The sequence below is a fragment of the Niabella soli DSM 19437 genome (assembly GCF_000243115.2).
In the GTDB taxonomy this organism is placed as follows: Bacteria; Bacteroidota; Bacteroidia; order Chitinophagales; family Chitinophagaceae; genus Niabella; species Niabella soli.
The window spans coordinates 2,652,218-2,767,560 of the sequence record NZ_CP007035.1; the positions used below are offsets into that span (position 1 = coordinate 2,652,218).

General features: G+C 45.1%; 106 protein-coding genes (2 of these 106 running past the window's edge). 33 read left to right on the forward strand and 73 right to left on the reverse strand.

Annotated features, from left to right (window positions below; genetic code table 11):
- Nucleotides 1–71 carry the start of a TonB-dependent receptor gene (locus tag NIASO_RS11265; RefSeq protein WP_008585888.1) on the reverse strand. The gene continues 1,966 nt to the left of window position 1, outside the view, so only the first 71 of its 2,037 coding nucleotides appear in the window; the start codon lies at nt 69–71; its stop codon lies beyond the left edge, outside the window.
- A gap of 91 nt (nt 72–162) precedes the next feature.
- On the opposite strand from NIASO_RS11265, the gene NIASO_RS19700 reads away from it, so the two are divergent.
- Nucleotides 163–1,329 (forward strand): DUF3298 and DUF4163 domain-containing protein, encoded by a 1,167-nt coding sequence (locus tag NIASO_RS19700; protein ID WP_008585889.1) that lies wholly within the window; start codon nt 163–165, stop codon nt 1,327–1,329.
- Between the two features lie 185 nt (nt 1,330–1,514).
- Complete coding sequence (locus tag NIASO_RS11275) at nt 1,515–2,096, forward strand: hypothetical protein (RefSeq protein ID WP_008585890.1); 582 nt, start codon at nt 1,515–1,517, stop codon at nt 2,094–2,096.
- Here the strand turns inward: NIASO_RS11275 and NIASO_RS11280 are convergent, their stop codons facing one another.
- From NIASO_RS11280 to NIASO_RS11320, 9 genes are all read right to left on the reverse strand, one after another.
- The gene (locus NIASO_RS11280) at nt 2,097–2,978 is read right to left on the reverse strand and encodes an outer membrane beta-barrel protein (protein WP_245605174.1); all 882 of its coding nucleotides are present in this window, start codon (nt 2,976–2,978) and stop codon (nt 2,097–2,099) included.
- A gap of 65 nt (nt 2,979–3,043) precedes the next feature.
- Nucleotides 3,044–3,934 (reverse strand): porin family protein, encoded by an 891-nt coding sequence (locus NIASO_RS11285; RefSeq protein WP_008585892.1) that lies wholly within the window; start codon nt 3,932–3,934, stop codon nt 3,044–3,046.
- The gene (locus tag NIASO_RS11290; RefSeq protein WP_008585893.1) at nt 3,931–4,953 is read right to left on the reverse strand and encodes a hypothetical protein; all 1,023 of its coding nucleotides are present in this window, start codon (nt 4,951–4,953) and stop codon (nt 3,931–3,933) included. Before NIASO_RS11290 ends, NIASO_RS11285 begins: the two co-directional genes overlap by 4 nt.
- Before the next feature lie 38 nt (nt 4,954–4,991).
- A complete protein-coding gene (locus tag NIASO_RS11295) occupies nt 4,992–5,477 on the reverse strand; it encodes an RNA polymerase sigma factor (protein WP_008585894.1) in 486 nt (161 codons plus the stop codon).
- Nucleotides 5,478–5,674: 197 nt separating this feature from the next.
- Complete coding sequence (gene rodA / locus NIASO_RS11300) at nt 5,675–7,018, reverse strand: rod shape-determining protein RodA (protein WP_008585895.1); 1,344 nt, start codon at nt 7,016–7,018, stop codon at nt 5,675–5,677.
- Nucleotides 7,015–9,144 (reverse strand): penicillin-binding protein 2, encoded by a 2,130-nt coding sequence (gene mrdA, locus NIASO_RS11305; RefSeq protein WP_008585896.1) that lies wholly within the window; start codon nt 9,142–9,144, stop codon nt 7,015–7,017. Before mrdA ends, rodA begins: the two co-directional genes overlap by 4 nt.
- Before the next feature lie 358 nt (nt 9,145–9,502).
- Nucleotides 9,503–10,036 carry a hypothetical protein gene (locus NIASO_RS11310; RefSeq protein WP_008585897.1) on the reverse strand — a complete coding sequence of 178 codons (534 nt, stop codon included), beginning with the start codon at nt 10,034–10,036 and terminating at the stop codon, nt 9,503–9,505.
- Nucleotides 10,033–10,851 (reverse strand): rod shape-determining protein MreC, encoded by an 819-nt coding sequence (gene mreC / locus NIASO_RS11315; RefSeq protein ID WP_245605175.1) that lies wholly within the window; start codon nt 10,849–10,851, stop codon nt 10,033–10,035. Before mreC ends, NIASO_RS11310 begins: the two co-directional genes overlap by 4 nt.
- Nucleotides 10,852–10,963: 112 nt before the next feature.
- Nucleotides 10,964–11,989, reverse strand: coding sequence for a rod shape-determining protein (locus NIASO_RS11320; RefSeq protein ID WP_008585900.1), 1,026 nt, complete (start codon nt 11,987–11,989; stop codon nt 10,964–10,966).
- A gap of 254 nt (nt 11,990–12,243) precedes the next feature.
- Here NIASO_RS11320 and NIASO_RS11325 point away from each other — a divergent pair, with 254 nt between their 5' ends.
- The 4 genes from NIASO_RS11325 to NIASO_RS11340 all read left to right on the forward strand — a co-directional run bounded on the left by NIASO_RS11325 (nt 12,244) and on the right by NIASO_RS11340 (nt 15,088).
- A complete protein-coding gene (locus tag NIASO_RS11325) occupies nt 12,244–13,206 on the forward strand; it encodes a transketolase family protein (protein WP_008585901.1) in 963 nt (320 codons plus the stop codon).
- A gap of 168 nt (nt 13,207–13,374) precedes the next feature.
- On the forward strand, nt 13,375–13,926 hold the full coding sequence (locus NIASO_RS11330; RefSeq protein WP_008585902.1) for an RNA polymerase sigma factor: 552 nt from the start codon (nt 13,375–13,377) through the stop codon (nt 13,924–13,926).
- 36 nt (nt 13,927–13,962) lie between these two features.
- The gene (locus NIASO_RS11335; RefSeq protein WP_008585904.1) at nt 13,963–14,541 is read left to right on the forward strand and encodes a hypothetical protein; all 579 of its coding nucleotides are present in this window, start codon (nt 13,963–13,965) and stop codon (nt 14,539–14,541) included.
- Nucleotides 14,542–14,686: 145 nt separating this feature from the next.
- Complete coding sequence (locus NIASO_RS11340) at nt 14,687–15,088, forward strand: hypothetical protein (protein WP_008585905.1); 402 nt, start codon at nt 14,687–14,689, stop codon at nt 15,086–15,088.
- 151 nt (nt 15,089–15,239) lie between these two features.
- Here the strand turns inward: NIASO_RS11340 and NIASO_RS11345 are convergent, their stop codons facing one another.
- The 3 genes from NIASO_RS11345 to NIASO_RS11355 all read right to left on the reverse strand — a co-directional run bounded on the left by NIASO_RS11345 (nt 15,240) and on the right by NIASO_RS11355 (nt 20,107).
- Nucleotides 15,240–15,986 carry an MBL fold metallo-hydrolase gene (locus tag NIASO_RS11345; protein WP_008585906.1) on the reverse strand — a complete coding sequence of 249 codons (747 nt, stop codon included), beginning with the start codon at nt 15,984–15,986 and terminating at the stop codon, nt 15,240–15,242.
- Nucleotides 15,987–16,067: 81 nt separating this feature from the next.
- Complete coding sequence (locus tag NIASO_RS11350; RefSeq protein ID WP_008585912.1) at nt 16,068–18,221, reverse strand: pyrroloquinoline quinone-dependent dehydrogenase; 2,154 nt, start codon at nt 18,219–18,221, stop codon at nt 16,068–16,070.
- Nucleotides 18,218–20,107, reverse strand: a complete 1,890-nt coding sequence (locus NIASO_RS11355) for a glycoside hydrolase family 127 protein (protein WP_008585916.1) — start codon at nt 20,105–20,107, stop codon at nt 18,218–18,220. The genes NIASO_RS11350 and NIASO_RS11355 overlap by 4 nt, the downstream gene beginning before the upstream one ends.
- A gap of 249 nt (nt 20,108–20,356) precedes the next feature.
- Between NIASO_RS11355 and NIASO_RS11365 the strand changes: the two genes are divergently transcribed.
- Nucleotides 20,357–23,014: an alpha-L-rhamnosidase gene (locus tag NIASO_RS11365; protein ID WP_008585918.1), complete on the forward strand. Its 2,658-nt coding sequence runs from the start codon at nt 20,357–20,359 to the stop codon at nt 23,012–23,014.
- A 94-nt stretch (nt 23,015–23,108) separates the two neighbouring features.
- Here NIASO_RS11365 and NIASO_RS11370 read toward each other — a convergent pair whose 3' ends face one another.
- From NIASO_RS11370 to NIASO_RS11405, 9 genes are all read right to left on the reverse strand, one after another.
- Nucleotides 23,109–25,691, reverse strand: a complete 2,583-nt coding sequence (locus NIASO_RS11370) for a phosphoenolpyruvate carboxylase (RefSeq protein WP_008585919.1) — start codon at nt 25,689–25,691, stop codon at nt 23,109–23,111.
- 315 nt (nt 25,692–26,006) lie between these two features.
- Nucleotides 26,007–26,555, reverse strand: coding sequence for a 50S ribosomal protein L17 (gene rplQ / locus NIASO_RS20660; protein WP_008585920.1), 549 nt, complete (start codon nt 26,553–26,555; stop codon nt 26,007–26,009).
- 134 nt (nt 26,556–26,689) lie between these two features.
- Nucleotides 26,690–27,691, reverse strand: a complete 1,002-nt coding sequence (locus NIASO_RS11380; protein WP_008585921.1) for a DNA-directed RNA polymerase subunit alpha — start codon at nt 27,689–27,691, stop codon at nt 26,690–26,692.
- A 102-nt stretch (nt 27,692–27,793) separates the two neighbouring features.
- On the reverse strand, nt 27,794–28,399 hold the full coding sequence (rpsD, locus tag NIASO_RS11385; RefSeq protein ID WP_008585922.1) for a 30S ribosomal protein S4: 606 nt from the start codon (nt 28,397–28,399) through the stop codon (nt 27,794–27,796).
- Nucleotides 28,400–28,723: 324 nt separating this feature from the next.
- Entirely contained in the window at nt 28,724–29,125 is a 402-nt protein-coding gene (gene rpsK, locus NIASO_RS11390) for a 30S ribosomal protein S11 (RefSeq protein WP_008585923.1), read from the reverse strand.
- Nucleotides 29,126–29,318: 193 nt separating this feature from the next.
- Nucleotides 29,319–29,699, reverse strand: coding sequence for a 30S ribosomal protein S13 (gene rpsM / locus NIASO_RS11395; RefSeq protein WP_008585924.1), 381 nt, complete (start codon nt 29,697–29,699; stop codon nt 29,319–29,321).
- A 79-nt stretch (nt 29,700–29,778) separates the two neighbouring features.
- Nucleotides 29,779–29,895 carry a type B 50S ribosomal protein L36 gene (ykgO, locus tag NIASO_RS19940; protein WP_071609307.1) on the reverse strand — a complete coding sequence of 39 codons (117 nt, stop codon included), beginning with the start codon at nt 29,893–29,895 and terminating at the stop codon, nt 29,779–29,781.
- A gap of 110 nt (nt 29,896–30,005) precedes the next feature.
- Nucleotides 30,006–30,227, reverse strand: a complete 222-nt coding sequence (gene infA / locus NIASO_RS11400; RefSeq protein ID WP_008585925.1) for a translation initiation factor IF-1 — start codon at nt 30,225–30,227, stop codon at nt 30,006–30,008.
- A gap of 117 nt (nt 30,228–30,344) precedes the next feature.
- Nucleotides 30,345–30,740, reverse strand: coding sequence for a hypothetical protein (locus NIASO_RS11405; protein WP_008585928.1), 396 nt, complete (start codon nt 30,738–30,740; stop codon nt 30,345–30,347).
- A 147-nt stretch (nt 30,741–30,887) separates the two neighbouring features.
- On the opposite strand from NIASO_RS11405, the gene NIASO_RS11410 reads away from it, so the two are divergent.
- Both NIASO_RS11410 and NIASO_RS11420 read left to right on the forward strand, forming a co-directional pair.
- On the forward strand, nt 30,888–31,511 hold the full coding sequence (locus NIASO_RS11410) for an outer membrane beta-barrel protein (RefSeq protein WP_008585929.1): 624 nt from the start codon (nt 30,888–30,890) through the stop codon (nt 31,509–31,511).
- 362 nt (nt 31,512–31,873) lie between these two features.
- Nucleotides 31,874–32,368 carry a metallophosphoesterase family protein gene (locus tag NIASO_RS11420; RefSeq protein ID WP_008585931.1) on the forward strand — a complete coding sequence of 165 codons (495 nt, stop codon included), beginning with the start codon at nt 31,874–31,876 and terminating at the stop codon, nt 32,366–32,368.
- Nucleotides 32,369–32,376: 8 nt separating this feature from the next.
- Here the strand turns inward: NIASO_RS11420 and NIASO_RS11425 are convergent, their stop codons facing one another.
- A complete protein-coding gene (locus NIASO_RS11425) occupies nt 32,377–33,906 on the reverse strand; it encodes a SusD/RagB family nutrient-binding outer membrane lipoprotein (RefSeq protein ID WP_008585934.1) in 1,530 nt (509 codons plus the stop codon).
- 30 nt (nt 33,907–33,936) lie between these two features.
- Nucleotides 33,937–37,041 carry a SusC/RagA family TonB-linked outer membrane protein gene (locus NIASO_RS11430; RefSeq protein WP_008585935.1) on the reverse strand — a complete coding sequence of 1,035 codons (3,105 nt, stop codon included), beginning with the start codon at nt 37,039–37,041 and terminating at the stop codon, nt 33,937–33,939.
- 236 nt (nt 37,042–37,277) lie between these two features.
- Between NIASO_RS11430 and NIASO_RS11435 the strand changes: the two genes are divergently transcribed.
- The gene (locus NIASO_RS11435; protein ID WP_025298898.1) at nt 37,278–40,178 is read left to right on the forward strand and encodes a triple tyrosine motif-containing protein; all 2,901 of its coding nucleotides are present in this window, start codon (nt 37,278–37,280) and stop codon (nt 40,176–40,178) included.
- Between the two features lie 115 nt (nt 40,179–40,293).
- Here NIASO_RS11435 and NIASO_RS11440 read toward each other — a convergent pair whose 3' ends face one another.
- From NIASO_RS11440 to NIASO_RS11475, 8 genes are all read right to left on the reverse strand, one after another.
- On the reverse strand, nt 40,294–42,096 hold the full coding sequence (locus tag NIASO_RS11440) for a RagB/SusD family nutrient uptake outer membrane protein (RefSeq protein WP_008585937.1): 1,803 nt from the start codon (nt 42,094–42,096) through the stop codon (nt 40,294–40,296).
- A gap of 19 nt (nt 42,097–42,115) precedes the next feature.
- On the reverse strand, nt 42,116–45,499 hold the full coding sequence (locus NIASO_RS11445; RefSeq protein WP_168128488.1) for a TonB-dependent receptor: 3,384 nt from the start codon (nt 45,497–45,499) through the stop codon (nt 42,116–42,118).
- A gap of 143 nt (nt 45,500–45,642) precedes the next feature.
- Entirely contained in the window at nt 45,643–46,686 is a 1,044-nt protein-coding gene (locus tag NIASO_RS11450) for a FecR family protein (protein ID WP_008585939.1), read from the reverse strand.
- 42 nt (nt 46,687–46,728) lie between these two features.
- Nucleotides 46,729–47,262, reverse strand: a complete 534-nt coding sequence (locus NIASO_RS11455; protein WP_008585940.1) for an RNA polymerase sigma-70 factor — start codon at nt 47,260–47,262, stop codon at nt 46,729–46,731.
- A gap of 156 nt (nt 47,263–47,418) precedes the next feature.
- Nucleotides 47,419–47,817: a hypothetical protein gene (locus NIASO_RS11460; RefSeq protein ID WP_245605176.1), complete on the reverse strand. Its 399-nt coding sequence runs from the start codon at nt 47,815–47,817 to the stop codon at nt 47,419–47,421.
- Between the two features lie 105 nt (nt 47,818–47,922).
- Entirely contained in the window at nt 47,923–49,896 is a 1,974-nt protein-coding gene (locus NIASO_RS11465) for a methylmalonyl-CoA mutase family protein (protein ID WP_008585942.1), read from the reverse strand.
- Nucleotides 49,896–51,074: a PDDEXK nuclease domain-containing protein gene (locus NIASO_RS11470; protein ID WP_008585943.1), complete on the reverse strand. Its 1,179-nt coding sequence runs from the start codon at nt 51,072–51,074 to the stop codon at nt 49,896–49,898. The genes NIASO_RS11465 and NIASO_RS11470 overlap by 1 nt, the downstream gene beginning before the upstream one ends.
- Complete coding sequence (locus tag NIASO_RS11475) at nt 51,074–52,477, reverse strand: cobalamin-dependent protein (RefSeq protein WP_008585945.1); 1,404 nt, start codon at nt 52,475–52,477, stop codon at nt 51,074–51,076. The genes NIASO_RS11470 and NIASO_RS11475 overlap by 1 nt, the downstream gene beginning before the upstream one ends.
- Before the next feature lie 115 nt (nt 52,478–52,592).
- Between NIASO_RS11475 and NIASO_RS11480 the strand changes: the two genes are divergently transcribed.
- Nucleotides 52,593–53,786: an aspartate aminotransferase family protein gene (locus NIASO_RS11480; protein WP_008585947.1), complete on the forward strand. Its 1,194-nt coding sequence runs from the start codon at nt 52,593–52,595 to the stop codon at nt 53,784–53,786.
- Nucleotides 53,787–53,799: 13 nt separating this feature from the next.
- Complete coding sequence (rpiA, locus tag NIASO_RS11485) at nt 53,800–54,483, forward strand: ribose-5-phosphate isomerase RpiA (RefSeq protein WP_008585948.1); 684 nt, start codon at nt 53,800–53,802, stop codon at nt 54,481–54,483.
- A gap of 14 nt (nt 54,484–54,497) precedes the next feature.
- Here the strand turns inward: rpiA and NIASO_RS11490 are convergent, their stop codons facing one another.
- Entirely contained in the window at nt 54,498–56,957 is a 2,460-nt protein-coding gene (locus tag NIASO_RS11490; protein WP_008585949.1) for a DUF5686 family protein, read from the reverse strand.
- 135 nt (nt 56,958–57,092) lie between these two features.
- Between NIASO_RS11490 and NIASO_RS11495 the strand changes: the two genes are divergently transcribed.
- The gene (locus NIASO_RS11495; protein WP_008585950.1) at nt 57,093–57,737 is read left to right on the forward strand and encodes an MBL fold metallo-hydrolase; all 645 of its coding nucleotides are present in this window, start codon (nt 57,093–57,095) and stop codon (nt 57,735–57,737) included.
- Between the two features lie 51 nt (nt 57,738–57,788).
- Here the strand turns inward: NIASO_RS11495 and NIASO_RS11500 are convergent, their stop codons facing one another.
- The 3 genes from NIASO_RS11500 to NIASO_RS11510 all read right to left on the reverse strand — a co-directional run bounded on the left by NIASO_RS11500 (nt 57,789) and on the right by NIASO_RS11510 (nt 60,042).
- The gene (locus tag NIASO_RS11500; RefSeq protein WP_008585956.1) at nt 57,789–58,289 is read right to left on the reverse strand and encodes an RNA polymerase sigma factor; all 501 of its coding nucleotides are present in this window, start codon (nt 58,287–58,289) and stop codon (nt 57,789–57,791) included.
- Nucleotides 58,290–58,518: 229 nt separating this feature from the next.
- Nucleotides 58,519–59,499: a UDP-glucuronic acid decarboxylase family protein gene (locus NIASO_RS11505; RefSeq protein ID WP_025298900.1), complete on the reverse strand. Its 981-nt coding sequence runs from the start codon at nt 59,497–59,499 to the stop codon at nt 58,519–58,521.
- Nucleotides 59,500–59,634: 135 nt separating this feature from the next.
- Nucleotides 59,635–60,042 (reverse strand): cupin domain-containing protein, encoded by a 408-nt coding sequence (locus tag NIASO_RS11510; protein WP_008585971.1) that lies wholly within the window; start codon nt 60,040–60,042, stop codon nt 59,635–59,637.
- Nucleotides 60,043–60,146: 104 nt separating this feature from the next.
- Between NIASO_RS11510 and NIASO_RS11515 the strand changes: the two genes are divergently transcribed.
- The 4 genes from NIASO_RS11515 to NIASO_RS11530 all read left to right on the forward strand — a co-directional run bounded on the left by NIASO_RS11515 (nt 60,147) and on the right by NIASO_RS11530 (nt 63,978).
- The gene (locus tag NIASO_RS11515; RefSeq protein ID WP_008585973.1) at nt 60,147–61,334 is read left to right on the forward strand and encodes an acyltransferase family protein; all 1,188 of its coding nucleotides are present in this window, start codon (nt 60,147–60,149) and stop codon (nt 61,332–61,334) included.
- A 75-nt stretch (nt 61,335–61,409) separates the two neighbouring features.
- Complete coding sequence (locus NIASO_RS11520; protein WP_008585975.1) at nt 61,410–62,273, forward strand: penicillin-binding transpeptidase domain-containing protein; 864 nt, start codon at nt 61,410–61,412, stop codon at nt 62,271–62,273.
- An 86-nt stretch (nt 62,274–62,359) separates the two neighbouring features.
- Entirely contained in the window at nt 62,360–63,370 is a 1,011-nt protein-coding gene (locus tag NIASO_RS11525; protein WP_008585976.1) for a VWA domain-containing protein, read from the forward strand.
- Nucleotides 63,367–63,978, forward strand: a complete 612-nt coding sequence (locus NIASO_RS11530; protein WP_008585978.1) for a tetratricopeptide repeat protein — start codon at nt 63,367–63,369, stop codon at nt 63,976–63,978. Before NIASO_RS11525 ends, NIASO_RS11530 begins: the two co-directional genes overlap by 4 nt.
- Before the next feature lie 19 nt (nt 63,979–63,997).
- Here the strand turns inward: NIASO_RS11530 and NIASO_RS11535 are convergent, their stop codons facing one another.
- Both NIASO_RS11535 and NIASO_RS11540 read right to left on the reverse strand, forming a co-directional pair.
- Nucleotides 63,998–65,254 (reverse strand): DUF4861 domain-containing protein, encoded by a 1,257-nt coding sequence (locus NIASO_RS11535; protein ID WP_008585980.1) that lies wholly within the window; start codon nt 65,252–65,254, stop codon nt 63,998–64,000.
- A gap of 11 nt (nt 65,255–65,265) precedes the next feature.
- Nucleotides 65,266–65,703: a nuclear transport factor 2 family protein gene (locus NIASO_RS11540; protein WP_008585982.1), complete on the reverse strand. Its 438-nt coding sequence runs from the start codon at nt 65,701–65,703 to the stop codon at nt 65,266–65,268.
- A gap of 319 nt (nt 65,704–66,022) precedes the next feature.
- Between NIASO_RS11540 and NIASO_RS11545 the strand changes: the two genes are divergently transcribed.
- Entirely contained in the window at nt 66,023–66,514 is a 492-nt protein-coding gene (locus tag NIASO_RS11545) for a C40 family peptidase (protein ID WP_008585984.1), read from the forward strand.
- Between the two features lie 44 nt (nt 66,515–66,558).
- On the opposite strand, the gene NIASO_RS11550 is transcribed toward NIASO_RS11545, so the two are convergent.
- The 6 genes from NIASO_RS11550 to NIASO_RS11575 all read right to left on the reverse strand — a co-directional run bounded on the left by NIASO_RS11550 (nt 66,559) and on the right by NIASO_RS11575 (nt 70,607).
- The gene (locus NIASO_RS11550; protein WP_008585986.1) at nt 66,559–66,804 is read right to left on the reverse strand and encodes a DUF6952 family protein; all 246 of its coding nucleotides are present in this window, start codon (nt 66,802–66,804) and stop codon (nt 66,559–66,561) included.
- Nucleotides 66,805–66,905: 101 nt separating this feature from the next.
- Nucleotides 66,906–67,217, reverse strand: coding sequence for a thioredoxin family protein (locus tag NIASO_RS11555; protein ID WP_008585988.1), 312 nt, complete (start codon nt 67,215–67,217; stop codon nt 66,906–66,908).
- An 11-nt stretch (nt 67,218–67,228) separates the two neighbouring features.
- Complete coding sequence (locus NIASO_RS11560; protein ID WP_008585989.1) at nt 67,229–67,864, reverse strand: peroxiredoxin; 636 nt, start codon at nt 67,862–67,864, stop codon at nt 67,229–67,231.
- A gap of 522 nt (nt 67,865–68,386) precedes the next feature.
- Nucleotides 68,387–69,046 carry a phosphatidylserine decarboxylase family protein gene (locus NIASO_RS11565; protein WP_008585992.1) on the reverse strand — a complete coding sequence of 220 codons (660 nt, stop codon included), beginning with the start codon at nt 69,044–69,046 and terminating at the stop codon, nt 68,387–68,389.
- 81 nt (nt 69,047–69,127) lie between these two features.
- Nucleotides 69,128–69,943: an energy transducer TonB gene (locus NIASO_RS11570; RefSeq protein WP_008585994.1), complete on the reverse strand. Its 816-nt coding sequence runs from the start codon at nt 69,941–69,943 to the stop codon at nt 69,128–69,130.
- An 88-nt stretch (nt 69,944–70,031) separates the two neighbouring features.
- Nucleotides 70,032–70,607 carry an ExbD/TolR family protein gene (locus tag NIASO_RS11575; RefSeq protein WP_008585995.1) on the reverse strand — a complete coding sequence of 192 codons (576 nt, stop codon included), beginning with the start codon at nt 70,605–70,607 and terminating at the stop codon, nt 70,032–70,034.
- A 230-nt stretch (nt 70,608–70,837) separates the two neighbouring features.
- On the opposite strand from NIASO_RS11575, the gene NIASO_RS11580 reads away from it, so the two are divergent.
- A complete protein-coding gene (locus tag NIASO_RS11580) occupies nt 70,838–71,395 on the forward strand; it encodes a pentapeptide repeat-containing protein (protein WP_008585996.1) in 558 nt (185 codons plus the stop codon).
- Nucleotides 71,396–71,509: 114 nt separating this feature from the next.
- On the opposite strand, the gene NIASO_RS11585 is transcribed toward NIASO_RS11580, so the two are convergent.
- The 4 genes from NIASO_RS11585 to NIASO_RS11600 all read right to left on the reverse strand — a co-directional run bounded on the left by NIASO_RS11585 (nt 71,510) and on the right by NIASO_RS11600 (nt 76,956).
- Nucleotides 71,510–73,459: a M1 family metallopeptidase gene (locus NIASO_RS11585; protein WP_008585997.1), complete on the reverse strand. Its 1,950-nt coding sequence runs from the start codon at nt 73,457–73,459 to the stop codon at nt 71,510–71,512.
- A gap of 91 nt (nt 73,460–73,550) precedes the next feature.
- Complete coding sequence (locus tag NIASO_RS11590; RefSeq protein WP_008585998.1) at nt 73,551–74,552, reverse strand: aldo/keto reductase; 1,002 nt, start codon at nt 74,550–74,552, stop codon at nt 73,551–73,553.
- A gap of 178 nt (nt 74,553–74,730) precedes the next feature.
- Entirely contained in the window at nt 74,731–75,975 is a 1,245-nt protein-coding gene (locus NIASO_RS11595; RefSeq protein ID WP_211139851.1) for an MFS transporter, read from the reverse strand.
- Nucleotides 75,976–76,044: 69 nt separating this feature from the next.
- The gene (locus NIASO_RS11600; RefSeq protein WP_008586000.1) at nt 76,045–76,956 is read right to left on the reverse strand and encodes a helix-turn-helix domain-containing protein; all 912 of its coding nucleotides are present in this window, start codon (nt 76,954–76,956) and stop codon (nt 76,045–76,047) included.
- Between the two features lie 35 nt (nt 76,957–76,991).
- On the opposite strand from NIASO_RS11600, the gene NIASO_RS11605 reads away from it, so the two are divergent.
- A complete protein-coding gene (locus NIASO_RS11605) occupies nt 76,992–77,459 on the forward strand; it encodes a hypothetical protein (RefSeq protein WP_008586001.1) in 468 nt (155 codons plus the stop codon).
- A gap of 31 nt (nt 77,460–77,490) precedes the next feature.
- Here the strand turns inward: NIASO_RS11605 and NIASO_RS11610 are convergent, their stop codons facing one another.
- From NIASO_RS11610 to NIASO_RS11620, 3 genes are all read right to left on the reverse strand, one after another.
- Nucleotides 77,491–78,270 carry a nucleotidyltransferase family protein gene (locus NIASO_RS11610; protein WP_245605177.1) on the reverse strand — a complete coding sequence of 260 codons (780 nt, stop codon included), beginning with the start codon at nt 78,268–78,270 and terminating at the stop codon, nt 77,491–77,493.
- 427 nt (nt 78,271–78,697) lie between these two features.
- On the reverse strand, nt 78,698–80,146 hold the full coding sequence (locus NIASO_RS11615) for a RapZ C-terminal domain-containing protein (protein ID WP_008586002.1): 1,449 nt from the start codon (nt 80,144–80,146) through the stop codon (nt 78,698–78,700).
- 188 nt (nt 80,147–80,334) lie between these two features.
- Nucleotides 80,335–81,435, reverse strand: a complete 1,101-nt coding sequence (locus NIASO_RS11620) for a TPM domain-containing protein (RefSeq protein ID WP_052356525.1) — start codon at nt 81,433–81,435, stop codon at nt 80,335–80,337.
- A gap of 124 nt (nt 81,436–81,559) precedes the next feature.
- On the opposite strand from NIASO_RS11620, the gene NIASO_RS11625 reads away from it, so the two are divergent.
- The gene (locus NIASO_RS11625) at nt 81,560–82,105 is read left to right on the forward strand and encodes a gamma carbonic anhydrase family protein (protein WP_008586006.1); all 546 of its coding nucleotides are present in this window, start codon (nt 81,560–81,562) and stop codon (nt 82,103–82,105) included.
- Between the two features lie 262 nt (nt 82,106–82,367).
- Here the strand turns inward: NIASO_RS11625 and rsgA are convergent, their stop codons facing one another.
- Nucleotides 82,368–83,294 carry a ribosome small subunit-dependent GTPase A gene (gene rsgA, locus NIASO_RS11630; protein ID WP_008586008.1) on the reverse strand — a complete coding sequence of 309 codons (927 nt, stop codon included), beginning with the start codon at nt 83,292–83,294 and terminating at the stop codon, nt 82,368–82,370.
- 61 nt (nt 83,295–83,355) lie between these two features.
- Nucleotides 83,356–84,162, reverse strand: a complete 807-nt coding sequence (locus NIASO_RS11635; RefSeq protein ID WP_008586009.1) for a 2,3,4,5-tetrahydropyridine-2,6-dicarboxylate N-succinyltransferase — start codon at nt 84,160–84,162, stop codon at nt 83,356–83,358.
- A gap of 191 nt (nt 84,163–84,353) precedes the next feature.
- Here NIASO_RS11635 and NIASO_RS11640 point away from each other — a divergent pair, with 191 nt between their 5' ends.
- The 3 genes from NIASO_RS11640 to NIASO_RS11650 all read left to right on the forward strand — a co-directional run bounded on the left by NIASO_RS11640 (nt 84,354) and on the right by NIASO_RS11650 (nt 87,728).
- Nucleotides 84,354–85,505 carry a glycosyltransferase family 4 protein gene (locus NIASO_RS11640; protein WP_008586012.1) on the forward strand — a complete coding sequence of 384 codons (1,152 nt, stop codon included), beginning with the start codon at nt 84,354–84,356 and terminating at the stop codon, nt 85,503–85,505.
- 95 nt (nt 85,506–85,600) lie between these two features.
- The gene (locus NIASO_RS11645) at nt 85,601–86,167 is read left to right on the forward strand and encodes an L-threonylcarbamoyladenylate synthase (RefSeq protein WP_008586014.1); all 567 of its coding nucleotides are present in this window, start codon (nt 85,601–85,603) and stop codon (nt 86,165–86,167) included.
- A gap of 124 nt (nt 86,168–86,291) precedes the next feature.
- Nucleotides 86,292–87,728, forward strand: coding sequence for a CCA tRNA nucleotidyltransferase (locus tag NIASO_RS11650; RefSeq protein ID WP_008586015.1), 1,437 nt, complete (start codon nt 86,292–86,294; stop codon nt 87,726–87,728).
- 122 nt (nt 87,729–87,850) lie between these two features.
- On the opposite strand, the gene NIASO_RS11655 is transcribed toward NIASO_RS11650, so the two are convergent.
- From NIASO_RS11655 to NIASO_RS11700, 10 genes are all read right to left on the reverse strand, one after another.
- Entirely contained in the window at nt 87,851–88,138 is a 288-nt protein-coding gene (locus NIASO_RS11655) for a hypothetical protein (protein WP_008586016.1), read from the reverse strand.
- Nucleotides 88,139–88,389: 251 nt separating this feature from the next.
- Nucleotides 88,390–89,148, reverse strand: a complete 759-nt coding sequence (locus NIASO_RS11660; protein WP_008586017.1) for a 6-phosphogluconolactonase — start codon at nt 89,146–89,148, stop codon at nt 88,390–88,392.
- Nucleotides 89,149–89,216: 68 nt separating this feature from the next.
- The gene (gene nagA / locus NIASO_RS11665; RefSeq protein WP_008586018.1) at nt 89,217–90,425 is read right to left on the reverse strand and encodes an N-acetylglucosamine-6-phosphate deacetylase; all 1,209 of its coding nucleotides are present in this window, start codon (nt 90,423–90,425) and stop codon (nt 89,217–89,219) included.
- The gene (locus NIASO_RS11670; protein ID WP_008586019.1) at nt 90,422–91,759 is read right to left on the reverse strand and encodes a sugar MFS transporter; all 1,338 of its coding nucleotides are present in this window, start codon (nt 91,757–91,759) and stop codon (nt 90,422–90,424) included. The genes nagA and NIASO_RS11670 overlap by 4 nt, the downstream gene beginning before the upstream one ends.
- Before the next feature lie 219 nt (nt 91,760–91,978).
- On the reverse strand, nt 91,979–93,334 hold the full coding sequence (locus tag NIASO_RS11675) for a Gfo/Idh/MocA family protein (RefSeq protein WP_008586024.1): 1,356 nt from the start codon (nt 93,332–93,334) through the stop codon (nt 91,979–91,981).
- A 247-nt stretch (nt 93,335–93,581) separates the two neighbouring features.
- Entirely contained in the window at nt 93,582–94,739 is a 1,158-nt protein-coding gene (locus tag NIASO_RS11680; protein WP_008586026.1) for an AraC family transcriptional regulator, read from the reverse strand.
- Nucleotides 94,714–95,613: a carbohydrate kinase family protein gene (locus NIASO_RS11685; RefSeq protein ID WP_008586027.1), complete on the reverse strand. Its 900-nt coding sequence runs from the start codon at nt 95,611–95,613 to the stop codon at nt 94,714–94,716. The genes NIASO_RS11680 and NIASO_RS11685 overlap by 26 nt, the downstream gene beginning before the upstream one ends.
- A 152-nt stretch (nt 95,614–95,765) precedes the next feature.
- A complete protein-coding gene (locus NIASO_RS11690) occupies nt 95,766–97,208 on the reverse strand; it encodes an alpha-L-fucosidase (protein ID WP_008586029.1) in 1,443 nt (480 codons plus the stop codon).
- A gap of 13 nt (nt 97,209–97,221) precedes the next feature.
- On the reverse strand, nt 97,222–98,655 hold the full coding sequence (locus NIASO_RS11695) for an alpha-L-fucosidase (RefSeq protein ID WP_052356686.1): 1,434 nt from the start codon (nt 98,653–98,655) through the stop codon (nt 97,222–97,224).
- A 39-nt stretch (nt 98,656–98,694) separates the two neighbouring features.
- Nucleotides 98,695–99,666: an aldo/keto reductase gene (locus NIASO_RS11700; protein ID WP_008586033.1), complete on the reverse strand. Its 972-nt coding sequence runs from the start codon at nt 99,664–99,666 to the stop codon at nt 98,695–98,697.
- Nucleotides 99,667–99,963: 297 nt separating this feature from the next.
- Here NIASO_RS11700 and pyrH point away from each other — a divergent pair, with 297 nt between their 5' ends.
- From pyrH to pdxH, 3 genes are read left to right on the forward strand one after another with little or no spacing between them, the layout of a single operon-like run.
- Entirely contained in the window at nt 99,964–100,671 is a 708-nt protein-coding gene (gene pyrH, locus NIASO_RS11705; RefSeq protein WP_008586035.1) for a UMP kinase, read from the forward strand.
- Nucleotides 100,672–100,681: 10 nt separating this feature from the next.
- Nucleotides 100,682–101,470 (forward strand): hypothetical protein, encoded by a 789-nt coding sequence (locus NIASO_RS11710; protein ID WP_008586036.1) that lies wholly within the window; start codon nt 100,682–100,684, stop codon nt 101,468–101,470.
- Between the two features lie 39 nt (nt 101,471–101,509).
- Nucleotides 101,510–102,157: a pyridoxamine 5'-phosphate oxidase gene (gene pdxH, locus NIASO_RS11715; protein WP_025298906.1), complete on the forward strand. Its 648-nt coding sequence runs from the start codon at nt 101,510–101,512 to the stop codon at nt 102,155–102,157.
- Between the two features lie 100 nt (nt 102,158–102,257).
- On the opposite strand, the gene NIASO_RS19945 is transcribed toward pdxH, so the two are convergent.
- From NIASO_RS19945 to NIASO_RS11735, 4 genes are all read right to left on the reverse strand, one after another.
- Complete coding sequence (locus NIASO_RS19945; RefSeq protein WP_008586039.1) at nt 102,258–102,374, reverse strand: 30S ribosomal protein THX; 117 nt, start codon at nt 102,372–102,374, stop codon at nt 102,258–102,260.
- 94 nt (nt 102,375–102,468) lie between these two features.
- Nucleotides 102,469–102,738, reverse strand: coding sequence for an HU family DNA-binding protein (locus NIASO_RS11725; RefSeq protein ID WP_008586040.1), 270 nt, complete (start codon nt 102,736–102,738; stop codon nt 102,469–102,471).
- Between the two features lie 301 nt (nt 102,739–103,039).
- Nucleotides 103,040–103,354, reverse strand: a complete 315-nt coding sequence (locus tag NIASO_RS11730) for a DUF4286 family protein (protein ID WP_008586041.1) — start codon at nt 103,352–103,354, stop codon at nt 103,040–103,042.
- Nucleotides 103,354–104,124, reverse strand: coding sequence for an exodeoxyribonuclease III (locus NIASO_RS11735; RefSeq protein ID WP_025298908.1), 771 nt, complete (start codon nt 104,122–104,124; stop codon nt 103,354–103,356). Before NIASO_RS11735 ends, NIASO_RS11730 begins: the two co-directional genes overlap by 1 nt.
- A 99-nt stretch (nt 104,125–104,223) precedes the next feature.
- Here NIASO_RS11735 and NIASO_RS11740 point away from each other — a divergent pair, with 99 nt between their 5' ends.
- The 4 genes from NIASO_RS11740 to NIASO_RS11755 are packed head-to-tail and all read left to right on the forward strand — an operon-like array spanning nt 104,224 to nt 106,475.
- Nucleotides 104,224–104,973: an LOG family protein gene (locus tag NIASO_RS11740; RefSeq protein ID WP_008586044.1), complete on the forward strand. Its 750-nt coding sequence runs from the start codon at nt 104,224–104,226 to the stop codon at nt 104,971–104,973.
- Nucleotides 104,974–105,030: 57 nt separating this feature from the next.
- Nucleotides 105,031–105,825 (forward strand): 3-keto-disaccharide hydrolase, encoded by a 795-nt coding sequence (locus NIASO_RS11745; RefSeq protein ID WP_008586046.1) that lies wholly within the window; start codon nt 105,031–105,033, stop codon nt 105,823–105,825.
- 24 nt (nt 105,826–105,849) lie between these two features.
- The gene (locus NIASO_RS11750; protein ID WP_008586057.1) at nt 105,850–106,122 is read left to right on the forward strand and encodes a SemiSWEET family sugar transporter; all 273 of its coding nucleotides are present in this window, start codon (nt 105,850–105,852) and stop codon (nt 106,120–106,122) included.
- Complete coding sequence (locus tag NIASO_RS11755; RefSeq protein ID WP_008586066.1) at nt 106,119–106,475, forward strand: septal ring lytic transglycosylase RlpA family protein; 357 nt, start codon at nt 106,119–106,121, stop codon at nt 106,473–106,475. The genes NIASO_RS11750 and NIASO_RS11755 overlap by 4 nt, the downstream gene beginning before the upstream one ends.
- Nucleotides 106,476–106,595: 120 nt before the next feature.
- Here NIASO_RS11755 and metH read toward each other — a convergent pair whose 3' ends face one another.
- From metH to recR, 4 genes are all read right to left on the reverse strand, one after another.
- On the reverse strand, nt 106,596–109,286 hold the full coding sequence (gene metH / locus NIASO_RS11760) for a methionine synthase (RefSeq protein WP_008586067.1): 2,691 nt from the start codon (nt 109,284–109,286) through the stop codon (nt 106,596–106,598).
- A 17-nt stretch (nt 109,287–109,303) separates the two neighbouring features.
- Nucleotides 109,304–110,386 (reverse strand): PDDEXK nuclease domain-containing protein, encoded by a 1,083-nt coding sequence (locus NIASO_RS11765; RefSeq protein WP_008586068.1) that lies wholly within the window; start codon nt 110,384–110,386, stop codon nt 109,304–109,306.
- A 1-nt stretch (nt 110,387) separates the two neighbouring features.
- The gene (locus tag NIASO_RS11770) at nt 110,388–111,431 is read right to left on the reverse strand and encodes a homocysteine S-methyltransferase family protein (RefSeq protein ID WP_008586069.1); all 1,044 of its coding nucleotides are present in this window, start codon (nt 111,429–111,431) and stop codon (nt 110,388–110,390) included.
- 250 nt (nt 111,432–111,681) lie between these two features.
- A complete protein-coding gene (gene recR / locus NIASO_RS11775) occupies nt 111,682–112,299 on the reverse strand; it encodes a recombination mediator RecR (protein ID WP_008586070.1) in 618 nt (205 codons plus the stop codon).
- 78 nt (nt 112,300–112,377) lie between these two features.
- Here recR and NIASO_RS11780 point away from each other — a divergent pair, with 78 nt between their 5' ends.
- On the forward strand, nt 112,378–113,814 hold the full coding sequence (locus tag NIASO_RS11780; protein WP_008586071.1) for an Ig-like domain-containing domain: 1,437 nt from the start codon (nt 112,378–112,380) through the stop codon (nt 113,812–113,814).
- 304 nt (nt 113,815–114,118) lie between these two features.
- Here the strand turns inward: NIASO_RS11780 and NIASO_RS11785 are convergent, their stop codons facing one another.
- Nucleotides 114,119–114,769, reverse strand: a complete 651-nt coding sequence (locus NIASO_RS11785; protein ID WP_008586072.1) for a tetratricopeptide repeat protein — start codon at nt 114,767–114,769, stop codon at nt 114,119–114,121.
- A 121-nt stretch (nt 114,770–114,890) separates the two neighbouring features.
- Here NIASO_RS11785 and NIASO_RS11790 point away from each other — a divergent pair, with 121 nt between their 5' ends.
- Nucleotides 114,891–115,235 carry a hypothetical protein gene (locus tag NIASO_RS11790; RefSeq protein WP_008586073.1) on the forward strand — a complete coding sequence of 115 codons (345 nt, stop codon included), beginning with the start codon at nt 114,891–114,893 and terminating at the stop codon, nt 115,233–115,235.
- Nucleotides 115,236–115,299: 64 nt separating this feature from the next.
- On the opposite strand, the gene NIASO_RS11795 is transcribed toward NIASO_RS11790, so the two are convergent.
- Nucleotides 115,300–115,343: the 3' end of an alpha-L-fucosidase gene (locus NIASO_RS11795; protein WP_025298910.1), read on the reverse strand. Its footprint extends 1,477 nt past the window's final position; the window shows 44 of its 1,521 coding nt (coding positions 1,478–1,521); its start codon lies beyond the right edge, outside the window; it ends in the stop codon at nt 115,300–115,302.

A 115,343-nucleotide genomic window follows, 5' to 3' on the forward strand; every position in this document is an offset into this window, starting at 1 on the left:
ACAGAATCAGTATCCTGCCCGTAAATAAATCCGGAATAAAGAATACAAAACAAAAAAATGAAATAGCGCATGCCATAAAAATGCAACTTTTTCCTGTAGCTACAGCATAAAATATGGTTCTTGCTTTAATTTTGCGATACAGCAGCTAAATTTAAACAACCCATGAAAAGAGCTTTGCTTTTTTTTGCAGTATTCGCTTTTATTATTCATAGTTGTAAAAACAATGATACAAAAAAAGGCGAACCTACTGCCGCCGAAGCAGATTCAGTCAATTATTACGCGCAATACACAGGTACCATCGGCAATATACCCGTAACCCTGAACCTGGTAAAGTTCGGGGAAGGCTACTCCATCAACTATGTAGCTGCGGACAAGGGAAGTATTGTGGAACTCCGTTACCAAAAGGATTCGTTGTTAAAAAACGACAGTCTTTTTTTTACGGCGCCCGGCGATTTAAGAAGGGGCCTGTACGGACCGGAAAACGAAATCCACTTCCATTTGTTATTAAACGCTGCAACCATTACGGGCAGCCGGATCAGCGGCGACAAGAAAACCAACCTTCCGGTTTTACTGAAACGCGACAACCATTCTATCGATTTTGGTCCCCTGGTCTATATTGATTCCCTAAGATCCGATGGCTTTAAAAAAGATACTCCGACAGCGCATGTTTCGCTGGTGGTATTGCACCCCTCCGGCGCAGCATCCGGCGGAAACTGGTTTAACAGCGTTATAAAAAAAGAGGTATTGGAGGAATTGGTGACCGATTCCGCTACTACATTGCAAAACAGTATTGTTCATTACGGAAAGAATTTCCTCCAGGATTTTAACGACGATATTGACACGTTGAAAGCCTCCAACTCCGGTAACGATCCTGTTCCCTACTCCCTGATGCACTATAACCAACAGGTGCATTCCAATTTGGTGCATAACAATAATGGCTATGCGGTAATGAGTGTCAGTAAGTATATGTATACCGGTGGCGCTCATGGAATGTTTACACAGCGGTTTCTTTGCTTTGATATACCACAAAAGAAAGCATTGCGGCTTTCGGATGTGTTGGTGATGGATTCCACACAGCTCGAATCCATTTTGGAAAAACAACTGCGGGAGCAATATAATATTCCTGCAGACAAGCCCCTGACGGAACTTCTTTTTGACAACCGGATTGCGCTGACCCAAAATTTCTACTTCACATCCAAAGGCATCGGCTTTTTATACCAGCCTTATGAAATTGCCGCTTATGCCGTTGGCCCGATAAATATCTGGCTTCCGTATACCGGGCTAAAGCCCTACCTGACGCCTGGATTTATACAAAGAATGGGCATTTAAACACTGTAGGTTGTAAGAAATTTCTCACAGATGCCGCAGATTTGCTCAGATCTTTGAAAACCTTCTGTGAGAATCCGTGGAATCTGTGAGTTGAATTATAACGCTAACTTCATCAGGTGCATTGACAAATAATATATACAACCCTTTAACAAGATCCTATTTCATTTGATTGTATCTTAGCCTCAATGGCAAAACTGCTTACCGCCCTCTGCTTTCTGTTTTTTTCGCTGGCCCTGTTGGCACAACCGGGCTATCATCACATGAGCGATTATATATCCATAAAAAAGAAGAATGGAAGAACCATCCAAAATTACTTACCCGGTATGTCCATCAATTTTGTTACAACGGACAACATAGCGTACGAAGGCCCGATCGCACAGATAAAAAACGACAGCATTTTCGTTCAGTTCTTTCAGATCGTGAAACAACCTACTATTTGGGGCAACTACCTCGTGGATACCGTAAAGACCTATACGGTACCCTTTTATTACAGGGATATAAAAAATATCATCGCCAACCGTACGATAAAACGGCGGGGATATCTGAATACACTGGGGTTCATGCTTAAAATAGGAGGCGCCGGATATGCAGTGATCAACACGGTAAACAGTTTGCGGACGCATGAGGCCCCTTTTGCGGGTAGCAATGGTAGGAATTTGCTCATCGCTACAGGTGCTTTTGGCCTGGGGTATTACATGAGCCAGCGTTTCAAATCCATTAACCGCATCTCAAAAAAGAACCGGATTGTTTATGTCAATATGCAATAGCTACCTGTTTTCAATCTTATTAAAAAGATCTCCTGGTCGCAGGCGGATTCCAAACGTGTAAGGAGTCATATCCAGCCCTCTTTTGTACATGCCTTTAAACGCATATGATCCATAAAAAGTAACCACCCCCAATGTCAGATCCCCTACATAAGAAAGTTTCCAGGGCTTTAACCCAAAAGCGTCTTTCGCTTTTTGTTTTCCTTCATCCGAAGTAATGGTTTTATTACGGGAGGCGTACAGATAGCCGATACTCACACCAGCGCTCAATTCAAAAGGATAGATCCGGTCCGGGGTAAAATTAAAATTAAGCATTAGCGGAACCGTAACATAATCAGCCGCCAATTTGTCTTTCTTATAAATTCTTTCAGGAGGAACCGATTGGGCCCTGGCATCTATTGAAACCACCGGCGGATCTTGTGTAGCCGGCGGATTCGGATCATAGCGAACCGGCTGTGTATAAAAATAGTTATTCAATTCCAGCCCCACCCCGTATTGCAGGTTCAGCACATGATGCACCAGGCTATAGCGTTGCGTTACCACCCACAGGTTAATGTTCCTGGATTTAAATCCTTTTGTTTCGAACCACTGATTATTACTTCCCGGAGCATAGGCCTGTGCGGCTACCCCGGGGTAGTCGGTGCGGTCAACAAAGCTCGACATACCGATATCCACCATTCCCCATTCGGTAGTAATCTTTTTCAGTGTTCTTCTGGAATTGATATTTTTAAAAAAGCCTTTCTTCGGTTCATTTTTTGGGGGCCGGTTGTCCCTTATAACCGTTATGCCATTGATCACCAAAGTATCAGGCCTGGTATCCTGCCCTTCAACAAACAATGGGGCAATCATACCCATCAGTAATAAGAAGCGTATCTTTTTCATCATTCCTGACAACAATTTCATTAACAATCCTACGCTTAATAAAGATAAGAAAGTGCCCGGTCATATCCTCATAATCCCAATCTTATGCCAACGGTATAGGGTGTTACCTCCAGTCCGCGCTTAAACATGCTCTTTATTGCATAAGAGCCATAGAGGCTCAGATAGCCCAGGTTCAGCTCTCCCACATAGGATAATTTCCAGGGATTTAAATCAAAATTGTCTTTTGCTTTTTGTTTACCATTATCCGAAGTAATCGTTTTGTTGCGGGAGGCATACAGGTATCCTGCGCTTACCCCAAAGCTAAACCCAAACTCACGGCTTGCTTTTATTTTGACCGTTTTATTACCAACCTCCGCTATTTTCCGGTTTTTAGAAGGGAAGGCTACGTTCAGCATTAACGGAACGGTGAGATAATCTGCGGCCAGTTTATTTTTACTGTAATTCCGGTTTGGCTCATTATCCATGTAAACAACTGCAGGATCGGGAACATTGGTGGCAGGATCCGGGTTGAACCGCACCGGGTTCTTAAACCGGTAGTTGTTCAATTCCAGCCCCAGGGCATATTTCAAATTTAAAGTATGCTGCACCAGGTTTATTTTCTGGGTCACTATCCAGATGTTCACATTTATTGACTTGCCGAAGCGCAGATCGAACCAATTGGCATTTGCGCCCGGGGCATAAGCCTGGGCGGCCGCGCCGGTATAATTGGTATTGTCAGCAAAATTGGCAAAGCCCAGGTCGATACCCAACCAACTGGTTGCAACATTTCGTTTTTTTGATGCCTTTACCCAGGCCTGCCCGTTTTCCGTAACAATTACGGAGTCTTTATTTTTCTCTGTGATCACTTTTACCGTTATTTCGCTGGTATCTACCGGGCTTTTCTCTTTTCTACCCTGCGCCTGCGACCATAGGGGCGCCATTAAAGCAATCAGTATTAGTATGTTTCTTCCTGTCTTCATTTTCTTTGTTTTACATTAAACGCAAATCCGGCAACGGTCACCTGGTCAGCTCCTTCATCAAAAGAATCGGCTACCTTATCCTCAATGCGTTTTATTAGTTTCTTAAATAATGATCTTTTTTCTTTTACGGAGGGTTCCTGTGCTACAGCGACCTTCACCAAACCCGCTTCCGCCGGGTTATTTGTATTCCCTTCCGGCTGTACAGATCTTGTTCCAACCTCCGGTGTCGACGCAACAGCGGGAACATCAGCGGGAAGGCGTTCCTGATGGACCTGCCCTGGCGCTGGTGCTATAGGTGGTGTTGCCCGCTTCGTCCGCAATGCCCCCGGCGCCTGTTGTTCATTAGCTCCCAGGGAGTTTTTTTTAACCGGCTTTTGTTTCAAAGCCACCGTCTCTTGTACCGGTGCTGTTTCGATAGCCGCTCCGGGAGAGGCCTGGGGCAATGCAGCAACCCGGTTATCAATATCCGGGGTGTTTATGCCGGTTTTCCCAGGGTACAGACCAGCAAGGTCTGTAGTGCTCATCGCCTGTTCTTTTCGTTGATGTAAAAGTCCATATCCGGCAACCAGGAGTAGTATTGCTGCTGCTGCAGCGATCTTCCAGTTATAGAATCGTACCACTTTTGCCCGCTTATATAAAGCGTTTTTGTCGGGAAAGACCAGGGTCGTATCCGGAGTTGCAATCGTCTTCCGGAAGAGATCCATCCGTTGCTGAATGGCTGGCGTGGGATGCTGAAGCGCCGTTCTTATATGATCCTCCACGGGCGCCCCGTCCAGGTATAACAAGATCGCTTCGTCTGATATGAAAGATTGCTTCTGCAATAGCCCTCCTTTATTTGGAAAGACGATTGCAGCATCGGGTTTGATTCTTGTTTGCAACAACAAGTCAAGTTCTGGTTTTAAGTCGGGGTATTGCGTCACAAAAAGTTCTACCGATTTTCGCTCGCCGGAGTCCAATTCATCGTCAACATACAAAAGAAAGTAATCTTCATAATTGCTATGGTTAATTATTTCTTTCATTCGAGGATTTTTGTTTTATACCGGTCATAAAGACCCAATTAGATAATATTTTCGATTGTTACCAGGTATTCTTTCAGCTGTAACCGCGCCCGGTGCAGGTACACTTTCACCTGGCTGGCAGAAAGCCCTGTAATGTTCCCGATCTCTTCATAGCTGTACCCTTCATAATCTTTCAGCAATACCAGCGATCTCTTTATTTCATCCAGCCGCTCCAATGCACGATCCAGCACTTCTTTCAGGTTCCGGTTTTTTTGCTCGGTTCCCTTTTCGTAACTATTCATTGATGCTTCGTAGGTTACTCTGCGCTGCTTCCGGATATGATCGATCATTTTCCTGTAGGCAATAGTAAATAACAATGCTTTGGCGGTTGCTTCCTGAACAGTGGTGCGTTGTTCCCACAGCGCCTGGAAAGCAGACTGCACCACATCTTCGGCATTGGCCGTATGTTTCAGGTTCTTTAAAATGAACCTGTACACATTGTCAGCATACCTGTTTACACATTCGTTGTATTCCTTTTCCGTCATAAATCGGTTAGTGACCGGTCCAAAGCCATCCTTCAGTAAACTGCTTTTTAACCGGTTTATAAGTAGTACGTGGTCGCCGGCTAAAAGTTACAGTTTTTTAAAAGTATTTTTCAGCCGGTAAGGCGTGGAGGCGGCAAGTCGATGGTCGAAAAAAAATCTGTGAAAATCTGCAGGGGCCTTCTTCAACAGCTCACTGGTTATCGCAACACCATCTGGCGGTCAGCATCCAGACGGATCAAAATAAACAGTAATATGGTAAAGGTCAGCAATGAAGTTCCCCCATAACTGATAAAAGGCAACGGGATTCCTATTACCGGGGCCAACCCGATAGTCATGGCCACATTTACCGCCATGTGAAAAAACAGCACGGAAGCCACCCCATAAGCATAGCACCGGCTAAAAGTGCTGCGCTGCCGTTCCGCTACGATTACAATGCGGAAAAGCAGCAACAAATATAATCCCAGCAGGGCAACAGCGCCGGCAAAACCGAAGCCTTCCCCAATAGTATCAAAAATAAAATCGGTTCGTTGCTCGGGAACGAAACCGTAGCGCGTTTGCGTACCGCTCAGCAAGCCTTTGCCAGTGAGCCCGCCGCTTCCAATAGCGATCTTCGATTGTTTTACATTATAATCTGCCGTATTGCTTTGTTTGCCCGTTTTGGCATTCACTTCTCCCATATTTCCCTTCAGGTATTCCTGCGGGATCTCCCTGCCGATGGTACTGAAAATCCGCTCTACCTGATGTTTTTCCAGCACATGGGTAAAGGCAAAGGGCACCCCAAACCGTTGTATACCCACACAAACCACCCATATGAGGATGATTTTTACCAGTAATCCGCGATCCTTTTTTATTTGCCTGCGGCTGAAAAAAATCACGGCGGCAGTAATCAGCGTTAGTATAATGGCGAGTATATTTTTATCCATAAGCAAGGTAGCCACCACCAGTGCAGCGGCGGCAAAACCAATAACCAGGATAATACCCGGCAACCCTTCCCGGTACATAACTAAAAAGAACGAAAAAAACACCAGGGCCAGCCCGGTTTCATTTTGCATAATAGTGAGGCCCGCAGGCAATAACACGATGGCTGTGGCAATAAGTTGGGAGCGCATTTTGGTAAAATCCAGTTCCGGGTCCGAAAGATATTTTGCCAGGGCCAGCGCAACCGTTACTTTACAGAACTCGGCCGGCTGAAAATTAAACCCACCAAAGCGGATGATAGACTCCGTTCCTTTTACGGAGGAGTGAAACGGAAACACCAGCAATAACAACAGGATTCCGCCGGCATACCATAAATTGGCCGTAGCTGGAAAAAATTTGCTATCCGTCAAAAGAATAAACAACCCAAGGATCAGTGATACAACGGCAAAATAAAATTGTTTGCTGTAATCGGTTTTAAAGCCGATAAAGCTCTGCAAAACCGGGTCCCCCTCTGTATAAGTCACACCAAAGATCGCCATCAGGCCAATGGTAACTAGCAGGAAGTATACGATAAGCAAAATATAATCGATCCCCTTTGATATTTCAGCCTTTTTCTGACTCATATAAATGCACCTGTGATTGTAGCCGGTCTGTGATACTTTTTATCTTCTGTTATGAAAACGATAAGGTTCGAGGCTTGTTTGGGCTTCTTACCCTGGCTTTTATTATTGTTGTTTGTTGCAGAATCCTTCTTTGGTTCTACAACTCTGGGAATGCCTTTTCTTAAATATTTGCGCAAATTGGTGCTGTCGTTTCTCAGTTTTGCCCAATATTCGGCCCGGGTAGAATCGGCTATATATTGAAGCCGGGTATAATAAGAAGGCATCAGGTTGGTTTTTGAAATCCGCTCGAGGTCTGCTTTGCTGGTATTGGTCAGGCTATCTAACAAATATTTTTCCAGCAGTATGCGTGCAATGGGTCCTGCCCATGTAGCCCCAAATCCCGCATTTTCCACCGCCACGGCCACTGCAATTTTCGGGTTTTCTTTTGGAGCAAAACATACAAACATGGAATTATCTTTCAGCTTTACTTTTCGTCCGTCGATCACCCGGGCGTTTTCCGCAGTACCGGTTTTTGCGCAAACGTTGATGCCCGGGATCATAGCCACGCGGGCCGTTCCTTCGGTTACCACATCCTGCATTCCGTTAATTACTGCATCATAAGCTTCGTCTGAAATATGCGTCAGGGGTTCGTGTTTCTTCCGGTACTTTGCCAGGATAGGGGCGTCGGAAGCCCGTTCCCCTTCAATGCTGTCCACAAAATGAGGAGTATAATAATAGCCCCTGTTGGCAATGATACAGGCGGCATTTGCCAATTGTAACGGGGTTACCAGCATTTTATCCTGCCCGATGCCCAGAGTAAGGTTGGTACAGGAAGACCAGGAGCCGCGGTATTCTTTATCATAAGCAGCAACGGTAGGTATATTTCCTTTATCCTCACTGGGCAGATCAACACCCAGACGTACGCCCAGCCCCAGTTTATTCATATATTCCTGCCATTTTTCAAATCCTTTTTTAACATTCCCGATGCTGGGGTTATCCACCGTAAGCCGGTAGGTATTTACAAAAAAGGAGTTACAGGAATGTGCAATGGCCAATCGCAGGTTGGCGGCGTGGCCCGCCCAGGATTCCAGGCAACCCACACGCCTTCCGCAGGCATAGTAGCCGCCCCGGCAGGGATAGCCGGATGCCGGAGTAATAACGCCTTCATCCAATCCTACTAATCCGCCCAGCGGTTTAAAAGTGGACCCCGGGGGATACATCCCTTTGATGCCCCGGTTTAATAAAGGCGCCGTTACATTTAACACCATGCTTGCGTAGTTGGCATTTTTTGACGGCCCTGTAAGATCATTCGGATTAAACACGGGGCCGGATGCCATAGCAAGGATACCGCCGGTTTTGGGATCGATGGCTACTACCGAACCGACCTTATTAGCCAGCAGTTTTTCGGCCAGCACCTGCAGATCCACATCCAGATAGGTTTTCAGCCCCCTGCCGGCCACCGCCGTGGTATCAAATTCCCCGTTTTCATAATGCCCCACCAGCCGGTTCTTATTATCCTTGATCATGTATTGTACCCCCCGCTGGCCCATCAGTATTTTTTCATAACTGTACTCCAGTCCGTTCTTACCCACATAATCACCCATCTTATAAAAGTTGCCGGAATGCTCAATATCTTTGGCATCCACTTCACTGATATAACCGAGAAAATGCGCTCCCACATTATACGGATAGGTACGTATGGGGCGCTGCTGCAACACAAACCCAGGAAAACGCCAACTGTTCTCTTCAAAACGGGCCTGCATCTCCGGCGTTAGCAGTGAATGGAATATAGACGGGCGCACCCGGGAATTTTTGACGATCGCATTTACGATCCGGCTCCGGAACTCCGCTGTATCGATCCCCAGCAGACTACAGAAGGACGTTGTATCAAAATTCTTTTTGATTTCTGCGGGGGTCACCATCAGATCAAACATAATGGTGTTATTAAGAATGGGCCTTCCCTTCCGGTCATAAATGATCCCCCTTTCGGGGTATACAATTTTCTGAAAGATGGCATTATTCTTTGCCAGCTCCAGATATTTATTGCTGACCAACTGCAAATTGGCCAGTTGGGCGATTATTATTATAAATACAGCTAAAAAAATTATCCGTATTATATAACTTCTCGACTTGTTGAACACCGACATGCTTAATTTCCGGGGGCTTTTTAAGAAAAACCAAAAATAATATAAAACTTTAAAGCAGCTAACTAATTTATCGCTAAAAGCGATATAATAATTACTTCGAGACGTTCAATCTTGAAAAGCCGGATTTTGATTACCGGATGCTTGATACCAGATGCTGGTCGCTGGATCCTAAATGTCAAAATTGAATCATCAAATCTGGTGTTAAGTCAGGTATATAATGTCTGATGCCACGAAGACACGAAGGCTCCAAGAATAATAACTTAGTGGCTTAGTGCCTTTGTGGCCTAATAAAGTGTGCTTGACATAGCACTAGCATCGAAAATCCAGAATCATGTATCCAGAATCGGGCAGCTCCCTCCTACGCCGTATTCGTACGGTAGCGCTGTTTCCGGTAAAAGAGCAGTTCCGTAATAAGGATCAGCAACATACTTACTGCTGTGGATATAATGGTTTTGAGGAGAAAATGAATAAAAGACCCAAAGGACATCCATTCCAGGAACAACAGGTAGCAATTATGAGCAAATGAAAGAATCAGCGCATAGAGGCTGTAGGCCGTCCATCCCATCGACTTGGGCGAAGGTTCTTCGTAAGTATATTCATCTGCGTCTTTAGGAGCGAACAGGTAAATAACCAATGGCCGTAGGTAAGCTACTAATACGCAGGCCGCAGCGTGCAAACCGGGGGTCATGGTAAAATAATCAACCGTCATCCCCAATAAAAATCCTAATAACAGCAACCAACCTCTCCTGATAGAAAAAGGCAGCCATAAAATAAACAGGAAGTAAAGGTAGGGCACCACCAATTCATGCAAATGCGGCATTATATTCAATACATATACCTGCACAAAAACAAATAAGGCAAACCGGATGATATTTTTTACTAAGTCACTCACTTATTTTCAGGTTTTGCTTCTATTTTTTTACTGGTGGCTTCCGACAAATGTTGCTGCTCCGCATAGTTCATATTCTCTACAACAAAGACCTGTTGCAGGCTTCCGAAATTGGCCGTCGGTTTTACTTTCAGGATAAAGAAATTGGTGGCTTCATCTTTTGTTACCCTTGAAACGGTACCCACCATTTTTCCCGGCGGAAAACTCAACGAATAATTACCGGTAAGGATCGTATCGCCCACATGAACGGAATCTGTTTTTGGAATGCCGTTCAGCGTAAGCTCCGAAGGGCTTTTTCCGTCCCAGGAAATGATGCCGGGGTTTCCCGTTTTCTTCAGTTGCACACTGAGTTTGAACATTACATGCAACATCGTCATTACTTCGCTGAAATTTTTACCGGTATTCACCACTTTACCCACCAACCCGCCGTTGGAGCTGAAAACGCCCATGTCATCATTAATACCGGAATTGCTGCCCCTGTTGATCTGCAAATAATTCTTATCGCCGTTAACGGTGGCATATAATACCTGCGCCGTTCTCCAGGTGTACAGTCTGGCTTTACCTGTAGTGTCTACCGATGCCGTATCATGCACCAATATGGCGTTATTTTCTATCGATACAAAGTTTTGTTTAAGCAGCCCCATCAACGAATCGTTCATCTGGTGCACGCGCTGATTCTCTGCCTGCATGCGAAAGAAATCTTCCAGGGCATTATATTTTGCATTAAAATAGCTGGTGACCTTCCCTGCTGCATTCAATCCTTTGACCCGGTGTATGCGATTGTAGGTGAACAGGTTGTATAGGCATATTCCCTGCAAAACGAGAAAGCCTATAAAAACTGAGAACCGCCTGATGAACAAAAAAATATTACGCACCGGGTGTTAAAATTTGTTGCTTGCTCCGCAGAAGCGAAACAATGGGTTTGATTGATTAACGCATTACAAAAGGATAGCGATCATAATTCTTCAGTGCTATCCCCGTGCCTCTTACAACACTTTTCAACGGATCATCCGCAATATGAACCGGTAATTTTATTTTCTGGCTAAGCCTTTTATCAAGCCCCCGCAGCAATGCGCCACCACCTGTGAGATACAAACCCCTGCGATAAATATCGCCCGCCAGTTCCGGAGGTGTTTGTTCCAGGGCCTTTAAGATCGCCTCTTCTATTTTAAAAATGCTTTTGTCCAGCGCTTCAGCAATCTCCTGGTAGCTTACCATAATTTGTTTGGGAATACCGGTAACCAGGTCGCGACCATTAACCGGGATATCGTCCGGCGGATTTTCAAGGTCTTTCATTGCCGCTCCTACCTGTATCTTTATCTGTTCTGCTGTACGCTCACCAATCAATAAACTGTGGTACCGGCGCAATGCTTCCATAATATCGGCTGTAAATTCATCGCCCGCAATGCGGATACTTTGGTCACAAACAATACCGGCCAATGCAATCACTGTAATTCCGGTGGTGCCCCCGCCAATATCGATGATCATATTCCCCACAGGCTCTTCCACATCAATACCGATACCCAAGGCTGCCGCCATCGGCTCATGAATCAGGTATACTTCCTTCGCTCCTGCCTGCTCGGCGCTATCTCTTACCGCTCTTTTTTCTACCTCGGTAATTGAGGAAGGAATGCAGATCATCATCCGCCAACTAGGGGGAAACAGGGGCTTTTTAGGATACACGAGTTTGATCAACTCCCTGATCATCAGTTCCGCAGCATTAAAATCGGCAATAACGCCATCCTTTAATGGCCGAACGGTGCGAATACTTTCATGGGTTTTTTCGTGCATCATTAAGGCACGTTTCCCTACAGCAAGCACTTCTTTTGGATTGTTACGATTCAACGCAACGATACTGGGCTCATTTACAGCCACTTCATCGTTATGTATTATTAGGGTATTCGCAGTACCCAGATCCATTGCTATCTCTTGCGTAAACCAGTTAAAAAGTCCCATTCTTTAGTAAATAAATTTCTTGTGTTTTCGTGAGGAGCAAAGGTGAAGTAAATAATTCAAATTAACAAAGTAAAACATAAGTATATAAAGGATTTTTGAACAGGTTCACGGCGGCGGCCATTAACCGGAACAACATGCCGGAGCGAAGGGCTTTAAAATCAATCACAAACCGGATTATTCGTATTTTAATACGGCAAAAACTTATGTTGAATTCTTTATCAGAAACATTACTTTTGTAGCCTTAAAATTAAAATATGGCTTTAAAGGATATTCAGTCAACAGGTAAAAAAGACACCCGCAGCGGATTCGGAGACGGCATTGTGGAAGCAGCGCGCTCTAATGATAAAATTGTAGCGCTTACCGCCGACCTGCTGGGCTCTATGAAGCTGAACCAGTTTATTAAAGAATTTCCTGAACGTTTTATCCAGTGCGGTATCGGAGAGGCCAATATGATGGGCATTGCTTCCGGTTTAACTATTGGCGGCCATATCCCTTTCACAACCACTTTTGCCAACTTCAGCACCGGCCGTGTATACGACCAGATCCGTCAATCTATCGCTTATAGCGGTAAAAACGTAAAGATCTGCGCTTCCCATGCCGGCGTAACGCTGGGTGAAGACGGCGCTACCCACCAGATACTGGAAGATATCGGCATGATGAAAATGCTGCCCGGCATGTCGGTTGTGGTTCCCTGCGATTATACTCAAACAAAAGCCGCAACAAAAGCCATTGCCAATTTTGAAGGCCCTGTGTACCTGCGCTTCGGGCGTCCCTCCTGGCCTATTTTTACCAAAGAAGAAGATTTTGTGTTTGGAAAAGCGCAAAAATTCTCAGAGGGAACTGATGTAACCATTTTCGCCTGCGGGCACCTGGTTTGGAATGCGATCCAGGCGGGCGTTCTCCTTGAAGAAAAAGGACTGAGTGTTGAAGTGATTAATATTCATACTGTTAAGCCACTAGATGTCGAAGCCGTATTGGCATCCATTCAAAAAACAAAATGTGCGGTTACCGCGGAAGAGCACAATGTGATCGGCGGGCTGGGCGATGCTATTGCCCAGGTTGCGGCCAAACATTTCCCCATCCCCATCGAATATGTGGGCACCCTGGATACTTTTGGAGAAAGCGGCACCCCGGATCAGTTGTTAAAGAAATACCACCTGGATGTTCCGGATATTGTGGCAGCAGTTGAAAAAGTTATCGCCCGGAAAAACGGGTAATTTATAAAATATTAAAAGAAGCCGTCCCCCTAAAGGTTGAAAACATAATTCCTGATGCATATAAGCTGAATGGAATGGTGTCAGACTTTTTGAGACGGCTTTGTGCTGCATGGGGCCGGCTCATTAAACCTTTAACCAGTAAACCGGTCAAAAACACGCCACCAGCGCATGGAACAGGTTCTGAACGACGAAGAAATAATGGCTGCCTTTCGTAACCCGGTTACGAAAGAAATGGCTTTTTCTGCTATTGTAAAAAAATATCGGGAACGGCTCTATTGGCACGTGCGGCGGCTGGTAGTGGTGCATGAAGACGCGGACGATGTTTTACAAAATGTTTTTATCAAAAGCTGGAAAGGGTTAGAAAACTTCAGGGAAGACAGCAGTCTTTATACCTGGCTGTATCGCATCAGTACCAATGAAAGTTTAACCTTTCTGCAAAGCAAAAAAAGAAGAAGGGCGATCAGTTCCGGCCACGAAGAAAATGAGCTGATTGCTCAAATAAAAGCCGAGCCACAGTTTGACGAAAGAAAAATTGAGTGGAAATTACAATTGGCGATCCAGCAATTACCTGAACAGCAAAAACTCATATTCAACCTGCGTTATTTTGATGAAATGCCCTACCAGAAAATGAGCCAGTTGCTGGGCGTTACAGAGGGATCGCTAAAAGCAAGTTATCATCACGCAGCGAAAAAGGTAGAGAAATATTTATTGAACAATTAAACCAAGTGAACGCAATATTCGTCTGATTAAGTAGAAATGGAAGACAAAGATGACATAGGACCCATTTTAGAAAACCTGAAAGCGCACAACAGGAGCGCCCTGGAAAATACGCTGAGCGTACCTAAGGGTTATTTTGATGCATTTTCAGAAAAACTGATGAAGCGCATCAACACGGATGCCTCTATGGTAACAGAAGCCGCTGATTTTCCAATACTGGCTTCGGTTTCCCGCAAAATGCCGTTTACCGTTCCCGATTATTATTTTGATGAAATACGGGATTACCGTCCCAGGCCGGCGGCCATAATTCCCTTTAAAAAAGGAGTTTCTATCGCTGCCAGTTTTATAATTATCGCCACAACCGGCATGCTCCTTACCACCAGGAAACCCTTAAGAGAAGGCCGGTACCAGCCTTCTGCGGTAAGTATTAATGAATTAACCAATGAGCAACTGGAACGCTTTATTGGCCGGGCGGTTCCTTTTGAGAATAGTACCCCCGATCAGGTGGGACTTACTACAATAAACGCTGCAACATTGCTCAAAGATGTTCCCAGTGAGGATCTGAGCGATTTTTTAGATGATACCACTGAAACGGTAGAGCAATCGCAACCCTATTAAATGGAGCGGCCGGCTAAAATCAGGACTGCAATTCCCGGTCAGACGCTGCGATTCTTTCGGGATCATTCCTGTCAGGAACAAAATTCAGTATAGCTGCGCAACATAGATGTAATATCTTTGCCCGGCATATAAATAAAACAAAAGGATGAAGCGCATAGCTGGTTTTTTTATTTTTTTATTTCTTTGCTGTGGAACAGGAATGGCCCAGCAGCCTGCAGTTCAGCGACCAAAACCCTCCAATCCGCAACCAAAAGTAGTAGACGCCTTTCTTGATTTTCTCACAGAGAAACTGCACCTGATTCCACAGGAGCGAAAAAGAATGCGCCCGTTGATCGTAAGTTATTTTGCAGAAACAAAAAGAATCAGCGCTACAACCTCCGACCCCCTCCAGCGGGACCAGGACCGCGCCTCCCTTAAAATAAGCTACCGGAAATCTTTTACACCCATCCTCGGCCCCGAACGGGCCACCCAGTTTTTCAGCGAAGAACAGCTCTTCAGGAAGAAAATAAGAGAAGTACTGAAAAACAGAAATGTTAAAGAAAACTAAAAATTTACCGAATAAATGATGTTTAAACAATTATTTTAAAAAAATATTTGTTTGGAATAGAAAACTGTTGCTATATTTGCCTTGGTGTTTTTCATAGGTTAGCAACGGCCAGCTCTTTTTAGGGCAGGCCTTTTTTTCTTTAGAGGCCTTCTTATGCTGCAGTGTCGGGGATAACGGTTGGTTGATGCGTATCATGATAAAACAGGAGTTGCCATTGTTCCCGCTTCCCCTGCTCCCACCATTTTGCCCTTAGTTCCATTGCTTTTTTGCCATCAAAATCATATTTTGCCGCAAACCGGTGTTTCATTTGCTGGTACTGCGGCGCATCATCTGCGCCAAAAAAGATGGTTTCATCATTTTCCCTGATCCAGAACACCTGGTGATATTTGGAATGGGCGCCGGTAACTTCATAATTTATATACCCGTCGATGGTGCCGGCATCTTCTTTCAGTAATTCCACTTTACCGGAAAAAACCGGGTCAATTTTTGAAAGATCGTAAGAAGGCGCACCGCGTTCTTTTGCATAAGCTACTTCCCGTTCCTGGATATAGTATGTTGCGTTTTCAAAAGTAGGTTTGCCCGCAGCCGGGTTCACCATTCCTCCGGTATGATCCTTATGCAGGTGGCTCATCAGCACTTTTGTTATATCCCCGGTTTGAAAACCGTTTTCAGCCAAGTGTTGCACCAGTTGCAACCGGCCGCCGGCAGGATGATCGAAGCCAAGCCCCGTGTCCAGCAATAGTATATCTTTTGAAGTAACAACCAGGAAGGGCTGTACCTGCACTAACAGGCTTCCTTGCGGGCGGGCGATCATTTCATCTTCTGAAAGGCGAAAGGGAATAAATTTTTTTGTTACATCAACAGTAAAACTTCCTTCCGATAACGGAATAATTTTCATGCTTATAATTTATGGCTGCAAAAATAGAAGAAATAAAAAGGGCCTGGCGGAACTTTCTTTTTTCAGGACCCGCAGTTGTTTTTACTTTTTTAATGCAAATGCAACATATTCGTCGCCGGAAGCGGAACCAATTTTTCCACCACCGCAGGCAATAACGATATACTGAACTCCGCGGACCATATAAGATGCAGGCGTGGCAAAGCCCGCGGCCGGCAGATCCGCCGACCAGAGTTGTTTGCCCGTGTATTTATCAAAGGCGCGTATTTTTTTATCCCTGGAGGCCGCAATAAATACCAGGCCGCCTTTTGTAACAATAGGACCTCCATATCCTTCGGTTCCGGTAACAGGTATCCCTTTACGGGTTAGCTCCGGATATTCGCCTACCGGTACTTTCCAAAGCAATTTCCCCGTATTTAGATTTACCGCATTTAAAGTGCCCCAGGGCGGCCGGATACCGGGATAGCCGTTTTTGTCGAGAAACCGGTTATAGCCTGTCATCATATAGGGTACCTGATCCAGGATCGTACCTGAATCACCGGCAGGCCGTTCTTTTTCCTGTTGATGCGTAATGTATGCAACCAATGAGTTTATTGCTTCAGGGGCCAGCCCTGCAAAAGAAGGCATCCGGTTACGACCCTGTTGTATCACGCCTTTTATTGCTGCAGGCGCCAGACGGTCTGCAATATTTACCAGCGAGGGAAATGAAGTGCCCGCTCCCCGCAGATCGGGTTGGTGACAGGAAGCGCAGTACTGGTTGTACAATCGCTGACCGGCAGAAGCGTTTCGCCGCGGCACATCCACCATCGTAAGCGACCAGGGAAGCTCGCTGCTGAATACATATAGTATGGACGACTGAGGATCAGCAGCAGCCCCGCCCCATTCTCCCCCACCATCAAAACCCGGAAAGATCCAGCCTCCTTCCTTTGAAGGCGGATCGAATAGTTGATGGTACTTAATCTTGTTGAACCGCTCCATCAATTCGGCTTTGCCGGCGGTATCAATACTAAAAACATCTGCTGCCGCAAACTGTTGCCGGGCGAAGGGCTCAGGTAATACCGGCACCGGCTGCGTAGGCCAGGGTTCCTCCCCCGGTAATCCATTTGTGGAAACGGGCATTTCTTTTATTTCAAAAACAGGCTTACCATTTGTTCTGTCCAACAGAAAAATATAGCCTTGTTTGGTGATCTGCGCCAATGCTTCTGTTTTTTTACCATTTACGGTGACGGTTACCAGGTTGGGATTTGCGGGCAGATCCCTGTCCCAAAGATCATGGTGCACGGTTTGATAATGCCACAGATAATTTCCTGTTGCTGCATCCAGGGCCACAATGCTGTTTGCAAAAAGATTGGTACCCTTCCTGATCCCGCCATAGAAATCGCCCGCTACCGACCCTGTTGGCACATACACAATGCCACGTTGTTCGTCAACCGACATACCCGCCCAGCAATTAGCGCCGCCCAGCTTTTTCCAGGCGCTTGTATCGGGCCAGGTTTCATAGCCCTTTTCTCCAGGGTGGGGGATCGTATGAAAGCTCCAGCGAAGGCCGCCAGTTCGCACATCGTAGGCGCGTATATCGCCGGGAGCGGCATCCGCTGTTTCTGCCACTCTTGAGCCAACGATCAGCAGGTTTTTATAAATAATGCCCGGAGTGGTACCCACAACATAGGGATTAGCGCCGGCATCCCGCCCCAGTTGTTCCGAAAGATCGATCCAGCCGTTGTGGCCAAAGCTTTTGATCAATGCACCGGTACCGGCTGCAACGGCAAATATTTTTTTCCCTGCATTGTAAAAGATCCTGCTATCGCCGCCATCCGTCCACCAGGTTACCCCCCGGCTGATGTTAAAACTTCCTGGTTTTTGCCCACCGCCGGAGTCTTTTCCCGCGGGGTCAAATATCCAGCGGGGCCTGCCGGTAGCCGCGTCCAACGCAAATAGTTTTGAAGCAGGTGAAACGCCGTATAATATGCCGTTCACAACGATCGGGTTACATTGTATCTGGCTTTTATCCATCGTATCTTTATCGTAAGTGCTAAATCGCCACACTTCCTGAAGGCGGGTCACATTCACCGTATCGATCTGATCCAACGCGCTATAGCGCATCCCATCTTTGGTGCCGGCGTAATTTTCCCATTTCGTATAATCAACAGCATCGTTTTTACAGGAACAAAAGGCTGATAAAATAAAAAGAAGCAGTTGTTCTGCCAACCGGATATACTTTTTGCTTAAGATGGTCATTTGTCTTTTGAGGGGTCTTTAGGAATACTGAACCAGGTTAAATAGGCGGACGCAGCGTCCCAGGTATTTCCGGCGGAGGCAAAATCCGTAAGGGTCAGGTATTCTTTTTCATAGCCGCCGCCGATAATCTCCTTTAAGAAGGGAATCTTCATTTTCAGGAATACATTAGCGGTGCTGTCAGCTACTATCTCATACGGGATCTTCCCCTTATCAGCCGCTGGTCGATAATAATTATAAAACGGCGTTTCCTGGAAACGCTTATCTGAAGCCAATACCAGCGGACCATATTGAAGGCAGTACCGGGTACTGTCGCCCGGAACAAAATACTGCCGGACATCCATTTGAAATTGCAACTTCACTATATCACCCTGTTTCCAGGTTCTTTTTATTGCGGTATATTTTCCGGGAACTGCGTTATCTACCGCTACCCCGTTTATTGAGATGTTCGTGTGGGCGCTCCATTCCGGTATCCGCAACTGCAGGTTAAAATCGAGTGGTTTGCCGGGGTTGACGATGATCGTTACCGCACCGTTCTTTGGATATTCGGTAACCGTATTTAGCGTTACCTTGTTTTGCCCAACCGACAGGGTAGCAGAAGCCGTTCCGTAAAAATTGACAGCAATACCGGCGGCATTGATCATAAATGCCTCTTTAGGCAGTACCATCAGGCCTCTTGGGCCATTCGCTATGCAACAGTTGATATCCATACCGCATTGATTCTCGCCCAGATATTTTACTCCTCTCAGGTCGGTATATTTATTCCAGGTATGCCCATCGGGCATCATAGCCCCCAGCAATGCATTATAGAAAGTTCTCTCTATTTCATTCGCCCATTTGGCATCGCCGGTAGTACGCAACAACTGCAGACAAAGCTTCATCCAGGTGGCGGTAACACAGGTTTCATTGGAATGACGGAGCGGGGTCGCCTGTATTTTCGCACCGTTGATCCAGCTTTCCATAGAAGAGCCGGAGCCGGTTACAAAGATCTCATCCTTCCGTATGCTTTCTGCCGTATTTACGATCGCTTCCAGGTACTCCGGTCTTTTTTCTACCCGGTATAACTCCATCAATCCCTCGTAACAAGACATCATTTCATAGGCTTTACGGCCATTCATCGGCCCGTACCATACAGCGGGGGTAGGAAAGCGGTCACCCACGGGTATTTGCTGCAATCCTTTTTTTATAAGCTCCGAAGCATTGGGGTTGGACCAGGAGGCGACAATAAAATCCGCAAATTTTAAATAGGACGCCTGATGTGTAATATTATACAATAGTACAACCGGCTCTAATATAGACGCCGCGGCCATTCCACGGTGATTGCCCATTTCATTAAAGGGTTTGCCGGACGCATAGACAGCGCTGATAACATAGTCTGCCAATTTTTTTGCCGCTGCGAGTGACCGGTTGTCTTTCGTACAATTATAATACCCTAGCAGGCCCAGCAGGCAATACTTCATTCCCCATATATCCCACTGTTGCAGGCGGTATTGGGGGGCATAATTGCCAATATAACCATCCGGGGTCTGCGTGGCTATAAGGCCCTCCACGCCTTTCTGAATCGCTTTTAGCAAGCGGTTGTCTTTTGTATAATTGTAGGCATCGATCGCCGAAGTGATCCACTTGCCCCAGAACTCACTCTGCCATAAGTTTTTTTCATTACGCACGGTAAAAGGGCGCACCAGGTAACCTGCGTCGGTTTTCAAAACATCGTTTACAATACACCCTTCTATTTTACCGCCGGCATATCCCTCCAGCTTTATATCATTTAAAACAGGCAATTCAAAAGCATCCGTTTTTTGCGCCTGCGCCGGAAGCATCCAGAGGGCAATTAACGTGCCCGTTAAAAATATCCTGATTCGCACAGGCCTGGTAAAAGCAAATGGCATACTCCTTTATTTTTTACAAAACGTCCTTTGATACTCTTAGTTTCAGGATCAAAAGCGGCAAACAATCTGTTTACAAAATACGAATTCCGGGGCAACTATAAAAAACGCCGCAAAATGCCTGGCGGAAGTAAGATAACTCATTTTACCGGGGCAACAATCCTGTACAATCCTGAAAATGATATTATCAAGGCAAATAGATTATTATTGTAGTACTCATTAACAATCTTGCTGTAAAATCATACCGACAAAATGAATCGATCCCCTATTCTATTATTAGCCGGGAGCCTGCTGCTTTCGCTGCTTGCAACTGCACAGGTTAGTAAGGGTCCGGCGGCTCTTCAATGCGAACATTTAAAAGATCCGCTCGGTATCGATAATCCGCATCCCCGGTTTTCCTGGATCATAAACGACCCCGCAAACGGGGCCCGGCAAAACAGCTATCAGCTTGTGGTAACAAGGGAGGCCGGAACGGTGGTATGGAACACAGGAAAAGTAAATAAAGACGATAACCTGATTACTTATAGCGGGAAACCACTGGAGCCGTTTACCCGTTATAAATGGAGCCTGACGCTGACCGGGAAAAATAATGTTACCTATAAAACAGCCGCTGCATTTTTTGAAACGGGCATGTTGGGGCAACAGCACTGGAAAGGGAACTGGATCAGCGATGGAACAGATATTCACCTGAAACCCGCACCTTATTTCAGAAAGACATTTCGCCTCCATAAACCGGTAAAAACCGCAAGAGTTTATATTGCCGTTGCAGGTTTGTACGAGTTAACCCTGAATGGCAGTAAAATGGGCGATCACCGCCTGGACCCCATGTACACCCGTTTTGACCGCCGCAACCTGTACCTTACTTACGATGTGACCAACCAACTGAAAGCGGGGCAAAATGCGATCGGGGTATTGCTTGGGAATGGGTGGTACAATCACCAGTCAACAGCAGTATGGTACTTCGACAGGGCACCCTGGCGTAACCGGCCCGCCTTTTGTTTGGACCTGCGGATCACCTATTCCGATGGCAGTACCGAAACGATCAGTACCGACAGAAGCTGGAAAACCGCTTTAAGCCCGGTTATTTTTAACAGCATTTATACCGGCGAGCACCATGATGCCCGGCTGGAACTGCCGGGTTGGGATCTGCCGGGTTTTGATGACGCCAAATGGTCGCCCGCCGTGGAACGGGCCGCGCCCTCTCAAAACATCACGGCGCAGGTGCTGTATCCCATCAGGGACGTGGAAAAAATTCCGGTGCAGGCTGTAAAAAGGTTTAGTGATACCGACTATGTTTTTAACCTGGGGAGGAATATCTCCGGTGTCAGCGAACTGACTGTTTCCGGTAAACCCGGAACGATCATCCGCCTGATTCATGCGGAAAAAATTGATGCAGCAGGGCATGCCGATCTTTCTAATATTAATGTGCATTACCGCCCCATGGATGATAGCGATCCTTTTCAGACCGATATTTTTATTTTGAAAGGCGGCATCGAAACGTTTAAGCCCCGTTTTAATTACAAAGGTTTTCAGTTTGTGGAAGTAAAAAGCGACCAGCCCGTGCAGCTCACCGCTACCAGTCTCAATGCTTATTTTATGCACAGCGCTGTTCCACCAGCCGGGACCATCCAAACCAGCGATCCGCTTATTAATAAAATATGGCGCGCTACAAATAATTCCTATTTATCCAATCTATTTGGTTATCCTACTGATTGCCCGCAACGCGAGAAAAACGGCTGGACCGGGGACGCGGTTATTGCCTTGCAAACCGGGCTCTACAATTTTGACGGCTTTACCATCTATGAAAAATGGCTGGCCGACCACCGGGACGAGCAGCAACCCAATGGCGTGCTTCCGGCTATTATCCCCACCAGTGGCTGGGGCTACCAATGGGCCAATGGCCCGGATTGGACCAGCACGATAGCCATTATCCCCTGGACATTATATACATTCTACGGAGATCTGAAACCGCTGACGGATAACTATGAAAATATAAGATCCTATGTAAATCACATCAATGACCTGTACCCGAACGGGCTGACCACCTGGGGGCTGGGTGATTGGGTACCGGTGAAATCAAAATCGCCGGTGGAACTGACCTCTACCCTTTACTATTATGCGGATGCAACCATACTTGCCAAAGCCGCAAAACTCCTGGATAAAAAAGAAGATTATAACAGATACACTGCTTTAGCAGAAAAAATAAAAACCGCCTTCAATAAAAAATACCTGAACACTGCAAGCGGAATCTATGGCAGTGGGCTGCAAACGGAATTGAGCACCCCTGTGTACTGGGGCATTGTTCCGGAAAAAAGCAAAGCCAAAGTAATCGCTAATCTCGCAGAAAAGGTAAAGCAGGACGGGGTACAGTTAGATGTAGGCATATTGGGCGCCAAAGCGGTGCTGAATGTTTTGAGTGAGAACGGCTATGCCGATCTTGCCTTTCAACTGGCCTCTAAAAAGACTTATCCTTCCTGGGGCTGGTGGATCGAAAACGGAGCCACCACCCTTTATGAGAACTGGAAAGTAGATGCTAAGAATGATGCTTCATTAAACCATATCATGTTCGGTGATATCGGCGCCTGGTTCTATAAAGCGCTGGGCGGCATCTTCCCCGATCCTGAACAACCGGGCTTCAAAAATGTGTTGTTGCGCCCCAACTTTGTTGCGGGACTGGACCGGTTTACCGCAACCTATCAGGCAAGCCGCGGTCTTATTACGTCTTCCTGGGAAAAGGCCGGTAATAATGTTGGTTACAAAATCAGCATCCCCGCCAACAGCACGGCTTCTTTTTTTATTCCGTCGGGATGGGAACTGAACAATAAGAAAGACCCCGGCACGCAAAAAAAAGATGGCAGCTATGCACTGCCATCAGGAACTTATTCATTATCGCTGAGAAAAACAAAATAAAGCGAATAGTAGAATATTAAACATTAAGGGTTAAGAACTCCATTCAACTCGTTCCTTAATCACCATTAATACCTCAATGGTAGAATGTGTGTAACTACGCCGAATTTCTTCCTGCGTTGATGATACCGAAAGAACAACGCATTACCAGCTTTTCGTAGGCCTCACGCAACGAATCTTCCAGCTCGCTGTTTCCATCGCGCAGTTTTACCAGTGCATATTGCTGAATGGTAACCAACGGCATTACGATCCGCTCCCGCATACGGATAGACAATTTATCTACCGGGTAGGAAGCCATTAATGTATCATGCCCGGTTAGTTTGTAAATGTATTGTTTCGTTAAAGCAAACTCATCATAAATCATTTGCCAGATATCGCCAAACTGCTCATCGTTTGCGATGTAGGCCGTTATCGGGAAATAGGATTTGCTCATGGCCATTTCGCAATTATCCAGCAGCGTTTTAAAGTACAACGATTCGTTGTACAATTGCTTCAGCTCATCAAAGCGCCCGATATATTCCATTCGTTTTAACGCGGTGCCTACGCCAAAAAAGCCGGGTACATTTTGCTTCAACTGGCTCCAGGCGCCGGAGAAAGGGATGGCGCGTAAATCGCCCAATGAAATGGTAGTTTGTTGCTGGCCTCTTTTAGCCGGCCGGCTTCCGATATTCGTTTCGCTATAAAAGCGCAGAGGGCTCATTTCATATAAGTAATTGGCCAGTTGCGGATGGTTTTTCAACTGTACGTAAGCATCAAAACCATAGGAAGAAAGCTCTTGCAACAATTGCTCCTGCTTTCCGTTTAACGGAGGATACCGGTCAGCAAAAAGGGAGCTGGAGACCCCCGCATTAATCAGTTGTTCAATATTAAACTGCGCCGAATCAATAATACCAAAATTGGCGCTCACTGTTTGGCCCTGTATTGTCAGTTGGATCTCTTTATTGGAAATATTGCGCCCCATAGATGCATAGAACTTATGGGTTTTTCCGCCGCCACGGGAGGGAGGGCCGCCACGGCCATCAAAGAAAATAACATCAAACCCGTATTGTCTTGTAATACGCGTCAGCTCTTCCTTGGCGCGGTAAATGCTCCAGTTGGCCATCAGGTAGCCACCGTCCTTTGTACCATCAGAAAAGCCCAGCATGATGGTTTGTGTTTTACCCCGGCGCTCTAAAAGCGCCTTATATTCCGGGAGGGAATAAAGGGTTTTCATAACCTCTCCCGCATTTTGCAAGTCTTCAATTGTTTCAAAAAGCGGAACAATGTCTACATTGATTTCGTCGTTGTCAATGCCGTTCAGTTTAAACAGGCCTATTACTTCAATAATGCTCAGCACACTGGTAGCATGGCTGATAATATACCGGTTGCAGCCCTGCTCTCCATTTGAATTTTGTATGGCACAGATAGCGTTCACTACTTCAACCGTATCCCTGACAACACTGTCGCCGAATATTGATGCCGTATCAATTTGTTTAAGATTCAGCAGCAGTTTCACTTTTTCGTTTTCCTCCAGGCTATCGTAATCCTTTGGCAGCAGGCCGGCAGGTGAGGCCGCTATCTGTGAAAAGACTTTTTCATGAATGGAACTGTCCTGTCTTATATCCAGTGATGCAAAGTGCAGTCCGAATATTTCTATCTTGCTGATCAGATCCTGTATCCGGGATACAAATAATCCGTTTGCTCTTTCAATAACAATTTGCTTTACGCCCTTGAGAATGGAAATAATTTCTTTGTCGGTTATTTTGGCATCCTTTCCCGGGATGAAGACTTCTTCATATAAGCGACGCTCCAGATCGCTCATAATATCTTCCACATCATGAAAGGTTAGCCGGCGCCGCAGTCTGCGCACATCAAAATAATAACATTTTAAAATAGCCCCCCGCAATGCGGCGGCCACCTGCAGGGTGGTATCTGTAGTTACGAAGGGATTCCCATCGCGGTCGCCACCGGGCCAAAAGCCCATTTTTATAAGCGCATGTTTATCCGCGGCAATAGCGGGGAACTGGTTTTTCAGTTCGTTGAGTATACGGCCCGCCGCCGGATAAAAAACATTTTCAAGATACCAGATGAGGCTTACTGCTTCATCAAAAGGAGTAGGTTTAATCTTTTTAAAGAAGGGTGTTTTACCCAACTGTTGCAGCAGTGTATTTATTTCACTGGCGTCATTTTTAACCAATGCATTGCTCAGGTCCCGGATAATTCCCAACACGGAACCCGGATAAAACTGGGTAGGGTGAGCGGTTAATACCAGCCGTACACAAAAATCTTCCAGCACCTTATCAAACTGCTGCTCCCTGTTGTTTTGAACCACAGCAGCCATCAATTGTTTTAACGTACCCGGACCGTTAACATCGTTTATCTTTTTATAAGAAGCGTCTTCCAGTGCATCAAACAAAACCACCTGGCGCTCTACATATTGCACGAACCGGAACAGGAGATCCAGTTGTTCCCTGGGCACGGTTAAGGATGTGTGGCGGCTAAAAAAATCTTCTATAATTGTTACAGGGCTCGATCCTTTTTCATACCCTTCCTCACACATACTGGACAATAGCGACAATAAAATTCCTGTCTTCTCAATTTTGTGAAAGGGCAAAGAAGTAAATAAACTATTATATAATTGGAATCGTACGCCAACATCGTTCTTAAAGCGCTGAACGGACTGACTCGCTACCACATCCATATCAATTATATTTGATTTTAGTAATTAAATACCAGAATAAAGCAATTGGATAAAATCCAGCTTCTTTATATATCCGGGAAAAGAACAGCGTTGAAGATACAAGATTTTCCCGAATTGAAAGGGTAGTTATTAATCATTTAATAATTTATTTATATAAAATTCAATAACTATTTCCATCTGTTATAAATTGTCTAAACAGGAAGCAGGCCCGGCTGGAACACCGGACTATTGCATTTTTACTAGGCAAACTACCGGTCACAAAAAAACCTCACCCGTTTAAACCGGGTGAGGTTATAAAGATCGTATCAAAAAGAATTAAGCTTCTTCTTTATTTTCTTCGGGCGCGGCTGTTTCCGGTGCTGCTTCAGCTTTTGGAGCTTCTTCCACCGGCGCGGTAACTGCCTCAGGCGCTACAGTAGCTTCATCGGCTTTTTTCTTGCCGCTGCCGCCTCTGCGACGCGTGCGTTTTGCTGCCGCCTTCTCTTCGCCACCTTTTCCATAAATTTCATTATAATCTACCAGCTCGATCATTGCTTTTTCAGCAGCATCACCCGGACGAATACCGAGTTTAATGATGCGGGTATAACCACCGGGGCGGCCACCTACTTTTGCTGCTACTGCATCAAACAATTCTTTTACCGCTTCTTTATCCTGTAAGTGGCTAAACACGATACGACGCTGATGTGTGGTGTTGTCTTTGCTTTTAGTGATCAAAGGCTCAACATATACCCGCAGCGCTTTTGCCTTAGCAAGGGTTGTTACAATACGCTTGTGCGTAATTAACTGGCAGGAAAGATTGCTTAATAAAGCTTCTCTGTGAGCTTTAGTGCGACTTAAATTTTTGATTTTGTCTCCGTGACGCATGACTTTTAATTTGAAAATTTGAAAATATTCGGTTACACCGTGTCAAGGAATTGTAACCTACTGTTTAATGTGGAAATTTGGGAATGTGAGAATGTGGAAATTTTCACACTCCCATATTCTCACATTTTCACATTCTAATAATCGTCTTTATCGATCCCTAATTTTTGAAGGTCCATTCCAAAGCCCAGGCCTCTTTCGTTGAGCACCTGCTCAATTTCAGAAAGTGATTTCTGGCCAAAGTTGCGGAACTTCATCAGGTCTTCCTGTTCGTACTGAACCAGTTCGCTCAGGGAGTTGATTTTAGCGGCTTTCAAACAGTTAAAGGCACGTACGGAAAGATCCAGATCCTCTAACGGGGTCTTCAATACTTTACGCAACTGCAGTGTCTGCTCATCTACCATGTCTTCTTTCTTCTCTTCCTTATTATCAAACGTGATGTTTTCATCTGTAATGATCATCAGGTGTTGAATTAAGATACGGCTGGCTTGTTTTACCGCTTCTTCCGGATGAATGGTACCGTCCGTATTTACTTCCATCAACAGCTTCTCATAGTCCGTACGTTGTTCCACACGGGTATTTTCAATGCTGTATTTTACATTTTTAATGGGAGTAAAAATAGAATCGATAGCAATGTATCCAACAGGAGCATCTTTTACTTTGTTGTCTTCTGCAGGAACATAACCACGGCCTTTGCCAATAGTTAATTCAATATCCATTTTGGAAGAAGAATCCATAGTGCAGATCAGCAGATCAGGATTCATGATCTGGAAAGATTGTGTACCTTCTGCAATCAGGCCCGCAGTAAACTCGGTCTGGTTTTTTACAGAGATAGAGATCTTTTCATTGGCCACTTCATGGTCGACGATCTTTTTAAAGCGTACCTGTTTTAAATTCAGGATAATTTCAACCACATCTTCGCTGATACCTTTCATAGTGGCGAATTCGTGATCTACGCCTTCTATCTTAATGCCTACAATAGCATATCCTTCCAAAGAATTCAATAAAACACGGCGTAAAGCATTACCGATGGTAACACCATAACCAGGCTCTAAAGGACGAAACTCAAACTGAGCTTCAAAATCTGAAGCCTTTTGCAGGATAATTTTGTCAGGCTGGTGGAAATTTAAAATTGCCATATTTTGGATTTGTATTTTAGTTTTTTTCAATTACTGAACTAAATGCGAAACGCGTAACGCAGAACGCCTAACGCGTTTAGCATTATGCATTCTGCGTTAAGCTTATTTAGAGTACAATTCAACAATCAACTGCTCCTTAATGTTCTCAGGAACATTTTCCCTTTCAGGATACGTAATGAAAGTACCTTTCACTTCAGTTTCGTTGAAATCGATCCATCCGAATTTTGGATTTTTTGGACGGATAACGCTTGTGATAGACGAACGCTCCTTGCTGCTTTCTTTCAAAGTGATGATATCACCGGCTTTTAATTGATAAGAAGGAATGTTTACCACTTCACCATTTACTTCAATGTGCTTGTGGCTTACCAATTGGCGGGCAGCAGGGCGGCTGGGGGCAATGCCCATGCGGAATACAGTGTTGTCTAAACGAGCTTCCAGTAATTTAATAAGGTTTTCACCGGTAATACCCTTGCGACGGTTCGCTTCCTCAAAAGTTTTGCGGAATTGTTTTTCCAGCACACCGTAAGTGTATTTTGCTTTTTGTTTTTCGCGCAGCTGTAAGGCGTATTCACCCAGGGTTTTACGCTTACGCTTTTCGCCGTGCATACCGGGAGGGTTGCTGTTTTTACCCAACCATTTACCATTACCTAAAATAGGTTCTCCGAAAATACGGGAGATTTTGGTCTTAGGACCATTGTAACGTGCCATAATTATACTTTCATTTAAGCTTTTTTAGAAACCGGTACAGCAATCAGTAAAAAGCTTTGGAAAAAATTAATTGTGTACCCTTTATTAAAATGAAGGCCAATTGGCTATCAATTATGCTTAACGCTTAATGCTACAGGCGCAATGCTTACTTACATATAGCCTGTCAACTTTATAACGCTCAGCAAAAATTTAAAGAACTTTCTATTTTTTTGTTACCAACTGTTGTACTACTAGCAGCGGTCTTGCGTCGCACACTTCATCGTCCGGTAACACTGTTCAACAGTTTATAGCCATAAACCATGAGCCATTCACTATGAACCATTCTTATACTCTTCTCTTCTTGGGAGGACGGCAGCCATTGTGCGGCAAAGGCGTAACGTCTTTGATCATCACAATTTCAATACCAGACTGAGACAGTGAGCGGATCGCTCCTTCTCTTCCGGCGCCGGGTCCCTTTACGTATACGTCTACTCTTTTCAAACCCGCGTCCAGCGCTACTTTAGCAGCATCAGCAGATGCCATCTGAGCGGCATACGGCGTGTTCTTTTTAGAACCGCGGAAGCCCATTTTACCGGCACTGCTCCAGGAAATTACCTGGCCGGTTTTGTTGGTAAGACTGATAATAATGTTGTTGAAGGTGGCAGAAATGTGTGCATCGCCATAAGCGTCCACTTTCACCACTCTTTTCTTTGCAGCGGCTTTTCCGCTGTTTTGTGCTTTTGCCATAATTGAAAAACTGAGGTATTCCTGTTTAAAAAAATAATCCGCCCTGGGGCAAATCCCGGTTTAATCCTCCACGTTGCACCGCCGTATCCGTAATTAAACCAGTTGTTATGGTGCATATAATAAAAGTGATCAGCCGTCAGACATCAGTTATCAGTAAATACTGATAACTAACAACTGAAAGCTGATGACTTAATTACTTCTTAGCTGCCTTTTTCTTACCCGCAACGGTCTTACGTTTACCCTTACGTGTACGGCTGTTGGTTTTTGTACGCTGACCACGAACCGGCAATCCTTTTCTGTGGCGCAGCCCACGGTAACAAGCGATATCCAGCAGGCGTTTGATGTTCATCTGAACCTCGCTTCTCAATTGACCTTCTACCTTCAACTCTTCAGTGATCGTAGAACGGATCGCATTCAGATCAGCATCATTCCACTCCGTTACTTTTTTGTTACGGTCGATACTATTCTTATCCAGAATATATTTTGCGGTAGAAGGGCCGATACCATAGATATAGGTAAGGCCGATTTCGCCTCTTTTGTTTTTTGGTAAGTCTACTCCGGCAATACGTGCCATATTTTAAATTTATTGTTTTTAGTTCTTAGTTTCTGGTTAACGGTTCAACAACAAACTATAAACCATGGACTATAAATAATTACCCTTGTCTTTGCTTAAAGCGGGGATTCTTTTTGTTAATAATATAAAGCTTCCCTTTGCGACGTACAATTTTGCAGTCGGCGCTACGCTTTTTTATGGACGCTCTTACTCTCATTTTATTTAATGTTTGATATTTGACGTTTATGCTTGACGTTTAAACCAGAGAACACCTCAAACCTGCCCGTCCGGTCAGGCGGGCTTTAAACTTCAAACCCTTGAACCATTTTAATTCCGGTACCGGAAATTGATCCGCCCCCTTGTTAGATCATAAGGCGACATTTCCAATCCCACTTTATCCCCCGGAAGAATGCGGATATAGTGCATACGCATTTTTCCGGAAATTGTTGCCAAAACCTCATGCCCGTTCTCTAACTTCACCCTGAACATCGCGTTGGACAAGGCTTCCACGATCACTCCGTCTTGTTTTATTAATGGTTGTTTTGACATACAAATTTTAGGGCTGCAAAGATAGGTATATTCTGTATAATAAAAAAGCCTTATTCTGCTTAATTTCAGAATAAAGCTGGTATATCTTCCTTTATAAGGGTATCGCTTTGCCAAAAACTAGTGCACCAAAGGCACCTTAGTCATCTGTAAATGAATGTTTTGCAACTCATTTACCATTATCTGACGATCGTATTGCCGGCGATCCTCCCGGTACCATATTTCACTCCTGGAAAAATTATCAGCCGCCGCCACCAGCACTCTGAAGGGTCCCTTACCATATTTGACACCCCGCCCTGACTCATTGTCCATTTTTTCAAATCCCAGGCGCATCAACTGTGCTTCAGTGAGTGGAATGCCCTTAACTTGATCGGGCCGGTACCAGAACTCCTGTACTCCATTATCTACGCAAACCTCGCCTTCTTCGGTACTAACCCGTACAACGGAGCCTTCACGCGACACCCCGTCATCCTTTACGATAACCCAGTCGCCTGGTTTCAATTCGTTTAACAGCATAGCTAAAATTTATTTAAACCAATGAATTACAAGCATAAATATAGCTTTTTTTTGCCTTGGGCGTTAATAAATCATTAATTAAATATAAATTTTTTGTTAGAGTTTGGCACGTTTGTTGGACCCAAGGGCTAATTAAAATTTTATCTAATGAAAAAAATCGTATTAAGCCTTTTTTCTCTTGCTGTTATAGCAGGCGCAAACGCGCAAAGCGGAACTGTATTAGTTGGTGGTAATGTTGATTTTAACTCCCGCTCTTTTAAGGACAGCGCCGGCAACAAAGACAACATGAATTATTTTCAAATCTCCCCAACTGTTGGTTACCAGTTTAATGACAACTGGACTGTTGGTGTTGTTGGATCTGTTAGCACCACTAAAAACGCCAGTGTTTTTGGAAGCGATGACCTAATAGGTATCAGCGGTATCCAGTATGATAATAACGTAAAGACCACTGCATGGGGCGTTGGTCCATTTGTACGTTATACGGCTCCATTAAGCGACATTTTCGCCGTTTATGGTCAATTGCAAGGTCAATACATGTCCTCCAAGGTAAAAGTTAATGGCCAGAATGCTAATTCTCAAGAAAAGAATGGTTTTAATGTAGGCTTCTACCCCGCCGTATTCATTAATGTGAAAAACGGATTTGGCTTGAACTTCAATGTTGGCGGTATTGAGTATGCATCCATGAAATACAAACAAAGCCAGGATAAAGTAAACAACTTTAATGTGACTTTTGGCCGTTCTGTAGGAATTGGTCTATCCAAGAACTTCTAATTAAGTTTAGAATACTTCTTATGCAGCTCCGTTTTTGCGGGGCTGTTTTTTTATGTGTTGGCGGCGCGCGGATTGCGCCGATTTACGCGGACGAAAGCCCTGGTATTTCTCGCAAAGACGCAGAGGAGCAACGGCGCAACGGGTTGCGCTCTGGAAAAGTAAAAGTATTCTCGGATTGCACGGATTTTCACAGAACTTTTAAATCTGTGTATTCTGCGAAATCCGTGAGAACTAAAGATAACCTATGACGGATTTATACAGAAGAGTTTTAGAATCTGTAGGCGTCTGTGAGAACAAATCTGCTCGCAATTGCCGCATTGCAATAATTCTTTCGCTGAACTTACTACTTTTATACAAAAAACGTGACGCGGATCGGCCTTTTATCAGACACCCATGGCTTTTTAGACGAAGCCGTATTTACTTATTTTAAAGATTGTGATGCCATCTGGCATGCCGGTGATTTTGGCAATAAGGAATTGGCCGAACAGCTCGGGGCATTTAAACCCCTGCGCGGTGTATATGGCAATATTGATGGACAGGAGCTCCGCAGCCTGTTTCCGGAAACGCTTGTTTTTAGATGCGAGGGCGTAAAAGTATTGATGAAACATATTGGTGGTTATCCGCCTAATTATAATAAAGATACCAGGCCCCTGCTCCGGACGGAACAACCGCAACTTTTTATCAGCGGTCATTCCCATATTTTAAAAATCATGTATGACGACCGCCGGCAGTGCCTCCATATGAACCCCGGCGCGGCGGGCAAGCAGGGCTGGCATAAAGTAAGGACGCTGATCCGTTTTTCCATTGACGGAACAGCTATTAAAGATTGTGAAGTGATTGAACTAAAAGGAAAATAAAAACGGGCCTATTTCAGCAACCACATCAATTTATTTATATCGTCAACACCACCATACTGGCGGGTCAATGCAGCAATGAGATTATCCCTGTTGTAATTATTTTCTGACGCAGGATATAACCAGCGGACAGGGATCGCATTTTTATCATTTTCATTTAATGAAGTAGCCGGATTAACAGGGAATACAGGGTACTTATTCCTGCGATACTCGAAGAATGCGGTAACGGGGTCCTGCATAAAATTAAGCAAATAGCGCTGCTGCCCTATCTGTTTTAACTGGTCTGCGGCCGTTGTCTTAAATGCCGCCTCTCCCGTAAAATAGCCATCGATATATGTTTGGGTAATAGGCATTCCATGTACATAGCCGGTTTTAACGGGCAAAAAAGAAGCGAGTGCATCTTTTACACCGGATTCATAGTAATCCCTGGCAGTTCCAGTAGTGATCCAGCCAAGTACCCGCGCTTCCGCCAATACCAATTGCTGCTCTGCATAGGTGACCATCATGCGCGGATCACCGGCAACTTCTTTTAAATAGCGGGAATTGATCAACGCATATTTATTGGCAATTAAATTGGTCGTGATCAGGTTGTAATCGTCGCCCACATTTGCTCCCACATAGGCAGCGGGATCATTTTCAGGAACACCGGAGGACAACTGTGCCTTTGAAGGATCGGCAAAATAATAAAGTCTTCTGTCGTTAAGACTTTTTAATGCGTCGGTCACCAATGAACTTATAATGGTACGACTGGTAAACAGATCATTAGTGCCCGACAAAGGATGCACATTTACGGAGGAATAGTTGAGTCCTAAAAACCCGGTATTATTCTGCAGTAGTATACCGCCGTTCACAATGTCAGCAAAACGGCCCTTCACATTCAATGAGGCTGCATCTGCTTTTGTACTCAATGACAGTAACACTTTTAAAGCGAAGGCATTTACAGCTCTCCGCCATTTATTCGGATCTCCGCTATAAGGCGTAGGGTCTCCATCAAACTTAGTTCCCTGGGCAAAATACTGATCCGCACTTTTCAGCTCATCCAAAATTCCTTTAAGCACATCTTCCTGCGTATCATAGCTGGCCCGGATATTGCCTGTTGCCCCTTGCCCTGTTTGACTATAAGGAATATCGCCTACCTGCATGGTAAGCCGGTAAAACATAAATGCTCTCGAAAAAGCCGCCAGTCCTTTATACGAATTTTCCATGCTTGTTCCCGTGGCGTAGTCCACCATACTTGCTGCGTTAGTAACCAGGATCATCGGTGAAAAATCGGATGATCCGATGGCATTATACTGGGTACCCAAAATGGTTTCATTACCATAAGCAATATATTTTGACAACCCATTGTCCGACAAATAGGCTTTGGCATCGCGGCCCTGGAACTTCAGGTTTTGCAAAATGATATTGGTGGCGAGCAAAGAGGCGCTTACTTTTTCTGTAGCGTCGGGGTTGGCATTAATCTCGTCAAACTTACTGCAGGAGCTCAGGAGCACCAGAACGGGCAGCGCCATCACACAGCAGGTTCTAAATAATTTATTCATTTTTTCAAATTTTTGTGTTGTTCTTAATCATTAAAAATCCAGCTTTACATTCAACCCGATGTAACGGAGGGATGGATCGGTAAAGTTTTCCGTGCCGCCATCTATATCAGAATACTTGAATTGCTTGGCCCAGTAAATAAGATTCTGCCCTATTGCTGAAACGGCAATTCCTTTTGCATTGATCTTTTGAGCCCAGTTCCGCGGTAAACGCCAGGTCAACGCAACTTCTCTGAGTTTCAGAAAGGTAGTGCTGTATAAATCAACTGACGAAGGCACGCCGCCCCAGGCAGTTCCTTTGTGCAAGGCCGTCACATAAGATTTATAGGTGGTATAAACATCATTAGGCGCAAACGTGCGGGTATCGCTGACCACATTATAATTGGCATCATAGGTAATGGCGCCGGACACCACTTTTACTCCTTTACCCAAATAATTTTTGGTGCCGGGCTGTGTGGCATCCAGATAACGCTCTTCAGTAAGCGAGTTGGGATGATTCCCCGAAACCCACATATACATTTCTGTAACAGACTGCGCCAGCCCTCCCACTCTTCCATCTAACGATGCAGACAGTGTGAACTCTTTATAACTGAACCCGGTGTTAAATCCCCAGATCCAGTCGGGGTCAGAATATCCGGCTAACGATAAGATAGGCTTATAAGTGGGTACGCCGTTATTAAATACTATGTTTCCCTGGTTATCTGTTTGGTACTCGATAATGGTATAGTAATCGGCCCGTTTGCCAACCTTTACCCAATCCCGGTTCATTACAGAATAGTTGGGATCCAGCTTTGTAAAATAAGTGGCATATTTTGACCAGTTCAGTCCTACATTCCAGGAAAAATCAGCCATTTTTATTGCTGTAGCATTCAGTGTAACCTCCACTCCCTTACGGGTCCTTTCTTCTTTACTGTTGGTATATACATTGGTAAACCCGGCAGAAGGACTGATAGGCGCATTCACGATAAAATCATACATCCGCTTGTGGTAACCCGTTACATCCAGCACGATCCGGTTGCGTAAAAAACTCATATTCGTTCCCAACTCGGTAGTGGTAGAGCCCTCGGCAAATATATCGTCCGGGCGGATGCTTGTTGGGTTGGCCGCGCTGCTTAAACCGCCCCACTGGTTGGTAGCAATGCTAAACACCCGGTTAATGGAATAAATACCCGCAGGGCTTTTATATTGCGCCCAGGAGCCACGCAGTTTCCAAAACGATAACCAGTCGTTTTTGGGGATCAGCTCGCTGGCAACAAAACTTGCCGAAGCGGAAGGATAAAAATAAGAGCGGGTGGCCTTAGCAAGTGTTGAGGCCCAGTCGTTCCGAAAAGTACCTTCCACAAACGCCATATTGCGCCAGCCAAACCCTAACTTTCCATAAGTGCTGTTGATTTGTTTTTTATAAATAAGAGAGGCCACACTGGCTGCCGTAACAGATGCTTTTAAAGAATAATACCCCGGCACGGAAAGCCCGCTTTGCGTCCTTGCTTCCATTCCCTCATCCTGGCTATAGAACACCGAACCGCCCCAAAACCCGTCAATGGCAAAATCCTTTATTTTCTTATTGGCCGACAGGATGGCGTCTGTATTGCTGCTAAACCCTCTTCCAATTCCGATGTTATAAGAGCCTTTCTGAGATTCGCCCCATATTTCAGTACCGCCGGTTATAACAGTGCTGTTGCCGCCGCCCTGGAAAGAGCCTTGTGAAATTCGTACCTCCTGCTTATTACTATAGTTATCATAGCCGGTTCTTACCATAAGTTTCAGCCAGTCGGTAAACTCATAATTCATGGTCAGTTGCCCGCTGAAAATATCTTTTTTGTACGTATGAAGACGCTCATAACGATCAAAATAAGGATTATTATTACCAGCGGTATAGCTGCTGTTCTGCACCTGGTTGGGTATCACCCAATAGTCTTTGTATTGCCGGATATCCCAGTCGGGAGAACCCCATATCAGCATACTATACATTGGGTCATACGCCGTGTACCCATTAAACCCGATATTGGGAGAACTTTGATTATTATAAGACATGGTAGTGGAAAGCGAAAAACGTTTGAGTTTAAGATCCCCTCCCACGCTGTAGGTGACTTTGTCAAATTTTGAATTAGGATAGGTGCCACGGTTCCCCAGCCAGGATGCGGAGGCCCGTATACCTCCTAGTTCACCGGTTTGGGTAATGCTGAGGTTATTATTTAAGATATAGCCCTGATTTAAAAAGTTTTTAAAATTATCCTTTCCAACAGGCGAAAAAGGCATGGCTTTCATGGTTTTGCTGGCGGGATCCCACTGAATAACGCTCTGTCCTTCCAGCGGAGGCCCCCAGGAACCATCGCCCGAACGTACATAGGTATTAGTGGCCGTATTTACTACCCGGCCATATTTGCTCTGCATCTCGGGTATGGCCAGGTAACCTGCATCAAACATGCTGCTGCTGTTAAGACTTATGTTCAGCCCTTTTTTTCCTACTCCGCGTTTGGTTGTAACCATTACCGCGCCACTTCCGCCCCGGGCGCCATAAAGCGCCGCTGCAGTGGCACCTTTCAGAAAGTTAATGGATTCAATATCATCCGCTGGCACGTCCCGAAGGGTCATATTGGCATAGGGAATACCATCAATTACCAGGATCGGCTTTTCCCCACGGATGGTCATTTCGGGCTCAGCAGCAAATTCAGCACTGTTTTTTACCATCAGGCCCGAAACCTTGCCTGTAAGCGAAGTGGCCACATCAACCCCTTTTACCGTTTGAAGGGTATTGCCTTTTACCTCCTGGGTGGCATAGCCCAGTTCCCGCTGCTGGCGTTTTAACCCGAGGGCCGTCACCACAACCGTTTCCAATTGTTCCGGCCCACCAGAGGGCAGTACTATTTTATAAAAGATACTGTCAGTGATAGCAGTCACCTGTGTTTTATACCCCACAAATGAAACCCGCAACTGACCACCCGGCGCAACTGCAATGCTGAATGCTCCGTTTGCGTCGGTTACCGTACTATTCCCCGAGGGCAATACCTCAACGGTAGCTCCCTCCAGCGGCTTTTCCGCTTCGTTGTACACCAACCCCCTTATGGTAGTTCTTTGGCAGACAGCAATATGCGACATAAATAAACATAGTACGAGCAAGCCTGTAATTTTTTTCATACACTTATAGCGTTAATTAATAATTTATTCGAACCGGCAAAGCATTCTCAAAATGCGCAGTATTCGTTTTCCGGCCACAAAATTGCTTTACAAAACAGAGTTTTAAAAAAAATGCGCCCCTACATTAACACTACATATCTAAAAAATAATATTGATAATCAATACATAGCAATTCTCAATAAGTATTTCAAATAATAACCCGGATATTTGCATTCAAACGAACATTCATTTACCCAGTGAAAATTGCAACCCTGCTTTTGGCCTTATTTCCCTGTTTTTTTGCCCGTGCGCAAAACAGTATTGCCCTTCCTGAGGTCATGAACTTCACCCCGGAATTTACAAAAACCGGCTCCCAAACATGGCAAATGGCAGAAAGTGGTTCCGGCACTGTTTATTTTGCCAATAACGCGGGGCTGGTTACCTATAATGGCCTGGAGTGGAAAACATTTAAGGTTCCTAATAAAACAATTGTAAGGTCATTGCTGCTGACGGCGGATGGGAAAATATATGTGGGGGCTCAGGGGGAGATCGGATACTTTTTCCCGGACCGGGTGGGCAACCTGGTATATACTTCCCTGATGGGTCATATTGAGCCTGCCGACCGGAATTTTGGCGATGTCTGGAAAATTGTATTACAGGGACAGCATCTTTTTTTCCGGACCTACCGGAAAATTTATGAAATAGACCTTTCCAATCACCAGGTTACCACCTACGCCACCACCCGGAACGCGAAATGGGACTTTCTTGAAATAGCCGGGCACCGGCTTTTGGCTTGTAATGAAGAGCAGGGACTTGTCAGTTTTAAAAATGGCCGCTGGACACCCCTGCCCGGTCAAATACCAAAAGAAGCGATACCTACTGCATTAATGGCGTTTGGAAAAGACAGCCTTCTGCTTACCACGCTCCGGAACGGCATTTATATTATCACGGAAAACCACCTCAGCAAATTACCGGTGGCTGCCGCTCTGCAATCCGCTCAGATCTACACCGCTTTAAAAACAGATGAGGAACGTTTTGCCGTGGGCACTGTTTCTGCAGGTATTTTTTTACTCCATCGTTCGGGTAAACTTATCCGCCATCTTTCCATGGAAAACGGGCTTCAGAATAACAATGTTCTATCTCTTTACAAAGATCACCGGCAGAGCCTTTGGGCAGGACTGGATAATGGCATTGACCTCATTAATTATATGGCACCCCTGCAATTGATTGCCCCGGTGCCCCGTACCCGCCTGGCGGGTTATACGGCAGGCATATTCAAAAACCACCTGTATATTGGCACCTCCGACGGTATTTATTATGCCCCGCTGGAACAAGGCGTCCACCGGGACATCAGTTTTTCGCAGGGTGCTTTTAAAAAGCTGGCCAATACTTCCGGGCAGGTTTGGAGCATCGCCATCATCGGGAACCTGCTTTTAACCGGCATGAATGACGGCGCCTTTATCATCAACACAGGCAGCGCTCAATTACTGGAGCGCCGTTTGGGAGGCACCTGGTTGTACCGTGCTGTACCCGGGCGCTCAAAAATCATTTCCGGCACGTACTCCGGTATCCAGATATATGATACTAAAAATAATACCCTGGTCCCGGTCCGCATGCCGGATAATAATCTTCGGGAGTCATTGCGTTTTATAGAAGTAGACACTTCCAGCCATACGGTATGGGCCTCGCACCCCTACCGGGGCATATACCGGATACAAATGACCCCCAATTTTGACCGGGAACTAGCTGTAGAATGGCTGACCACGAAGCAGGGGCTCCCCACTAACAATAATAATTTTGTTTTTAAGATCGGCGGAAAAATAGTTTTTGCCACCGAGCAAGGCATTTATGAATGGGAGGAGCATCTACACAGGTTCAAAAAGTCAACCACCTATGGGCCTTTATTTGGCAACCTGTCTGTTAAGTTCATGACGGAAGACGCAAAAGGCCGCATCTGGTTTGCAACAGAAAAAAACATGGGTGTACTGGACGGGGGGCATATTCAATATATTCCCGAGCTGGACGGGCAGCTCATTGCCGGTTTCGAACAAATTTATCCATTTGATGATCAGAACATATTGATCAACTCCTCAAAAGGAATTTACCATTTTAATTTTGACAGCTATAAACACAGTAAAATTGCCATCCGCGTCTCGTTTAATAAAATACAGGCGATTGGCACAAGAGATTCCTTGCTGTTTAATGGCTATTCAATCCCCGGCCAAACGGGTAATTCCCCGCCGCCCTTTAACAGGGAAGAAATAAGGCTGCCTGCTGTATTCAACTCTTTTCATTTTGAATTTACAGCCGACGATATCATGTATGCAGACAAGATACAATATAGCTACCAGTTGAAAGGTTTTGACCCTGACTGGTCCGCCTGGTCTGCCAAAACAGTTAAAGATTATACCAATTTACCCTATGGCAAATACCGTTTTCTTATAAAAGCAAAAGACCGGTGGGGACAGGAAACCGCTCCCATCAGTTATGCGTTTGAGATACTTCCGCGTTGGTATCAGACTATACCGGCCTGGCTGGGATACCTGTTGTTGGCGGGGTGGCTGGTTTATTTGCTGCACCGGATGCAACGCAGAAGACTGCAAAAACAGAAAGCGAAATATGAAAAAGAGCAGGCCCAGTTAAAATACATCTTTGAACTGGAGAACGAACGAAGCGGAATGAAAATCATTCAACTGCAAAAAGAGCAGTTGGAAACGAAAGTGCAGTATAAAAACAAAGAACTGGCTACCACCACTATGCACCTGTATAAGCGGGGGCGCTTACTGGGTAAGATAAAAGAAGAAGTAGCCGAGGGGGTTAAGCAGATCAGTAATACGACGGAAAAGAAAGCGTTTAACCGCCTGATAAAACTGATTGTTGAGGAGGAAAAGAGCGAGGATGACTGGAACCACTTTTCCATTCATTTTGACCAGGTGCATAACAATTTCCTGCACAATATAAAAGCTGCCTACCCCACACTAACACCCAGTGATATGAAGATCTGCGCCTATGTGAAAATGAATCTATCATCAAAGGAAATTGCGCAACTGCTAAATATTACACTCAAGGGAGTGGAAATTGCCCGTTACCGGCTGAGGAAAAAGTTCAGTCTTGCAGCCAACCAATCACTTTCTGATTTTATTCAGGAGTTTTCATAGGGCGTTCTCAGGGGCGAAGCAGGATGGGGAAGAAAACAAAAAAAATGAGTAGTCAATGGTTAATGGAACTCCATTAACTATTGACTACTCACTATTCACTACTGATTGCTTGCCGCTACTTACTTAACCAACCGGGGTTTTGTACCAGGTTCGGGTTCAGCGTAAGGTCTTCTATCGGGATGGGGAAATAATACTGCCGGTCGTCAAAAACCCTGTTACGGCCGGGCATTGTTTTCTGATAGGGTTCTATATAACCGGTTTCATTTACATACAGATCCTTACCAGGCGTTAATTTCGGATATTCTGTCTGCACAAATTTCATTCCCAGCACAGGAATATTCAAAAATTTGCCGGCCTTCCACCGCATCAGGTCATCCCAGCGGGTGTTTTCAAAAGCCAGTTCCACCCGGCGCTCTCTTCTTATTTCCCGCAGCAGGGGCGATGGTGTATAATCGCAGTATTGAGTATAAGCGGCGTCCAATTCCGGATCGGCAGGTAGGGTGCCGATCATCAAATGCGGCATGCCTACCCGGTCCCTTAATTTATTAATGGTATTATCCAGCACCCCCTGGTCGCATTGGTTTAATTCTGCCTTCGCTTCCGCATAGATCAATAATGTTTCTGCATAACGGAAGATGGGGCAGGCCTGCATGCCATTGGTGATCCGGTTCCAGTCCGCAGGGTCATTTAAAAACCATTTTGCTAACCGGTAACCAGTCGGACATTTATTTCCGGATAAGCCGGGAAGATTCGGATAGGGTGCATTATTAGCTCCCTGGATAGAGGTATTTGCCAATTCATAAGTGCCGTATTGCGCAACGGTCTGCGCCAGCCGGGGATCCCGGTTCGCAAATTCTTTTGTGATCAAACCGCGATTGGCGCTATTGTACAGCGGGCTGGTGCTTATGGGGTTGCCATCGGTGCACAAATATTCATCCACCAGGTTCCGGGTTACACCAAACTGGGCACGAAGGTTCTGTGCAAAATACCTGCTGAAGGCCACCCCCAACTGCACGTCGGCTGAATATTGTTTCCATAGAATAATTTCGGGGTTATTAGCATACGTATATTGTCCAAATTGCTGGTTATACGGATCGGCAACGGAAGGGTATTTATAGATGGAATAATGCCCGCTGCTCATTAATGTCTCACAGGCCTGAACCGCCATGGTTAAAAATTTCTGGTAGTCGGCAATACCATGGTATTTTCTAAACGTGCCTTCATGCAACCCGATCCGCGCTTTTAAATGAAGGGCAGCATCTTTATTAAGCCGATCGGTCCACCCCGTGGTGCCTTTCGCGGGTAACCACGCTATGGCTTTATCCAGCAGCGCCGTTACGGAATCCATTACCTGGGCACGTGGCGTGCGTGGGGCTTGCAATTCCGGTGAATTGGTGCTCAATACGTGCGTAATCCACGGCACATCACCAAACAATTTTACTTTTTCAAAATAATCCCACGCTTTAAAGAAATAGATCTCACCGGCATAGATGTGTTTGATGCTGTCTGTGAGCTGCGCTTTTTGATAGTTATCCAAAAAGTAATTCAGCGTCCTGATGTTGCTAAAATTCCATCCGTCGGAGCCGCTCCCATCTTTTGTATACCCGATAAATTGGTTGGCTGCAACGGTGGAATAATTAAGCGGAGCGGCGTTATCGGTTATCTGGTCGCCGTATACGATCTGCGCCTGCGTTACGCCCCAGGGCTGTAGGGTAGCATCCCCAAAGCCGGTTCCAAATCCCACTATATATAACGGGTAAACCGCATTATTATACAATTGTAAATCCTGCTCTGTATTCCAATAGGTTTGTCCGCTGATCTGGTCCAGTGGAAACTGGTCCAGCGATTTCTTACTGCAATTGCTGGCACCAAATGCCACAGTAAGTAAAAAAAGGTATATCGATATATTTTTTAACATGACTAATTCCTTTAAATAGTTAAAACGTAACCTGTAGACTTAACGCTACTGATTTTTGAATAGGATAGTTTGCTGAAAGCGTTTCCGGATCAAAGTACTTGGGGATCCCGCTAAACGTAAGCAGGTTATAACCCGATGCGCTGATCCGCAGTTTCTGCATGGCGATACGCTGCGCCCATGCCCGCGGCAGCGTGTACCCTATGGACAGGTTCTTTAAACGCAGATAGGCAGCGTTAAACAAAAATCTTGTCTGGGTGGTTATGTTGCCGATTTGTCCGCCTTTATATGCCGGGTACAAGGCATTGGGCCGGTCGGGCGTCCAGGAATTGTTATACACCTGCTCGGTTCCAATACCTCCCGATGCAGTGGTGATGCTGCCATTGGCGATAGCGCCCCAGAATAAGTTATCGCCAATATAATAATCCCGTTTACCAACACCCTGCAGGTAAATATTCAGGTCAAAATTTTTGTAACTAAGAAAGCTGTTCAGGCTGAACGCATATTTCGGAGTGGAATTCCCAATCACTTTCTGATCTCCGTGATTCAGCAAGGTATTCTGGCCATTACTGATCGTATCATTGCCATCCAGGTCTTTAAAATGCACATCCCCGGGGCGGATAATGCCGGGCGTTATCAACCTTTGATTCGGTCCCTGATCAATCTCCGCCTGGTTTTGGTAGATCCCTACCGTTTGATATCCCCAGATATCTCCTGCTACCATTCCATTATATAATGTGCTCAACAGCAGGTTCGGATTCCCTTTGTAATTCAGAACGGTTGTCTTATAATTTGACAAGGCCAGGGAGAGATTGTACGTAAGCCCGTACGAGCTTACATCATGCCAGTCCACCTTCAGATCGAAACCCCTCGATTGCAGCGTTCCGGAATTTTGTGTAGGAGCCGCAGCGCCTAATACTGCAGGATATTTTGCCCCATCGGAAAGAATATCTGTTGTTTTGCGGTTATACCAGGAAAAGTTAACCGTAAGCTTTTTTATAAATGTTGCATCAAAACCTATATCAGCAGTGGTGGCTGTTTCCCAGGTAATATTGGGATCTATCAGGCCGGGCGGCGTAATACCTACAGGCCTTATCCCGCCAAATAATTGGTTCACCTGGGTTTGGGTTACGTAAGTAGGAATGTATAAATAGTTCCGCACATTTTGGTTTCCCAGACTGGCATAACTTGCCCTCAGTTTAAAATCCGTAAGCACATTGCTGATGCCGTTCATGAAATCCTCCTGCGATACCCTCCATCCAACGGAAACACCCGGAAATAACTTACCTCTCCTGTCCGAAGGAAATTTTGAAGACATATCATAACGGCCATTCGACTGCAACAGATATTTTCCCTTATAATCATAAGTGAAGCGATAAAACAGGCCTTGTGTTGCCCACGCCGATTCCGCATCGGCCGGCACTTTTTGTCCGGAAGTAAGATTAATAACCGGCACATTATTATTAACAATACCATTTCCGGTAGCGTTCAGATCTGCCGATTTATCCTGTTCCTGGTTAAAGCCCACCAGCCCGTAAAGGTTATGATTATTGAGCTTCAGCGTATAATCCGTATATGCATTAATGGTATAATGATACCCGTTCGCTGCATCCTTGGAAATATAACTCGGATTGGTATAATCCGTAGTCATATCAGCAGGATTCCAGTCGGTTTCCACTTTTTGCAGCAATGGAACAACCGTCTTGTTCTGATCAAACTCTGCCCTGTATGAAATGTCGGCCTTAATATTCCAGTTTTTTAAAGGAGTAAGCGTTGGAGATGCCGTCAACAGCAAAATAGAATTATCATCGCGGTTGTTGGACCCATAAGCCATATAAGACAATATATTGCCCGTGTAATTATTGGGGATGGGCGCATTGCCTGGAGTGGTGAGCGGCATAAATACATTGCGCGCCGGTTCCTGCGACATGGCGCGCCACCAGCCGCCTTTACCACCGGGGTTCACCGGCCGTGAATACGTTTCCCTGGTGTAATTTGATTTAAAATCAACCCGGAACCAATCGGTCACTTTTGAGGAAACATTCAGCATAAAATTATACCTCCTGAACTTATCGGTATTGAACGCATATACGCCATTCTGATCCAGCACGCCCAGCGATGCGTAATAAGAGTTCTTTTCCCCTCCACCCGAAATAGTCAGATTATGCTTTTGCGAAGGTGTTGAGTTACGCACGCCTAACTGGTAAGGGTTAACATTCCCATTCCAGATGATGGAATTGCCATCCATATAATAAGGATTATGGTGGGCGGGATCCGCTGCATAGGCTTTAATACTATCGAGGCGCTGCAGTTCTTTAGCGGGCGCCGACTGCCCCACCAGGCCATATGCATTGATAAGGGCCTGCTGCACCTGTGTTGAATTTAACATGTCAGGCCGGGCAGTGGGGCTGTTCCATTGGAACATATTGGAATAGGTAACATTGGCTTTTTGATTAAACTTACCTTTCTTAGTGGTAACCAGTATCACACCAAAGGCGGCGCGTGCCCCGTAAATAGCCGAGGAAGAGGCATCGCTCAAAACAGAAATACTCTCTATATCCTCGGGGTTCAACAGGTTAATATCCATTTCTACCCCATCCACCAATATATAAGGGCTTCCATTGGATACTTTCCATTTACCGTCGTTAGGATCTTTTGCGTAAGAAGTTCCGCCTCTTATGTTAAACGCGGGCATTGAATTGGGGGCGCCGTCATTATTGGTTACATTCAAATTGGGCACCAATCCCTGTAAGGCCTGGCCGATATTATTTACGGGCCGGTTAGCCAGTTCCTTGGATCCAACCTGGTATACAGACCCGGTCAAATTAGCTTTGCGTTGTGTACCATAACCCACCACAACCACTTCGTCAAGAGCTTGCGGAATCGAGCTCAATACCACATCGATCTTTTCTTTACTACCTACTACAACGGAATAGGATTTATAGCCAATGCTCGTAAACTCCAAAACGGCATTGTCACTGGCAACCTGGATCGAATATTGCCCACTCCCGTCCGTAACAGCAGTATTAACCGTTTGCTTTTCCTGAACCGTAACGCCCACCAAAGGCTTTCCTGTTGCGGAATCGGTTACCACGCCTGTTACCACATGTTGCTGGGAACGGATCACAATGGTATTGTTAATCACCCTGCTGGTCAAAGATTGCCCGTTCAGCAACTTTTCCATAATAACAGCAATGGGCACATTGGTAACCGCAATATCCACTTTCTTATTCAGATCGATCTGATCCACCCGATAAAAAATGGAGTAATTAGTGATATGCTCAATTTCTTTAATTGCCTCCTGTACACTTATATTATGCTTATTAAGTGAAAACCGTTCCTGCCCGTAACCGGTGGCATAAACCTGGGTAATACTAACAAAAAGCAGCAGTGCACTTAATTTCATAATCCGGAATAATTTTTCACGATGGCTAATCGCATAAAGCCAAGGAACCCTTTTTTTCATACTTTTGATCTGTTGTTTTAGAATTAAAATTTGACAATCGAAGCAACAATTCAGCCGGGAGATGTTGGCGCATCCCCGGTTTTTTATTTTGCTTTTATAAGAATTTTCTGGCCGCTTTTCTCATAATGGATCGGAGTGGTTTCTTTAATGATCTCCAGGAGTGTTTCAATGCTCATCTGGCTGTTGAACTTCCCGGTATATTTATAGTTTTCAAGTTCGTTTTCGTTAAATACAATCTCCACATTATACTTTTCACTGAGCAAGCGCAATAATTCCGGAAGCCCTTTGGCTTCAAAGCTGAGCGAGGCTTCTTTCCATTGCAAATAGGGCTGCACATCGCTTACCTGCTGAATATCCCGGCTGGATATGGATGACCTGCGCTGCTGGAAGTCATCCTCCTTCCGGTTTAATGCAGGCGCAATCTTTATCAGCTCATTTTTAGATAAATAAACCGGTTGGCTGCCAGACTGATGCCTGTCCTCAATGCTGATCTTACCATTAACCACGAATGCCTCAAATGCGGAGTCTTTTGAAAACGCCTTAATGTCGAATACCGTGCCGATATCGCGAATGGTAAAACCCGGGGTATTTACAATAAAAGGGATCCTGCTATGGTGGTTATTTATTTCAAAATTGCCCTCTCCCTCTAAATACACATTCCGGTTACTGCTGCCAAAATCTTTATCCCAGCTTACAGAACTGTTTTCATTGATCCAAACGACGGTGCTGTCGGGTAAAACCACCCGTTTGCTTATATTTTTGGCGCTAACATAATAGCGCGATGCAACCCCGGTCTTCCGGCTGAAAAAAGCCAGGTAAGCCAGGCCCGCAGTAAGCAATACCAGGGCGGCCACTTTTAATAGCAGCCCGTTGCCCCGCCCGCTCCAAAAACTGCGGTGCTGGTGCAATAAATTGTTTTGTGTTAAAAACTGTTGATACGCCAGGCCACTATCCACAAAATTTATGGTGTGTTGCGCTACAGAAAGATGCCAGAGATCATAGATCTGGATATAATATTGCTCATTTTCAGGGGTTTCGGCAATCCAATGTTCCACCTGTTTCTTTTCCATCTCGTTTGCCTCGCCGCTTACATATTTAGCCAGCAAAATGTTGATTTGGTCTGTCATATACTCTACAAGACAATCAACTATTCCGCTACCCCCAAAGGATCAGAAAAAAAATGTTAAAAATTTATTAAGCGCTGCTTTTAGTTTGGCAAGCGCTATGCCCATTTGATTTTCAACTGTTTTGGGGCTGATGGAAAGCCTTTCTGCTATTTCTTTGTAGCTCATTTCTTCAAAACGGCTGAGCCGGAATATTTCCCGGCAACGTTCGGGCAGCTTGTTGATCGCTCCATTGATCTCCTCCCCAAGCTGTTTACTGTAATAAGCATCTGTTATCTTATCGAAATAGGTATTGTCGTTCACAAGGCCTGTTCGCAACATATAATCAACATACCGGTTCTCGATTTTTTTTCTTTTGATGATATTCAGGCATTTGTTTTGGACTATTTTGTGTAAATACGCTTTTAACGAGACGCTGATCACAATAGTTGTCCGGTGCTCCCATAAATAAGAAAAAACATCGGACACAGTTTCTTTCGATAGCTCCAGATCATTCAAAAAACGATTGGCAAATAAGCAAAGCGGCTGATAGTGGATACGAAATAAAGTCTCAAATGCCTTCGGATCTGATGCGCGCATTAATACTATTATTTCGTTCTCATTATACACCATTTGCTAATAAAGCAGCGATTTCAGTATTTGCTATAAACAGCGTATTGCCCATACTGGTTTTTAGAAAAAAGAAAGCAGCCGGCAAAGGCTGCAAAATGTTTAAAAGATTATATCAGCGCCGGATCAGAACCACCCTCTGCCAGCTCCTACCGCCCTGAACGGCCAGGGAACTGCGGCAAGGATAATAATTAAAGCCAGCACGTAAAAAAGTGCTGTTTTACGATGCTTTTTCCTGTCAGAAATGTTCTTTTTCCCTGCTGATTTGCCAATATGGATCAACGCCACGGCAATGATCATCATCGTGATATGCTCCACGGTAAAAAAACGGGCGACGGGGTCGGCCATGATTTCTGCCATTGGTCTTGAAGTAAGCTGTTTATATCCCCAGGGACCGGTAAACCATTGTATCAAACCAATCAGCAACTCAATATCCACAACGATGGTTAAAAACGACCCGATACGGCGCTGTCCGATTGTAAAAGGCTTGTTGCCCGCGCCAATACTTCTGAGTATTGCAATCACTAATAATAATAAAATTATCCAGCGTAAAAAACTATGCAAGTGTAGCAGCCCCGTTTCCATAATTATTTATTTTGTAATAGAATCTGGCGAAATTAAGCAAATATATTACATACTGCGCCGATATTGCCCTCCAACCTCATATAATGCATGGGTGATCTGCCCTAAAGAACAGGTTTTTACACAATCCATGAGCACCTCAAATAAATTGGTGCCTTCAATAGCGGCCTGTTTTAAAGCAGTAATGGCCGCAGCGTTTTTTTCGTTATTGCGTTCCCGGAAGTTTTTGAGATTGGTTATTTGTTGCTCTTTTTCGGCGGGGATGCTGCGGATCACTTCATTGGGTAAAACGGTAGGGCTTCCCTGTTTGTTTAAAAAAGTATTTACTCCAATTAAGGGCAAACTGCCGTCGTTCTTTTTCATCTCATAATACAGGCTTTCCTCCTGGATCTTATTGCGCTGGTACATGCGTTCCATGGCGCCTAAAACACCGCCCCGTTCATTAATGCGGTCAAATTCCGACAATACCGCTTCTTCCACGAGATTGGTCAGCTCCTCAATGGCGAAACTCCCCTGTATAAAATTTTCCGACGCTACAGTGCCCAGCTCCCGGTTAATGATCAGTTGTATCGCCATTGCCCTGCGTACACTTTCTTCTGTTGGTGTAGTGATCGCCTCATCATAGGCGTTGGTATGTAAGGAATTACAGTTATCATAAATGGCATACAGCGCCTGAAGTGTGGTGCGGATATCATTAAAATCGATTTCCTGGGCATGCAGGCTGCGACCCGATGTCTGGATATGATATTTTAATTTTTGAGAACGCTCATTGCCTTTGTACACATTTTTAATCGCCTTGGCCCAGATCCGGCGCGCCACACGACCGATGACGCTGTACTCAGGATCCATACCATTACTGAAGAAAAAAGAAAGGTTGGGCGCAAAATCATCAATATGCATGCCGCGGCTGAGGTAATACTCTACATAGGTAAACCCATTAGACAATGTAAAGGCCAATTGGGTTATGGGGTTGGCACCAGCTTCGGCTATGTGATAACCACTGATGCTGACGCTGTAGAAATTTCTCACCTTGTTTTTTATAAAGTATTCCTGCACATCGCCCATTAGCTTCAGGGCAAACTCGGTAGAAAAAATGCAGGTATTCTGCGCCTGGTCTTCCTTTAAAATATCCGCCTGTACGGTGCCGCGTACTTTTGTTAAGGTAGCAGCTTTTATTTTATCATAGGTGGCTTTCTCTAACACCTCATCACCGCTCAATCCCAGCAAACCCAGGCCCAGACCGTTATTGGAATGCGGAAGCCCTTCTGGTGATAATGGATTATTGTATTTAGGTTCAGGAAAATGTGCAAATTTTTCCTTACGGAGCGCCGCAACCTGATCCCACAGGTGATGTTCCTCAATGTATTTTTCGCATTCCTGGTCGATGGCAGCGTTGAGAAAAAAAGCAAGGATCATCGGCGCCGGTCCGTTAATGGTCATGGAAACAGAGGTCGCCGGATGACAAAGATCAAAACCACTGTACAATTTTTTTGCATCATCAACCGTAGCAATACTAACGCCGCTGTTCCCGATCTTTCCATAAATATCCGGTCGGTGGCCCGGGTCCTCCCCGTAAAGCGTTACACTATCAAAAGCAGTGCTCAGGCGCTTGGCGGCGCTATCGGCACTTACATAATGAAAGCGTTTATTGGTCCGCTCCGGGCAACCCTCCCCCGCAAACATCCGGGTAGGGTCTTCCCCCTCCCGCTTCAGATCAAATACGCCGGCGGTAAAGGGAAATTTCCCGGGCACATTTTCCTGCAACTGCCATTTCAACAAATCGCCCCAGTCTTTGTATTTGGGGAGCAATATCTTTTTTATGACCGTTCCGCTCAAAGAGGTTGCCGTTAAAGGCAGGTTGATGGTTCTATCACGCACCGTAAATTCAAAAACGTCCTTTTCATATTGTTCCTGTAACCGTGGCCAGTTTTTCAACAGTTCCTGCAACTCCGGTTCCAGTTGCTTTTCCAGCGCCTGGTAATTTTGCTCTAATCGCTCCTTTATATGCTGATCCGATTGCATTATTTCCGGTTTTTTAATTTTTTGTAAAACGTTTTCACTTCATCCCGCAATTGCTTTGCAGTAGGCAGTTTGTTTTTTAATTTTCGGGGTAGCTCTTTGCTAAAGGTATATTCGCTTACACCTATTGGATGGTTAATATTCATCAACGCAAAATCAACTTCAACAGCATCTTTTGCAGCACATAAAATAATTCCGATTGAAGGCTGATCCTGCTCCTGTTTCAACTGCTTGTTCACCATATTCAAATAGCCATTCATTTGTCCTGAATGAGCCATTTCAAATGCTTCCATTTTTAATTCGATCACGATAAAGCAGCGCAGAAATAAATGATAAAACAGCAAATCAATATAATAATCTTTTTTTCCTACTTTAAATTTCACCTGCCGTCCTACATAAGCAAAGCCGGCCCCGAGCTCCAAAATAAAATCACGGAGGTGATGTATCAAATGTTGTTCCAACTCGCGCTCTGTAGTAAATTCACCAATTTGGGGAAAACGGAAAACATAGGGATCTTTTAAAATCTGGTTAGCAAGATCCGCCTGCGGCTTTGGCAGGGTTAAATGAAAGTTAGAGATCTTCTTTGTTTTATGTTGTCGCAGGTATAAATCGGTTGCTACCTGGTATTGTAACACCGCACGACTCCAGTTGTTTTCTATTGTTTTTTGAATATACCATAAACGTTCTGCATCATCATTTATTTTATCGATCAGGTACGTGTGATGTCCCCACGGAATGCCTGTCAATAAAGGGTTTGACAGAAAATAGTCTGTCGCTTCAAATTGCGCAACAGGTTGTTGCGTAAATGCAGCAGTTGATGACTTTTTTATCGTTGTTTTAGTTTTGGAAGCCCCGGAATTACGACCATTTCGTAATTGCGCAACAGGCTGTTGCGTAATTAGCAGATCAGGGTAGGTAACAGCAAATTGTTTCATATAGAGCAGGTTGCGTACGGAAAAGCCCCGTACATCCGGAAAAGACGTTTGCAGATCATCAGACAGTTGTTCAATCACTTTTGCCCCCCAATCTTCCACATCAACCTTTTGAACGATCTGCTTTCCGATAAACCAATACAACAGCAACATGTTGGTATTAACTGCCAACGATGATTGCAGGCGGCTTTGCGCGATCTGCTCCTTTAAGGTTCCCAGCCATTTTTTATATGATCGGATTATTGCCATTATAAATTGAAATTCTTTATCACTCCGTCCAACTGATACAACTTCGTAGCAATGGCCGCTCTTTCATCTACCCATTGATTATACTGCCGGATGGATTCTGAAATGTCGGAAAGATAGCGCACTCTTTTGCCGGGAATAATGGCCTGCTCTGTTGGTGCGGCTCCCTGGAATGAAATGCTTTCCTCAAAACCAGCCGCACATTTTGCATTCAATACCCGGATAACCTTTAGAAACAGCTCATTGACGCCCCGGTCATTAAATTTCGCAGCAATGGTTCCAATAACGGGTAATGCCTCATCCGGCTCCTGCCATAACTGGTGATTTCTTTTATATTGTTTGCGTACTTCCATCAGTGCATCTAAAGCGCCCGCTTTATCAAATTTATTAATGCAGATGATATCGGCATAATCGAGCATATTGATTTTTTCCAACTGGGAAGCCGCGCCATATTCAGGGGTCATCACATACATACTTGCGTCTACGTGATCAATGATAGAAGCATCGCTTTGGCCCACTCCGGCGCTTTCCAGGACGATCAGATCAAAGGCGGCATCTTTGCAAACATCGATTGCTTTTTGAATGGCGCCACTCAATGCCACATGATCATCCCTTGTGGCCATCGAGCGCATATACGCCCTGGGATGTGCAATGGCATTCATCCGGATGCGATCGCCCAGCAAAGCACCTCCTGTTTTTTTCCGGGAAGGATCCACGGAAACAACAGCGATGGTCTTATCCGGATAGTGGTTTAAGAAGCGGCGCACCAATTCATCAGTAACAGATGATTTACCAGCGCCCCCGGTTCCGGTTATGCCTAACACCGGGATCGTTGTATCTTGTTTTTGCCCGGGTATCTTTACGGGGTTGTTGTTGCCGGATTCCACCTGGGTGATGGCCCGTGCAATAAAGCGAATGTCTTTCGCCTCCTGCAGTGGAGAAGCGCCCTTCCAGTGATCCGGCGCCCGGGCATAGGCGTTCAGCGCCGCATCGGACCCGGCATGGCGGATCAGGTCTTCGATCATTCCTTCTAACCCTAACTTTCTTCCGTCATCCGGACTATAGATCCGGTCAATACCATAACCCTCCAGCTCTTCTATTTCCTGTGGCAAAATCGTACCTCCCCCACCGCCGAAGATCTTTATATGCCCGCAGCCCGCCTCGTTGAGCAGGTCTTTCATATACTTAAAAAATTCAAGGTGGCCGCCCTGGTAGCTGGTAATAGCAATAGCATGTGCATCTTCCTCAATAGCGCATTCCACAATTTCCTGCACGCCGCGGTTATGCCCCAGGTGAATGATTTCCACGCCTTTCGACTGCAGGATCCGTCGCATAATATTTATGGCAGCATCATGCCCGTCAAACAGGGATGCCGCCGTAACGATACGTAAAGTAACCTTTTTCATCTCCGAACAATTGTTAGCAAATGTACGGTTTCAGGTTAAAAAGTTAACAAGTTTAAAAGTTGACGGGGCTCCTTATCAACATATCAACCTGTCAACTTATCAACTACTTTTGCAGATGATGAATCAACGGGAACTTTTTTTACGGCATGTGGGGCAAACATCGGCAGCCCCACTCTCACTTGAAATCGCAAAAGCAACAGGCTGCAGGCTTTTTGATACAGCGGGCAAGGAATATATTGACCTGATCGGCGGCATCAGCGTGGCCAATACCGGGCACCGGCACCCGGCAATTATTGAAGCTGTTAAAAAACAATTGGATCAATACCTGCATGTAATGGTGTATGGCGAAGTGGTGCAGAGCCCGCAGGTGCAATATGCCAAGCTGCTTGCTGATTATTTACCGGCACAACTGAACTCGGTTTATTTCACCAACTCCGGTGCTGAGGCAGTAGAGGGCGCAATGAAACTCGCTAAGCGGTACACCAACCGTACCCGGATCATTGCTGCAAAAAATTCTTACCATGGTTCTACACAAGGTGCTTTAAGCATTTTGGGCGATGAATACTGGCGGAATGCTTATCGTCCTTTATTGCCGGATATTCTGCACATAGATTATAACAGTTATGAATGGCTGCACGAGATCAATGAATCGACCGCCTGCGTCATACTGGAAACCGTTCAGGCGGAAGGCGGCATTATTGCACCGCAAGCGGATTGGTTGCAAACCGTCAGAAAAAAATGTTCGGAGACCGGAGCATTGCTGGTGCTGGACGAAATACAGGCGGGATTTGGCCGTACCGGGAAACTCTGGGGATTTGAGCATTTTAATGTAGTACCTGATATATTGTTATTGGGGAAAGCACTGGGAGGAGGAATGCCGCTGGGCGCCTTTGTAAGCGACCGCAATATAATGATGGCACTGACCGAAAACCCGGTATTGGGGCATATTACCACTTTTGGCGGGCATCCTGTTTCCTGTGCTGCGGGCTTAGCTGCTCTAAAAGTAGTATTGGATGAACAACTTGCAGAGACCGTTGCCTTAAAAGAAGAATTATTCAAATCATTGCTTACCCATCCACTCATAAAAAACATTAATTCTTTTGGCTTGTGGATGGCGGTGGATATGGGGACATTTGAGCTCAATAAAAAACTGATCGATACCATTCTTGAAAATGAGACCATGGGTGTATTTACCGACTGGTTTCTTTTTGCGGCTTCTTCCTTCAGAATTTGCCCGCCGTTAACGATTTCAGAAGCTGAGATCCGGGAAGCCTGCAGCATTATCATTAACGCTTTAAATAATTTATAAACAAGTACGATACATGAAGGATCAAGAGAAAAAGAACGCGGCCCTTGAAGCCGTAACCTATATAAAGAGCGGACAGGTCGTTGGCCTGGGAACAGGTTCCACAGCCTATTTTGCGATACAAAGGGTTGGTGAATTGATAAAAGAAGGACTAACGATAAAAGCGATCCCTACTTCAGAAGAAACAAAGCGTCTGGCCATGGAACTGAGCATCCCTTTAATTGATATTAATGAAGTGACTACAATTGATATTACTATTGACGGAGCGGACGAATTTACCGCCGGGCTCCAGTTGATAAAAGGCGGCGGCGGCGCGTTACTGCGGGAGAAGATCGTGGCCTCCATTACGAAGCAACAGATCATTATTGCCGATTCATCAAAAAAAGTTGAAAAATTAGGTGCCTTTAAAGTGCCGGTTGAAGTAATTCCTTTTGCAGCCACTGCCGTGGCTCATAAACTAAAATCATTAAATGGAGCCGCCATTCTGCGAACAAAGAATAATACCGTTTACCTAACGGATCAGCAAAACTATATCCTTGATGTTGATTTCGGATTGATCGATGAGCCTGCGGCACTGGCAAAAGCATTAGATCATATTACCGGCGTTGTGGAACATGGGCTGTTTATAGACCTGGCTTCAATGGTAATTTGCGGGCAGGGGGAGAAAACAGAAACCTATAAGGTTTTAAAAACCTTATAGGTTTGCCGAACCCATCAAAAAGTCAACCGCACACTTCCGAACACCCCGAAGCGGGCCGTGCTTTGTTTAATGTTGCTGTTGGGTAATACGCGCCAGATGCAATCTACACGAAAAAAGCGAAGAATATTGTCAATACCCGTTCCTATCTCCATGTACGTCCTGCCGTCCAGCGACTGAAAGTTGTGCCCTTCCTTAAAATTAAGCGCTTTATTTTCGTCGGAAAGCGCGCCCCACAAGGCTTTAACCGTATAAAACTGCCGGAACTTCAGTTTAGGTATCAACTTAAAAATACCGTTGCCGATATTGTGCTCGAAGTTGACCCCCGCATAACGGTCATTAATAAACTCATACCGGTTCATCATATTAAAGGCATACCGGTTATAATAATACAATTCATTACCCGGCGCCACATCTAAAAACATGTAAGGAACGGTACCAAATGTTTTCCCCGCATATACCTGGTAGTTGATCACCCCCAATGGCGGGATCCGCAACACCTCAGATACACTCCCCTGGAGTTTTGTGTAGTTATAATCGCCACCCAAAAACCCGGAAACTCCTTTTATAAAGGATGCTTCAACAATAGGATATTTACTGCCCAGGCTGCTTCTGAAAAAATTAGATTCAATAAATTTCTCCTGGAAGGCATATCGGAATTTCAAAGTAATATCTGTTCCCGTTAAACTATTTTTATCAACACTGAATGAATCCGCCGGAATCAGGTTCTGTAAAGGCCTGTAGGTCTTTTTGGAGAGATTCGTTAACACCGAAAATCCCTTTCCCAGTTCATTAAAAAATTCGAACTGTGCCTGCTCCAGGTTAATATATTTAAAGGGAATATTGGGTTTGCGAATGGCCAGCGCAAAAATATTATCATTGGAGATCTCACCAAAATAGGTTTGTCCGTAATCCAGGTCATTTTTATACCCAAGGTACCAGTATTGCCGTCTGGGTTCTTTTTTGGGCAGATAAAAAACCTCCGCTTCGCCTTTAAATTTTTTATCGCCAAAACCGTAGGCCAGATAGGTGTGCCACCAGAGCTTTTTATCAAAATGAATATTGCTGGCCACGTCGAAACGGGTACGGAACCCCTCCCAGCTATTACCGGTAAACCAGTTATAGGCAGATCCTAATTGCACATTGCCCACATTAAACAAACCGGAACCTAAAAAAGCGATCTGCTTCGTTATTTTTTTATACCGCGGCGAATTGAGCACGGTATCCATCATGTTCATGATGTTCATTTCATTGGTGCTGAGCCCTTCCTGCCGGGCACTGTCCCAGTAATTTTGGTTCTTATCTCCCGAACCCGTTTTTACAACGATCTCTTCTATTTTTTTATTTTGTTTTAAGATGTTGGTGACGCTGCTGTCATTGGTACGCGCATCCTGATAAGTAGTCGTTTTACGCGCAATAAAGCCCGGCACCTGTTTCCCGATGGGGGAAAAGCTTGCCACAAATTTATCTTTTGCGATGAACCAGGTACTGTCGTTAATTTTCTTATACTCCTGTATCAGGCTCAACCGGTCCAGGAAATTTACGTCCGCCGATTTATCCAGCCGCAGGCTCATTTTCTGAATAGCAAAACTTCCGGCGGCCACCCAACAATCGCCTTCAAAAGTATTGGTGCCCTTATTTTTTGGCGTAAACACCAAATGATAGAATTTCTGGTTATCGATGCGCTGGGTATCACTTAATGCATATCGATAATAAGCGGTGCCATTGCGACTTAACGGGCTCACAAAAAGCCGGTTGAACACGTTTATAAAATCATTATAAACATTGATCACCTGGTCCATCCCGCCCAGGAATTTCACCATGCTTGCATTTTTGATGCCGTTGGTATTGTAGGCTTTTATCTCTTCCCTTCGCCGCAGCGGATCTTTCTGATAATAATAATCAGAAATGGACTCTGTTAAATACGCCGGCAGAAATTTAACCCCTTCCGATGTGTCGATGTTTTTATTGATGAGGTCATTCATCGGTCGAAAAGGCTTTATCCGCGTTACTTTTTCAATGGTTTTCAAATGGGTCAGATCCAGCTCCAGCTTATTATAAATTTCATAGTAAAAATTCTCAAAATGCCGGAAGCGATCGTTATAAGGTTTATGTTTTACAACATTTTTCCAAACGTATAATCCCATATCTATTTTGGCTTTCACCACCACATCGCCGTAATCTTTGGGATCCAGCAAAACGATCAGCGAATCTTTTATGGCGCCAACCGCAATTTCTTTTGTTGCGTAGCCCACATTGGAAACTACTAAGGTATCTGAAGGCCATGTTTCCGCAGCAAAATGAAAACCACCGGCGGAATCCGCAACAAAACCGTTATTGGTGTGTTTAAATTGAAGAGAGGCGAAAGGTATGGGCTCATCGCTGTGATTATCTCTTATAGCGCCAACAAGTGTTTTTTGGGCAAATGCCGAAAGCTGCCACAATAATATCCCCAACAATAAACCTGTCTTCCTCATTCGTTGCACTTAATTTCCAAAAAATTCAATTATTTTCACCCGCATTTTTTATGTTCAACAGAGACACAGGGTCTGCTGATTAATTTGAATAGACGTTTTTTTACCCGGGTTCGTCATCTAAAAATAAATATTGTTATGTTATATATTCACCGTTTTGTTTTTAACCCTTTCCAGGAGAATACCTATATCATTTATAATGAATCAAATAAATGCATGATTGTCGATCCCGGATGTTATACTGACGAAGAGCGGGAGCAACTGGTGCGCTTTATAGACGAAAATAAGCTGGAACCGGTTTATTTGCTCAACACCCATTGTCATATCGATCATATTTTAGGAAATCAACTCGTATCCGACAAGTGGAATCTGCCCCTGCACATACACCAGGGGGAACTGCCGCTTTTACAGGCTGGTCCAAAAATTGCGGAAAAGTATGGTTTTGATTTTAAACCTTACACTGGTAATGTGTTATTTATAAGCGAAAAAGATAAGCTTAACCTGGATAACGACGAGTTTACGATCCTATTTACTCCCGGGCATTCACCCGCCAGTCTTTCTTTCTATAATAAAGAAAACGGCTTGCTGATCAGCGGCGATACGCTATTTAGCGGGAGCATCGGAAGGACGGATCTGCCGGGCGGAGATTTTGACACCCTGGAAACAGCCATCCGGACACAACTTTACACGCTGCCAGACAATACTAAAGTGTACAGCGGGCACGGCCAGGGAACTAGTATCGGTTATGAAAAAAGGAATAACCCGTTTGTGCAGGAGAATTGAGTTACAGGTTTCAAGTTATATAACCTGGAACTTTGTAACCTGCAACTGTTTTTAGTACCTCCGGATCTGCTCTTTCAGCAATTTACGGGCAAAGTGGATGCGGCTTTTAATAGTTCCAAGCGGCTCTTGCAGGTATTCTGCAATTTCCTGGTATTTATAACCTTCGAAATAAAGGCGGAAAGGAACTTTAAAGGTTTCCGGAAGATTTTCAATTGCGGTCTGGATCTCTTTCTCGCGCAGCGAACTTTCTGCCGTATTTGCAACGGAAACCTGTTTCAGGTTAATAAGATAATCTTCGGGGGTACTGTCCAGTATCGTTTTACGCTTGGCGTTTCTGCGGTAATCGTTTATAAAAATGTTCCGCATAATCGTAAACAGCCAGGCTTTTATATTGGTGCCGGTATTATATTTTTCTGAGTTGGCCAGCGCCTTATAAAGCGTTTCCTGGTAAAGGTCATTGGCCGACTCTGAATTTTTTGTAAGATTCACAGCAAAAGGCTTCAGAAAATCAGCATTGTCCACCAACAGTTCATTGAATTCTTTATTTGCCATATCCCTCCTTCTTTTGAAATTTGTCTAAATTACAACTTTGCCCAAATAGCACAAAGCCGCTGCTCAATTATTACAAAAAGTTTACCGTTTGGCAACAACTGCCATCCCGGCAGCGCCCAACACTACCCAACGACGTACATTTTGACAGGCAAGCCGACAGAAGGCTGCCAAACGATGGTCCTGACGGCCGGCAATGGGCCGGGTTCAGATGAAAACAGTGGCCGGAGCATTATTTGTTGCTGATAAATTCCTTGGGTTGTTTATGCCATTCCTCCGGAGGAAGATTCTTAAAATAATCGTAGGTTATTGCAAGACCCTCCTTCCGGGAAACTTTAGGCTCCCAATCCAACAGGTTCTTGGCTTTTGTGATGTCCGGCTGACGTTGTTTGGGATCGTCTACCGGTAAAGGCTTATAGATTATTTTTACCCTATTGCCGGTCAGCGCCAGCACTTCCTCTGCAAAATCTTTTAATGATATTTCGTTGGGATTACCAATATTGACAGGTAATGGGTAGTCGCTCAGCAATAATCTGTAGATCCCCTCGATCAGGTCGGCAACAAAACAGAAACTCCGGGTTTGCGATCCGTCGCCGAAAACGGTAATATCTTCACCTCTCAGTGCCTGCCCGATAAATGCCGGCAATGCACGACCATCATTCAGGCGCATGCGCGGCCCGTAGGTATTGAAAATGCGCACGATCCGTGTATCCACCTGGTGAAAACTGTGGTAGGCCATGGTAATGGATTCCATATACCGTTTCGCCTCATCATAGACGCCTCTTGGCCCCACAGGATTTACGTTACCCCAATATTCTTCCGTTTGCGGGTGCACCAGAGGGTCTCCATATACCTCGCTTGTGGAAGCCACCAGCATTCGTGCCTTTTTATCTTTAGCCAGCCCCAGACAGTTGTGGGTGCCCATCGCCCCCACTTTCAGGGTCTGGATGGGGATCTTTAAATAATCGATAGGACTTGCCGGAGACGCAAAATGTAAGATATAATCCAGTTGACCGGAAATGTGAATGTATTTGGTTATATCGTGATGATAAAACTCGAAATCAGGATTGGGAAAAAGATGTTCCAGGTTCTTCAGATCTCCGGTAATAAGGTTATCCATCCCTATTACCTTATAGCCTTCATTAATAAATTTATCACAAAGATGCGAACCCAGGAAACCGGCCGCTCCGGTTATTAAAACTCTTTTTTTCATTATAATGCTATTACTCTTTTCAACCCATGATATATTCTCATAAATGCAGGGCAATTATCTATGGTTTATAAAAACGAATTTATAACAATTTCGCAGTTATGCAAGAATATCTATTGAAATATCATCATCTAATTCTTAACCGACCGGAAACCGGTGCTCGTCACTTTCCGCCCCCATCGCCCGGTCTGCCATAACCAGTATCCGCGCATCTACAGCAGTAGCCTGTAAGCTAAAGAGATGACCCGGGGGAATATGTAAAACATCCAGTTGCACAGCATCCAGATCAAAAGACAGTGCCTGGCTAGGATTCAGATCGGGCTGATGCCAGTCTGTTACAGGAAGCACTGTAATGCGAAAACTGCCAGATAATACCGTAAACCAACGATGTTCAATTTCATGACCGATCCATCCCCGGACAAAAGTTTCATCATTATGCGCAATCGTATAAATGCGTTTAACCGGACCTGCATCAAAACTATTATTAAATAACAAAGCACCTCTTACATCGTTGTGTGCACCACCATATATTATTGCAGGCCTCATGATTTCATTCGTTTTAAATAAAGTAACTACAGCAGCAATATTACCAAAACATAATTATTTACTTTAGAAATATAATTTGTACTTTAACCACATATTTCAAGAAAATGAAGATCCGATACCGATCGCTTGATGTTTTCAGAGGAGCCACCGTCTGCCTGATGATCCTGGTGAATAATCCAGGCAGTTGGGCGCATATTTATGCTCCGCTGGATCATGCTCCCTGGCATGGTTTGACCCCTACCGACCTCGTTTTTCCTTTTTTCCTGTTTGCCGTGGGCAATGCCATGTCCTTTGTAATTCCACGATTACAGGAAGCAGGCCCCGCCGAATTCTGGAAGAAGATAACCAAACGCACCCTGATCATATTTGGTATCGGAATTTTCTTAAACTGGTCTCCTTTTGTGAGATGGAACGGAGATACCCTGCAGGCTGTAACATGGGTCACTGACCCCGCAAAAAACATTGGCATCCGTATTTTTGGGGTATTGCAGCGGATCGCCTTCTGCTATTTTTTTGCCTCCATTATCGTTTATTACCTAAAGCCCAAAACAGCTTATTTTTTATCATTGGTCTTATTGTTGGCTTATTGGGGGCTTTGTATTTTGGGCAATCCCGCCGATCCTTACAGTCTGAAAGGCTGGTTTGGTACCAATATAGATAAAGCAATTCTTCATATTCCCCATATGTACAAAGGCGAGGGTGTTCCCTTTGATCCCGAAGGATTCGCGAGCTCGTTAGGAGCCATTGTGCAAATTGTTTTCGGGTATTTTGTAGGCATGTATATTAAAAACAGCAGCGCGCAAATCCCTAAGGATCTCACGGATAAACAGGATCCGCGCAACCCCATGTTCAAAATGCTTACCGTTCTTTTTGTTGCCGGCGTAGGCTTGCTGGTGACGGGGTTCTGCTGGGACATGGTATTCCCGATCAATAAAAAAATATGGACCAGCTCCTACACGGTTTATACCACCGGGCTGGCGATTATTACGCTTTGCGTGATGATCTTTTTTATTGAAATAAAGGGAAGCAAGAGCTTTTTAGCCACTTTCTTCGAGGTTTTTGGCAAAAACCCCCTGTTTATCTTTGCCCTGAGCGGCTTTTTACCCCGACTGGCAGCCCTGTTTAAGACCAAGAGCGGCGTCACTCCCTGGAACTGGCTTTATATGAAAGTGCTGGTGCATACGCCCGGCGCTAAGGAAAATGGCTCGTTGCTTTTTGCCATCTGTGTGATCATTTTTATGTGGGCCATCGCCTGGTGGCTCGATAAAAGGAAGATCTATATTAAAGTATAAGGATCCCGGGTAGGGAAATTATTAAAACCCCCTAACCAAAAGCTGCGTATTTTTGCGGGCATTAATAAAACAATAATGAAAGCAGTGGAGGCCCGCAACAGGAACAGGAATCATTTTAGCTATTTTTTAGTATCGGTCATCATACCCTTTTTAATTGCATCCTGCGCCCAGGATAACGTAAAGAAGGACGATTCACTTAAAAAATACTTCGACGAGAACCATTTAACCGGTTGCTTCGCTTTGCTTGATAATGGTACCGGCGACTTTACAGTATACAATCTTGCCCGTTATCGCGATAGTGCTTATCTCCCGGCAAGCACGTTTAAGATTGTAAATTCGTTAATTGGATTACAAACGGGGGTTATTTCCAGCGATAGCATGATCATTCCCTGGGATGGCGTGGTACGGCGCCCTGAATGGGATAAAGACTTAACCATGTACCAGGCCTTTCGGGTTTCAGCAGTGCCTTATTACCAGGAAGTAGCCCGCAGGATAGGAAAAGAAAAGATGGAATATTGGCTGGATTCCTTACACTATGGCGCGGGCAAAAAAGATACGCTTTACAAAATAAAATCAACGATTGACACTTTCTGGCTGGATAACTCAGTAAAAATAACCCCGGATGAAAACCTGGGCCTTGTAAAAAGGCTTTATTTTAATGAATTGCCTTTCTTTAAATTATACCAGGAAAAAGTAAAACACGCCATGCTTTTTGAAGACAATGCCAATTACCGGCTTGCTTATAAAACCGGCTGGGGCACTACAGATAAGAATCATGCTCTGGGCTGGATCACCGGCTGGGTCGAAGAAAATAAACACCCCTATTTTTTTGTGCTGAATGTTGAATCGGCTGACCCTAATTATAACATGACCAACGTGCGGCTAAAAATGTTAAAAGACATTTTGAAACAACTGGGCTTTTTTGAGGGGAAAATGTAGCGCCTGGCAGGATGAAATGTTAACAAGTTTATAAGGAAGCCCCTTTTCAATTTTTAAACGGATCTACTTGTTAACTTTATCATCAAATGAGTTTCGAATTTCAATATATCTATTTCATTTGGCTGGCAACTGCAGTATTGCTTTTCCTGTTCCTGTTTTCAGTTGTAAAACGATGGAAGCGTCGCACCATAAAGCGGATAGGAGAACCGGCGTTGGTAAAATCCATGATCCGGGGGTATAGTCCTGTTCGCTTCAATTTCAAATTCTTTTTATTATGCATTGCATTTTTAATGGGCGTATTAAGCGTCATGAGCCTCCGGAAGCCAGGTGGTGATGATGGCATAAAACGCTCGGGAATTGATGTGGTTTTTGCGCTGGACCTAAGCAAAAGCATGCTGGCACAGGATGTAAAACCCAGCCGGCTACTGCTGGCAAAACAATTCATAGGCAAACTGATGGATGCCATGCCGGATAACCGCATAGGGCTGGTATGGTTTGCAGGAAAAGCATTTATTCAAATGCCGATCAGTGCCGATCATGGTTCGGCGCAGATGTATGTGGATGATGCGTCGCCGGATGTGGTGCCGGTAAAGGGTACTGTGATCGGAGACGCGCTGGAACAGAGTCTGAAAGCCTTTGGCGAGCGCGAGGCGAAATACAAGGCTGTCATACTCATTTCCGACGGAGAAGACCATGATGAAAAAGCAATGGAAATTTCAAAAGAAATGGCATCGCGTGGTTTGATGGTCAATACCGTGGGCATTGGTTCTCCCGAAGGCACTTTTATCCCGGATGATTCCACCGGAGGCAACAAACTGGATCCGGCCACCGGGAAACCTGTCATCTCCAAACTGAATGAAAAAGAGCTGCAACAGATCGCAGCTAACTCGCACGGCGTCTACATACATTTAACAGACATCAATGCGGCTATTAAAACCATTAATAACCAATTAGCGCAGATCGATAAAAAAGTATCAGGTGATGTAAGCCTGATGAGCTTTTCCTATTACTTCTGGATCTTTGCCACCATCATGGCGCTTTGTCTGGTGGCCGAACAATTGTTGCCCGATGGCAGAAAAATAAAAAAAGAAGAATGAAGGCCTGTTTTATTTGTTTAGCGATAGGTATTGCTGTTCCTGTTTTTGCGCAGGACAATGGGGCGCAGCATATAAAAAAAGGGAACGATCTTTTTAAAAAAGGGGCGCTACCGGAGGCCATTGCTGAATATAACAAAGCTGCTACCGGTGCGAACAAATATGTGGCGCTAGTAAATAAAGGGGATGCCTTATTTCGCTTGAAGAAATATGATGAAGCACTAAAAAGTTACCAGCAGGCCAACGAAGCAGGAAATACGGATGCTAATCTCCGTTCCGGCGCTTTTTATAATGCCGGTGTTGTTTACTCCAATCAAAATAAATTGAATGAAAGCATTGAAGCTTATAAGAACGCGTTGCGTCTAAACAGTAATGATGTGAACGCCCGGGAAAATTTACAAAAAGCACTGCTGGAAAAAAAGAAACAAAGCGGCGGCGGTGGCGGCGGCGGAAAAGATAAAAATGATCAGTCGCAGCAGCAAAAGTCCAAACTGAGTCAATCTCAATCCCAAAACAAACTGGATAAACTGGAAGAAAAAGAGCGGAATACCCAACAGCGTATTTCCGAAAACAAATCGCAATATGGCACCAGTAATGAGAAGGATTGGTAATTACCTCAAATTGAATTCTCTATTGAACAACCACGGGCTTTCCGAACTTCTCTGCTTCGCTATACATGAAGCTTTCAAATCCCTGTTTGCTTGCAAAAGCCGGGTCCGTTAATTCCCAGCCGACATAATACCGATAGATGACCGGCTGCGCCGCTACAGGAGCCATTTCCAGCGTAAAAGCATTGGTAATATCTGTATTAAAAGCGGTGATATGATCGTACCCTTTAAAGTTTTTTATTTTGGTAAGGATTCCAAGCCCCAGCATGTCTTTGTTCTCACTCTGCCGGTCATATGTGTATAGGCCGGCAACACCGTTCTCATGAATTTTATAATCGGTTTTGCTGAAGAAATCGATAGTTCCGGTTACCAGCCATGCGTTTTTGGGCAATGTGTCCACCGTTACCTTATTTTCAAAAAAATACTGGCCGCCCCAGATGCAGATCTGTTCTGTAACCGTTACCGGACGGGCATCCGGGAGGTATTGCCAGTTTTTATAGCTTATTTCAAAAATCGAACGTACCGGGCCCGTCGTTATTTGTTTGTAAATAACCTGTGCATTCCGGCCAAAGCGGATCAGGGTGTCCTTCCCATTCGTTTTTACTTTCAGCGCCAGTGCACCGGCACCAAGCGAGCTGCCTACTTTAAGAATATCCATGCCCCAGTCGGACAGGTTATGATAACTTTTGGAAGGATCGGCTCCTACCTCATTCAATACCATTTTTGCAGTTCGCTTCCCCCAGATATCATTTGCATTCCTGGTGTCGAAATATTTCCGGAACCCCACTTTATCATTTTCCCAGGCCGGGCCTTCTGTTAAGTAGGGCGGCAGCTTTTGTTTAGAAAAATCGGTGGGTTTATTATTGAACGGCATAGTATCCGTTAGCACGTTAGCGCCGAAGTGTCCATTAGCAAGCTTATGTTGCTGCCGCACATACGAGCGCACCACAGCTTTTATTGCAGCAGGTTTGTCGCCAACGGCTATAGTCAGCGTCTTTTTTTCGTCAGGCTTCAAATCAAGCAGCAACACGGCTTCATCCCAGATACCATCGCGGTTTAGATCGTCGTATTGTACCAACTGCGGAACCTTCCCGTTATTAATCAGCACATATTGCCGGCTATTTAAAGCGGGCAGCTTTCTTTTTAGTTCGCTGCGTTTTAAAACAACTAATTCATCCTTACGTTCAATGGATGAAGGATTGGTAATGCTTATGGTTTTACCCTGCGCAAAAGCATTCAGACTACTCGCAACAAAAATCAGTATAAACAATTTCCTCATAAATAAAATGCTTATTGTGCTTTTACGGCTTGCCTTGCGATCAGCAACCACTTTCCGCTTACTTTTTCCCAAACCGTCATGATCTTTAAAGTGGTATGCCCGGGCTGTTTATTATCATCAGTATCAGCGTCCAACAAATGACGCACAATAGCCGTGTTATTCACTAAATAGATCGTTTGATCTTTGATATCGATTTTTGTAAAGTCGGATGCTCCTGTTTTAAATGACTCCAGGAACTCCGCTTTATTCTGCACTTTCCCGCTGGAATGGCCGTAGGTTAATTTTGATGAAGCCAAAGCGCTCAGAACCGGAACATCGCTATCCAGCATTGCCCTGGTTAATTTTTTAACTGCCGCCTCCACTTCCTGTTGTCCCCTGGTTTGTGCGAATAGCGATCCTGCTGGCAGGACCAGTGCTAAAAATAAAAAAGAAAAAAATCGTAACCGCATAAAATTCATTTTAGCTACAAATATATTCTTTAATCATTCAAACAGCTCCTGGGTATATCAGATTTTATTTTCTCTCACCTGCCAAACTGCGTCATTCCCTGCAACGACGCAAAGACGCAACGAGTTTCTCGCAGTCCCGATAGAGCCATCGGGACAAAGGAGCAATGACGCGGCGGATGACTTTCAAAAATCTGTGAGCCACTGTTTTCATGGGATATGCTATTTTTGACAAATGCAATCATTCCGGTATCTATTATTGATCCCACTATTGGCACTATTGTTTTCCTGTTCCTCTGCGAGAAAAAGCCGGCGAACAAATGTGCTCACGGGCAGTACCGTTGAAACGATTCCAGCAACTGAATCTAAAACACCACCGGAAAACAATAATTACTCCGGACCTGTGCGTTCTTTAGATGTGCCTTTGGATATTGACCGGAAAGCCTTTGTAAATTATGCAAAGACTTTTTTAGGCACTCCTTATAAATACGGATCATCGAATCCGGCCAACGGGCTCGATTGTTCTGGTCTCTTATATCATATTTTTCAGCATTACCGCGTTAAGTCGCCGCGCTCCTCCTATGATTATGCAAACGTGGGCACAACTATATCGCTCAGGAAAGCATTACCCGGGGATATCATTCTATTCTCCGGTGAAAACAGCCGCCGGATCGGCCATATGGGCATCGTAACAGAGAATAAAGACATTTTGAAATTTATACATGCTCCGGGCAGCGGCACCCGGGTAACGATCACGCCCCTGTCCGGTTATTTTGAAAAACATTTTGTAAAAGTGATCCGTGTGTTGGAATAAAAAAGCCCCGAAAAACGGGGCTTTTAGAAAAAGGCACATTGTCATTAACGATCAATAGATCCTAATACTTTTTTCGAGAACGTGTTTAAAGCATCCGATTCCTTCATGCCGCTGTTCACCAGTTCGTGCACTTCAATAGCACCGCAGAGATTGGTGATCAGTTCTCCGGCCACATCAATCTCCTCATCCTTTACATTCATCTCACAAAATGCTTCCAGTACCTCCACCGTAGCCTGTAATTTTTCGGCTGGTGCCGCCTGGTATAATTTTCTAATTATTGGTAATTTCATTCGAATATTTTTTATTTTTCTTTTAATGGCCGAATGGTCCCGATAGCCATCGGGATTATCAGAATAAAAATTTTCAGTTTCTTTAAAACTGCTGAAAATTTTTATATGAACGTTTCATTAAACAATTCATTTAAAGATGCAGCCTGGTTGGTTTGCACCTGGTTTATTAATTGGCCGTTTTTAAATGCCGCAAAAGTGGGCAGGTTATCAACCTTTGCCAGTTTTCTTGATTCAGGAAATTTTTCGGCATCTACATAAAAGAAAGCGGTAGCTTCATTTTCGCTTGCCAGTTTTTTAAATTTCGGCTTCATGATCCGGCAATTGCCGCACCAGCCTGCACCGTATTGTACCATTACCGTTTGATTATCGGCCACCAACTGTTCTAAATTATCTTCGTTTATTTCTGTATACATTCTTTTCTTTTTTAATTTTCGCTAAAATAAGCGGCAACGCCTTCGCGATCGGCATTCATTGCTTTTTTACCCTCTTCCCAGTTTGCGGGGCATACTTCGCCGTATTGCTGAACATGTGTATAAGCGTCGATCAAACGCAGGTATTCCTGTACATTCCGGCCGAGCGGCATATCGTTTACGCTTTCATGAAATACTTTACCTTCTTCATCGATGAGGTAAGTAGCGCGATAGCTCACATTAGAACCGCTCAATTTTACTTCATCCGTTGCTTCATCAATAACATAGTCTGCGTCCAGGATATCCAACTCACCGGCAAGATACCGGTGCGTATCCGCAAGGATGGGATAGGTAACACCTTCAATACCGCCGTTATCTTTGGGGGTGTTCAGCCATGCAAAATGCACTTCCGCTGTATCGCAGGAAGCACCGATAATTATTGTGTTTCTTTTTTCAAACTCAGGAAGCGCTTCCTGAAAAGCGTGTAATTCTGTTGGGCAAACAAAGGTAAAATCCTTTGGATACCAGAACAGCAACACTTTCTTTTTATTTTCTACTGCCTCTTTGTATACATCAATCTTTAAATTGTCGCCCATATCGGACATTGCATCAATTGCTACACTGGGGAACTTCTTTCCTACTAATGCCATAACACTTTTATTTTTTTGATTTATAATTTAGATTTACATTGCTTATTGCGCCGCAAAGCTACCACAAAATAAAAGGTGGAGCAAGTGATAGTTTCTATAGGCAATAGATAAAATCTATATGATAAAAATTATCATAGATTATTGGCAGATCAGCCACTAATGCACGAATATTATAAAAGAATAATCTGGTAAAGGGTTGATGAGAAAAACGCCAACTGATGATTAGCCTGGAGCCGCCAGGTTTTTGGCCTAGCATATATTCGATATAAAATTCCCGCAGATCGCGCGGATTGCCGCAGAAGAACAAAGCTCATCTGCGCTTCGCCATTGGGAGATCTGCTATTCCGCGGGCCAATAATTGACAATGGACTGGAAATATGGAAAAGCTTTATTTTTTTAATCTCAGCGCTTTACCGCTTTCATACTTTATCAGCCAAAAGACACTTTTTGTCAGCCCAACATTTTCAATAAGAAAAAACCCGGCGCTAACCGGGTTCGTAATTTTTTTAAACCTAAAAGAGTTTACCATCGTGCAATTACGGTAACACCTCCAACGGCGACATCCCCGATCTTAACATTGATCTGCGCATCTAGTGGTAATAGCAGGTCCACTCTTGACCCAAACTTAATAAACCCCATTTCTTCATTTTGTTTTACGGTAGCCCCAACTTTGTTGTAGTTCACAATCCGTTTGGCCAGGGCGCCTGCAATCTGTTTGGTCAGCACTTCCCTACCGCTGCTATGCCGGTATACATTGGAATGCCGTTCATTTTCGGTGGAGGATTTCGGATGCCAGGCTACAAGATACTTTCCCTTATGATATTGATCGTACACAATTTCCCCGTCTACAGGGTTGCGGTTAACGTGTACATTCAGCGGGCTCATAAAGATAGACACCTGAATACGCCGGTCTTTAAAATATTCATCTGCCTCGACCTCTTCAATAACCACCACTTTTCCATCGCAGGGCGCTATAACCGCATTTGCATCAACCGTATAGTTCCGTGCAGGAATGCGAAAAAAGGAAATAATCAGTCCGTATACTACAATCAGTGCCAATTCAAGGATCCAGAAAATTGCCGGTACTTGCTGAAACAAAAAATAATACAGCACAAAACTCAGGATCAAAAAAAGAACCGTGCTGATCGCGATAGTAGCTTTCCCCTCTTTATGTAACGTCATTTATTTGCTTTTAGGCTGCGAAACTACGACAAACGGGGCACAAACCTATGAGGTCTTGCGAGACCTCATAGGTTTGTGTTATTATTGCTCCAAAACCTGGAATGTAATCGGCTGTTTCCGGTAGGCCTTTACCGGATAGCCATTCTGAATAGCTGGTTTCCATTTCCCCGATTTTTTGATCACACGGGTTGCCTCCTCCCCCATTCCGAAACCAGGGTCTTTCAATACTTTAATATCGCTTACCGTTCCGTCTGCAGCAACTACAAACTGCACGATCACCTGGTAATTTCCGGGAGTAGCGCCGTTGTCAACCGCTCCGTCCGCGCGCAGATTGGTAGATAAATAGCGTTGCCAGTCCCCGGGGTATTCTGCTTCCTTCTCAATTCGTTCAAACCGATTTGCCTCCTTTTCCTTTGGTTTTATATCAAGAATGGCCTTACCATCCAGGTCTCCCGGCGGCATCGCAATATTTCCGGCCTTATCGCCTTTAATATTCTCCGTTCCGATTTTTACATCCACCAGTTCCGTTTGTGCAGGAGGAGGATCTGTAACCAGTTTATCGGGCGTAATTTTTGGAATCACAAATATCTTCGTCTCAATTTTTTTGGGTTCCATTTGTTTTGGAAGCGTTGGTGGTGGCGGTTCCACTTTTTTAGGCTCCTCAATTTTTTCTATAGTAAGATCGGGGCTAATAATAGGCCGAGCAGCAATCTTTTTCTCCTCAGGCTTTATTAAAGCAACACTTACAGCTAGTCCCAATAATACACCCGTTGCGAGCAGCGCTTTTAACAGGCGCTTAGGATAAGTAGCCCGAAGCTCATACGCGCCGTAGACTTTATTTCTTCCGTCAAAAAGAATATCCAGCAGACTGGAAGAAAGAATTTTTGTTTGTTCCATAATTGATATTTTTTAATTATTAAAAGGCATGGGGGATCCGTTTTCTGAAAAACCGTTTTCAGAATTATTAATAGATGCAAAAAATTATTTAAGGGATCCGTTTCGCTTCATCCGCGGTCGGTGTTATTAGCGCGTATCGTCCAATCCGGTTAATCGTCATTTCATCCAGCACATTTACAATTGTTTTGTAGTTAGCATTCTTACCAGGCTTGATCAGGACCATTAATTTGCTTTGTCTGCAGTCGTCCGGCGATCGTTTTTCCGCCGCTGCCTTTGCCTCGCAGGCGGCATCCGGGATATAGGCAGCCATTACTTCTTTTTTCTTACGGATCAGTGCGCTGCGCAACTCCGTAAGTGAGCCGCGATGCAGGTTAGATGCATCCGGCTTCAGGGTTTCTTCATAGTAGGCAACGGCCCCGTTATCTCCAACAAGGATGGTAAATGCACCCGAAGCAGCCGTAGTGATGGGTGGTCCGTCTTTTGGCATGAACAGATCCGTTGTGGCCGGTTCACTCATGGTTGATGTATAAATAAAGAATGTGATCAGCAGAAAACCCAAATCCACCATTGGCGTCATATCGATTCTCAGACTCGGGCTCCTGAAAGCCTTTCTCCTGTTGCGTTTGCTGCTGACTGGCCGTGCAACCGTTTCTATGCTGTCCATAGCTGGTGTGTTTCCCTATTAGATACGGCTCCTCTATTTTTCCATAAAAGTTTAAAAAAAATTGTGTCCATTAAATATTCAGTGGCTTAAAAAATAGCAACCGCAATAATCGTCATTCCGAGCAGACTGAAAGGGAGCGAGGAATTTTGCCCTAATGACAACGAGATTCCTCGGCAGCTTCGATTCGATAGTTATCGGATGACGTTCAAAAAACTACCTTTGTCAAAAAAATGAGTGCTTACTTCGAAGATGAAATTTTTGAGCAACAGGGTTTTATTAAAACCGGCGATTATGAAGGCTGTAGTTTTAAGAATTGTGATCTTTCAAAAGCCAACCTGTCCGGTACCAATTTTATCGACTGCCGGTTTGAAAATTGTAATTTAAGCGGGGCGGTTATTGTAAAGACCAGCTTCCAGGAAACGGTTTTCAGCAATTGCAAAATGCTGGGGTTGCACTTTGAAGATGCTAATACTTTTTTGTTTACACCTCAATTCGGGGATTGCGCATTAACGCTTTGCTCTTTTTATGGTGTAACCCTAAAAAACGCCGGCTTTACGAATTGCATTTGCCATGAAGCGGACTTTACCGATGCAAACTGCAGCGGCATTGTTTTCAACAACTGTGACTTTCTTCATGCCAAATTTGAAAATACCAACCTGAAGAAAGCCGATCTGCATACGGCTTTTAATTATTCAATAGACCCTGAAGGAAACAAGATAAAAAAAGCAAGTTTTTCTTTTCCGGCGGTGAGCGGGTTGCTGGATAAATATGATATTAGGATTGATTAGATGTTGGCTACATGCTTTAATTATTGGTGGGACAAGAGAGACATGGGCGACAGTTGGCCGCAATAAAAAAGACCAGGAATGATCGCTGGCCTTTTTTAATTTGTTAGGGTATTTTTATTTTCCCGTCCAGGTATTATTAGAACGATCCCAGTCGTACATTTTTTTATCAGGATCAATTGTTACCTCACTGATAGGGTTCGTCGTAGATACGTCAAAATGATAGGTGCTGCCCCGCTGCCATATTTCAACCGGCAGGGTTATGGTTTGTTGCGTACCGTTGTTCTCTTTCACCAAAACGGTAACAGGCATGGGCATTTGTTGCAGGTTCTCAATGGTGATGGTAGCCCCATTTGCCGGTATGCCGTCCTTATACTTTACACTTTGTACTGCCTGGTCGATCTTCCAGTTGTTAAATACCCAACCCCGCCAGAACCAGGACAGATCTTCTCCGCCTACATTTTCCATCGTACGGAAGAAATCCCAGGGAGTAGGATGTTTAAACGCCCAGCGGTTGATATATTCGCGAAACGCAGCATCAAAGCGCTTTTCACCCAAAACGGTGTTACGCAAGGCATGCAACATTAAGGAAGGCTTTAAATAAGCCGCCACGCCAAGGTTGCGCTGCTGGATCACATCGGGTTCTGTTAACAGCACATCCATTTTATCATTAAAGACCATGCGTACCATTTGCTGATTCGTAGGATCGCCAAAAAAGCTTTGCTCTTTAAATTCGCCGTTATGAAAATTAGCAGTAGACAGATCATTAATATAGGTATTGAAGCCTTCATCCATCCAGGCATATTTACGTTCATTGCTGCCGACGATCATCGGGAACCAGGTATGTCCGAACTCATGGTCCGTTACGCCCCAAAGGTCTGTACCTGTTGATTTGTAGCTGCAAAAAACAATACCCGGATATTCCATTCCGCCCACGATACCGGCCACATTTGTTGCTGCAGGATAAGGAAATTCAAACAATGCTTTTGAATAAAATTCGATAGCGCCTTTCACCATTTCGGTACTGCGCTGCCAGCCATTATTACTGATGCTTTCAACAGGATAAGCACTTAACGCCAATGATTTTTTTCCGCTGGGCAAATTAATTTTGGCGCCGTCCAGCACGAAGGCCCTTGAAGCGCCCCAGGCTACATCCCGTGCATTCTGTATTTTAAAACGCCAGGTGGTAGTACCTTTTTTCGCACTGATGCCGCCCTTGCCGATCTCGTCCGCGCTGCGGATCATCACCGTTTTATCACTGTTCTTTGATTCTGCATAGCGTTTTGCTTCTTCAGCCGTAAAACATTCTGCGGGATTTAATAATTCACCGGACCCGACAATGATCATATTTGCCGGTGCGGTTACATTAAAATTAATGTCCCCATATTCCAGGTAAAATTCACCTTGGCCTAAATACGGCAACAGGTTCCAGCCCTGTACATCATCATACACGGCCATGCGGGGAAACCACTGTGCAATCTCGTAGATCCATCCGTTCTTTGTATTCAGCCGCCCCATACGGTCGCTTCCATATTCAGGCACTTTAAATGAATACTCTATCGTTAGCTTTAGCCTTCCTCCGCTTGATTTTAACGCATTACTCAGCCAAACCTGTGTACGGGTGTCGGCAGTATTATACTTTGGTGTATATTTTTTACCGCCTTCTTCTACCGACATAGATGTAATTACGTCCCCATCGGTAAATGATGCATTGGCCCAACGGCCGCCGGCAGCCGTTGTAGTGGCTGTAGCTCGGGAATCTTTGCGATAAATGTTCTGATCCGTTTGCAGCCACAAAAACTTCAGGTTATCCGGACTATTATTGGTGTACATAATTTCTACCTTTGCTGTAACGGTATGGTTTGTTGTATCCAGTTTACTAGTGATGTTATAGTCCGCCCGGTTTTGCCAGTATTTAGGACCCGGTTCGCCAGAAGCACTCCGGTATTCATTTCCTGCCGAAGGGTAAAAAAAAGGTGCAAAAGCCTCGGTGTTGCTGTATTTGGATTGAGCAAAAGCACTGAACGACACGATAGCCGAAATTGCCAACAGGCTGATCTTCTTCATATTACAAATTTTAAGCCTGTGAAAATAGCAAATTAACTCCTGTTTTGCGCGTTTTGAGCACAAAAAGGGATAAGCGGCGGGATGAACAAGCCTACCGATTCACCAGTTTCATAGAACCTTCGCTGTAACGCGCGCCGGTATTGGGGTATTTTTTAAGCAGGGTGTCAATAGCATCCAGATCGCTTTGCGTCAATAGCAGGTCCACTGCGGCGGCGTTCTCTTCCAGGTATTTTCTTTTTTTAGTACCGGGAATAGGAATGATGTCCTGCCCCTGCGCCAACACCCAGGCCAATGCTAACTGTGCCGGCGTACATTGCTTGTCTTTTGCCAGGGCTGCAAAGCCGCTTACCAATTGGTTGTTATTTTCAGCAGCAGCCTGCTGGTAGCGTGGTAAGGTGCGCCTGAAGTCGTCCGCCGCCAGTGCTTGTGTATTAAGCGTGTTGGTAACCAGTCCGCGCGCCAATGGCGAGTATGGCACTAATGCAATACCCAGTTCCCGCACCGTATCGAGTATTTCACCCTCTACATCCCGGCTCAATAAAGAATATTCACTTTGCAACGCCGCAATGGGGTGCACCGCTTGAGCTTTACGAATAGAGGCAGCAGAGGCCTCGCTCAGGCCCAGGTAGCGTACTTTGCCTTGCTTCACCAGGTCTGCCATAGCACCTACCATTTCCTCCACCGGTACGTTAGGGTCGATACGATGCGCATAGTACAAATCAATGGTATCAATTTTCAGGCGCTGCAAACTCTTGTCCACGGCCTGTTTCAGCCATTCCGGCCGGCCATCAAAATAAGTCCCGGGGCTGGTGCTAGAGCCCGCAATCCCGTCCCTGAACCGGAAGCCAAATTTGGTGGCGATAAAAACCTTATCCCGGTTGGGCACCAGCACTTTTGAAATCAGCTCTTCGTTGGCACCGTTGGCATACATATCTGCCGTGTCCCAAAAGTTAATGCCCAGGTCTAAGGCTTTGTGCAATGTTGCAATGCTTTCCGCATCGTCAGTAGGGCCATAGGCAAAACTCATGCCCATGCAGCCCAGGCCGATGGCGGATAATTGTTCTCCTGTTTTTCCAAGTGTTCTGTATTGCATAAAATTTATTTTTTGAAAAGATAATAGATCATGGTTCATAGTTCATAGGCGTCTCTAACTATGAACCATTAACTATAAACTATGAACTAATGGCCACCCCTTGCAACATAGCACAAGAGTGCGACGCAAGATTGCTGATAGTAGTACTGCAGCCGACCCAATAAAAAAAGTCAAAAAACTATCGCCGCTCCAAATGCCGCTTTAGTAAGAATTGTAAAATAAAAAACGCCAGGAAGCCCATCACCAGGTACGCATAGCCGATACCCTCCTGCGAGCGGGGATGCAGGACGCCCACCACCGTATAACTGGCCACCGCGGTAATAATATAGGTGGAGCCGCCGGTAAGTCCGCTGGTGAGCCCGGCCATTTGAGGAAAGGCACCCAAACAATACGCGAAATAATTATTGAAAATGAGCCCTACACAAACATGAATAAAGAAAGCAAAAAATAACAACGAATAAAGATTGTGCAACAGGAAAGCTGATGTGATCATGGCAACGGTAACGGCGATCTGAATAGCATTGCTCAGCCGGATCTTTGGGAGGAAAGCCTTATGCAGACTGGCTTTGCCGATAAAGCCCCCGGCCATCCAGGCAAGGCCCATAAACAACGCGCTATAGCCCGCCACCACTGAAGAATACTGCATTTCATGCTCAATAATAAAAGCGCCGGAAAGGCCAAAAACCATCGTAGTGCCATAGCAAAGCCCGGAAATCAACAGGCCGCAAACAAACATACGATCCTTAAGCATGATCTTATAATCCCGCAACATTGCAGACAACCGGAAGGGGCGGTATTCCGGTACCGTTTCGCCGGCAAACACCCATTCCAGCACCAGCATCACCGCGGCATACACCGCCAGCATATAAAAATTTGCCTGCCAGTTAAAAAACTGTTGCAGGTAACCACCGATAAAAGGCGCCATCACCGGCGCTGCGGACCATACGATCGACATCAGGCTGAGGTAGTGCTTACGCTCGGCTCCCTCATACACGTCTACAAAAAAAGCGCGCTTGGCCACTATGATAAAGCCTGCGGTGATCCCCTGTACCACCCTCATGGCATAGATCCATTCGATCTGATGCGTGGAAACAATAACAAGGTTACTTATAATAAATACAGCCAGTGAAAAAAGCGTTAGCCGGAACCGTCCGAAGCTATCGATAAGGCTGCCCGTAATAAATTGTGAAAGCCCATAGCTGATTAAAAAAAGTGATAAGGTTAACTGGATGCTGGCCTGCGACTGGTGCAGGTCCTGCGCCATATGCGGCATGGAAGGGATATAAATATCCGTGATCAACCCCGATAAGGGGATCAGCAAAAATGCGATGATGGTAGCCGCTTTTTTATTTCCTGTTGCTAACCGCTTTACTCCTGTCATTTGTATTCCTGTAATGGTGTCTGCCTGCATTTGTTCCTTCATTTGCGACAGCAAAAATAGAGCAATGTTTCTGTTTTACAGTTACCCCGGCCAAACCAATACTTACAAAAATCAAACAATTGATTTTCGAAGGGCAGCCGGGCTTTGTCCGGTTTTTTTCTTATAAAAATTAGTAAAATGGGCCGGATACTCAAACCCAAGGCTGTAGGCTATTTCCGAAACATTCCAATCTGAATGTACCAGCAGCGCCTGCGCTTCTTTTAAAATACGATCAGAAATAAGCGTGGAAGTCGTTTTACCCGTAGCTTCTTTTACCGATCGGTTCAGGTGGTTCACGTGCACCGACAACTGGTGTGCATAATCCTGCGGCGCCCGTAGCTGCACGGTGCGATCCGGTTCATCAATAGGAAACTGCCGTTCCAGCAGCTCCAGGAACAGGTTGGTAATGCGCGCGCCAGCGTTCGACTGCTGTTCAAATTTATCGGCCGCGCACCATTTCATTGCCTCGTGAATGATGAGATGCAGGTAATTGCGCAGCATGCTGAATTTATGCACGTAGTCCGACTGCATCTCCTGTTCCATCTTGCGAAAGATGGCGCTTATTTCCTGCTGCTGCTCGTCGTTTAAAAAATAAACTGGGCGCGCACCGGTTTTAAAAAGTGGCGTATCCTGCAGGCTGGAAGTCCGCTTATCGGGCAAAATAAAATCTTCCGTAAACAGGCAAAACCATCCTTTTTGCACAACAGATTCCGCCTCCCAGGAATACGGGATCATAGGATTGGAGAACATTAATGCCGGGCGATCGATATAGATCCATTCATTCGCATAATGCAATTTGCCGGTTCCGATAATATAAGATACCTTATAAAAATCGCGCCGCGTATAATTCGTTACCAGGGAGCAATGATCCCTCGTAAAAATATTAAAATGCCCCAGGCCCAAACCCACATTATGCAGCGAAAGCGGCGGGGTATTGCGGTTGATGCGTTTATAAAAATCACTAACTGTTTCCGTTTTGTTCATGAGACGAAGTTACGCAATTCAAATAAATATGATTATTGGGTTGCCGGTCCCGAAAAACGATCCCGCAGGTGTTGTTTGCCGCCCGCAGTAACAAAGTATATAACAAGGAGGAGCCTGCCTTTATGCTGAATATGTTTAAAGCCATTAGGTCCGTAATGCTTGCAGCGCATGAATTATACCGGCAAAAGAAACACAGCCTCTTAAAAATTACGCCAGAGCAATCCCTGGATGGGCCGCTGTACGCCCCGCCCGGCGCTCATTGCGCAGAATGGCAGCGCACACCCAAGACCTTGGCTGTAAAAGAATATGAAAATCCGCTTTGGGTGTTCCGGCGTTTTTTTAAATACCAAAATATTTTAGAATGGAAGAGGACTATAGATCAGGTACTGGATTATGCGCTATCGCACGATACAAAGGATTGTGCGCTTGATCTGTTAAAAATATATTTGCATCTAATCCGGCTGATGGAGGCGGCGCACCTGGAAGCGCGCCAAGACCTGTGAGGTTTTGAACCTGTTCGCCGTGGCGGAAACCTCACAGGTCTCGAAAAAGCTGCTCCGCAGGCGCTACACTTTCGGGCTTGCCCACATCAATCCAGCGATCGGCATGGTGCTGAAACCCTTTTATAGTATGCGTTTTCGCCAAATGCAGATACAGGTCTATCAACGAAAACTTGCCGGTAAACGGAATATGATCGAACACCTCGTATTCAAAAACCACTACACAATCGTACGATTTTTGAATGAGCGTATTCGCCGGTCGCGCAATTTTTTCTTCTCCTGTTGAGATATTTCGCCAGCCGCATAAAGTATTGTTTTCGTCGAACAACAAATAGCGGGAGGTTTTACGATCCCCCACTGCCAAGGAAATTAAAGGTTTGTTGGCCTCATGAAAAGCAATCAGCTGACTAATATCCAGGTCTGTAAGAATATCGGCATTACAGGTAATGAATTTTTCTCCGGGTGTAAATAAATGCTTTGCTTTTAATAACCCGCCACCGGTTTCTAGCACCGCATCGGTTTCATCACTGATAGTAATTTCACTGCCCCAGCCTTTATGCTCTTTAATGGCTTCAATAATCTGATCCGCAAAATGATGCACATTCACCACCAGGTGCTTAATGCCGTATTGCTGTAAATATTCCACATTCCGCTGCAATAAACTCTTCCCGTTGATCACCGCCAAGGCCTTGGGATGCTGATCCGTCCAGGGTTTGAAGCGGGTGCCCAGGCCGGCGCAAAAGATCATGCCACGCAGGCCCCCGGCCCCCGAAGGGGAAGGCCGGCTGTTTATAGTTGATAGTTCATTGTTCATAGTTATCATTCGTTTTGTTATATCAATTAGGCATTAAAAGAACACTGTCAGCCTGACAAATAGAGGAAATTAAGTTCTTTGGAATGACAAATTATTATTTGCGCCGTCACCTCGAGTGGAGTCCCGAAAGCATTCGGGACGGAACCGAGAGGTCTCTAGCTTTTGCAGAGATTCCTCCGCTCGTTTTGCTTTAGGGCCAAAACTTCGGTCGGAATGACGTTCCTTATACAGATTCATTTTCAATAATTTGCAGCACTTGGCATTAACAGCCTGACATACCCTTATTTGATGCAAATAAATCACTCATTACTGCAATCTGCCACACATTCAAGCTCTCAAATTTGAATGCCATATCATAAGTTTTATCGGATTATACCGCATTTTTCAGGACGTAAAACCATGGGCCATCGACCATGAGCTATCGACTCTAATTGACCCAATTCTTCGTATCCTGTACCCAATGATTCAACTCAACCTGCACTTTAAACTTATTCTTCAAATGTCGTGCTAACGCATCAGCGGCGTATACGCTCCGGTGCTGGCCGCCGGTACAGCCAAAGCTGACCATCAGGCTGCTGAAATTGCGCTTTATAAAATCCTCCACCGTTATATCCACCACATCAAAAACACTATTGATAAACTCCGGCATTTTTGTTTGCTGTTCCAGGTATTGGATTACTTCCTTATCCCGGCCGGTTTTTGTTTTCATGCTTTCGATTCTGCCAGGGTTCAAAATGCCCCGGCAATCAAAAACAAAGCCGCCGCCGTTTTCACTATCTGTAGCCGGTAATCCTTTTTTGAAAGAGAAGCTGGAGATCTTTACCACCAGCGGGGTTTCGGCGGTTGCCTGCACCGGTGTAAACTCGTTTATAATTTCGTCCGAAATGCAAAGCTGCAGCACTTTTGTAAATTCCGGAACAGAAATGCCCATTTCATTTTTTGTAATAAAAGACTTTAAATTCCGCAGCGCTAGCGGAATGCTGGTAAGAAATTGAGCCTTGCGTTCAAACAATCCGCGGAAACCATAGGCGCCCAATACCTGCAGCAAACGAATTAACACATACCCGTTATACTGACTTACAAAAACACTCTTGTTCAAAGGCCGGTCCAGCAAGGGTTCTAACGCCGCTATATAATCTGCCAAAAGATTTTCTTTCCAGTCATTAGATAAATTTGCCCGGGCCTGCCACAGCAAAGAGGCCACATCGTATTGAGGCGCTCCTTTCATGCCACCCTGGTAATCTATAAAATGCACAGAGCCGTCCTCCATCACCTGTATATTGCGACTTTGATAGTCGCGCATCATAAAGAACTTATAGTCTGTATGCGTTAAGTAAGTGCTCAGCGCTTCAAAATCATCGATCAGGTCCTGTTTATTATAAGGTCTTCTTAAGGCATCTAAAAAATAATATTTAAAATACAGCAGGTCCGCCATGATGGCCTGCTTGCCAAATTCTTTATTGGTAAGGCACTTGTCATAATCGAGTCCTTTGTCGCCCAGCACCTGCACGCGGGCTAGTTCATGCAAACTTTTTTTATAGAGCTGGTACACGGCATCCGTTTCTCCCCCTTGCTCCAAATGATTGATCAGGGATATGGTGCCAAAATCTTCCTGTAAATAATAAGCGCGATCCGCGCTGATGGCCAGGATATTAGCAACAGGAAGGTTTTTCTTCTGAAATTCCTCAGAAAAATAAAAAAACGATTCGTTCTCTTTAATGTTAGCGCCATAGGTGCCGATGGTCGATTTACCGTTTTTCCAGATGCGGAAATACCGGCGTTCACTGCCTGCCTGTTGTAAAATATCAATTTCATCGGGGGCCTGGCCGCACCATTTTATGAATAGGTCTGTAATTTGATCGAGTTTATCCTGCATCGGACAAAAATAACCAAATCGAACTCATCCAACATAAGTTTCCCGCTGATGTTCGCAGATTTTTCGCGCTGATTTGCGCTGAAGTTTCTTTTTTGTGTCATCTGCTGGCTGCAATATATTCAGGAGCTCAAGAGTGTGACACAAGAAAGACGCCATTTATGCTGCAGCCGGGTCAATAAAATAAACCATTACCAACTGCCGCTGGCGCCACCACCGCCACTGCTACCCCCGCCGCCGGAAAAACTGCTGCTACTGCTGGACGAGGAGGAGGATGAAGACCAGGAGCTGGAATCTGAAGAGCTCCATCCGCTGCTGCTGCCGGTTGAACCGCCGCTAAACCCGTTTTTGATGCCGCTGATAATGGCAAAAATAAAAATGCCCGCAAAGAAGAGCCCGAAGAGGCCAAAGACCCCGAACGCCACAACATCTGCTCCAAATATTTTTCCGATTGCTATCAGAAGTAAAGCGATGGCCACCAGCACTAATGCGGCAATTCGTGCTTTTCTGTAACGTGCCACTGCATAGCCCCCAAAAGTGGGAAAAGGCACCATCATAAACAAGGCCAGGAGTACCGGATTTTTTCCCATAAGTGCCCCAAGGACAAGCCCTGCCACCAACAGCAATGCCAGAGTTTTAAAACCTATAAGTTCCCGGCCATAAAGCACGCCGCATATGACGGAAAGCAGGATCAAAAAAATAAATACGCGCCCGTCCCGGGTAACATGCCGGGCAGGCTGCGCTTCATCTGCTGTCTTCAGGTTTTGCTTCATAGCTTCCGAAGCCGACCCATCCAGCAAGGAACGGATGGACCCGACAGCCGCGTTCAATCCATCGTAAAAAGCATCGTCTTTAAAATAGGGTTTCATATCGCGGTTGATAATACCATCCGCCATTAAATCCGTTATAGTGCCTTCCAGGCCATACCCCACTTCGATCCGCATTTTATGATCCTCTTTAGCCACCAGGATCAAAACACCATCGTTCTGTTCTTTTGACCCGATCTTATTTTCCCGGAACAGCACCGTGGCATACTCCTCAACCGACTGGCTTCCGGTAGTGGGAAGCATTACGATGACCACCTGGCGTCCCGTGTTTTGTTCGATGGCATACAACTGATCATCCAGACTTTTCTTTTCCGTATCGGATAAGGTGTTGGTCAAATCGGTAGTGCGGGTGCTGATCTTTATTACATCCTGGGCAGCTACGCTCCCGATGTTTGAAAAAACAAACAGCAGGATAAAGAGATTGCGTAAAAAATGGAGCCGGTTAGCTTTATTTGTTGTATTCATTGAGCGCATGTGTTTTTGCTTTTCCAAATCGGTCTGGTATGATGGTCGCCTTAAAGTTAATATCAATGCGCCCATTTAACAAAAGCGCGGTCTATTTTTTGTACCTTAGCCTAAACGATTTTTTATGGCAGTAATTTTACCGGTAGAAGGAAAACACCCGCAAATTGGCGCCGATTGCTTTGTTGCGCCGAATGCAACCATTGTGGGGGACGTAATAGCAGGTGATGCCTGCAGTTTCTGGTTCAACACCGTGGTGCGCGGAGATGTGAATTCCATACGGATCGGCAACAAAGTAAATATACAGGACGGGGTGGTTATTCATTGTACGTATCAAAAGACAACTACCACCATTGGCAACAATGTTTCAATTGGTCATAATGCGATTGTGCATGGCTGCACCATCCACGACAATGTATTGGTAGGCATGGGCGCTATTATTATGGATAACGCAATAGTGCAAAGCGATTGTATTATTGCGGCCGGCGCGCTCATCCTGGAAGGTACGGTTTGTAATGCCGGCGGTGTTTATGCCGGTGTGCCGGCCAAAAGGGTAAAGGAAATTTCTTCTGATTTGTTGAATGGAGAAATCAACCGCATTGCAAACAACTATATAAAGTATGCGAGCTGGTTTGAGGAGGCCAATGAAGCCGATCAGTATTCGAAGAAATAGAAGTGATTTTTTGCCGGTAAGGCGGCGAGACGGCAAGTTTTAAAAGATCGAAGAACAACCCTTCCCGCCTTTTCGATTTCCCGGCTCATAATCTGCTTGCGGATTTTTGGCCTGCTGCATTCTCCTACAGCCAGGCAGCGCCAACTATTTAATAGTATCTGTAGAAAAAAAATCAAACCAATATCTTTCGTTACTATCAAACAATATCTTTTGCCGGCAACAAACAATATTTGATTGCTATAACAAAAGACCTATAGCTAATCTAATAACTCTTATTCTCCAGGCTCTCCAATATATTCAGATAACTGATATACCGCTCTTCATAGATCGCGCCGTCGGTTACCGCCTGCTTAATGGCGCAATGGGGCTCATTTACATGTATGCAGTTATTATATTGGCATTGGTGCAGCCGCTCCCGCATTTCGGGAAAATAATGGGACAGCTCTTCTTTTTTCAGGTTGGTGATGGCCAGCTCGCGGATACCCGGGGTGTCAATAATTCTACCTCCATCCGGCAGGTCATACATATTAGCAAAGGTGGTGGTATGCATTCCCTTCCCGCTCCAGCCGCTCACATCCTGGGTTTTAATCCGCTCGCCCGGGAGCAGGGCATTGACAAGGGTAGATTTCCCTACGCCACTATGTCCGCTGACGAGCGTTGTTTTATTTTGCAGCAATTGGTGCAGTACTTCCAGTCCTTCCGCTTTTTCAACACTAACCGCATGTACGGCGTAGCCTAAAGCTTCATACATTTTGGCTAGTTCCTCATACTTCTTCCATTCCTTTTCCCGGTAAATATCCGTCTTGTTAAACAGCACGATCGCCGGCACATGATACATTTCACATACCACTAAAAACCGGTCGATAAATCCCTGGGAAGTACGCGGCTCCTTTAAGGTAGCGATCAATACTGATTGATCGAGGTTGGCCGCAATAATATGCTGCTGGTATTTTACACGCGGCGACTGCCGGTTGATGTAATTATTCCTGGGAAAAATTTCGGTGATCAAGGCGGTTCCTTCCCCGCTTGCTTCCAGTTCAATCCCCACCCAGTCACCAACGGCTAACGGGTTCGTACTGGTAATATCGTCAATTTTAAATACCCCTTTCATCCGGGCATTATGAAACTGCCCCGCTTCGTCTTTAACGGTGTACCAGCTCCCGGTAGATTTATAGACTAAAGCCTTCAAGGTTTAAAGTTCAAGGTCTCAGGTTCAAGGTTTAAAGACACACCTCAAACCTCAAACAAAATTATACGCTTACTTTAAAATCGCGCAACGCATCATTCAGACTGGTTTTCAGATCCGTGCTAGGTTTGCGTTTTCCAATGATCAAAGCACAGTTTACATGGTATTCACCCGCAGGGAATTTTTTTGCATAAGAGCCGGGGATCACCACGCTTCTTGCCGGAACACGTCCTTTACCCTCGATGGGTATCGTGCCACTTACATCAATGATCTTGGTGCTCTGCGTTAATACCACATTGGCGCCTAACACCGCTTCTTTTTCTACAATAACCCCTTCTACCACAATAGAACGGCTGCCTAAAAAACATCCATCCTCAATAATTACCGGGCTGGCCTGCAAGGGCTCCAACACCCCACCAATACCTACACCACCACTCAGGTGCACGTTTTTACCGATCTGCGCACAGCTTCCTACAGTAGCCCAGGTATCCACCATGGTACCTTCGCCCACATAGGCGCCGATATTTACATAAGAAGGCATCAGCACCACATTAGGGGCCAGGTAAGCCCCATAACGCGCCACAGCATGCGGCACAGCACGAACGCCAATATCCTTATAATTTTTCTTCAGCAACATTTTATCATAGAACTCAAAGGGCGGCACGTCCCAGGTTTGCATTTGCTGAATGCCAAAGTACATCAGGATGGCCTGCTTTACCCATTCGTTTACGACCCACTTCTTTCCGTGAGGTTCCGCTACCCGTAACGCTCCTTTGTCCAATGCGGCAATAACTTCATGTACCGTCTGCTCATACTTTTTGGTTTTCAGCAATTCCCGGTCGCTCCAGGCTGCTTTTATCAGTTCTTCCATGAATATTTTACTTTGTGGCCAAAGGTAACAGAATACGATGAATAAAAGCGGATAAGGTGTTATGGATACATGACGAATACTGCATTTTACATGGTCGCTGATTGACGAGCAGAAATAGGGAATAGCGAGTAGCAAGTAGGGAGTGCTGACCGCTGTTTGTCAATTCCCCCATTTACCCCAACTTTGTCACTATGAATATTGGGTTTGATGCCAAAAGGGCCTACCATAATAATACCGGATTGGGCGTTTTCAGCCGGGTATTGATCAATCTGTTGGCGGAGCATTTTCCGCAAAACAACTATTACCTGTTCAATCCCAAACCAGGAAAATCGTTCCACCCTGTTCAAAAAAATATGCACGAAGTATTGCCAACGGCGTCGCTGCATAAGCTCTTACGCTCCTTCTGGCGCAGCCGGTGGATCACTAAAGACCTGGTGAAATACAAGCTGGATCTGTATCACGGCCTGAGCCATGAAATACCGGTAGGGATCGCAAAAACAGGCATTCCTTCTATTGTGACCATCCATGATCTTTTCCCGGAACTCTACCCCCATCAATATAAACCCATCGATACAAAGATCTACCGGGCAAAGTCGCGGTACGCCTGCACCCATGCCACAAGGATCATGGCGATCAGCGAGGAGACCAAGAGCCATATCATCCGGATCTATGGCATCCCCGCTGAAAAGATCAGTGTTATTTATCAAAGTTGCCCGCCGGCATTCGGCGTCCTCGAAACGGAAGAACGCAAAGCAGCGGTCCGGCAGCAATATAATTTGCCGGCGCAATTTTTTCTACATGTGGGCACCATCATTGAGCGCAAGAACCTGTTGAATATCTGCAAGGCCCTGCAGTTGATCCGAAGTGAAATTCCCGTTCCCTTGATAGTGGTGGGTAACGATGGGGGCTTTAAGGAAAAGGTAAAAGCTTATCTGAAAGAAGCGGACCTGGAAGACCGGGTCATTTTTTTATCGGAGCAATTAGCCCTTGCCGGCAAGAAGCCTTTTATAGCCGCGGAAGACCTGCCGGCATTGTACCAATCAGCAACAGCGATGATCTACCCTTCGTATTTCGAGGGTTTTGGTATTCCAATTGTAGAAGCGATGTCGGGCGGCGTTCCCGTGATCACTTCGAACACGTCCTGTCTGCCGGAAATAGCCGGGAATGCGGGCTGGCTGGTAAACCCGGACGCGCCGGAAGAGATGGCCGCAGGATTCCGGAAAATTTATACGGATACCGCTTTTGCTGAAGGAATGCGACAAAAAGGATTTGAAAACGCAAAGCGTTTTTTACCGGAGGTATTCGTAAACGATGTAATGGATCTGTATCTTTCAGTTTTGTAGTCATCGTCGGTGCTTCTATGCTCTTTGTTGTGTCACTCCCTTGTACTGCACAATACACTTCAACAGCTTTCATTCCAGTAAATAGTAATTCATCCATGATCAATTTTGAACAAGACCTTAAAGATTCCGTTGAAACCTTACGAAAAGGCGGCATCATCCTTTACCCAACAGATACCGTATGGGGCCTGGGTTGTGATGCTACCAATGCCGCAGCCGTGGCAAAAATTTATTCCATAAAAAAAAGAGACGATAGTAAGGCACTGATCGTGCTGGCGGCAACCGAACGGGATATTATGCAGTACACCGCTGCAGTTGACCTCAGCCTTTTTGACTATCTGGAAACCACAGAACGTCCCACAACGGTGATCTATGAGCACGGCATCGGTTTTGCAGAAAACCTCACCGCCGAAGACGGCAGTATCGCCATACGGCTTTGTAAAGACGAATTTTGCCGGTCGCTGATCAAACGCTTTGGCAAGCCCATCGTTTCCACGTCTGCAAATATTTCCGGGGAACCCACCCCGGCTAGTTTTGATGCAATTTCAACGGATATTAAAAACCAGGTGGATTATATCGTACAATACCGGCAGGACGATACTACACCGCAGCAGCCTTCTTCGATCATTCGCTGGAAAGATGGGAAAGTGGAAATAATCCGATAAAAATGAAGAATGTAAAATATTGAATAAGGAATTTAAAACTGCACTATCAAAAAACGTTTTTGGTAAATTGTAACATCAAACAATAAACCACAAACAAAAAACGAGCGTTATCTTTGCCCGCTACATGGATATTCAATTAGACGATACCGAACGCACTATTATAAATAAAGTAGCAGCAGCAGCGCAGCAACTCAACCAGGAAAGCTACCTCGTGGGCGGTTTTGTGCGGGATAAGTTATTAGGCCGTGCTACCAAAGACGCGGATATTGTCACCATTGGAGATGGTATTGAACTGGCCCATGCAGTAGCAGCATTATTTCAGCCCAGGCCGGAAGTGAACTATTTCAAAAATTTTGGTACGGCACATATAAGGGTTGCGGCACCCTCACCGGAAAAAAAAGACAACTTCTTTGATATCGAATTTGTAGGCGCCCGCAAAGAAAGTTACCGGCATAACAGCCGCAAACCGGAAGTGAGCCCCGGCACCCTGGAAGACGACCAGAACCGCAGAGATTTTACCATCAACGCGATGGCCATCAGTCTGAATAAACATGATTTTGGCAAATTGGTGGATCCCTTTTACGGGCAGCAACACCTGGAAGAAAAAAAGATCATTACTCCATTGGAGCCCGATCAGACCTTCAGCGACGACCCCCTGCGCATGATGCGGGCGATTCGTTTTGCTTCTCAGCTAAATTTTGTGATTGAGGAAAACACCTTGGCTTCCATCGCCAAAAACAAAGACCGCATCCGGATCATTTCGCAGGAACGCATCACCGATGAACTGAACAAAATTATTTTATCGGACAAGCCCTCTATTGGATTTGACCTGCTTTATAAAACCGGTTTGCTGAAAATTATTTTCCCGAAAATGACGGACCTATCCGGCGCCGAATTCAAAGAAGGCATCGGGCATAAAGATAATTTTTATCACACCTTACAGGTTCTGGATAATGTGGCCAGCACCAGCAACGACCTGTGGTTGCGCTGGGCGGCTATTTTGCATGATATTGCCAAGCCGGCTACCAAACGATTTGAAGAAGGCGCGGGGTGGACCTTTCACGGGCACGAAGTAGTGGGCGGCCGTATGGTTCCCAAAATTTTTGCACAGATGAAACTGCCGCAAAATGAAAAAATGCGTTTTGTAAAAAAACTGGTGGAACTGCATTTACGCCCGATCTGCCTGTCAAAGGAAGACATCACGGATTCTGCTATCCGTCGCCTGCTGTTTGATGCCGGCGAAGATTTTGATGCGCTGATGCTGCTCTGCGAAGCGGACATCACCAGTAAGAATAAAAAGAAGGTGCAACGTTTCCTGGAGAACTTTAAACTGGTACGGGAACGAAGCAAAGAGGTGGAAGAAAAAGATCATATCCGCAACTGGCAGCCTCCCGTTGACGGGCTGGAGATCATGCGGCTATTCAACCTGCAACCTTCAAAGCCGGTAGGCATTTTAAAAGATTCTTTAAAAGATGCCATCCTGGATGGAGCCATTCTGAATACGAGAGAAGCTGCGCTGGAGTTTTTGACGGTTAAAGCAAAGGAAATAGGGATCGGTTAGCGTCAATAAAAAATGCTCCCGCAGATTTGCGCTGATTATTTTCGCTGACGGGCGCTGATTCGTTTTATTCTGCGTAAGATCTGCGCTATTTGCGGGCAAATCTTAAATGAAGTCAGGACGGATTAACTCCATTGTTGTATCAGCATCTTCAGCTCCTCTTCAATAGTTCCCGATGGCATCGATGTACCTGCCCGCCGGTACCAATAGTTTGCATTCCATTCATCGCCTTCCACCCGATGCAGGTAGGCGTGCAACCGATCAAAATCTTTTGTTCCTTCATGATCCTGCGCAATATTGTGCGCCGCCTCCCAATCGCCTTTGGCGGCATACCACAGGCCGCATTGCAGTTCACTAAATGTTGCCGGGGGCACCTTCAATTGGAGTGATCGTTTAAATTCGATATCTGTCATAATAAGTATTAAAATAGGTGCAACAAAAATAAGACGCTGCTAGGAAATGATTCGCCGGGAAGGCGTAGAGACGGGAAGGACTTGTTTTCAATCGTTTCGGGTCAGATAATAAACGAGCATTAAAATTGATTTTAAGGGGTGTACCTACGGCACACCAAATGATACGCGGTCGTCACCCAGCTACCAATCGGTTGTTCCTATGGAACAAAACACGGAAGCCCGTACCCATTATATTCAAACTTTGTTTATGATTAACTATCTAGCAACGCACTGCTCTCTTCATCCAAAAACAGAACGACATTAGCGTGGCTTCTCAGAATAGTTGAAGGATAAAGCGGATCGATTGCTGCATGAAGTGTATTATAAACGGCACGGGCTTTTGAGGCCGCCGGCACCATACAATACAGGTATTTCCCCCTCATTAATGCGGGAATGGTAAGGGTTAAGGCCCGTCGCGGAACTGCTTCCAAAACCGCAAAGCATCCGTCGTTCACCTGCTGCTGCAAACAGGCAGCATCCAGGTCCACCACTTTTACCAGCCGGGGATCATTAAAATCCGCTACAGGCGGGTCATTAAAAGCGATATGTCCATTTTCTCCAATTCCCAGGCATACAATATCCGGCGGGTGTGCTGTCAGTAACTGTGCATATCGATCGCATTCTATAATCAGATCAGCCGCATTCCCATTTAAATAATGAACCGACTGGAACGGTGCCTTATCAAACAGCCGCTCCTTTAAAAAATTCCCAAACCCCTGCGGCGCGTCAGCCGGCAGGTCTACATATTCATCCATGTGCAAAGCCACAATACGCTCCCAGGGGATAGGCTGCCCAAGCAGGTGCGCCAGGAATTCATTCTGCGAAGGGGCGGCCGCAAAAATCATATTTACCGTATCTTTTTCGGAAAGAAGCTCATGTATTCTATCCGCCACCGCACCAGCCGCCGCCGCACCCATTGCATCCCTTGTTATATACCTTTTAATGATCAATGCATTGTTCTCTACGCTCATTATTCTCTTTTTGTTAGCCACTCAATTATATTGGAATAATTTGGACTAAATAATTATTCCTTTGTCGATTAGTCTGCTTCAGGCAATTCCAGCTTCCCTGCATCGTGCACCAGCCGCCCTCCTATAATCGTTTTAAGTATTGCAACAGACGGATCAAAGACAACAATGTCTGCCTGCTTTCCTTCTTCCAGACTGCCGGTCCATTCATGAACACCCATTAATTTGGCCGGAGTAGCAGTAGCCATTTTTACTGCATCCATGAGGGATACCCCCGCCAATGTGATCATATTCCGCACCAACCGGTCCATCGTAGCGATACTGCCTGCAAATGCAGACCGGTCGGGCAATTTGGCCACGCCATCTTCCAATAAAACAGGCAAACCATTTTTGCGGCTGCCCAAAATACTCCCGCTGCCCTGTGTACCTGCGCCGCGCATGGCGTCCGTGATCAATGCAATTTTATCAGCACCTTTTAGTTTATACACGAGTTGCAACAGCGGTGGCGGCAGGTGCACGCCGTCGGCGATTATTTCCACCGTCATTTCATCAATCAAATAAGCGCTTTCCACCACTCCGGCATAACGAAAAGCGTTCCTGCGGAAGACGCCAGACATCGCAGAATAGAAATGGGTAACATGCGTATAGCCGGCATCAAATGCTTGCACCACATCTTCATAACTGGCATTGGTATGTGCAATGGCCGGCATCACTTTGTGTTGCACCATATACTTCCCAAATTCAAGAGCCCCCGGTAACTCGGGCGCTGCACTCCACCGCGCTATGTGTTTTGCAGCAGCAAGCACTTCCCCGTATTCTTCGGGATCCGGATCCCTTATAAAACGAGGGTCTTGTGCACCCCTCTGTTCCATGGCAAAATAAGGGCCTTCTATGTGCAGGCCGATGAACTGTGCGCCATCATATCTCACAGGCTCTGCAGCATCATATAATCTTATTGTTTCCAGCAAATCTTCTTTACCGCAACTCAATGTCGTCGGGTTCATAGAAGTAGTACCATGTTGTGCATGCATTTGGGCAATGGCAACAAATCCCAGAGGATCGTTATCCATAAAATCATGATCGGCTCCGCCATGAACATGCATGTCGATAAACCCCGGTGCCACATAGTTTCCATGAACATCCATCTCCTGCAGATCAGGAAAATCAAGCATTTCGCCGGTAATGGCCTGTATCTTCCCATCAAGGACATACAAAGACTTCCCTTCCACAACCCCATCGGGTAATACCAGCTTGCCGTTTATGATCTTAAGCGCATTCAATTATTTTTCTTTTTATTAGATTTCCAGTTCCGGATCTTATGCCCGTACACTGCATAAATAATCAGGTATCCATAACAGGGAAGGAGCACCACATATGCCGCCCGCGGATTCCACACATCTGCAAGCCACCCATAAAGTAACGGCATAATAGCATTGCCACAAAGCCCCATGATCATGATAGATGCGCCCAGTTTGGTAAAACGGCCTAACCCGTCCAGTGCCAGTGGCCAGATGCCCGCCCATACCAATGAATTGGCTAATCCCAGCAAAACGAGGAACCAGATCGACAGGTCTGCCTGATGCCCGAACAGGGATACATTGCCTTTTGCCAAAAGGATCACTATTGAAAAAAGCAACCCCAGAAGGGTGCATACTTTTAACGCCGTAACCTGACTAAAAAATTTTGGTATACAAATAATCCCTGTTATATACCCGATAATAGTAGCCGTTAACGTATAAGAAGGAAAAGCTTTTGCTTCCAGCAAATTCATACCCATACTTCCGGCGTAATTGATAATGGTATCAATAGCCACAATCTGGGTGCCTACATGTATGAAAATAGCCAGGGCGCCCAATACCAGGTGGGGAAACTGGAAAATGGTATGCTTGCCCGAATTAGCCGTGGCAACTGCAGGAGGCTCATGCTCAGTGTCTATTTCAGGTAACGAAGAATAACGTACAAAAACGCCAAATACAAACAGTCCCAGTCCCACGACACTATAAGGCACTATTACACGCCGGATCAGCTCATCCAATGCGGTTGCTTTTTGTAAAGGATTCATAAGCGGGATCTGCCGGAATAGTTCCGCATCCGTAGTGCGCAGGATTACTGCCGCAAATATCAGCGGCGCCAGGATACCGGCGCCTTTGTTGCAAATACCCATGATGCTGATCCGCTGGGCAGCCTGCTCTTTCGGACCTAATATTGTTATATAAGGGTTGACTGCCGTCTGCATGATCGCCAGGCCGGTACCTAATAAAAATAGCCCGGTTAAAAATAACGCGTACGTACGCGCAAGCGCTGCCGGTATAAACATAAAAGCGCCGGCAGCCATGATCCATAGCCCCAACATCATCCCTTTTTTGAACCCGGTACGTTTTAAAAGAAAAGACGCCGGCACAGCAATAAGCAAATAAGAAATATAAAATGCCAGCGTCACAAAGTACGATTGGAAATGGGTCAATTCGCAGGCGATCTTGAAATAAGGTATCAGAATAGCATTTACCCAGGACACAAACCCGAAAATAAAAAACAGGAGGCCGATAATTATCAGCGACACCATCGTTTCCCGTCTACTTAAACCACCCGGTGCTATTATTTGCGTATCCGTCATTTTTCAGCTAATTTTTACATTATCGTTTACCTCATGGCTTATAAAACAGCCGTGTCCATCATCTATAAAAAGTTGAATGAGAACTCCCACAGGCTACGCAGATCGGTCCCCGGTGGCGAACCCACGCAGAGAAAAGACTTTAAGCCGGTGCTATTCTTCGTATTCAACGGGAGACAATCAAAAGGTATGTCAGGCATGATACAGCACTGATTATTATTATTATACTTTCGGTTCCCATCCCTTTTCATACGTACGGCTCCAAAGTTTCATCGCCCCGGGATCAGATAGGATATGGCCATTCTTCGAATCAGTGTGTAACAACCCTGTGGTGCGTTGCGCAATATTACCCAATTGCACCAACAACGTACTTTTAAACCCTCCCTCGATATCGGAATGCAGTGCCGCGCCTCCTTTTATGGCATCAAACATATTTTGAAAATGGAAGGCATCCAGCGTTTCCGCGGGATTGGAAAGATCAGTTGCTTTTACAGTTGCATCGCCTTTTACTTCTTTAATTAATTTGTTATCCAATCCATAAACATGATAGCTGTTCCCTGCATCTATTTGCAAAGAGCCTTTTTCTCCGTAAAACACGACTCCCACCGAACTGCCTTCGCTTTCTCTGCCGTTGGCGCTGCGGCCTTCCCATGTGATCATCGTTTTATTAGCAAATTCCAGGGTGATCATTTGTGTATCGGGGGTCTGCCAATCATCGGTAAATACCAGCCGTCCACCTGAGGACTGCACTTTAACAGGGTAATCCACCTGCAATCCCCAGCGGGCAAGGTCTACCATGTGGGTACCATTATTCAGCGCTTCACCGGTACCCCAATGCCAGAACCAATGCCAGTTGTAATGAAGCAAATTGTCCTTATAAGGCATCCTCGGAGCCGGCCCCTGCCACAGATCATAGTTCAGCCAGTTAGGCACCGCAACCACTTTCCCCGTGCCAATAGGCTTACGGCTATTCGCATACCATGTTTTTGCATAATAGGGCCGCCCGATAATACCGTCATGAATTTCTTTAATGGCCTGCGCAACATTGGGCCAGGACCGGCGCTGGTTGCCCATTTGAAGTACCTTTTTGTATTTTTTTTGAGCGGCAACCAACAGTTCTCCTTCATGGGGGTTATGACTGCAGGGTTTTTCCAGGTATACATGCTTCCCCGCCTGCATCGCCAGCAGGGCGGCCGGCGCATGCCAATGATCCGGCGTAGCCACTACCATTATATCCAGATCCCTGGCTTCCAAAGCCCTTCTGAAATCGGGTTTCGCGACAGGCTTCAACTGCTGAATGGCTTCCACGCGGCTGATACATTTATCCGCGGCACGCGTATCCACGTCTGAAATATAGCGCACCGCTGCATTAGGTTGTTTGGCAAAGTTGCTTGCCAGTGCAAGACCCCGGCTGTTTACCCCCATTACCCCAATCGCAAATCGTTCATTAGCCCCCCAAATGCTTTTATAACTCCGGGCACTAAAGCCGGGAAGTACGCCGCCCATGCTTACGGCTGCGGAACTTAAAACAGCCTTCTTTATAAAGTCCCGTCTCGATTGATTTTTTTGCTGATCCATAAATATTTTTTTTATATCGTTTGCTTCAGGAACCGTTCTTCTTTGATTAACTATTTTAATAGCCTTGTGGAATACCGGTTTCGAAAAAATGAATGAGCCGCGGCAGCAAGGGATCATAGCCGGCAAAAAGGCCTGATGGCAACAGCAATCGTTGTATCACCGGATCAATCCCGGTTAAAATTAGATATGATCTTTCCAATATCGCAAACGAATCGCGCAATCTTTGTTTCAAAAAACGCAGGATTCATTAAATCCGTGCAAATTTTTTCTGATATGCCGTTGGCGTGTATCCCTTAGCCTTCTTAAAAATACGCGAAAGATTGCGTGCATCGTTAAAACCAGACTGAATGGCCAGATCCAGTAATGGCACCCCTGGCCGGGCGAACAGAAGATCGGCAAAATATTCAATCCTTCGCCTTAATATAAATTGATAAAGCGAAACGCCCATTTCATTTTTAAATTTGGTTTCAAGGTTCCTTCTCGACAATGGCACTCTGCGCGTAAGCGTCGCAATAGGAATGGGTGTGGTAAATGAGGCTTCAATATACTGCAGGACTTCGCGGATATGTTCATTTGCCACATTGTATTTTTCTGTGGACTTTCTTAACTCAAACCTGACAGGGTTTATAATAATATTATGAGGCAATGTGCGCTCTTTTGTTACCAACTGATGCAAAACCCGCCCGGTTTCGTACCCGCCCCATTCCACATCTAAAGCTATCGAAGAAATAGGAGGATCGGATAGATTACAGATCAGGTCATCATTATCTACTCCAAGCAATGCCAATTCATTCGGAACAGCAATATTGTTCAGTTTACAGGCCAGCGAAACCTGCAGGGCGAAATGGTCATCACAAGCAAACAACGCCACAGGTTTGGGCAATGAAAGTAACCACTGATCCAATTTTTCATGACTGCTGCTCCATTCTTCGCCGTTCAGCGTTTCCGTTTCAAAGTAAAAGTAGTTCCCCTTATTCTTTTCCACTTCCTTTTTATATCCCTCGGCGCGCTCCATAGACCATACGACTCCTTTGTTTCCATAAAAAGCAAAATTGCAATAGCGCCGCTGCAGGAAGAATTGCGCGGCCATACGGCCTGTCCCCCTGTAATCACCGGTGAGATTTGAAAAATCCTGACTACGTTTTTTATAGTTTTGCGTCATTACAGGAATACCGAGACATTTAAGAAAACCAGTCTCTTCATGATCGCCCTGCGCGATAATGGCATCCGCCTTCCACTCCCGGGCCCATTTCAATATCCCTTCTTCTCCGTTAAGGGTTTTATAATAGGAAGGCAGCCGGTAAAACAACCACGGGCCATGATCTTTGGAGTATTGTACCAGTCCCCGAAGCAGACGCCGGCTGAATTTACTGGAATGATCAATCAATAATAAAACCCTGATCATTGAGATTATTTAATGCTGAAGGATCATATTCCGGACAAGCGCCTTTTTGGGTCGCTATAAAAGACCCCAGCCTGCAGGCAAATGCTAATGCTGCTTCCGGGCTGTTTTGTTTTTGCAGTTGGGATAAGAACCCTGCCAGGAAGGCATCGCCACTGCCTACCGTATCTACCACTTCTACTTTAAATCCCGGATGTTCATAATAGCTCCCGTTTGCAAAATAGGCTGCTCCTGCTGCGCCACGTGTAACAACAGTATCTTTTATCGAAAATTTTTCGCTCAAGGCAGCAGCCTGCTCCCACATCGTTCCTGTAAAACCATACCATCCGCAAACCAGTTCCAATTCATTTTCGTTGAGCTTTAAAATCGTCGCCTCGTTTAATAAGGCTTCTATTGTATGCTGGTCAAAATGGGGTGGCCGCAGATTAATATCCAGCACCTTTGTTTTGGCCAGCGGCAATAATTCAAATAAGGTTTTGCGGGAGTGTCCGTTCCGTACGGCCAGACTTCCAAATATCAATAAATTGGTTTGTTCAACAATTTCAAGGACTGATGCCGTGGCATCTATAAAGTCCCAGGCAACAGGAAATACAATATCATACTGCATTTCATAATTGGCGCCGGGTGTAGCCAATACTTTACCGGTAGAATAGGCCACATCGGTCTGAATAAATGCCGTATCTACCTGATGTTCTTTCAAAAACCGGATCAGCCCCTCTCCCTCTTTATCTGCGCCTCTTTTTGAAATAACACCCGCAGACAAACCCAGTTTATTCAGATGATAGGCCACATTCATGGGAGCACCTCCGGGCACAGCTCCATCTGGCAATACATCCCAAAGGATCTCTCCGAAACAAATAGCTGTATGTTGTGTCATGCTATGTATTTTTAAAATTCAGAAAAAGCCAGTGTTATATTAATTGAAAAATATCGTATAATGTCTGTTGCCACGAAGACACGAAGGCGCAAAGAATAATTGCCTAGTGGCTTTGTGTTTTTGTGGCCTGATAAAATGTATTTGATATAGCACTAGTATAGCCCAAAAGCTGCCATTACCGGTGCAGCCTTGGAAGCTTTAATCGTTACCCGCACTTTACCAGTCGTTACCGGGTCAATTTTTAAAATACGTTTATACCCGATCGTTGTTTCATCGGCCACCTGCTTCCAGTTGCCCTTATCAAAAACTTCTACGGTAAAACTTTTCACCCGTTGCCCCAGGGGAATGTATTCCTGCAAGACTACATATTTAATTTCTTTGGGTACCGGCAATACTGCTTCAAAGCTGGCGCCGGTAATACCATCATCCGTAGCCCAATAAGTCTTTTCATTGCCGTCGATCATTTTTGCGCCGTTATACGCGGCAGCATTTCCCCTTGTATTACTTGTGGTGATCTTAGCACCTTTTGCAAGGTTGTGGGTTAGCCGTTCATCGAGCAATTTCTTAAACCCGTAAAGCGACTGCACATCTTCCGGATGAAATGCCCCGTTCCGGTCGGGGGGAATATTCAGCAACAAATTAGATCCACGTCCTACAGAGGTAAGATATACATCGAATAGCTGTTCGGGTGTTTTTACTTTACTGTCTTCCGAAGCGTGATAAAACCAACCCGGACGAATAGAAACATCCACTTCCGCAGGGATCCATTTGGTGCCGTCTGCCGATCCTGTATTCAATAATTTTTCAATCCCCGCTTTGCCTGCATACAGTGTATCCGGCGTAATTGTGTTCCAGTTGGTTCTACCGGCCTGCCCTCTTTCGTTGCCTACCCAACGGATATCAGGCCCTGCATCACTAAAAAACAGTACATTAGGTTGTATGCTACGCACCATTTTCAAGGTTGTGGGCCAATCATAATATGTAGCGCCGTTGATCTTTCGTTTTTCTCTTTTTCCCCCATAGTAGCCGTCACCACCATTTGCCCCGTCAAACCACATTTCAAAAATCGGTCCGTAATTGGTAAACAGCTCTTTCAACTGGTTACGGTAGTAGGTAATATAGGAGGGAGTGCCATAATCAGCCCGGTTACGATCCCAAGGCGATAAGTACACTCCAAATTTCAATCCCGCTTTCCTCGCTGCATCACTTGCCTCTTTTACAATATCACCCTTTCCGTTTTTCCAGGGACTGTTTTTCACTGAATGATCTGTGTATTTGCTCGGCCACAATGTAAACCCGTCGTGGTGTTTGGTAGTAAGGATCATGGCTTTAAAACCCGTCTGTTTCAGTACGGTAGCCCATTGCGTTGCATCTACTTTTGTGGGATTAAACACTTTGGGATCTTCATCGCCATAGCCCCACTCTTTATCCGTAAAAGTATTGGTCGTAAAATGAATGAAAGCATAGGTTTCCAGTTTATGCCAGGCCAACTGGTTCGCCGTTGGCACCGGATACACGGGCGCCGGCGGTTTTACATTTTGCGCCCCGGCCGTTATGGCGATCCCTAAAAGGGAACTTAGTAATAATTTTCTCATTATTTTATTTTTATTAACCTTTCACAAATGAAAATGCCAGTGCGGGATTTTCTTTGTTGTTTTTCAATTTGGATGGAACCTGTATGGTTACCTTGCCCCCCGCTACAGACCATTTTGCCTTTTCACCGGTGGCAACAGCTTTTACAACCGATCCTTTTGCAGGTATATTCCCCTCCCACTCAACAACGTCCGGAACGGCGTTATTCTTAACCAGATGAATAGCAAATTCCGTTTTGCCTTCTTTTGATTGCACAAAATAAGTATCCCCGCTTTTGTAATTATCAATAGCGCGCGTGTTATAAATTGCGGCGCCGTTTGCATTGACCCATTTTCCTATTTCCTGCAAACGTGCCACAGATTCTTTTGTAAGCATGCCATCCGGCTGGGGGCCAACACCCAATAATAAACTTCCGCCCTTGGCCACCACTTCCACCAGCGTGTGGATCACTTTTGCCGCTGGCTTCAGCTTATCGCCGGGAACATAGCCCCAGGCATTCCCCAGCGTCATACAACTTTCCCAGGGGTTGTTGAGTTTATGATCCGGCACCCGTTGCTCAGGTGTTTGATAGTTCTCATAGGGACCATGCACGGTACGGTCTACCATCAGGATCCCCGGTTGCGCTTCACGCGCCATTTTAGCGATCCGGGGCATATCAATGTCCTGACCGGTTTCGGGGATCTTGGCGCCCCAGGAACGCACTTCTGCATTCACGGTTTCAATAGGACGCACCCAGCCGCCATCCAGCCAAAGAATATCCATGCTGCCATAATTATGCATCAACTCGCTGATCTGGTTGTATACAAAATCTTTGAACTTTTGCCAGCGCCAGGGGAATTTTTTAATATTGTAATTCACGTTCCGGTCGGGCGTGGCATACATGGGCCACCAGTAATTTTCATTATGCCAGTCGGGTTTGGAAAAATAAGCGCCGATCATAAACCCCTGTTTGCGGAAGGCATCAAAAACATATTTTGCCACATCTGCCTTTGGATTTGCGGCGAAGGGGCCATTAGATATTTTAAAATCAGATTGTTTGGTGTCGAACATATTAAAACCGTCGTGGTGCTTGGTCGTAAATACCACATAGCGCATCCCTGCTGCTTTTGCTGCGCCGGCCCATTGATCCGGATCGAAATGCACGGGATTGAAATCTTTTTTAAGCCCCCAATACCATTTTTTATAATCAGGATAAGCGATGGTGCTATCGCGCCCGATCCAGTCTTCGGAGCAAATGGACCAGGACTCCACGATCCCCGGTACCGCATACAGTCCCCAGTGAATGATCATCCCGAATTTCTGATCCTGCCAGTGATCCAGCTTCTGTTTTACCAGGGGATCTGTTGGCCACTCATAAACGGTCGACTGTTGGTGCACGCCTTCTTCCTGTGCCCCTACCCTGTAACACCAAAAAGTGCATACAGCAAACAACAAAAAAAATCTATTCATTTTTGTCATAAAGCAATACATTTTCTATAGCAACAAGGCTTATTCCGCCAACCATTTTTCGATCTGCCGCAGGTCTGCTGCAGATAATTTCAATTGCATGGCCCCGGCGTTTTCTGCCGCCTGCCGGGCATTCCGGGCGCCAGCCAGCGCTGCCGCAACTGTTGGCTGACGCACTACCCAGGCCAATGCTAGTTGTGCAATTGTTGCATTATAACCTGCAGCCATTTCAGTTAGATGATCCGTTAATTGTGCTACCTTTTTCAGATCAAATTGCTTAAAGTAGTTATTCCGGTGATCATCCTCATGTAGTTGATACGCGCTATTGTATTTACCTGTCAGCAGTCCGCGCTCCATGGGGCTATAGGCAATTATTGAAAGCTCATGCTGCTGCGCATAAGGCACTACCTCCTGTTCTATTTTTCTTTTAAGCATGCTGTAGGGCACCTGGTCTGATGCCAGCCGTACTGTTTTTTCTGCTTCTTCCAGTTGCGCTCCGTTATAATTACAAACACCGATGGCTTTTACTTTTCCTTCTTCCAGCATGCGCTGCATCGCTTCCATCGTTTCACTGATCGGCGTGGTACTGTCGGGCCAGTGCAACTGGATCAGGTCTATATAGTCCGTCTGCAGGCGTTTCAAGCTCAGTTCCACTTCCTTTATTGCATTGTCATAACCCCCATAGCGATAAATGCTTCTTACCACACCGTCATTATCCTTACGTTCAAAGGCAAAATCACCTCTTACTTGATCCCATACCATACCAAATTTGGTTAGTATTTGCAGCGAGCTCCGGTCGTAGCCTTTTATTGCTTTTCCTACCAGCTCTTCGCTATAGCCCATGCCGTAAACAGGCGCGGTATCAATAGAAGTAATGCCATTATCAATTGAAGCTTTTATGGCGGCCAGCGAATCGGCTTCTTCATTACCGCCCCACATGGCGCCGCCTATGGCCCAAGCGCCCAGTGTTATGGGTGTTATAGCAAGTGTGCTTGTTCCCAGTTTATTTCTCATCTTAATACTATTATAAATGAACTGACGGAAGGTACAACCATTTTTATGAAAATCATCTCCCGGTTAACGGGAATATATAAGACGTATAAACTGTCGAAAGCGATGCAATTGCTACAACGCAATACGCAAGGGCCTGTGAGGTTTTTGTCATGATGGAAAAGTTAAACCTCACAGGTCTTCGCGGCTTTCGGTGCTGGCGGTTAAGCAAAAAACTCCGCTGTTTGAATTCCGGATACCCGATTATCAATTTTAGCTGCCGAAACAGTATCTTCGCTGCGAAAATAAAATCACTACACCATGCATAAGTACAAACGGGTTTTGTTAAAACTTTCAGGCGAATCGTTGATGGGAAATAAAAATTTCGGAATGGATTCTGAAGTTATTTCCCAATATGCCCGGGAGATAAAAGCAGTTACCGACTTAGGTATTGAAGTGGCCTTAGTGATCGGCGGTGGTAATATTTACCGGGGGATGAACGAGGTGGAAACAGGGATAGAACGCGCCCATGGCGACTATATGGGCATGCTGGCTACCGTTATTAACGGAATGGCCCTACAGGCAGGACTGGAAAAGATCGGCCTGTTTACCCGTTTGCAAAGCGCTATTAAAATGGAACAGATCGCCGAACCCTATATCCGGCGCCGCGCCATACGCCACCTGGAAAAAGGACGGGTGGTTATTTTTGGTGCCGGCACGGGCAACCCCTATTTCACAACCGATACAGCAGGTTCTTTACGTGCGATCGAGATCAATGCGGATGTGATCCTGAAAGGCACCCGTGTAGATGGTGTTTACACCGCAGATCCCGAAAAAGACCCTACCGCTACAAAATATGATGAAGTCACCTACCAGGAATGCCTGACAAAAAACCTGCGCATTATGGACATGACAGCTTTTACCCTTTGCATGGAGAACAACCTGCCGATTATCGTTTTTGATATGAACCAGGAAGGGAACCTGAAAAAACTGGTTGAAGGGGAAAAGATCGGGACATTGATCCGTTAACAGCTACTTTATGAATGGGTTCCAATTCAATACTGATAAGTTTGATTTCTGGCCCGTTTATGAGGCTATAAAAAAGTACTACCCCATTGGAGTGGAGGCTGCGCCGAAACTCTATCATTCCTATCCCGGGCAGATTGCGTTAGCAAATATTGTGATCGACAGAGTCCACAATGACGAAAATTTTACGTCCCTCTGGAGAAGTGTGGAAAATAAGCTGAAACAAAGCACCGGTAAAGAAATTATTGGTACTACTTACGGGCAGGATTTTTGCTACAGTGCATCGCTGATAGTCGATACGGAGACCCATAACAATTTTACACATAGAAAGCTACTGCACTTTTTTGTAAGTTTCCTGGGGCCTTTTTATTCAATTATTGGCGAAAGCCAAAATGAATTGGTAATGCCACAGAAGGACAAAGTTCCTTCCAGGTATTGCTCAACCAATTACCTGGTAGCTTCACCGCATGATGAATTTGCCGCATTATTCAATACGGTAGAGCAAGCTGTTGAAGCGGCATTTGAAAACTATAAGTTTGTTCCTTACTGGATCAATGAACAAGAAATAACCGGGTTATATCTGCATCATCAAAATGAGAATAAAAGCCCGACGGTTTTTAATGCGCTTTTCAATGATCATATCGACCTCAGGAAGCAGCAGTACCGCCAGCAGGGAGACCCCTGTTACAGACACGAGGACTGGATTAAGCCGGGCTACGATACTTCCCAAGAGGGCCACTGGACCGTACATCCCCCGCTAAGCGCTCTGACAGGCACAGTTGATAAAGCACCGGGAGGTTAAATGTATCCGCGGGCGAAAGAACATCAAAACAACAACGACATGGAACACAATATTGCAGACATACGCATCAATTATTCAAAAAAAAGTTTATCGGAAACAGAGGTAGCTCCGGATCCCCTTACCCAGTTCAACCGCTGGTGGCAGGAAGCAACGGACAGCCAGCTATCGGAAGTAAATGCAATGACACTGGCTACTGCCGATGCCAATGGTTTGCCCGATGCGCGCATCGTGCTGCTGAAAGGGATTACAGAGAAGGGATTCGTTTTTTTTACAAATTATTCAAGTAAAAAAGGATTGGAACTCGAGCAGAATCCACGTGCCTGTCTTGTATTTTTCTGGAAGGAGCTGGAACGCCAGGTACGTATTACCGGAAGCGTAACAAAAGTGTCACAGGAAGAAAGTGAGCACTATTTCTACTCAAGACCCGTGGGCAGCCAGATCGGTGCCATTGTTTCTCCCCAAAGCGCGGTGATCCCTAACCGTTCTTTTCTCGATGAGCGAACAAAAGAGCTCACCAATCGTGTTGCAGCGGGCGCGTCAATTGTAAAGCCCGATTATTGGGGGGGCTACCTGGTAACGCCTTTTTCCGCAGAATTCTGGCAGGGGCGGCCTAATCGTTTGCACGACCGGCTGCTTTATACGTTACAGGATAAAGAAGCGTGGAAAATTGAGCGTTTAGCTCCGTAGTGCTTGCCTTAAACAAGCTGCAGGGCAATCGTTGAAAGGGCTATGAACCCCGCCCCGTACGCCATACGGGTATGGATCATACGGGCGGGAACCCATTACATTACGCTTCTGCTTTTTTCTTTGCAGGAGTTGCTTTTTTTGGATTGGCCGGGCGGCTTTTACCAAATGATCCTTTAAAGCGTTTTCCTTTTGCTGATTTTTTATCGCCTCTTCCCATAGTTTGAAATTTTTGCAAATGTAAGGCTTACCAAACAAAAATGCCCCGTAATTTATCATTACGGAGCATAATACTTTCTTTTAAAGCAAGTTTGTTAGATTTTTGAAGAAAGCTCTTTCCCGGCTTTAAAGCGGGCAACTTTTTTGGCTTTAATCTTAATTACAGCGCCTGTTTGAGGGTTGCGACCGTTACGGGCAGCTCTTTTTGTAACGGAAAAAGTACCAAAACCAACCAAAGTAACTTTATCTCCTTTTTTCAAAGTTTTTGTTACTGCTTCAACAAAAGAATCTAAGGCTGCATTCGCCTGTGTTTTCGTGATACCAGCGTCGCCGGATATCTTGTCGATTAATTCTGCTTTGTTCATAATTAATTATTTAATGAGTGTTTTTTATAACAAAACAAATTTATATGGTTTTTCATGATTGCAACAAAAAACTTTGTCCATTTCCTGTTTGGCCAATACCCTTAAAACCCGCTGCTGATAAGAGTTACAGAAAGCGACCGCTCCCAAGATCCTATGAAGCATACATTTAAAAAAAGCCTGAAACCCGCTCCAGTAAAGCATTACGCGGGTTTATAGGCTGAAAACCGCGCGGCACGTGGGTTTTAAGGAATATACAACTTATTTCAGATACATAGCAAGCCCATAAAAATGTTATGCACATTCAATTCACAACCTCCAATGCCGACTCAAATCCATAACAATCCGTTCCCCAGGTGGTCATCATTTCCCGGTGTAAGGCCGAATAATGCCGGCTTGCAAAAGTCTTATAATCTTCAATCGACCGGGCATAAAATTGCACGGCATAGGTAAATCCATCGTCGCCGTCCTGCTCAAATAGCTTTAAAATAAGCGCATCATAAAAACAACCTGTGGCCAAATAAGCAGGTATATGTACTTTCCTTAACCAATCGAGCCAGTTTTCATGAATTTCGGGAGCCACTTTCGTCGTAACATTCCATATAAAAGCCGGTTTCATCAAATTTCTAATTTAAGGTATACAGGGCAATGATCACTATGTTTAACATCCGGGTAAATATCGGCTTCCACTACCTTATTTTTTAAAGCGTCCGTTACGGTTATATAATCAATACGCCACCCCTTATTATTCAAACGCACGGAGGGAAACCGTTGGCTCCACCAACTGTAGCGGTGCGCCTCCTCCGGATGTAACAACCGAAATGTATCATTAAACCCATTTTTTAAAAATTTTGTCATCCATTCCCGCTCTTCCGGTAAAAATCCGGATGAGTTTTTATTGCCCTTCGGGTCGTGGATATCTATCGCTTCATGGGCAATATTATAGTCGCCGCAAAGCACCAGGCGCGGGTGTTTATTTTTCAATTCCTGCAAATAGGTATAAAATTCATCCAGCCATATATACTTAAACCCCTGGCGCACTTCACCACTGGTGCCGCTTGGGAAATAAGCGTTGATCAAGCGAACGGCTCCAAAATCCAACTGTATCACCCTTCCCTCTTCGTCGCTAACCTGATGGCCGGTACCGTAAATTATATTATCCGGTGGTATTTTAGTAAACACTGAAACACCGCTGTATCCTTTTTTTTGAGCAGAGAACCAGTAGCCGGTATAACCTAAACTTTCAAACAACTCTTTATCAACGTTTTCGACCGAAGCTTTGGTTTCCTGCAGGCAAATAATATCCGCAGGATCCGTTTTCAGCCAGTCGATAAACCCCTTTTTAATAGCGGCTCTGATGCCGTTAACATTGTAACTTATAATACGCATAAAGGCTACATCAATTAATCGGCACAAAAATAACAGGATTTACTTATTAAAAATTTTATGATTTATATTCGTTCTTAAATCTTATCCATTGTTAATAAAATGAATGAAAAGGAACAACTAAAACCCCAGGAACGGATCATTCCCGCAAAAGAGCATATTTACCTGGAAGGCCCAAAAAGCAGAACCTATGAACTTGGATTTGCCGTTCATGTATTGTGGCAGTTTTTAAAGGGGTTCCGGACCCTTCACTTTGTGGGGCCTTGTATTACTGTATTTGGTTCCGCCCGTTTTAAAGAAGACCATATCTATTATAAAAAAGCCGAAGCATTTGGCCGGAGAATTGCCGATCTGGGTTTTACTACCTTAACCGGTGGCGGACCGGGCATTATGGAAGCTGCTAATAAAGGTGCTTTTGAAGCGGGGGGTGAATCTGTAGGCTGTAATATCAAATTGCCGTTTGAGCAGCATTACAACAAGTACCTGACCGATGCCGTAACGTTTGATCACTTCTTTGTGCGCAAAGTATTGCTGGTAAAATACAGCTATGCATTTATCATTATGCCCGGAGGTTTTGGTACCATGGATGAATTTTTTGAAACCATTACCTTAATTCAGACCAAGACCATCACGCAATTCCCTATCGTACTTTTTGGCAAAGAATTTTATAAAGAGCTGATGATTACAATTGAAGGCATGGCCGAACAGGGGACCATATCCAAGGAGGACATGAACCTGGTTTTACTTACGGATGATGTAGATGAAGCTATGGAGCATATCCGCCAGTATATTATCGCCAATTATAAGATCAAAAAACGCTGGAAGATACCCTGGATGATCGACAAAAGCTGATGATTGCCTGGCGTGCGCTCTGTTAAAATTAATTACTATCATAAAATATCCTTGAATATGAAATTGCCTCACCTGTTCCTGTTGTTATGTTTATCGTCCCAATTAAATGCCCAGCCGCATTTTGCCCGTAAATGGGTGCAGCTTTTTAACGGAAAGGACCTGAAAGGCTGGACGCCCAAAATAAGGGGATACGACCTGGGCGATAATTTCGGAAATACCTTCAGGGTAGTAAATGGCGCCATACAGGTAAATTATGACCATTATAAAACCTTTGACGATCGCTTTGGCCATCTTTTTTACAAGACCCCTTTTTCTTACTACCTGTTGGCAGTGGAATACCGTTTTGTTGGCAAGCAAACGCCCGGCGCTCCCGGTTGGGCCTATAAAAACAGCGGGATTATGCTCCACTGCCAGCCGCCGCAAACCATGCTGAAAAACCAGGATTTTCCTATTTCCATTGAAGATCAATTATTGGGAGGCGATACTACCGGCGAGCGCAGTACCTGTAATGTTTGTACCCCGGGAACAAATATCGAAATGGACGGAAAGCTGGAAACAAAACACTGTATTAATTCCACCTCCAAAACCTTCCGGAATGATGTGTGGGTAAGGGCTGAAGTACTGGTACTGGGCGATTCCATCATCAAACAAATTGTGAATGGGGATACGGTTCTTGTTTATGAAAAGCCCCAATTGGGCGGCGGCAATGTTACAGACTTTGACCCCTCGGTTAAAAAGGATGGGCAATTGCTACAATCGGGATACATTTCACTGCAAAGCGAGGGGCACCCCGTGGAATTCAGAAAAGTAGAGATCATTGACCTGAGCCCTTATTATGAAAAAAAGAAATAATTTCACCGCACCAAAATAAAAGATATGAACGGAGTTGATCTCTTAGGTGCCGTAGCTGGCGTTATTACCACCCTTACCTTTCTGCCACAGGTAATTAAAACCATAAAGGATAAATCGGTTAAGGATATCTCCTTAATGATGTTTGTGATTGCGGCTGTAAATGAGGCTATGTGGATCGTATACGGCGCATTAAAAAATGATTGGGTGATCATTCTCACCAACGCCGTTATCCTTTGCCTGTCGCTAACAATGATCTATCTCAAAATTGCCTACGCCCGTAAAAAAGCAAACGTATGATCCGGTATGGAGCGATACTGCTGCTGGGGATTATATTATTTTCGTCCTGCAGCCGAAAAATAACTGAGACGGGAAATGCCTCTTATTATTCTAATAGTTTTAAAGGCAGGAAAACCGCCAGTGGCGCTACTTTCAGACAAAGCAAAAAAACGGCGGCACATAAAACATTACCGCTGGGCACCAAGGTGACGGTCATCAATTTAAAAAACGGGCGAAAAGTAAAAGTGCATATCAACGACAGGGGTCCTTTTGTTGAAGGCCGGATCATTGACCTCAGCAGAAAAGCAGCCCGGAAAATCGGGATGTTAAACGACGGGGTAGTTCCTGTAAAGGTCAAATACAAGAAAAAATAACCCTGTAAAAATAGGCTTATTTCTTAACGTGAAATGTTAAACGATAAACGTGAAAGGCTCACGTTTATCGTTTCCCGCCTGACCTCATTCGGGCAGGTTTCCCGTCTCACGAATAAAACACTACTCCAGCACCGGCCGCAACCAGCGCCGCAGGTCTTCTTCCGGCATTTCTTTACGTTGCATATAATCGAGGAACTGATCCTCCTGGATTTTCCCCACGCCAAAATATTTGCTTTCGGGATGACTGAAATACCATCCGCAAACGGAAGAGGCGGGATACATTGCCAATGCTTCTGTAAGATGCACCCCTGTAACCGGTTCGCCGCCCAGCAACTCAAATAATTTATATTTTTCCGTATGATCCGGACAGGCAGGGTAGCCCGGCGCCGGCCGGATACCCAGGTATTTTTCCTGGATCAATTCTTCGTTTGAGAGGGTTTCCTCCTGAACATAGCCCCATAATTCCTTCCGCACTTTCTGATGCAACAATTCCGCAAACGCTTCTGCAAAACGGTCCGACAGGGCCTGCAGGTTGATCTTACTGTAATCGTCATTCTGAGCAATAAAACGCTCCAGGTGTGGCTCAATGCCATGTATGGTTACCGCAAAAGCGCCTAAAAAATCGCCTTCCTTACCCGGATTTATAAAATCCGAAAGGCTCAGGTTCGGTTGTCCCGCAGCTTTTTTGATTTGTTGCCGTAAAAACTGTAACGCAATAGTTGTATCAGCCGCCGGCTGCACTTCAATCGTATCATCCCCGGTTTTACGCACTGGCCAGAAACCCACGGTTCCCTGGGCCGTTAGCCATTTTTCTGTGATGATCTGGTCCAGCAGTTTATTAGCGTCGTTGTAGAGCTTTGTAGCTTCCTTACCTACTATCGGGTCTTCCAGTATCTGTGGGAATTTACCATGCAACTCCCATGAAATAAAGAAGGGCTGCCAGTCGAAAAAAGTCCTTATTTCCGCAAGGTCATAGTCTTCGAACGTTTTAGTTCCTGTAAACGTTGGCTGTTTGGGCTGGAAGCCATTCCAGTCAATAGCCGCTTTGTTCTCCTGCGCCCCGTCAAAAGGCAGGAACTCCTTCACTTTTTTCTTGCTGGCAAAATCTGCCGCCAGTTTCACATATTCTTTCTTAATGCCTTCAAGGAATGCCGGCTTTTGTTCCGGATTTAATAAAGACCCCGCAACGGTTACACTACGCGAAGCATCCAGCACATGCACCACCCCATTATCAAACTGAGGGGCAATTTTTACCGCAGTATGCATCCGGGAAGTGGTGGCTCCGCCAATCAGCAGGGGCTGTTTCATTTGCCGGCGCTGCATCTCATGCGCTACGTTTACCATCTCATCCAACGAGGGAGTGATCAACCCGCTCACCCCAATGATATCTGCTTTTTCCTTTTCGGCAGTGTCCAGTATTTTATCGGTGGGCACCATTACACCCAGGTCGATGATCTTGTAACCGTTGCAGGCCAGCACCACGCCCACTATATTTTTCCCGATATCATGTACATCACCCTTAACGGTTGCCAGTAATATTTTAGGTGCTGATTCTTCATCAATATCCGGGTTGGCTTTCTTTTCTTCTTCTATAAAAGGCGTCAGCCAGGCCACGCTCTTTTTCATCACCCGCGCACTTTTCACTACCTGCGGCAAAAACATTTTACCGGCGCCAAACAGGTCGCCCACTACGTCCATTCCGGCCATCAACGGCCCTTCAATCACTTCCAGCGGACGCGGGTATTTTTGACGGGCTTCCTCGGTATCTTCATCAATATAATCGGTAATACCGTTCACCAATGCGTGTTTCAGCCGTTCTTCCACAGAAGTGCTGCGCCAGGCCAGATCTTTTTTCTCGGTCTTTCCGGCAGATTTTACGGTCTCTGCAAAGGCCAGCAGTTTTTCGGTAGCTTCATTATTATCGTTGTTCCGGTTTAAGATCACGTCTTCACAAAGCTGGCGGAGCTGCGGTTCAATTTCATCGTACACCGCCAACTGGCCGGCATTCACGATGCCCATGTTCATACCCTGTTTAATAGCATAATATAAAAACACGGCGTGCATCGCTTCCCGAACCGGCTCATTTCCCCTGAAGGAGAAGGAAAGGTTGCTGACCCCGCCGCTGATGCTTACTTCCGGCATCAGTTGCTTGATCTCTTTGGTGGCCTGTATAAAATCTACCCCATAATTATTATGCTCTTCCAGACCGGTGGCAATGGCAAAAACATTCGGGTCAAAAATAATATCCTGAGGATGAAACCCAACCTGCTCCGTTAATATTTTATAGGCCCGATGGCAGATCGACACTTTACGTTCTTTTGTATCGGCTTGTCCCTGTTCATCAAACGCCATCACCACCACGGCCGCTCCAAAGCTTTTACAGATGATCGCCTGTTCAATAAACTTCTCCACTCCTTCTTTCATGGAGATAGAGTTAACGATACATTTTCCCTGAACGCATTTTAACCCTGCCTGAATGATCTCGAACTTGGACGAATCGATCATCAGCGGCACTTTGGCTATATCAGGCTCACTCTGCACCAGGTTAACAAAAATGGTCATCGCCTGCACGCCGTCCAGCAGCGCGTCATCCATATTAATATCGATCACCTGTGCCCCGTTCTCTACCTGCTGACGTGCCACGCTAAGGGCCTCTTCGTATTTGTTCTCCCGTATTAACCGGGCAAACTTTTTTGAGCCGGTCACGTTGGTTCGTTCCCCGATGTTTATAAAATTTGTCTCCGGCCGCACCACCAATGGTTCCAGCCCCGAGAGACTTAAATAAGAATGAATTGTTGTATTTGCTGACATGAATATACTCCTCGTTATTATTTTATGTTTTGTTGCAGTAGTTTTAGCACCTGCTTTTCCGGAAAGAATATTTTATACTTGCTTGCAAAAATTTGCTTATTCTCCTTTCCTAATGTATAACGTATTAAATTTTCCTTTTTGTTCTTACAAAGTACTATCCCAATTGTTTTATTCTCTTCCGTCGTCTTCATCTCTTCATCATAATAATTCACATACATCTGTAACTGTCCAAGGTATTGATGTTTCAATGCCCCGATCTTTAGATCGATCAAAACAAAACAGCGCAAGATCCTGTGATAAAAAACCAGGTCGACATAATAATCTTCTCCGTCTATTTGTATTCTTTTCTGCCGGTCTACAAACAAGAATCCCTTCCCCAGTTCTTTCAAAAAATCTTTTATTTTGGTTAAGATTGCTTCTTCCAGATCGGTTTCAGTATAAAGATCTTTTTCCTGAAGATTTAAAAATTCCAGTATATAGGGATCCTTTACTGCATCTGATGGTGTTGCCACCACATGCCCCCTCACACTCAGTTCCTTTACGCCTTTTTTATTTCTGCTAAGCACCAACCGTTCATATAAAGCGCTGTTATATTGCCGTTGCAGTTCCGGCACGCTCCATTTTTCATTGAAAGATTCAATTGTATAAAATCTTCTTTCATAATTGTCTTCAATACGCATAAGCACAAGGTAGTGCGACCATGAAAGATTAAACAGAGATTTCCGAGACAGTGTCTCGGATTTTTGAACAGCATCTGTTGTTGATTTCCGGGACACTGTCTCGGATTTTTGAAACTTCTTTATAAATTGATTATATTCTTCTTTGTACACATTGTAGAACCTGGGCATATTTTCCAGGTTATCCACTGAAAACCCTTTACCAAACTCTTTGGTAAGCCTTGTTGATAATCCGTTTAAGGTTTTCGCCGCATACCCCGCACGCTGACTGCCATTCTGCTCGTATTCTACAATAAGGCGCCCTACATGAAAACATGTTTCTGCAAGAGTAGTATTGATCACTTGGTACAGGTCGGTCTTCGAGTGCTGTACCAGCGATTTTACAGATGAATAAAGAGATAATATGGTAGCTTTTTTCTGCACGCTATTCAATAGTTTCAACAACCGGCAACACCCGCGGTGTAACCCCTTTTACTGCTTTTGCAATGGCCGCGATATGTGCCGGCGTGGTACCGCAACAGCCGCCTACAATATTTACAAATCCCTCCTTTGCCCAATCTTCCAAAAAGGCAGCCGTTTCTGTTGGTTGCTCGTCATATTCCCCCATTGCATTGGGCAGGCCGGCATTGGGGTATGCGGAAACATAACAGCCGGCCAGGTGTGCCAGTTCTGCCACATGCGGGCGCATTTCTTTTGCTCCCAGGGCGCAGTTCAGTCCCACACTCAATGGACTGGCATGTTCTACAGAAATGTAAAAGGCTTCCAATGTTTGTCCACTCAGCGTTCTGCCCGACGCATCGGTAATGGTGCCGCTGATCATAATTGGGGCGCCTTCCGCGCCGTTATCAAATCGTTTTGCTTTTTCCGGATGTTCCCTGAAAAACTTTTTGGCGGCAAAAATGGCTGCTTTTGCATTTAAGGTATCAAAAATGGTCTCGATCAGTAACAGATCGGCTCCGCCGTCCACCAATCCGTGGATCTGCTCTGTATAAGCCGCTACCACCTCGTCAAAAGTCACTGCGCGGTAGCCTGGGTTATTTACATCCGGAGACAGCGACAGGGTTTTATTGAGTGGCCCGATCGCCCCGGCAATAAACTTAGGACCGGCGCCCGGGTTTGCTGCGCTGAATTCATCAATCGCTTCACGGGCGCATTTTACGCTGGCCACATTTAATTCATAGGCCAGTGATTGCATGTCATAATCTGCCTGCGCAATGGAGGTAGAACTGAAAGTATTGGTTTCAATAATATCAGACCCCGCCGCCAGGTATTCTTTATGGATGCTTTTAATAACTTCCGGTTTTGTAAGGCTCAATAAGTCATTGTTCCCCTTTACATCGCTGTGCCAGTTGGCAAAACGCGCTCCCCGGTAATCGGCCTCCGTCAATTTATACCGCTGGATCATCGTACCCATCGCGCCATCCAATACCAGTATTCTTTGTTGTAATAATTTTTTGATTTTGCTCATAGCACAAAATTTAAAGCAGGCCACTTATAGCGCCCTGATCAACAAACCTGAAAGTAAACGTGGAAAATCTTTTTGTAGAATTTTTACGTTTATTAGTTCAGAATTTTTTAAACAGGCTGAACAATAAACAAATCCGCCTGCGGGTGCAAAGGTACGTAGATTAGTTGAAATGTTGACAGGTTGATGGGTTGACCAGGCGTCCGTTGCTGTAACCCCCCTAGTCAACTTGTAAACTTTTCAACCTATAAACCTACCGGTTCATATACCGCTCCACAGGGAGACGGTTCTGGAGGCTACGTCCCAACGTTAGTTCATCGGCATATTCCAGCTCGCCGCCAAAGGCGATGCCCCGGGCAATAGTGGTGATCTGAACCGGCTGCCCCTGTAGTTTCTTTTGAATATAATAGATAGTAGTGTCTCCCTGAATAGTAGGGTTCAGTGCAAAGATCAGTTCATCTGTTCTTTCATGTTCAATACGATGCAGTAAGGATCCGATGTTCAGTTGATCAGGGCCGATTCCATCCAGCGGAGAAATCACCCCGCCCAGCACATGATAAGTGCCGTTATACTGCTGGGTATTTTCAATGGCAATTACGTCCCGGATGGTTTCCACCACACAAATGGTGCGCTGCTGCCGGTGCGAATTGGCGCAAACAGAACAAAAATCCCCGTCGGCTACATTAAAGCAGCGTTTGCAGAAACGGATCTCCCGGCGCATGCGGTCGATCGTTTCGCTAAACTGCTGCACCGTTTCCGGATTTTGACGCAGCAAATGCAGGGCCAGGCGCAGGGCAGTTTTTTTGCCGATGCCGGGTAATTTTGCAAATTCATTTACTGCTGCTTCTAATAAACCGGAAGAAAATTGCATCCTGCAAAGATACAATTGAAATAAGAAATTTGTATTTATTAACACCCACTCCCTGCGGGGAATAGCCCAAAAGCGATTATGTTTGCAGAACATATGCGTTCAAAAGGCATCATAGGTTTATTGCTCACTGTTTTTGTGGTCTTCCTGCTTATTTATTCCGGCAGCGGCTGCGCCAGTATTGTACCGCCATCCGGCGGCCCGAGGGATTCTTTGCCTCCTAAAATTGTAGGAGTGGATCCGCCCAGCGAGACTAAACATTTCCATTCGCAAAAAATTACCTTTCAGTTTGATGAATACGTGGAGCTAAACGACGTTTATAAAAACCTGATCGTTTCCCCCTTGCCAAAAACATTACCGCAGATCGACAGAAAACTGCGTACGGTTACCGTTAAATTTAAAGATTCGTTAAAAGCCAATACAACTTATGTATTAAATTTTACCAATGTTATTAAAGACGTTAATGAGGGCAATAAAGCAAAAGACATGCTGTACGTGGTTACCACCGGCGATTATTTTGACTCCTGCCAACTGAGCGGTAATGTAAAAATAGCAAAGACCTATAAACCCGATTCGACCCTTACCATTATGCTGCATTCCAATCTGGCAGATAGCGCTGTTACCCGGCAACGCCCAGAGTACATAGCAAAAGTGGATAGTATGGGCAATTTTCTTTTCCGTTTTTTAAAACCCGGAACTTACCGGTTATACGCACTTAAAGACGAAGGCGGCTCTTACCTGTACACCAGCCCGCAACAGGTTTTTGCTTTTGCAGACAGTGCAATAACGATAGGCCCCACACCACCCGCGCCCGTGCGGCTTTATGCTTATGCGGAGGAAGAGGAAGCGAAAAAGAACGCGTTGGAAGAACCGGAACTGGATAAAAAAGAGAAACGTATAAAGTTTCAAACCAACCTGCAGGGCAATAAACAGGACCTGCTGGATGCGTTTACGATGACGTTTCCCAACCCATTGAAAAATTATTTCCCGGAGAAGATGGAGCTTTCTACAGACAGCACTTTTACTCCTGAAACAACGCATAAGTTTACGCTCGATAGTACGCGACATATCATAACCATGAATATCCAATGGAAAGAGGGCGTTCGTTACAACCTGGTATTACCAAAAGATTTTGCCTCCGATAGTTTGAACCGGGGTCTTTTAAAACCCGACACGATCCGGTTTACAACAAAAGAACAAAAGGATTATGGCCAGGCCGAGATCACTTTTAATAACCTGGATACCTCCTACCATCCGGTACTGTTGCTTTCGCAGGGCGGAACATTGAAAAATTCGTTCCCGCTAAAAACCAATATTCTTAAAATTGATTTATACAATCCAGGAGATTATGAGGCCCAGATTCTATACGATCGCAATAACAATGGCAAATGGGATCCGGGCGATTTTAAAAAGCATATTCAGCCGGAATTTATTATTCCGCTCGACCGCAAATTAACCTTTAAGGCCAACTGGCCGTTACAGCCGGAAATCAATCTGAAACCGCCACCGACACGCTAGTTGGTTACAAGTTTCTGGTTTCAAGTTATTTCCGTTCAAAGCTGATTAGCTTTTTTTATTGAAAGTTTGACGTTAGCATCAAATGTTCAAAGTTCAACGTCTAAGGTTTCAAAGTTCGTTCAGTAGGAAGGTTGCTTGTATATCCGGATAACGCCATCGGGTTTATTGTCTATCGTTTGACGTCTGAGGTTTGACGTTTGTTATTCGTTTCGGGACGCGAACAAACACGCTCAAAGCTGAATGCCTGACGCGCATCCCGAATAAATTAGCTATTTCCTCTTCACTATTGACTATTCACTTTTCCCTACCCCGGCATCCGGGAAATGTATTTTTCAATTTCTTTGATCTGGCTCACGATCTGAGGGGTGGTGGGTTTGCAGGCTTTTGCCTTTCTGAAGAAATCTTTCGCGGCCCGGAACTCCCTTTTATTCATCATAATGCTGCACATCTGTAAATAAGCAGCCGCTTCGTTCTCCTTATCGGGCAGTCCTTTGCGGATGGCCTGGCGGATGTAGCTTTCCCCCTGTTTGGTATTTCCTTTTTGCATGGCAAGCATTCCCATCTGCAGCATACTGGCTCCTTCGGCTTCTTTCATCGGCATACCCAGGTCCAGCCCTTTTTTCATCATGGTTTCCGCATTGTCAAAGTCCTGTTTGCTCATAGCAATATTTCCCTTCAGGGTATAATACACAGAGCGGATGGGCTTGTACAAAAGGTTGGGAAATCTGATGGAATCCAATACCTTTTCGGCGCCTTCCAGATCCCCGTTTTCCATATATTCCTGGATCAGGCGCAAGGGGCCAAAGAAAAAATGGCTGAACAGAAGGATCACTCCGACCAGGTACAGCGGAAAGGCCGGCCAGAAACTACCTGCATAGTTTACATATACGCCGGTTAGAATTAAGATGATGCTGATCAGCAACCGGTGCTTTATTATAAAATTATACGCTTTCATTCTTTCTATTTTAGTTCGTAACCCAGATTTCCCTGTTTTACAATAATTGGGCTGCAAAGATAAGGGTTGACGATGAGCGTAAAAACTCTTATCCCTATTTGATAAGTTGTATTTTTGCCCGATGATAGCAAGTGATGATTTACAGGCGCGCTGGTGGAACCTGGAGGCAAAATTGGTGGAACGTTTCGGCAAAAAGCCTGACCTGGAAACGATCCTTTTTTTAATTGGCGTACAGGAACTTGGGGCTATAAATCCCAAATTTTCAAAAGAGCAAAAGCAGGAGTTGATGCATGTAGCCGTTTGCAGCCTCCTGGTCCCGAGCGGCTACTATGAACTTGAGGGCCGTGATAAAGACGGGTGGCCTCACTTTAAACAACTAAAACAAATGCCCGTAATGAACCCGATAGAACAGGAACAGTTCTTAAAGGACCATGTGCTGCTGTACTTTGATCAAAACGGGTTGTAGAAAAGATACTGGATGCTCGATACTAAATACTTGACATCAAGTATCCAGAAACGAGCATCAGGCATCAATTGCCTCCCTTCTCCGGAAAAGCTGAAGAAAAATAGAGTC

Excerpts from the sequence above, each read along its gene's own strand:
- NIASO_RS19700 (WP_008585889.1), top strand. The coding sequence starts at position 163 with ATGAAAAGAGCTTTGCTTTTTTTTGCAGTATTCGCTTTTATTATTCAT.
- NIASO_RS11275 (WP_008585890.1), top strand. The coding sequence starts at position 1,515 with ATGGCAAAACTGCTTACCGCCCTCTGCTTTCTGTTTTTTTCGCTGGCC.
- NIASO_RS11280 (WP_245605174.1), bottom strand. The coding sequence starts at position 2,978 with ATGATGAAAAAGATACGCTTCTTATTACTGATGGGTATGATTGCCCCA.
- NIASO_RS11285 (WP_008585892.1), bottom strand. The coding sequence starts at position 3,934 with ATGAAGACAGGAAGAAACATACTAATACTGATTGCTTTAATGGCGCCC.
- NIASO_RS11290 (WP_008585893.1), bottom strand. The coding sequence starts at position 4,953 with ATGAAAGAAATAATTAACCATAGCAATTATGAAGATTACTTTCTTTTG.
- NIASO_RS11295 (WP_008585894.1), bottom strand. The coding sequence starts at position 5,477 with ATGACGGAAAAGGAATACAACGAATGTGTAAACAGGTATGCTGACAAT.
- rodA (WP_008585895.1), bottom strand. The coding sequence starts at position 7,018 with ATGAGTCAGAAAAAGGCTGAAATATCAAAGGGGATCGATTATATTTTG.
- mrdA (WP_008585896.1), bottom strand. The coding sequence starts at position 9,144 with ATGTCGGTGTTCAACAAGTCGAGAAGTTATATAATACGGATAATTTTT.
- NIASO_RS11320 (WP_008585900.1), bottom strand. The coding sequence starts at position 11,989 with ATGGGACTTTTTAACTGGTTTACGCAAGAGATAGCAATGGATCTGGGT.
- NIASO_RS11325 (WP_008585901.1), top strand. The coding sequence starts at position 12,244 with ATGGCTTTAAAGGATATTCAGTCAACAGGTAAAAAAGACACCCGCAGC.
- NIASO_RS11330 (WP_008585902.1), top strand. The coding sequence starts at position 13,375 with ATGGAACAGGTTCTGAACGACGAAGAAATAATGGCTGCCTTTCGTAAC.
- NIASO_RS11335 (WP_008585904.1), top strand. The coding sequence starts at position 13,963 with ATGGAAGACAAAGATGACATAGGACCCATTTTAGAAAACCTGAAAGCG.
- NIASO_RS11340 (WP_008585905.1), top strand. The coding sequence starts at position 14,687 with ATGAAGCGCATAGCTGGTTTTTTTATTTTTTTATTTCTTTGCTGTGGA.
- NIASO_RS11345 (WP_008585906.1), bottom strand. The coding sequence starts at position 15,986 with ATGAAAATTATTCCGTTATCGGAAGGAAGTTTTACTGTTGATGTAACA.
- NIASO_RS11350 (WP_008585912.1), bottom strand. The coding sequence starts at position 18,221 with ATGACCATCTTAAGCAAAAAGTATATCCGGTTGGCAGAACAACTGCTT.
- NIASO_RS11355 (WP_008585916.1), bottom strand. The coding sequence starts at position 20,107 with ATGCCATTTGCTTTTACCAGGCCTGTGCGAATCAGGATATTTTTAACG.
- NIASO_RS11365 (WP_008585918.1), top strand. The coding sequence starts at position 20,357 with ATGAATCGATCCCCTATTCTATTATTAGCCGGGAGCCTGCTGCTTTCG.
- NIASO_RS11370 (WP_008585919.1), bottom strand. The coding sequence starts at position 25,691 with ATGGATGTGGTAGCGAGTCAGTCCGTTCAGCGCTTTAAGAACGATGTT.
- rplQ (WP_008585920.1), bottom strand. The coding sequence starts at position 26,555 with ATGCGTCACGGAGACAAAATCAAAAATTTAAGTCGCACTAAAGCTCAC.
- NIASO_RS11380 (WP_008585921.1), bottom strand. The coding sequence starts at position 27,691 with ATGGCAATTTTAAATTTCCACCAGCCTGACAAAATTATCCTGCAAAAG.
- rpsD (WP_008585922.1), bottom strand. The coding sequence starts at position 28,399 with ATGGCACGTTACAATGGTCCTAAGACCAAAATCTCCCGTATTTTCGGA.
- rpsK (WP_008585923.1), bottom strand. The coding sequence starts at position 29,125 with ATGGCAAAAGCACAAAACAGCGGAAAAGCCGCTGCAAAGAAAAGAGTG.
- rpsM (WP_008585924.1), bottom strand. The coding sequence starts at position 29,699 with ATGGCACGTATTGCCGGAGTAGACTTACCAAAAAACAAAAGAGGCGAA.
- ykgO (WP_071609307.1), bottom strand. The coding sequence starts at position 29,895 with ATGAGAGTAAGAGCGTCCATAAAAAAGCGTAGCGCCGACTGCAAAATT.
- infA (WP_008585925.1), bottom strand. The coding sequence starts at position 30,227 with ATGTCAAAACAACCATTAATAAAACAAGACGGAGTGATCGTGGAAGCC.
- NIASO_RS11405 (WP_008585928.1), bottom strand. The coding sequence starts at position 30,740 with ATGCTGTTAAACGAATTGAAACCAGGCGACTGGGTTATCGTAAAGGAT.
- NIASO_RS11410 (WP_008585929.1), top strand. The coding sequence starts at position 30,888 with ATGAAAAAAATCGTATTAAGCCTTTTTTCTCTTGCTGTTATAGCAGGC.
- NIASO_RS11425 (WP_008585934.1), bottom strand. The coding sequence starts at position 33,906 with ATGAATAAATTATTTAGAACCTGCTGTGTGATGGCGCTGCCCGTTCTG.
- NIASO_RS11430 (WP_008585935.1), bottom strand. The coding sequence starts at position 37,041 with ATGAAAAAAATTACAGGCTTGCTCGTACTATGTTTATTTATGTCGCAT.
- NIASO_RS11440 (WP_008585937.1), bottom strand. The coding sequence starts at position 42,096 with ATGTTAAAAAATATATCGATATACCTTTTTTTACTTACTGTGGCATTT.
- NIASO_RS11445 (WP_168128488.1), bottom strand. The coding sequence starts at position 45,499 with ATGAAATTAAGTGCACTGCTGCTTTTTGTTAGTATTACCCAGGTTTAT.
- NIASO_RS11450 (WP_008585939.1), bottom strand. The coding sequence starts at position 46,686 with ATGACAGACCAAATCAACATTTTGCTGGCTAAATATGTAAGCGGCGAG.
- NIASO_RS11455 (WP_008585940.1), bottom strand. The coding sequence starts at position 47,262 with ATGCGCGCATCAGATCCGAAGGCATTTGAGACTTTATTTCGTATCCAC.
- NIASO_RS11465 (WP_008585942.1), bottom strand. The coding sequence starts at position 49,896 with ATGCAATCGGATCAGCATATAAAGGAGCGATTAGAGCAAAATTACCAG.
- NIASO_RS11470 (WP_008585943.1), bottom strand. The coding sequence starts at position 51,074 with ATGGCAATAATCCGATCATATAAAAAATGGCTGGGAACCTTAAAGGAG.
- NIASO_RS11475 (WP_008585945.1), bottom strand. The coding sequence starts at position 52,477 with ATGAAAAAGGTTACTTTACGTATCGTTACGGCGGCATCCCTGTTTGAC.
- NIASO_RS11480 (WP_008585947.1), top strand. The coding sequence starts at position 52,593 with ATGATGAATCAACGGGAACTTTTTTTACGGCATGTGGGGCAAACATCG.
- rpiA (WP_008585948.1), top strand. The coding sequence starts at position 53,800 with ATGAAGGATCAAGAGAAAAAGAACGCGGCCCTTGAAGCCGTAACCTAT.
- NIASO_RS11490 (WP_008585949.1), bottom strand. The coding sequence starts at position 56,957 with ATGAGGAAGACAGGTTTATTGTTGGGGATATTATTGTGGCAGCTTTCG.
- NIASO_RS11495 (WP_008585950.1), top strand. The coding sequence starts at position 57,093 with ATGTTATATATTCACCGTTTTGTTTTTAACCCTTTCCAGGAGAATACC.
- NIASO_RS11500 (WP_008585956.1), bottom strand. The coding sequence starts at position 58,289 with ATGGCAAATAAAGAATTCAATGAACTGTTGGTGGACAATGCTGATTTT.
- NIASO_RS11505 (WP_025298900.1), bottom strand. The coding sequence starts at position 59,499 with ATGAAAAAAAGAGTTTTAATAACCGGAGCGGCCGGTTTCCTGGGTTCG.
- NIASO_RS11510 (WP_008585971.1), bottom strand. The coding sequence starts at position 60,042 with ATGAGGCCTGCAATAATATATGGTGGTGCACACAACGATGTAAGAGGT.
- NIASO_RS11515 (WP_008585973.1), top strand. The coding sequence starts at position 60,147 with ATGAAGATCCGATACCGATCGCTTGATGTTTTCAGAGGAGCCACCGTC.
- NIASO_RS11520 (WP_008585975.1), top strand. The coding sequence starts at position 61,410 with ATGAAAGCAGTGGAGGCCCGCAACAGGAACAGGAATCATTTTAGCTAT.
- NIASO_RS11525 (WP_008585976.1), top strand. The coding sequence starts at position 62,360 with ATGAGTTTCGAATTTCAATATATCTATTTCATTTGGCTGGCAACTGCA.
- NIASO_RS11530 (WP_008585978.1), top strand. The coding sequence starts at position 63,367 with ATGAAGGCCTGTTTTATTTGTTTAGCGATAGGTATTGCTGTTCCTGTT.
- NIASO_RS11535 (WP_008585980.1), bottom strand. The coding sequence starts at position 65,254 with ATGAGGAAATTGTTTATACTGATTTTTGTTGCGAGTAGTCTGAATGCT.
- NIASO_RS11540 (WP_008585982.1), bottom strand. The coding sequence starts at position 65,703 with ATGCGGTTACGATTTTTTTCTTTTTTATTTTTAGCACTGGTCCTGCCA.
- NIASO_RS11550 (WP_008585986.1), bottom strand. The coding sequence starts at position 66,804 with ATGAAATTACCAATAATTAGAAAATTATACCAGGCGGCACCAGCCGAA.
- NIASO_RS11555 (WP_008585988.1), bottom strand. The coding sequence starts at position 67,217 with ATGTATACAGAAATAAACGAAGATAATTTAGAACAGTTGGTGGCCGAT.
- NIASO_RS11560 (WP_008585989.1), bottom strand. The coding sequence starts at position 67,864 with ATGGCATTAGTAGGAAAGAAGTTCCCCAGTGTAGCAATTGATGCAATG.
- NIASO_RS11565 (WP_008585992.1), bottom strand. The coding sequence starts at position 69,046 with ATGACGTTACATAAAGAGGGGAAAGCTACTATCGCGATCAGCACGGTT.
- NIASO_RS11570 (WP_008585994.1), bottom strand. The coding sequence starts at position 69,943 with ATGGAACAAACAAAAATTCTTTCTTCCAGTCTGCTGGATATTCTTTTT.
- NIASO_RS11575 (WP_008585995.1), bottom strand. The coding sequence starts at position 70,607 with ATGGACAGCATAGAAACGGTTGCACGGCCAGTCAGCAGCAAACGCAAC.
- NIASO_RS11580 (WP_008585996.1), top strand. The coding sequence starts at position 70,838 with ATGAGTGCTTACTTCGAAGATGAAATTTTTGAGCAACAGGGTTTTATT.
- NIASO_RS11585 (WP_008585997.1), bottom strand. The coding sequence starts at position 73,459 with ATGAAGAAGATCAGCCTGTTGGCAATTTCGGCTATCGTGTCGTTCAGT.
- NIASO_RS11590 (WP_008585998.1), bottom strand. The coding sequence starts at position 74,552 with ATGCAATACAGAACACTTGGAAAAACAGGAGAACAATTATCCGCCATC.
- NIASO_RS11595 (WP_211139851.1), bottom strand. The coding sequence starts at position 75,975 with ATGAAGGAACAAATGCAGGCAGACACCATTACAGGAATACAAATGACA.
- NIASO_RS11600 (WP_008586000.1), bottom strand. The coding sequence starts at position 76,956 with ATGAACAAAACGGAAACAGTTAGTGATTTTTATAAACGCATCAACCGC.
- NIASO_RS11610 (WP_245605177.1), bottom strand. The coding sequence starts at position 78,270 with ATGAACAATGAACTATCAACTATAAACAGCCGGCCTTCCCCTTCGGGG.
- NIASO_RS11615 (WP_008586002.1), bottom strand. The coding sequence starts at position 80,146 with ATGCAGGATAAACTCGATCAAATTACAGACCTATTCATAAAATGGTGC.
- NIASO_RS11620 (WP_052356525.1), bottom strand. The coding sequence starts at position 81,435 with ATGAATACAACAAATAAAGCTAACCGGCTCCATTTTTTACGCAATCTC.
- NIASO_RS11625 (WP_008586006.1), top strand. The coding sequence starts at position 81,560 with ATGGCAGTAATTTTACCGGTAGAAGGAAAACACCCGCAAATTGGCGCC.
- NIASO_RS11635 (WP_008586009.1), bottom strand. The coding sequence starts at position 84,162 with ATGGAAGAACTGATAAAAGCAGCCTGGAGCGACCGGGAATTGCTGAAA.
- NIASO_RS11640 (WP_008586012.1), top strand. The coding sequence starts at position 84,354 with ATGAATATTGGGTTTGATGCCAAAAGGGCCTACCATAATAATACCGGA.
- NIASO_RS11645 (WP_008586014.1), top strand. The coding sequence starts at position 85,601 with ATGATCAATTTTGAACAAGACCTTAAAGATTCCGTTGAAACCTTACGA.
- NIASO_RS11650 (WP_008586015.1), top strand. The coding sequence starts at position 86,292 with ATGGATATTCAATTAGACGATACCGAACGCACTATTATAAATAAAGTA.
- NIASO_RS11655 (WP_008586016.1), bottom strand. The coding sequence starts at position 88,138 with ATGACAGATATCGAATTTAAACGATCACTCCAATTGAAGGTGCCCCCG.
- NIASO_RS11660 (WP_008586017.1), bottom strand. The coding sequence starts at position 89,148 with ATGAGCGTAGAGAACAATGCATTGATCATTAAAAGGTATATAACAAGG.
- NIASO_RS11670 (WP_008586019.1), bottom strand. The coding sequence starts at position 91,759 with ATGACGGATACGCAAATAATAGCACCGGGTGGTTTAAGTAGACGGGAA.
- NIASO_RS11675 (WP_008586024.1), bottom strand. The coding sequence starts at position 93,334 with ATGGATCAGCAAAAAAATCAATCGAGACGGGACTTTATAAAGAAGGCT.
- NIASO_RS11680 (WP_008586026.1), bottom strand. The coding sequence starts at position 94,739 with ATGATCAGGGTTTTATTATTGATTGATCATTCCAGTAAATTCAGCCGG.
- NIASO_RS11685 (WP_008586027.1), bottom strand. The coding sequence starts at position 95,613 with ATGACACAACATACAGCTATTTGTTTCGGAGAGATCCTTTGGGATGTA.
- NIASO_RS11690 (WP_008586029.1), bottom strand. The coding sequence starts at position 97,208 with ATGAGAAAATTATTACTAAGTTCCCTTTTAGGGATCGCCATAACGGCC.
- NIASO_RS11695 (WP_052356686.1), bottom strand. The coding sequence starts at position 98,655 with ATGAATAGATTTTTTTTGTTGTTTGCTGTATGCACTTTTTGGTGTTAC.
- NIASO_RS11700 (WP_008586033.1), bottom strand. The coding sequence starts at position 99,666 with ATGAGAAATAAACTGGGAACAAGCACACTTGCTATAACACCCATAACA.
- pyrH (WP_008586035.1), top strand. The coding sequence starts at position 99,964 with ATGCATAAGTACAAACGGGTTTTGTTAAAACTTTCAGGCGAATCGTTG.
- NIASO_RS11710 (WP_008586036.1), top strand. The coding sequence starts at position 100,682 with ATGAATGGGTTCCAATTCAATACTGATAAGTTTGATTTCTGGCCCGTT.
- pdxH (WP_025298906.1), top strand. The coding sequence starts at position 101,510 with ATGGAACACAATATTGCAGACATACGCATCAATTATTCAAAAAAAAGT.
- NIASO_RS19945 (WP_008586039.1), bottom strand. The coding sequence starts at position 102,374 with ATGGGAAGAGGCGATAAAAAATCAGCAAAAGGAAAACGCTTTAAAGGA.
- NIASO_RS11725 (WP_008586040.1), bottom strand. The coding sequence starts at position 102,738 with ATGAACAAAGCAGAATTAATCGACAAGATATCCGGCGACGCTGGTATC.
- NIASO_RS11730 (WP_008586041.1), bottom strand. The coding sequence starts at position 103,354 with ATGAAACCGGCTTTTATATGGAATGTTACGACGAAAGTGGCTCCCGAA.
- NIASO_RS11735 (WP_025298908.1), bottom strand. The coding sequence starts at position 104,124 with ATGCGTATTATAAGTTACAATGTTAACGGCATCAGAGCCGCTATTAAA.
- NIASO_RS11740 (WP_008586044.1), top strand. The coding sequence starts at position 104,224 with ATGAATGAAAAGGAACAACTAAAACCCCAGGAACGGATCATTCCCGCA.
- NIASO_RS11745 (WP_008586046.1), top strand. The coding sequence starts at position 105,031 with ATGAAATTGCCTCACCTGTTCCTGTTGTTATGTTTATCGTCCCAATTA.
- NIASO_RS11750 (WP_008586057.1), top strand. The coding sequence starts at position 105,850 with ATGAACGGAGTTGATCTCTTAGGTGCCGTAGCTGGCGTTATTACCACC.
- NIASO_RS11755 (WP_008586066.1), top strand. The coding sequence starts at position 106,119 with ATGATCCGGTATGGAGCGATACTGCTGCTGGGGATTATATTATTTTCG.
- metH (WP_008586067.1), bottom strand. The coding sequence starts at position 109,286 with ATGTCAGCAAATACAACAATTCATTCTTATTTAAGTCTCTCGGGGCTG.
- NIASO_RS11770 (WP_008586069.1), bottom strand. The coding sequence starts at position 111,431 with ATGAGCAAAATCAAAAAATTATTACAACAAAGAATACTGGTATTGGAT.
- recR (WP_008586070.1), bottom strand. The coding sequence starts at position 112,299 with ATGCAATTTTCTTCCGGTTTATTAGAAGCAGCAGTAAATGAATTTGCA.
- NIASO_RS11780 (WP_008586071.1), top strand. The coding sequence starts at position 112,378 with ATGTTTGCAGAACATATGCGTTCAAAAGGCATCATAGGTTTATTGCTC.
- NIASO_RS11785 (WP_008586072.1), bottom strand. The coding sequence starts at position 114,769 with ATGAAAGCGTATAATTTTATAATAAAGCACCGGTTGCTGATCAGCATC.
- NIASO_RS11790 (WP_008586073.1), top strand. The coding sequence starts at position 114,891 with ATGATAGCAAGTGATGATTTACAGGCGCGCTGGTGGAACCTGGAGGCA.